Annotated in this window: 90 protein-coding genes and 14 pseudogenes (2 of these 104 only partly in view); 37 read left to right on the top strand and 67 right to left on the bottom strand. The window is 70.6% G+C overall.

The genetic code is table 11. The features are described 5' to 3' along the window. Positions 1-364: the 5' end (the start) of a hypothetical protein gene (locus tag QIY60_RS32075; RefSeq protein WP_283145664.1), read on the bottom strand. The gene continues 4,058 nt to the left of window position 1, outside the view; the window shows 364 of its 4,422 coding nt (coding positions 1-364); it begins with the start codon at positions 362-364; its stop codon lies off the left edge, out of view. 756 nt (positions 365-1,120) lie between these two features. On the opposite strand from QIY60_RS32075, the gene QIY60_RS32070 reads away from it, so the two are divergent. Together QIY60_RS32070 and QIY60_RS32065 are read left to right on the top strand one after the other, a co-directional pair. Then, positions 1,121-2,212, top strand: a complete 1,092-nt coding sequence (locus QIY60_RS32070) for a PP2C family protein-serine/threonine phosphatase (RefSeq protein ID WP_283145663.1) — start codon at positions 1,121-1,123, stop codon at positions 2,210-2,212. 159 nt (positions 2,213-2,371) lie between these two features. Continuing rightward, on the top strand, positions 2,372-3,088 hold the full coding sequence (locus QIY60_RS32065) for a dihydrofolate reductase (RefSeq protein ID WP_283145662.1): 717 nt from the start codon (positions 2,372-2,374) through the stop codon (positions 3,086-3,088). A 791-nt stretch (positions 3,089-3,879) separates the two neighbouring features. On the opposite strand, the gene QIY60_RS32060 is transcribed toward QIY60_RS32065, so the two are convergent. Both QIY60_RS32060 and QIY60_RS32055 read right to left on the bottom strand, forming a co-directional pair. Continuing rightward, positions 3,880-4,695: a peptidoglycan-binding protein gene (locus tag QIY60_RS32060; protein ID WP_283145661.1), complete on the bottom strand. Its 816-nt coding sequence runs from the start codon at positions 4,693-4,695 to the stop codon at positions 3,880-3,882. Between the two features lie 113 nt (positions 4,696-4,808). Next, a pseudogene (locus QIY60_RS32055) lies at positions 4,809-5,000 on the bottom strand (RNA-guided endonuclease TnpB family protein); the annotation flags it as partial. A gap of 399 nt (positions 5,001-5,399) precedes the next feature. Between QIY60_RS32055 and QIY60_RS32050 the strand changes: the two are divergent. Continuing rightward, entirely contained in the window at positions 5,400-9,980 is a 4,581-nt protein-coding gene (locus tag QIY60_RS32050; protein WP_283145660.1) for a hypothetical protein, read from the top strand. Beyond that, a complete protein-coding gene (locus tag QIY60_RS32045; RefSeq protein WP_283145659.1) occupies positions 9,977-10,621 on the top strand; it encodes a hypothetical protein in 645 nt (214 codons plus the stop codon). The genes QIY60_RS32050 and QIY60_RS32045 overlap by 4 nt, the downstream gene beginning before the upstream one ends. Here the strand turns inward: QIY60_RS32045 and QIY60_RS32040 are convergent. Genes QIY60_RS32040 through QIY60_RS31940 form a run of 21 tightly spaced genes read right to left on the bottom strand, consistent with a single transcriptional unit; the run spans position 10,609 to position 34,943 of the window. Further along, complete coding sequence (locus tag QIY60_RS32040; RefSeq protein WP_283145658.1) at positions 10,609-10,869, bottom strand: hypothetical protein; 261 nt, start codon at positions 10,867-10,869, stop codon at positions 10,609-10,611. The genes QIY60_RS32045 and QIY60_RS32040 overlap by 13 nt on opposite strands. A 2-nt stretch (positions 10,870-10,871) precedes the next feature. Then, entirely contained in the window at positions 10,872-12,983 is a 2,112-nt protein-coding gene (locus QIY60_RS32035) for an ATP-binding protein (protein ID WP_283145657.1), read from the bottom strand. A 6-nt stretch (positions 12,984-12,989) separates the two neighbouring features. After that, positions 12,990-14,774, bottom strand: a complete 1,785-nt coding sequence (locus tag QIY60_RS32030; RefSeq protein WP_283146136.1) for a hypothetical protein — start codon at positions 14,772-14,774, stop codon at positions 12,990-12,992. Positions 14,775-14,776: 2 nt separating this feature from the next. Then, positions 14,777-15,310 (bottom strand): hypothetical protein, encoded by a 534-nt coding sequence (locus tag QIY60_RS32025; protein WP_283145656.1) that lies wholly within the window; start codon positions 15,308-15,310, stop codon positions 14,777-14,779. A 2-nt stretch (positions 15,311-15,312) separates the two neighbouring features. Next, the gene (locus QIY60_RS32020) at positions 15,313-16,452 is read right to left on the bottom strand and encodes a hypothetical protein (protein WP_283145655.1); all 1,140 of its coding nucleotides are present in this window, start codon (positions 16,450-16,452) and stop codon (positions 15,313-15,315) included. Further along, complete coding sequence (locus QIY60_RS32015) at positions 16,449-18,419, bottom strand: hypothetical protein (RefSeq protein ID WP_283145654.1); 1,971 nt, start codon at positions 18,417-18,419, stop codon at positions 16,449-16,451. Before QIY60_RS32015 ends, QIY60_RS32020 begins: the two co-directional genes overlap by 4 nt. A gap of 2 nt (positions 18,420-18,421) precedes the next feature. After that, a complete protein-coding gene (locus QIY60_RS32010; RefSeq protein WP_283145653.1) occupies positions 18,422-19,690 on the bottom strand; it encodes a hypothetical protein in 1,269 nt (422 codons plus the stop codon). Positions 19,691-19,702: 12 nt separating this feature from the next. Further along, on the bottom strand, positions 19,703-21,664 hold the full coding sequence (locus tag QIY60_RS32005; protein WP_283145652.1) for a phage tail protein: 1,962 nt from the start codon (positions 21,662-21,664) through the stop codon (positions 19,703-19,705). Further along, positions 21,661-23,706 carry a putative baseplate assembly protein gene (locus tag QIY60_RS32000; protein ID WP_283145651.1) on the bottom strand — a complete coding sequence of 682 codons (2,046 nt, stop codon included), beginning with the start codon at positions 23,704-23,706 and terminating at the stop codon, positions 21,661-21,663. The genes QIY60_RS32005 and QIY60_RS32000 overlap by 4 nt, the downstream gene beginning before the upstream one ends. Then, positions 23,703-25,652 (bottom strand): baseplate J/gp47 family protein, encoded by a 1,950-nt coding sequence (locus QIY60_RS31995; RefSeq protein WP_283145650.1) that lies wholly within the window; start codon positions 25,650-25,652, stop codon positions 23,703-23,705. Before QIY60_RS31995 ends, QIY60_RS32000 begins: the two co-directional genes overlap by 4 nt. Continuing rightward, the gene (locus QIY60_RS31990) at positions 25,649-26,062 is read right to left on the bottom strand and encodes a GPW/gp25 family protein (RefSeq protein WP_283145649.1); all 414 of its coding nucleotides are present in this window, start codon (positions 26,060-26,062) and stop codon (positions 25,649-25,651) included. The genes QIY60_RS31995 and QIY60_RS31990 overlap by 4 nt, the downstream gene beginning before the upstream one ends. Continuing rightward, positions 26,059-26,757, bottom strand: a complete 699-nt coding sequence (locus tag QIY60_RS31985; RefSeq protein ID WP_283145648.1) for a phage baseplate assembly protein V — start codon at positions 26,755-26,757, stop codon at positions 26,059-26,061. Before QIY60_RS31985 ends, QIY60_RS31990 begins: the two co-directional genes overlap by 4 nt. Before the next feature lie 2 nt (positions 26,758-26,759). Then, on the bottom strand, positions 26,760-27,941 hold the full coding sequence (locus tag QIY60_RS31980; RefSeq protein WP_283145647.1) for a type IV secretion protein Rhs: 1,182 nt from the start codon (positions 27,939-27,941) through the stop codon (positions 26,760-26,762). 10 nt (positions 27,942-27,951) lie between these two features. Further along, positions 27,952-28,623 (bottom strand): LysM peptidoglycan-binding domain-containing protein, encoded by a 672-nt coding sequence (locus QIY60_RS31975; protein ID WP_283145646.1) that lies wholly within the window; start codon positions 28,621-28,623, stop codon positions 27,952-27,954. Continuing rightward, positions 28,620-28,808 carry a putative phage tail protein gene (locus QIY60_RS31970; protein ID WP_283145645.1) on the bottom strand — a complete coding sequence of 63 codons (189 nt, stop codon included), beginning with the start codon at positions 28,806-28,808 and terminating at the stop codon, positions 28,620-28,622. Before QIY60_RS31970 ends, QIY60_RS31975 begins: the two co-directional genes overlap by 4 nt. Positions 28,809-28,813: 5 nt before the next feature. Beyond that, a complete protein-coding gene (locus QIY60_RS31965) occupies positions 28,814-29,344 on the bottom strand; it encodes a phage tail protein (RefSeq protein WP_283145644.1) in 531 nt (176 codons plus the stop codon). Then, on the bottom strand, positions 29,341-30,834 hold the full coding sequence (locus QIY60_RS31960) for a phage tail sheath subtilisin-like domain-containing protein (protein WP_283145643.1): 1,494 nt from the start codon (positions 30,832-30,834) through the stop codon (positions 29,341-29,343). The genes QIY60_RS31965 and QIY60_RS31960 overlap by 4 nt, the downstream gene beginning before the upstream one ends. Before the next feature lies 1 nt (position 30,835). Continuing rightward, complete coding sequence (locus QIY60_RS31955) at positions 30,836-31,291, bottom strand: phage tail protein (protein ID WP_283145642.1); 456 nt, start codon at positions 31,289-31,291, stop codon at positions 30,836-30,838. 22 nt (positions 31,292-31,313) lie between these two features. Beyond that, positions 31,314-33,578 carry a phage tail sheath C-terminal domain-containing protein gene (locus QIY60_RS31950; RefSeq protein ID WP_283145641.1) on the bottom strand — a complete coding sequence of 755 codons (2,265 nt, stop codon included), beginning with the start codon at positions 33,576-33,578 and terminating at the stop codon, positions 31,314-31,316. Between the two features lie 10 nt (positions 33,579-33,588). Next, entirely contained in the window at positions 33,589-34,317 is a 729-nt protein-coding gene (locus QIY60_RS31945) for a carboxypeptidase-like regulatory domain-containing protein (RefSeq protein WP_283145640.1), read from the bottom strand. Next, positions 34,314-34,943 carry a DUF4255 domain-containing protein gene (locus QIY60_RS31940; RefSeq protein ID WP_283145639.1) on the bottom strand — a complete coding sequence of 210 codons (630 nt, stop codon included), beginning with the start codon at positions 34,941-34,943 and terminating at the stop codon, positions 34,314-34,316. The genes QIY60_RS31945 and QIY60_RS31940 overlap by 4 nt, the downstream gene beginning before the upstream one ends. Before the next feature lie 136 nt (positions 34,944-35,079). Here QIY60_RS31940 and QIY60_RS31935 point away from each other — a divergent pair, with 136 nt between their 5' ends. Next, on the top strand, positions 35,080-35,277 hold the full coding sequence (locus QIY60_RS31935) for a hypothetical protein (RefSeq protein ID WP_283145638.1): 198 nt from the start codon (positions 35,080-35,082) through the stop codon (positions 35,275-35,277). A gap of 203 nt (positions 35,278-35,480) precedes the next feature. Next, positions 35,481-36,191: a BTAD domain-containing putative transcriptional regulator gene (locus tag QIY60_RS31930; protein ID WP_283145637.1), complete on the top strand. Its 711-nt coding sequence runs from the start codon at positions 35,481-35,483 to the stop codon at positions 36,189-36,191. On the opposite strand, the gene QIY60_RS31925 is transcribed toward QIY60_RS31930, so the two are convergent. The 3 genes from QIY60_RS31925 to QIY60_RS31915 form a co-directional block, all read right to left on the bottom strand. Beyond that, positions 36,112-36,777: a transposase gene (locus QIY60_RS31925; protein ID WP_283145636.1), complete on the bottom strand. Its 666-nt coding sequence runs from the start codon at positions 36,775-36,777 to the stop codon at positions 36,112-36,114. The two genes, QIY60_RS31930 and QIY60_RS31925, sit on opposite strands and share 80 nt — an antisense overlap. A gap of 387 nt (positions 36,778-37,164) precedes the next feature. Beyond that, on the bottom strand, positions 37,165-37,770 hold the full coding sequence (locus tag QIY60_RS31920) for a hypothetical protein (RefSeq protein WP_283145635.1): 606 nt from the start codon (positions 37,768-37,770) through the stop codon (positions 37,165-37,167). Between the two features lie 1,779 nt (positions 37,771-39,549). Beyond that, positions 39,550-39,807, bottom strand: coding sequence for a hypothetical protein (locus tag QIY60_RS31915; RefSeq protein WP_349253975.1), 258 nt, complete (start codon positions 39,805-39,807; stop codon positions 39,550-39,552). A 74-nt stretch (positions 39,808-39,881) separates the two neighbouring features. On the opposite strand from QIY60_RS31915, the gene QIY60_RS31910 reads away from it, so the two are divergent. Both QIY60_RS31910 and QIY60_RS31905 read left to right on the top strand, forming a co-directional pair. Next, on the top strand, positions 39,882-41,372 hold the full coding sequence (locus tag QIY60_RS31910) for a carboxylesterase family protein (RefSeq protein WP_283145634.1): 1,491 nt from the start codon (positions 39,882-39,884) through the stop codon (positions 41,370-41,372). A gap of 701 nt (positions 41,373-42,073) precedes the next feature. After that, the gene (locus QIY60_RS31905; RefSeq protein WP_283145633.1) at positions 42,074-42,355 is read left to right on the top strand and encodes a hypothetical protein; all 282 of its coding nucleotides are present in this window, start codon (positions 42,074-42,076) and stop codon (positions 42,353-42,355) included. Between the two features lie 127 nt (positions 42,356-42,482). On the opposite strand, the gene QIY60_RS31900 is transcribed toward QIY60_RS31905, so the two are convergent. Continuing rightward, the gene (locus tag QIY60_RS31900) at positions 42,483-42,941 is read right to left on the bottom strand and encodes a hypothetical protein (RefSeq protein ID WP_283145632.1); all 459 of its coding nucleotides are present in this window, start codon (positions 42,939-42,941) and stop codon (positions 42,483-42,485) included. Positions 42,942-43,081: 140 nt separating this feature from the next. Between QIY60_RS31900 and QIY60_RS31895 the strand changes: the two genes are divergently transcribed. Further along, positions 43,082-43,876: a helix-turn-helix transcriptional regulator gene (locus tag QIY60_RS31895; protein WP_283145631.1), complete on the top strand. Its 795-nt coding sequence runs from the start codon at positions 43,082-43,084 to the stop codon at positions 43,874-43,876. A gap of 30 nt (positions 43,877-43,906) precedes the next feature. On the opposite strand, the gene QIY60_RS31890 is transcribed toward QIY60_RS31895, so the two are convergent. Next, positions 43,907-44,227: a hypothetical protein gene (locus tag QIY60_RS31890; RefSeq protein WP_283145630.1), complete on the bottom strand. Its 321-nt coding sequence runs from the start codon at positions 44,225-44,227 to the stop codon at positions 43,907-43,909. Positions 44,228-44,326: 99 nt separating this feature from the next. On the opposite strand from QIY60_RS31890, the gene QIY60_RS31885 reads away from it, so the two are divergent. Further along, positions 44,327-45,268, top strand: a complete 942-nt coding sequence (locus QIY60_RS31885; RefSeq protein WP_283145629.1) for a LysR family transcriptional regulator — start codon at positions 44,327-44,329, stop codon at positions 45,266-45,268. A 1,254-nt stretch (positions 45,269-46,522) separates the two neighbouring features. Here QIY60_RS31885 and QIY60_RS31880 read toward each other — a convergent pair. After that, entirely contained in the window at positions 46,523-47,896 is a 1,374-nt protein-coding gene (locus QIY60_RS31880; protein ID WP_283145628.1) for an RNA polymerase sigma factor, read from the bottom strand. Positions 47,897-48,096: 200 nt separating this feature from the next. On the opposite strand from QIY60_RS31880, the gene QIY60_RS31875 reads away from it, so the two are divergent. Next, the gene (locus QIY60_RS31875) at positions 48,097-48,444 is read left to right on the top strand and encodes a hypothetical protein (protein ID WP_283145627.1); all 348 of its coding nucleotides are present in this window, start codon (positions 48,097-48,099) and stop codon (positions 48,442-48,444) included. 570 nt (positions 48,445-49,014) lie between these two features. Here QIY60_RS31875 and QIY60_RS31870 read toward each other — a convergent pair. Further along, the gene (locus QIY60_RS31870) at positions 49,015-53,127 is read right to left on the bottom strand and encodes a GDSL-type esterase/lipase family protein (protein WP_283145626.1); all 4,113 of its coding nucleotides are present in this window, start codon (positions 53,125-53,127) and stop codon (positions 49,015-49,017) included. Between the two features lie 615 nt (positions 53,128-53,742). Between QIY60_RS31870 and QIY60_RS31865 the strand changes: the two are divergent. Beyond that, a pseudogene (locus QIY60_RS31865) lies at positions 53,743-54,138 on the top strand (ATP-binding cassette domain-containing protein); the annotation flags it as partial. A gap of 373 nt (positions 54,139-54,511) precedes the next feature. Then, positions 54,512-55,030, top strand: a complete 519-nt coding sequence (locus QIY60_RS31860) for a hypothetical protein (protein ID WP_283145625.1) — start codon at positions 54,512-54,514, stop codon at positions 55,028-55,030. Positions 55,031-55,137: 107 nt separating this feature from the next. Here the strand turns inward: QIY60_RS31860 and QIY60_RS31855 are convergent, their stop codons facing one another. After that, a complete protein-coding gene (locus QIY60_RS31855; RefSeq protein ID WP_283145624.1) occupies positions 55,138-55,584 on the bottom strand; it encodes a peptidase inhibitor family I36 protein in 447 nt (148 codons plus the stop codon). 636 nt (positions 55,585-56,220) lie between these two features. Between QIY60_RS31855 and QIY60_RS31850 the strand changes: the two genes are divergently transcribed. Next, a complete protein-coding gene (locus tag QIY60_RS31850) occupies positions 56,221-58,968 on the top strand; it encodes an AAA family ATPase (protein ID WP_283146135.1) in 2,748 nt (915 codons plus the stop codon). A 17-nt stretch (positions 58,969-58,985) separates the two neighbouring features. Here QIY60_RS31850 and QIY60_RS31845 read toward each other — a convergent pair whose 3' ends face one another. Then, the gene (locus QIY60_RS31845) at positions 58,986-59,789 is read right to left on the bottom strand and encodes an alpha/beta fold hydrolase (RefSeq protein WP_283145623.1); all 804 of its coding nucleotides are present in this window, start codon (positions 59,787-59,789) and stop codon (positions 58,986-58,988) included. A 293-nt stretch (positions 59,790-60,082) separates the two neighbouring features. Here QIY60_RS31845 and QIY60_RS31840 point away from each other — a divergent pair, with 293 nt between their 5' ends. Then, on the top strand, positions 60,083-60,556 hold the full coding sequence (locus tag QIY60_RS31840) for an SsgA family sporulation/cell division regulator (RefSeq protein ID WP_283145622.1): 474 nt from the start codon (positions 60,083-60,085) through the stop codon (positions 60,554-60,556). Positions 60,557-60,581: 25 nt separating this feature from the next. On the opposite strand, the gene QIY60_RS31835 is transcribed toward QIY60_RS31840, so the two are convergent. After that, entirely contained in the window at positions 60,582-61,313 is a 732-nt protein-coding gene (locus tag QIY60_RS31835) for a VOC family protein (RefSeq protein ID WP_283145621.1), read from the bottom strand. 243 nt (positions 61,314-61,556) lie between these two features. Between QIY60_RS31835 and QIY60_RS31830 the strand changes: the two genes are divergently transcribed. Further along, complete coding sequence (locus QIY60_RS31830) at positions 61,557-62,708, top strand: glycosyltransferase (RefSeq protein WP_283145620.1); 1,152 nt, start codon at positions 61,557-61,559, stop codon at positions 62,706-62,708. Between the two features lie 29 nt (positions 62,709-62,737). Here QIY60_RS31830 and QIY60_RS31825 read toward each other — a convergent pair whose 3' ends face one another. The 4 genes and pseudogenes from QIY60_RS31825 to QIY60_RS31810 form a co-directional block, all read right to left on the bottom strand. Next, the gene (locus QIY60_RS31825; RefSeq protein ID WP_283145619.1) at positions 62,738-63,007 is read right to left on the bottom strand and encodes a DUF1905 domain-containing protein; all 270 of its coding nucleotides are present in this window, start codon (positions 63,005-63,007) and stop codon (positions 62,738-62,740) included. Between the two features lie 16 nt (positions 63,008-63,023). After that, positions 63,024-63,389: a VOC family protein gene (locus tag QIY60_RS31820; RefSeq protein WP_283145618.1), complete on the bottom strand. Its 366-nt coding sequence runs from the start codon at positions 63,387-63,389 to the stop codon at positions 63,024-63,026. Positions 63,390-64,166: 777 nt separating this feature from the next. Further along, positions 64,167-65,084, bottom strand: coding sequence for a tyrosine-protein phosphatase (locus QIY60_RS31815; protein WP_283145617.1), 918 nt, complete (start codon positions 65,082-65,084; stop codon positions 64,167-64,169). 324 nt (positions 65,085-65,408) lie between these two features. After that, positions 65,409-65,529 (bottom strand): annotated as a pseudogene (locus QIY60_RS31810) (IS5/IS1182 family transposase); the annotation flags it as partial. 158 nt (positions 65,530-65,687) lie between these two features. Between QIY60_RS31810 and QIY60_RS32850 the strand changes: the two are divergent. After that, complete coding sequence (locus QIY60_RS32850; protein WP_349253974.1) at positions 65,688-65,864, top strand: CbrC family protein; 177 nt, start codon at positions 65,688-65,690, stop codon at positions 65,862-65,864. Next, positions 65,792-66,232 (top strand): CbrC family protein, encoded by a 441-nt coding sequence (locus QIY60_RS31805; protein ID WP_349253973.1) that lies wholly within the window; start codon positions 65,792-65,794, stop codon positions 66,230-66,232. Before QIY60_RS32850 ends, QIY60_RS31805 begins: the two co-directional genes overlap by 73 nt. A gap of 50 nt (positions 66,233-66,282) precedes the next feature. On the opposite strand, the gene QIY60_RS31800 is transcribed toward QIY60_RS31805, so the two are convergent. Further along, entirely contained in the window at positions 66,283-66,465 is a 183-nt protein-coding gene (locus QIY60_RS31800; protein ID WP_283145616.1) for a hypothetical protein, read from the bottom strand. A 277-nt stretch (positions 66,466-66,742) separates the two neighbouring features. Between QIY60_RS31800 and QIY60_RS31795 the strand changes: the two genes are divergently transcribed. Next, a complete protein-coding gene (locus tag QIY60_RS31795; RefSeq protein ID WP_283145615.1) occupies positions 66,743-67,267 on the top strand; it encodes a hypothetical protein in 525 nt (174 codons plus the stop codon). Positions 67,268-67,552: 285 nt separating this feature from the next. On the opposite strand, the gene QIY60_RS31790 is transcribed toward QIY60_RS31795, so the two are convergent. Together QIY60_RS31790 and QIY60_RS31785 are read right to left on the bottom strand one after the other, a co-directional pair. Continuing rightward, on the bottom strand, positions 67,553-68,251 hold the full coding sequence (locus tag QIY60_RS31790; protein WP_283145614.1) for an IS3 family transposase: 699 nt from the start codon (positions 68,249-68,251) through the stop codon (positions 67,553-67,555). Positions 68,252-68,805: 554 nt separating this feature from the next. After that, positions 68,806-69,204, bottom strand: a complete 399-nt coding sequence (locus QIY60_RS31785; protein WP_283145613.1) for a hypothetical protein — start codon at positions 69,202-69,204, stop codon at positions 68,806-68,808. 166 nt (positions 69,205-69,370) lie between these two features. Between QIY60_RS31785 and QIY60_RS31780 the strand changes: the two genes are divergently transcribed. Next, on the top strand, positions 69,371-69,895 hold the full coding sequence (locus tag QIY60_RS31780; protein WP_283145612.1) for an AAA family ATPase: 525 nt from the start codon (positions 69,371-69,373) through the stop codon (positions 69,893-69,895). A gap of 339 nt (positions 69,896-70,234) precedes the next feature. Here QIY60_RS31780 and QIY60_RS32845 read toward each other — a convergent pair. The 4 genes and pseudogenes from QIY60_RS32845 to QIY60_RS31765 all read right to left on the bottom strand — a co-directional run. Beyond that, a pseudogene (locus tag QIY60_RS32845) lies at positions 70,235-70,417 on the bottom strand (transposase); the annotation flags it as partial. 163 nt (positions 70,418-70,580) lie between these two features. Then, a complete protein-coding gene (locus QIY60_RS31775) occupies positions 70,581-71,174 on the bottom strand; it encodes a TlpA disulfide reductase family protein (protein WP_283145611.1) in 594 nt (197 codons plus the stop codon). 1,684 nt (positions 71,175-72,858) lie between these two features. Beyond that, positions 72,859-73,665 (bottom strand): terpene synthase family protein, encoded by an 807-nt coding sequence (locus QIY60_RS31770; protein WP_283145610.1) that lies wholly within the window; start codon positions 73,663-73,665, stop codon positions 72,859-72,861. Continuing rightward, a complete protein-coding gene (locus tag QIY60_RS31765; protein ID WP_283145609.1) occupies positions 73,662-74,501 on the bottom strand; it encodes a methyltransferase domain-containing protein in 840 nt (279 codons plus the stop codon). The genes QIY60_RS31770 and QIY60_RS31765 overlap by 4 nt, the downstream gene beginning before the upstream one ends. A 168-nt stretch (positions 74,502-74,669) precedes the next feature. Between QIY60_RS31765 and QIY60_RS31760 the strand changes: the two are divergent. After that, positions 74,670-75,119: pseudogene (locus tag QIY60_RS31760) on the top strand (transposase); the annotation flags it as partial. A 90-nt stretch (positions 75,120-75,209) separates the two neighbouring features. Here QIY60_RS31760 and QIY60_RS31755 read toward each other — a convergent pair. Both QIY60_RS31755 and QIY60_RS31750 read right to left on the bottom strand, forming a co-directional pair. After that, positions 75,210-76,325, bottom strand: a complete 1,116-nt coding sequence (locus tag QIY60_RS31755) for a serine hydrolase domain-containing protein (protein WP_283145608.1) — start codon at positions 76,323-76,325, stop codon at positions 75,210-75,212. A 784-nt stretch (positions 76,326-77,109) separates the two neighbouring features. Then, positions 77,110-77,346 (bottom strand): annotated as a pseudogene (locus tag QIY60_RS31750) (transposase); the annotation flags it as partial. 153 nt (positions 77,347-77,499) lie between these two features. On the opposite strand from QIY60_RS31750, the pseudogene QIY60_RS31745 reads away from it, so the two are divergent. Further along, positions 77,500-78,329: pseudogene (locus QIY60_RS31745) on the top strand (IS5 family transposase). A gap of 427 nt (positions 78,330-78,756) precedes the next feature. Here QIY60_RS31745 and QIY60_RS31740 read toward each other — a convergent pair. The 3 genes from QIY60_RS31740 to QIY60_RS31730 all read right to left on the bottom strand — a co-directional run bounded on the left by QIY60_RS31740 (position 78,757) and on the right by QIY60_RS31730 (position 80,489). After that, the gene (locus tag QIY60_RS31740) at positions 78,757-79,287 is read right to left on the bottom strand and encodes a hypothetical protein (RefSeq protein ID WP_283145607.1); all 531 of its coding nucleotides are present in this window, start codon (positions 79,285-79,287) and stop codon (positions 78,757-78,759) included. A gap of 204 nt (positions 79,288-79,491) precedes the next feature. Beyond that, entirely contained in the window at positions 79,492-80,082 is a 591-nt protein-coding gene (locus QIY60_RS31735) for a hypothetical protein (RefSeq protein ID WP_283145606.1), read from the bottom strand. 92 nt (positions 80,083-80,174) lie between these two features. Then, the gene (locus tag QIY60_RS31730; RefSeq protein ID WP_283145605.1) at positions 80,175-80,489 is read right to left on the bottom strand and encodes a transposase family protein; all 315 of its coding nucleotides are present in this window, start codon (positions 80,487-80,489) and stop codon (positions 80,175-80,177) included. 312 nt (positions 80,490-80,801) lie between these two features. Here QIY60_RS31730 and QIY60_RS31725 point away from each other — a divergent pair, with 312 nt between their 5' ends. Continuing rightward, positions 80,802-81,242, top strand: a complete 441-nt coding sequence (locus tag QIY60_RS31725) for a hypothetical protein (RefSeq protein WP_283145604.1) — start codon at positions 80,802-80,804, stop codon at positions 81,240-81,242. A gap of 193 nt (positions 81,243-81,435) precedes the next feature. Here QIY60_RS31725 and QIY60_RS31720 read toward each other — a convergent pair whose 3' ends face one another. The 4 genes from QIY60_RS31720 to QIY60_RS31705 all read right to left on the bottom strand — a co-directional run bounded on the left by QIY60_RS31720 (position 81,436) and on the right by QIY60_RS31705 (position 84,633). Then, entirely contained in the window at positions 81,436-81,600 is a 165-nt protein-coding gene (locus QIY60_RS31720; RefSeq protein ID WP_283146158.1) for a hypothetical protein, read from the bottom strand. Positions 81,601-81,842: 242 nt separating this feature from the next. Further along, positions 81,843-82,253: a Rid family hydrolase gene (locus QIY60_RS31715; protein WP_283145603.1), complete on the bottom strand. Its 411-nt coding sequence runs from the start codon at positions 82,251-82,253 to the stop codon at positions 81,843-81,845. 177 nt (positions 82,254-82,430) lie between these two features. Beyond that, positions 82,431-82,700: a pentapeptide repeat-containing protein gene (locus tag QIY60_RS31710; RefSeq protein ID WP_283145602.1), complete on the bottom strand. Its 270-nt coding sequence runs from the start codon at positions 82,698-82,700 to the stop codon at positions 82,431-82,433. 442 nt (positions 82,701-83,142) lie between these two features. After that, positions 83,143-84,633 (bottom strand): RICIN domain-containing protein, encoded by a 1,491-nt coding sequence (locus QIY60_RS31705; protein WP_283145601.1) that lies wholly within the window; start codon positions 84,631-84,633, stop codon positions 83,143-83,145. Positions 84,634-84,893: 260 nt separating this feature from the next. Here QIY60_RS31705 and QIY60_RS31700 point away from each other — a divergent pair. Beyond that, positions 84,894-85,106, top strand: a pseudogene (locus QIY60_RS31700) (hypothetical protein); the annotation flags it as partial. A 568-nt stretch (positions 85,107-85,674) separates the two neighbouring features. On the opposite strand, the gene QIY60_RS31695 reads toward QIY60_RS31700, so the two are convergent. Then, positions 85,675-87,492 carry a sugar-binding protein gene (locus QIY60_RS31695; RefSeq protein ID WP_283145600.1) on the bottom strand — a complete coding sequence of 606 codons (1,818 nt, stop codon included), beginning with the start codon at positions 87,490-87,492 and terminating at the stop codon, positions 85,675-85,677. Positions 87,493-89,287: 1,795 nt separating this feature from the next. Here QIY60_RS31695 and QIY60_RS31690 point away from each other — a divergent pair. After that, a complete protein-coding gene (locus QIY60_RS31690; RefSeq protein ID WP_283145599.1) occupies positions 89,288-89,692 on the top strand; it encodes an FKBP-type peptidyl-prolyl cis-trans isomerase in 405 nt (134 codons plus the stop codon). Positions 89,693-89,828: 136 nt separating this feature from the next. Here the strand turns inward: QIY60_RS31690 and QIY60_RS31685 are convergent, their stop codons facing one another. Then, on the bottom strand, positions 89,829-90,944 hold the full coding sequence (locus tag QIY60_RS31685) for a hypothetical protein (protein WP_283145598.1): 1,116 nt from the start codon (positions 90,942-90,944) through the stop codon (positions 89,829-89,831). A 17-nt stretch (positions 90,945-90,961) separates the two neighbouring features. Here QIY60_RS31685 and QIY60_RS31680 point away from each other — a divergent pair, with 17 nt between their 5' ends. The 5 genes from QIY60_RS31680 (at position 90,962) to QIY60_RS31660 (ending at position 95,363) form a co-directional block, all read left to right on the top strand. Then, positions 90,962-91,381, top strand: coding sequence for a hypothetical protein (locus QIY60_RS31680; protein ID WP_283145597.1), 420 nt, complete (start codon positions 90,962-90,964; stop codon positions 91,379-91,381). Positions 91,382-92,078: 697 nt separating this feature from the next. Then, positions 92,079-92,393 (top strand): hypothetical protein, encoded by a 315-nt coding sequence (locus QIY60_RS31675; RefSeq protein WP_283145596.1) that lies wholly within the window; start codon positions 92,079-92,081, stop codon positions 92,391-92,393. Between the two features lie 292 nt (positions 92,394-92,685). Further along, positions 92,686-93,375 carry a DUF4232 domain-containing protein gene (locus tag QIY60_RS31670; RefSeq protein WP_283145595.1) on the top strand — a complete coding sequence of 230 codons (690 nt, stop codon included), beginning with the start codon at positions 92,686-92,688 and terminating at the stop codon, positions 93,373-93,375. Positions 93,376-93,380: 5 nt separating this feature from the next. Then, positions 93,381-93,725: a hypothetical protein gene (locus QIY60_RS31665; protein ID WP_283145594.1), complete on the top strand. Its 345-nt coding sequence runs from the start codon at positions 93,381-93,383 to the stop codon at positions 93,723-93,725. Positions 93,726-94,061: 336 nt separating this feature from the next. Then, on the top strand, positions 94,062-95,363 hold the full coding sequence (locus tag QIY60_RS31660; protein ID WP_283145593.1) for a hypothetical protein: 1,302 nt from the start codon (positions 94,062-94,064) through the stop codon (positions 95,361-95,363). A gap of 598 nt (positions 95,364-95,961) precedes the next feature. Here the strand turns inward: QIY60_RS31660 and QIY60_RS31655 are convergent. The 3 pseudogenes from QIY60_RS31655 to QIY60_RS31645 form a co-directional block, all read right to left on the bottom strand. Continuing rightward, positions 95,962-96,804 (bottom strand): annotated as a pseudogene (locus QIY60_RS31655) (DUF3592 domain-containing protein); the annotation flags it as partial. Positions 96,805-96,882: 78 nt separating this feature from the next. Further along, positions 96,883-97,792 (bottom strand): annotated as a pseudogene (locus QIY60_RS31650) (hypothetical protein); the annotation flags it as partial. A 226-nt stretch (positions 97,793-98,018) separates the two neighbouring features. Next, a pseudogene (locus tag QIY60_RS31645) lies at positions 98,019-99,075 on the bottom strand (site-specific integrase). Between the two features lie 398 nt (positions 99,076-99,473). Between QIY60_RS31645 and QIY60_RS31640 the strand changes: the two are divergent. The 3 genes and pseudogenes from QIY60_RS31640 (at position 99,474) to QIY60_RS31625 (ending at position 103,247) form a co-directional block, all read left to right on the top strand. After that, positions 99,474-101,459: a PIG-L family deacetylase gene (locus QIY60_RS31640; protein WP_283145592.1), complete on the top strand. Its 1,986-nt coding sequence runs from the start codon at positions 99,474-99,476 to the stop codon at positions 101,457-101,459. A gap of 267 nt (positions 101,460-101,726) precedes the next feature. Then, positions 101,727-102,341: pseudogene (locus tag QIY60_RS32840) on the top strand (crosslink repair DNA glycosylase YcaQ family protein). 138 nt (positions 102,342-102,479) lie between these two features. After that, positions 102,480-103,247 (top strand): tetratricopeptide repeat protein, encoded by a 768-nt coding sequence (locus tag QIY60_RS31625; protein ID WP_283145589.1) that lies wholly within the window; start codon positions 102,480-102,482, stop codon positions 103,245-103,247. Between the two features lie 75 nt (positions 103,248-103,322). Here QIY60_RS31625 and QIY60_RS31620 read toward each other — a convergent pair whose 3' ends face one another. From QIY60_RS31620 to QIY60_RS31605, 4 genes are all read right to left on the bottom strand, one after another. Further along, positions 103,323-103,478, bottom strand: a complete 156-nt coding sequence (locus QIY60_RS31620; RefSeq protein ID WP_283145588.1) for a hypothetical protein — start codon at positions 103,476-103,478, stop codon at positions 103,323-103,325. 237 nt (positions 103,479-103,715) lie between these two features. After that, positions 103,716-104,639 carry a hypothetical protein gene (locus QIY60_RS31615; RefSeq protein WP_283145587.1) on the bottom strand — a complete coding sequence of 308 codons (924 nt, stop codon included), beginning with the start codon at positions 104,637-104,639 and terminating at the stop codon, positions 103,716-103,718. A gap of 285 nt (positions 104,640-104,924) precedes the next feature. Further along, entirely contained in the window at positions 104,925-105,386 is a 462-nt protein-coding gene (locus tag QIY60_RS31610) for a LuxR C-terminal-related transcriptional regulator (RefSeq protein WP_283145586.1), read from the bottom strand. Positions 105,387-105,627: 241 nt separating this feature from the next. Continuing rightward, positions 105,628-105,921 (bottom strand): hypothetical protein, encoded by a 294-nt coding sequence (locus QIY60_RS31605; RefSeq protein ID WP_283145585.1) that lies wholly within the window; start codon positions 105,919-105,921, stop codon positions 105,628-105,630. A 322-nt stretch (positions 105,922-106,243) separates the two neighbouring features. Here QIY60_RS31605 and QIY60_RS31600 point away from each other — a divergent pair. Then, a pseudogene (locus QIY60_RS31600) lies at positions 106,244-106,819 on the top strand (class I SAM-dependent methyltransferase); the annotation flags it as partial. A 102-nt stretch (positions 106,820-106,921) separates the two neighbouring features. On the opposite strand, the gene QIY60_RS31595 reads toward QIY60_RS31600, so the two are convergent. Further along, positions 106,922-107,407 carry a nitroreductase family deazaflavin-dependent oxidoreductase gene (locus QIY60_RS31595; protein ID WP_283145584.1) on the bottom strand — a complete coding sequence of 162 codons (486 nt, stop codon included), beginning with the start codon at positions 107,405-107,407 and terminating at the stop codon, positions 106,922-106,924. Between the two features lie 324 nt (positions 107,408-107,731). On the opposite strand from QIY60_RS31595, the gene QIY60_RS31590 reads away from it, so the two are divergent. Together QIY60_RS31590 and QIY60_RS31585 are read left to right on the top strand one after the other, a co-directional pair. Then, entirely contained in the window at positions 107,732-108,229 is a 498-nt protein-coding gene (locus QIY60_RS31590; protein ID WP_283146157.1) for a hypothetical protein, read from the top strand. A 78-nt stretch (positions 108,230-108,307) separates the two neighbouring features. Next, positions 108,308-108,553: pseudogene (locus QIY60_RS31585) on the top strand (glutaredoxin domain-containing protein); the annotation flags it as partial. Between the two features lie 137 nt (positions 108,554-108,690). Here the strand turns inward: QIY60_RS31585 and QIY60_RS31580 are convergent. Then, positions 108,691-111,648: a BTAD domain-containing putative transcriptional regulator gene (locus QIY60_RS31580; RefSeq protein WP_283145583.1), complete on the bottom strand. Its 2,958-nt coding sequence runs from the start codon at positions 111,646-111,648 to the stop codon at positions 108,691-108,693. A 113-nt stretch (positions 111,649-111,761) separates the two neighbouring features. Continuing rightward, complete coding sequence (locus tag QIY60_RS31575) at positions 111,762-112,670, bottom strand: hypothetical protein (protein WP_283145582.1); 909 nt, start codon at positions 112,668-112,670, stop codon at positions 111,762-111,764. Positions 112,671-113,634: 964 nt separating this feature from the next. Here QIY60_RS31575 and QIY60_RS31570 point away from each other — a divergent pair. Further along, positions 113,635-114,477: a hypothetical protein gene (locus tag QIY60_RS31570; RefSeq protein ID WP_283145581.1), complete on the top strand. Its 843-nt coding sequence runs from the start codon at positions 113,635-113,637 to the stop codon at positions 114,475-114,477. A gap of 837 nt (positions 114,478-115,314) precedes the next feature. Here QIY60_RS31570 and QIY60_RS31565 read toward each other — a convergent pair. Then, on the bottom strand, positions 115,315-115,343 hold the final stretch of the coding sequence (locus QIY60_RS31565; protein WP_283145580.1) for an EF-hand domain-containing protein. The gene runs 223 nt beyond the window's last position; only the last 29 of its 252 coding nucleotides appear in the window; its start codon lies off the right edge, out of view; the stop codon is at positions 115,315-115,317.

Raw genomic sequence — 115,343 nt, 5'->3', positions numbered from 1 at the left:
CGGCCTCTTCCGCCTCTGCTCCGCTGCTCCCCGTGGGCAGCACATGGCCCCCGTCGTAGGCGGTGTACCTGTCGGTCAGGACGATGATCCCCGACCGCACGTCCGACCCGGGGATGGGTATGCGATACCCGGCAGCCTGCTGCCCCGTCGGCATCTTGACCTGCACCCGCTCGTACGCGCGCACCCCCCGCTTGCCGACGGAACTGGCAGCAGCCGCCGCACGCACCACACCGGCCGCCCCGGGGCCGCGCTCAGCCGCGGGTGCCGGTGCGGCCAGCACCGGGGGAATACCGCCCAGCAGAGCGGCCGTGACGAGCGCGCCGATCAGCGGCACCCGTATCGAACTCTTTGAAACTGTTCTCATCTACTTCTCTCGAAACCCGCCACACCAGCACGGCACTGCCGCCCGCCGTCCACAACGGGCGGACAGCAGCACCTGCATGACGGAATGTCCACTACACGACGTGCGACCACGCACCACGGCGGACAAGCGCCGAAAGGACACGGGCACCAGCCCGCGGCACAGGGAGCAGCAGCACGAAGGCAGCGGCCGACGCCCCTCCCCCGGGCCGCCGCACCCCCACTACATGGTCAAGCACGAATAAAACAGGACCTTAACAAGAAGATCATGGTTTAGCAGGCAACAAAACCTTCATCCATGAATGCCTGAAATAAGCATGTGCTGGACGCCCCAGAGAGACACGTGTGGGGCCGACGACGGGGGCGGGGCTGGCGGTTCGGCGCGACACCGCACTCAACTCACCGAACTGATGGCACTTCTTGAAACGGGGTCTGTACGGAGTGTGCAAGACGAGGAGGTGTGCCGCGTCTGCGGCTACTCGGATGGCAGCCTCTTCTTCGAGGACACGTGGCCGACCCACAACATCTGCTCGTGCTGCGACTGGGAGCCAGGAACGCAGCGCGGCCGGGCACGCAGCAAAGCCCACACGATGCTGTCACCTGCTGCCAGCCGCCCTGCCCGGCGAAGGTTGATCAGCGACAGCAAGGTCTGAGTGGCGCGGGCCATAGGGGCGCCACTCGACCGTGGAACGGGAGGGGCAGGCAGCCGACTCTGCCCGTCAGAGCGCTATGCCCCGATTGCGCGGATATTCTAGGAAGTGTGATCGAGTCTGGACGGCCGCGGCTCCGTCGGCGCTACGGCCGAGGGAGGCTTGTGCGGCTGTCGCCGGTCATTCTGACCGTCGTGATCGCCAGCCTGGCCTACACCACTCCGCCGGAAATGGCCTTCAGCCGCCTCCTGCCCGCGGCGCCGGCCCTGGCCGCCGCCATGTGGCCGGTCCTCCCCACCGTCCTGCTCGGGACGGTCTGCCTCCTTCTGATGATCGGCCTCAGCCTCGTCTTCCCCGATCTGGGAACGTGGTGGACGGCCGCGGGTATCATCACGGTCACCGTGGCCGCCGCGTACGGAAGCCATGTCCGGCTCCAGCGGGAGCGCACCCTCCTCCAGGTACGGCTCGTCGCCGACGCGGCGCAACAGGTGGTGCTGAGCCCTATGCCACGCCGCTTCGGGAACGTCGTGATCGAGTCGCTGTACCTCGCGGCCGCGGCGGAGGCCCGCATCGGCGGGGACTTCTACGAGGTGGTCGACACGCCATACGGGGTCAGGCTGCTCATCGGCGACGTGCGCGGCAAGGGCCTGCCGGCCGTGGGAGCGGCCGCGGCGATCGTCAACGCCTTCCGGGAGGCGGCCTACGACGAGACCTACATGGTCAACGTCGCACGCAGGCTGGACGCCAGCAGCACCCGTTACAACGCCGCCTTTCCCCCCGACGAGCCGATAGAGCGCTTCGCCACCGCCCTTCTCGTCGAAATCCCGCACGAGGGCAGGCGTATCGACATCCTCAACTGCGGACACCCCCCGCCGCTGCTCCTGAACCGCAGCAAACTCCGCGTCCTCGAGCCCACCACCCCCTCGCCACTGCTCAGCCTCGCGGAGCTGATCGGCGATCACTACAACGTCGACACCTTCGACCTCGCCCCCGGCGACCTGCTGCTCCTCTATACGGACGGGATCGCCGAGGCCCGCGCCCGCGACGGCGAGTTCTTCCCACTGGCAGCTTGGATGCGTCGACAGCCCCCGACGCCGCCCCGCGAACTGCTCACGGCTCTTCACCACGACCTCCTCCGCCACAGCAGAGGACACCTTGACGACGACATCGCCGCCCTCGCCGTACGCCTGGGTGAGCCCTGAGCAACGGAAGTCCCAGTGAGCCGCCCGCACCACTCATTCCTTGATGGCACACGCTGTCTTTTGACAGCCGGGTTAGTCCGTGTGGACACGAACGCTGTCAAAACGCCTCGCTCGGATGGCAAAGGGCACACGCCCAAGGTTCAGCGGCACCGGACACCAGTGACCCGTCTCATCGAACCTTGGTGCGAGGTCGTCGGGTGCACCGATGATTTTGAGGAAGTTGCGGGGTCAGACTGGGACGGGATATACGCGTCCGGGAGAAGGAGAGGCGGCATGGGCAAGGCAATCATGGGTGCGGTGGTGTCGCTGGACGGCTTCATCGCCGACGACCGCGACGGGGTCGGGCCGCTCTTCGACTGGTACGGCAACGGAGACACCAGCTGGACTCTCCACCCCAGCGGTGACAACGTGTGCCGCACCACGCAGGCGTCGGCCGACTTCATGCGCACCCACTACCGGGACGTGGCCTGCATTGTCCACGGCCGACGGCTGTTCGATCTGACGAACGGCTGGAACGGCAAGCCCGCTGCGGGCGAGCACGTCTTCGTGGTAACCCACGAACCACCTGCGGACTGGGAGCACGCCGGCACGGCGCCGTTCACGTTCGTCGACAGCGTGGAGGCGGCCATGAGCGCCGCACAGGAGTACGCAGGCGACCGGGTCGTGGACGTGGCCGCTGGGGAGATCGGAGGCCAGGCGCTACGGCTCGGCCTCATCGATCAGGTCGTCGTGAACCTCGTGCCCGTGGTATTCGGCACGGGCCGCCCGTTCTTCGCGACGGGCGCGTTGGCCGATCCGATCCTGTTGGAGAACCCCTCGCAGATCGTCCGCGGAGACCGCGTGACACACCTCGTATACGACGTCGCGAAGAGCTGAACGCCGGACTTCGGCACGACTGCGGACGACGAGCACGAGGTGCCAACCCAACGAGCCATTCAAGGTTCACTGAGAACACCGCCGACTCCTTCGCCGACCGGCTCCGGCAGCACCCGCACAGCGGCACGGTCTGCCGGGACCGTGCCGCGCCTTCGCCGAAGGTGCCCAACGGGGCCGGCCCGGAATCTCGCAGGCCGCAGACCGGTAGTATCTCCGCCGCAGTCTCGCCACCGGGCCGGAGAAGACCGTCACCCGGCACCGCTCCTGCTGGAAAGCCACTCCATCCACTTCCGAGCAACCCGTCGCCCCGGCCAGGGTCTCGGGTGAGGAAACCCCCTACGAGCGCAAGATCCGCGAACGACGCCGCGACGTCCAGGAGTTGCTCCAGCGCGCTCTGACTGTCGACGCGGTCAGCGCACGGCTCGGTCTCGACCGCAAGACCGTATGCCGCTATGCCCGCGCCGCCACCGCCCGCAGTCGCCGATGTCGTGCGATGGATCATCGGCCGCCCGGAGAACCAGAACCACCAGGCCCGTCAGGGCCCTCAAGCACGTCTGCGAAACGCTGCCCGGAAATCGCCGAGGCCCGCCGCCCGGCCAGAGGCTTCGCCACGGGCCGCGGAGCCTCCTGGGAGAAACCGGCAACCTGCGCCGCCGACGCCGCCCGCCCGTGGCATACGAGTGCGCGCACCGCACCATGCCGGGCGCGGCCGTGGCGGCCGGGGACGTCCCGCCTGCGCCGAGTCGGCTTGAGACCCGGCGTCAGGGACGGTGCCCGGCACGGGCCTTCCGTCAGGCGGTGACGGCGAAGCCGTGGACCTTGCCCAGGGCGGTGAGCGTGGTTCCGCCGGGGATGCCGTCGGCGTCCGAGCCCTGGTAGCCCTGTCGACGCTGCCATGCGGCGTACGCGGTCACGGTGCGGGTTCCGAACGAACCGTCCACGTAAGCGGAGCTGAGCAGTCCCTCCGCTTGGAGCGCCCGCTCGACGACGAGCACCTCGGCCCGGTAGGTGGTGTGCCCTTGGGGAGCCGACGGGTCCTTACGAGCCGCCGCCACGATGTGGGACAGCGACACCGAGGGACTGGAGGGTGGTGTTCCGGTACCCCCCGGGCGGGGGGCGCCCCTCTGCACCCACGTGTAGAGGGGAGTGCCGGGGCAATCGGTGGAGTAGCCGTCGCGGTGCCCGCGGATCTCGTTGCCCGCGCCGTGCCGGCGCAGCAGCTCGATGCCGTCGCGGATCGCGCCGAGCATGGCGTCGGTGGGCTGGGTCAGGCCCTCGCTGCCGACGAGGCCGCAGATCGCGTAGTGGGCGCGGTTGAGGGGCTGGTTGCCGTTGGCACCGGTCCGCTTGCCGATGCCCCGGCCTTCGAGGAGGTAGCCGTGGGGGCAGGCGCCGTAGTTGTAGGCGATGTCGCTGTAGTTCTCCTCCTTGTTGGCCAGGTGAGAAGCTCGGATGGCCTTCCACTCGGCGATGCACCGGGCGTGGTCGGTCAGGAGCTCGCGAGAGACCGGGCTGCCTTCGTAGTGGACCTTGACCCCGTCGGTGGAGGTCTGGGTGGGGGCGGCTGAGAGCGGCCAGCCCAGTTCGGCGCGGGTGACGAGTTTCATGGAGGCCCCTCCAGGACAGAGCTGGGCCCCGACCGGACGGCCGGGGCACTCAGTGGTGGTACCGACCAGGCAGTGTCCGCCGGACAGCGTGACCAGAGCGTCTCCGCTGCGTCCCGGCCAGTGGCGGGCAGCGGCACTGTCTCGGCCGGGATGACGAAGGAGGCGTACCAGTGGCCGAGGCTGTCTTGGCGCACCCGCACACTCGACGGCGCCGCGGGAAACTGCCATGACCACACCGCGGTAGGCACGATCCGGCCCGTCAGGTGCAGGCGCTGGTCTTCGAGGCGGATCCTCGGGTGGTGTAGGCCCCGTCGGGAGGCTTTTCGACAGCGGCTCCTTCTGGCCCCGGCTCCTCTCTGCTCTGCACGTCGGGGGCGACATGGCGGCCTTCGCGGTGAGCCAGCACCGCGGCGGCGGCCGTGTGGTGTACCTCGGATGGACGGGACCGATCCTGTCGTCATGCAGCCGCAGCCCTGGGCGCGCTATGCCTGGACGCCGCGCCGGTCACGACGGCACGGGGTTCGCCCTCGGGTCCCGGCGCGTGAAGCCCGCGCGGCGCGGCTTGGCCGGAGCCCCGCCACGTCGTCGCCCGCATGGAGACGCTGCGGACATACCGGGGTGACGGTCTGGTCACGGGCGCGTTGGGACGCTTGGTCGGGAGTGTCCGTGGGGGTGTCCGTCCTGCCGTGGGAGGGTTGCATCCGATGCCAGCGCCGAAGGCTCTCGCGGTGCGGCCGGTGGTGGCGACGCCGACGGCCGTACCGGCGAAGGAGCGGACGGAGGCGCCGCCCGGCTCCGTGCAGCCGCGAGTGCCGATGTCGCCGACGTCCGCGTCCGCGTTGTCCGCGTCGAACGCGACGGTGATGGCCGTTCTGACCGCCGGGCGCGGGCCGGCGCAGGCTCCGCCTGGCGCGCAGGACATGGTGGGCAATGGGGCGGTCGCGGCGGCGGGCCGTGCCGACGCTGTTCCTCTCCAGCCGGCCGGGGCGGAGGTGGCGCCCCCGGAGCCGGCTGCGGCTGCTGCCGCGCCGGAGGTGAAGGCGCGGCCCGGGCCGGAGGCCGATGCGAAGTTCGCGGCGTTGAAGAAGGACGTACGGCACAAGAAGCGCTCCCTGGCCGGCTCGCATCCACCCGCGCGGGCGGAGGCGGTGGCGGCGCAGGACGCGGCCCGGCCGCCCAAGGACGACGAGGAGGCGCAGGGCAAGAGCGCCAACGCGGAGAAGATGGATGCCGCCAAGCCGAAGGAGTTCGACAAGGAGGCGTTCATCCGGGCGGTCGAGAAGGCGATCGCGGAGAAGGCACCGAAGAACCTCGACGAGGCGGACAAGTTCGCCGATTCCGGCAAGGCCGGTGAGGTACGGGCAGAAGTGCGCGGCAAGGTCGGCGAGGGCCGGACGGAGTCGGCCGAGCAGATCGCCACGACGACCGCCGCGCCGCCGGACACCTCCAAGGCCGTGCCCAAGACGGTCGTCCCGCTCACCTCCGACCGGCCGCCCAGAACCCCGGGCACGCCCGATCCGGCGAAGGCGGTGCCGGACAAACTGCCGCCGTCGGCCACAGACCTGTCCGCCGGGCCCGCCGCCGTCAACCAGCAGATGGCCGACGCCCAGGTCACCGAACCCCAAATGGCGAAGTCCAACGAGCCCTCCTTCACCAAGGCGCTGGGTGAGAAGAAGGCCGCCGAGCAGCACTCCGAGCAGGCGCCCGGCCGGATGCGCAAACACGAGGCGAACCAGCTGCGCACGACCACCGCGCAGGCCAAGCGGCTCGGGGCCGCCGCGATGGGGGCGATGGCCGCCCAGCGGGTGCGGACCGGCCAGCAGGTCGGCCAGGGCAAGTCCGGTGCACAGAGCCGGGACGAGGAGAAGCGGGCCCAGGTCACGGCCGTCCTGCAAGGTGTCTTCGACACGATGAAGAAGGACGTCGAGGGGATTCTCGACGGCCTCGACAAGCTGGTCGACAAGCAGTTCGACGACGGTGAAAAGCAGGCGCGGGCCGATTTCACCGCCGAGCACAAGCGCAAGATGGAGGAGTACAAGGACCGGCGCTACTCGGGCTGGTCCGGCAAGTGGCACTGGGTGCGGGACAAGTTCGCCGGGCTGCCCGCCGAGGCCGACAAGATCTTCGACGAGGCCCGGGACAACTACATCCGCCGGATGCGGCAGGTGATCTCGGATGTCGCGAACACCGTCGCCGCCGAGCTGAACAAGGCGAAGCAGCGGATCACGCGGGGCCGCAAGGAGATGGCCGACGCGGTGAACAAGCTGCCCGCCGACCTGAAGGCCATCGGGCGCCAGGCCGCGGCCGAGTTCACGAGCAAGTTCGACGAGCTCACCCAGACGGTGGACGACAAGGGCACCCAGCTCGTCGACACGCTCGCCACCAAGTACACCGAGGCACTCAAATCCGTCGACAACGAGATCGCCGCGGAGAAGGAGAAGAACAAGGGCCTGGTGGCCAAGGCCGTCGACGCGGTCAAGGGCGTCATCGAGACCATCCTGGAACTCAAACGCCTGCTGCTCTCCGTGCTGGCCAAGGCCGCCTCGGCCGTGATGATGATCCTCAAGGATCCGATCGGGTTCCTGCGCAACCTGGTGAGCGCGGTCGGCGCGGGGCTGCGGCAGTTCCTCAAGAACATCGGTACGCACCTGCAGCAGGGCATCCTGTCCTGGCTCCTCGGCAAGGCCACCGAGGCGGGGCTCGAACTGCCCGCGAAGTTCGACACCAAGGGCGTCCTGACCATGCTGGCCGGTCTGGTCGGCCTGACCTGGCAATCGATCCGCGCCCGGATCGTCCGCAGGGCCCCCAAGCTGGAACCGGCCGTCAGCGCGGCCGAGACCGCGGAGCCGCTGGTCGCCGAGGTCAGCAAGCGGGGCGTCGCCGGGATGTGGGACGACCTCAAGACCCGTGTCGGCGACCTGCGCAAGAACCTGCTCGACAAGGTCATCGAGTATGTGACGCCCACGATCGTGGTGGCCGGGATCATGTGGGTGATCTCGCTGCTCAACCCGGCGTCCGCGTTCGTCCGGGCCGTCAAGCTGATCATCGACATCGTCCGGTTCATCATCACCCAGGCCCGCCAGATCTACGAGTTCGTCAACTCCGTCCTCGATTCGGTCATCGCCATCGCCCGCGGCGCGACCGGCGGCGTCCCCGCCCTCATCGAACGCTCCCTGGCCCGATCCATCCCCGTCCTGCTCGGCGTCCTGGCAGCCGTTCTAGGCGTCGGCGGCATCGCCGCCCGCGTCAAACAGATCGTCCAGGCCATGGCCAAACCCGTGACCACGGCGGTGGACTGGGTCATCGACAAGATCGTCGGCCTGGTGAAGAAGCTGTGGGCCAAGATCAAGCCCAAGTTCGGCAAGAAGAAGCCGGAGCGTCGGCGGGACCGCGACCTGCCCGGCAAGCCCCGGAAGCGGGACCGGCGCAGGCCCGGTGCCAAGCCCGACAGGAAGAAGGACCGGCCCGGCAAACCGTCCAAGAAGGACATGGAACACGCCCTCGACGCCGCCGTCCGCGAGGCGACACGGCTGCTCGAAGCGGAGTCGGCCACCGAAGAGTCGGTGCGGCGGGGCCTTCCGGCCATCAAGACACGGCACCACCTCACCCAGATCGAGCTGGAGCGGGCAGCTCCCGGCAGGTACTTCGTCACGGTGGCCATCAATCCCAAGAAGCGGACGTCGTACAAGAGCCTCTTCCCGTACAAGATCGGCAAGGCCGCGAAACCGGTCGTCATCAGACGGCACTCCCACGCGATCACACAGTTGCACGCCATCACGATGCCCATGGGCGGGGACGACAACTGGATCGGCTTCGTCGTCAACATGGCGTCCGTTCCCGACGACATCAAGAGCAAACCGAACGTGGCGCTCCGGTACCTCGACGAGGCGTGGGCGGACAGCGGGGCCCCCAACGCGAAGGACATGGCGGCGGCGAGAACGGCCGTCGTGATCGGGGTCAACACGTTCGAGCGGCTGAACCCGGCGGGGGACGATCCCGTCCGTGGGGCCATGGAAGGCATCCACCGCAAGCCGGAGTTGCTGCTCGCGGTCTTCGGGTTCGTCTGGACGCCCCGGTGGGTCAAGGGCAAGGACAAGGTCCCGGTCCCCATCGAGGAGGTCCGCGAGGCATACCAGCGGCTGGAAGGCCGCAACAAGGCGCGCGCCGAGAAGAACGAAGGGCGTCTGCGCGGCAAGGGCGCGCTCCCCTACGGCGTCATCCGCGAGCAAGTGTTCGGTTCCGAGTACACCCGCAGGGCGGTCGACATCCTCAAGGAGGTGAACCGACAGGTCCACATCGTGAGCCAGGACGCCGACACCGGAGTCGCGGCCAAGAGAGGGGTGGGGGTCCTGCGTGCGTACGAGACGGCGCTCGCCGAGATGGCGCGGCAGCCGCTGCTGACCATCGGCGGCTACCACTTCGAGGACTTCGACTGGGGCAGGGACGCCGACCGCCGTGCGAAACAGCTGACCCGGCTGGCCAACGCGCTGGACCGGGGCATCCGGGACGCCATCGCCAAGCAGTACCCGCAGATGCTCTACCCGACCGAGCCGAACATGCTCATCAAGGCGTGGGACCGGGACCACGCGGACGGAATATTCCAGAACGCCCGGGTCCTCGCCCTGCTGGAGGTCCAGGGCAAGTTCATGGGCGTCGGCGGTGCCGAGGGGCGGTTCCTGCGGAACGTGCTCATGAAGATCTTCGGCGAGGACTTCAGTGTGCGCCACCTGCCGGAGGCGAGCACGAGCACGAGCCCGCTGCCCAAGGACTTGGCCCGGGGCCTCACCGTGCCGCCCAAGGCCGTCTCGCGGGCCGAGCGGGGCAAGATGCTCTCCGGCGGCGAGGAGGTGGCCATCCGGGTCAGCCATCGGATGTACGCGCTGATCATCCAGTCCCAGTCGTACGCCAGCGCCCAGACCCTGGCCAGGGAGTTCGTCCGGTCGACTCCCGGGCTGAGCGAGACCGCCCAGACCGAGCTGCGGAACAAGATCTTCGTCCATGTCGAGGACGTCGCCATGCTGATGTCCGACAAACCGAGACTGACCGCCCGCAGCCCGGCCGTCCAAGCCCGGCTCAGGCAGCTCGAAAGCGATATGCGGGCCCTGGTCAGCAATGACATCGCGCAGCAGGACGAGCGGTACCGGAACGCCGTTCAGAAGGCGTACGAGGTGACTCAGGAGATCATTTCGGCGATGACCGCGCCGCAGTTCACCGGAGTCTGGAAACGTATCAACAGGGTCCTCGAAGACCTCACGAAGAAGCCGAGACGAGGAGGGCGACAATGACCCGGGAGGTCGTCGACCGTCTGCGGGCCGAGGCGTCACGCGAGGACTACGCGTCGATGACCCGGCTGGCGCGGGCGCTGTACGAGACGGGGCTCGGCCCACGCGAGGTGCTGCGCGACTGCTACGGCGTGGCGTTCCCCGAGGAGGTGTTCGTCCTCGTCGACGGCGGTCTGTGGCGCCTTGACCTGCGGGCCCGCTTCACCAACCAGCCGTGGCAGCTCGCCCTGCCTCCCGACCGGGGAGGTCCGGCGGCCGTCCCCAACAGCATGGCCGCCACTGAGCAGCGGCTGCTGGCCGAGGACCCCGATCTGATCCCGCTCGTCCGCGTGCCCGCCGCCGCCTTCGGCAAGGAGGACCGGATCGTCTGCTACCGGCTCGGCGAGTTGCGGGCCGGCCGCTCAACGGTCTTCCGCCTCTTCGAGACGTCCGATGCCGACGAGGCGCTCTGCTGCGGGGAGTCCTTGCTGGAGATCCTGCACGACGAGCACGCCAACGCCGTCCGCCGACTTGAGGAGCAGCAGCGCAAGCCGTCGAACTGGGGCGCGGGTTCGGTGGACGACGAGGAAGTGGAGCAGGCGTACGAGTCGCTGGAGCGCGTCCGGGACCTCCAGCGCGAGGCGGCCGGGCGTCAGGGGGACTGAACGGACGGCGGCTTCGGCAGCGGTGAGGGCATCGGCAGCACCGCACCCGCGCGGGCCACCGCCGCGTTCCCCACCTGGTTCTGCCCGGCCAGCAGGATCTGCGCGACAGTCGTCGGCAGTTTCGCATGGCCCTCGGGCGGCGGGCGGCGCTGGTCCGTGATACCCGTGGTGCGGCTCTCCACGACGCGCACTGGCGGCACCGGCGCCACCAACCGATGGAGAGACAGCGGAGGTTCGGTCGGCAGCATGGTTACCCCTCGGGGGCGTCGGCCAGCAGATGGGCGTGGGAGCCTAGTTCGGACGGGCGCAGGAGGCGGGCCTCGCGTTGGAACTGGCGGGCCACGCCGCGGACCACGTGGCGCATGCCGATCGCCCCGCCGCCCCCTTCCGCCGCCGCCAGCGCGGCCGTGCGGGCCGCCGCGGTGATGCCTGCGCCCGTCATGTCCAGGCGGGAGAGGATGTCCAGGTCCACGTCCGCGGCCAGCGGGGCCTGCTCGGGGAACGCCAGGCGCCACAGTCTGCGGCGTTCGGCGGTTGCCGGGCGGGGGAAGTGGACCACGAAGTGGAAGCGGCGGGTGAACGCCGGGTCGATGTTGTCCTTGAGGTTGCTGGTCAGGATGACCAGGCCGTCGCTGGCCTCCAGGCGTTGGAGCAGGTAGCCGACCTCCAGGTTGGCGTACCTGTCCGTGCCGTGCTTCACCTCGCCCCGCTTGCCGAACAGCGCGTCCGCCTCGTCGAAGAGCAGCACCGCGTGGCTCTCCTCCGCCTGGCGGAACGCCGCCTCCATGTTCTTCTCCGTCTCGCCCACCCACTTCGACACCACTTGGGCCAGGTCCACTTTCAGGAGTTCCAGGCCCAGCATGCCGGTGACTATCTCCGCCGACATCGTCTTGCCCGTCCCCGGCTCCCCCGTGAAGAGCGCCTTCACGCCGCCGTGCGCCGCCCGGCGGGCGAATCCCCAGGTCTCGGCGACCCGGGGCCAGGCGCGGAAGGCCGAGGCGATCTCCAGGATCTGGTTCAGCTGGAAGTCCGGCAGGACCAGGTCCTCGACCGTGCGCCGGGGCACGATCGAGTGGACGGCGCTGCCGCTGCGGCCGCGCGTGACCGTGGCGATGGCGGGTTCGACGTGGTCGGCGACCGGTTCCGGGCTGCCGTTGCCTGCCAGGCGCGCCCCGGCGTCGGCGACCGACGCCACGGCCCGCAGCTCGCCGCCGCTCATCCGGTACCGGACGGCCAGATCCTCGAGCAGGGCTCCGTTCAGGCCCGGCAGCGCGGAGGCCCACATCGCTCGCCGGTCCACCAGGCCCGGTACCGGAACGGTGAGTTCGGCGTATGCGCGCGCGGCCAGCAGGCCCTGCGGGCGCCAGGGTTTGAGGCCGGTCAGGCACACCGGTACCCGTGATCGGAGCAGCACCGCGGACACCGCCTCGGCCTGCTGGCGCTGCGGCTCGCCGTGCAGGTCGTCCGTCGCGATCCACAGCACCGCCCCCAGTACGGCAGCCGTCCGCAGATCGGCCTCGGGGTCGGCGGTCAGGCTCCGCAGGGGTGTTCCCGCCGCCCGGGCCAGCGCCTGGACGGCGTCGAGCTGGCCGTCGGGCGGGCAGCCCCACAGCCCGGCCAGGTCGATGTCGCCCGCACCCAGCGCGCGGCCGAGCCGGGTGAGCCCGTCCGAGGACAGGTACGGAGAAAGCACCTGCAGCCGCGGCCCGGCCACCTCGCCGGGGTCGTGGCCCAGCACCCCCACATCCCCGCCCCAGCCAAGCAGGAACTCCAGCACACCCGGCCCGAGGACCAGTTCCTGGGCCAGCTCGACCGGCGCCTCGCCGTGCGCGCGCAGCAGGCCGTAGCGGCGCAGCGGCCCGGCCGGGCCGAGGGCCCGGCGCCGGGCGAGGCGCGCGGCCGCCGTCGGAGTGCCGACCTCGACCAGCAGTTCCACGCACGGCAGCCGCCGGTTGAGGTTGTCGACGATGTACGCGTAGATGCGCTCGTAGCCCCGGTCCAGCTCGGGCCCGGCGACCAGGAGCAGCGCGTCCTGGTCCGCGCGGGTCAGGCCGAACCGGGTGGCGAGCGCGTCCAGCGGCAGGGTCACCCCGTCGGCCGAGGCGCGCCGCCGCAGGTCCCGTTCACCGTCCGGCTCCGAGCTCGTCGGTTCGTACGGTTCGTACGGTTCGGACATGGCCTCGGTGAAGGCGTGCACCTCGCCGAGGAGTACGCCGACCTGCTCGTCGGTCACGCAGTACGGCGTGAGGTCCGGCCGGGTGAGCCGGGCGGCGAGCCGTGCCTGCCGCTCGACAGCCGCTCGCAGCGCCCGGTGCACGTCGGACAGCCGGATGCGCAGGTGTTCCACCGCCGGTTCGATCATCAGCGCTCACCCGCCGGAGAAGGTCAGGGCACGGCCGCCCAGCCACACCACATCCGGTACGTCGGCCAGGAGTCCGCCGCGCAGCAGATCCGCGTGGCGCCGACCGAGCGGGACGCGTACCCGGACGGCCTCGGGTTCGAACCGTACGGTGGCGTCCAGGTCGGCGAACCGGGTCAGGGCGAGCACCGGATCGGGTGTCTCGCGCTCGCGCCAGAGCGTCCAGGCGATCGTGCTCAGGCCGAGCCCGGCGGCGAGGGTGACGGACCGCTCCAGAGCGCCGTCCCGCGCGAGCGGCACCGCCCGGCGCTGCCCGGCCAAGGCGTCGACCAGGTCCGCGAGCCGTGCCGCGTGGCCGGGCAGCTGGGCGGCGAGCCGCAGGTCGAGCACGGCGCCCTCGGCCGTCCACAGCGGGGTGCGCCAGGGAACCCGCGCCACCGGGTCACCGCGCAGCGGCCGTATCCCGGTCAGGAACGGCACACCGGCCGCGGCCAGTTCGCGCAGGGTTCCGGAGGGCAGCGGTCCGTCGCAGATCAGCACGGGCGGCCGCCCGCAGGTCTGCCAGTACGGGAGCAGCGCCGAGACCCTCTCGGCCCAGGCGATCGGGAACATGCCCTGGGCATCGACGAGGAGCAGCCGGTCGTCGGTCCCCGTGAGCAGCAGCGGGTCGGCGGGGTCGTGCCCCCGGCACACCGAGAGCGCGAGGACACCGTCGAGCACCGCGAGCGCGGGCCGTACGAGACGGGCGAACTCGGTCAGCCGCTCTTCCGGTACGGGCGCGTCAAGACCCGCGAAGACGGCCGCGGCCTCGCTGTCCCGCTCGGTGCGGCGCCAGCCCCGCTCCGTCATGCCGAGGACCTTGTACGCGAGGGCCGCCGCGAAGAGCGGTGCGTCCTCGGCGCACTCGACACCGGCCAGGGCGGGGCCGATCGCGTCCAGGTATCCGATCCGCGCCAGCGGCCCCACGAGCAGGAACGGCAGCGCGGACCACACCCGCGTCTCGCCCGCCTTCCGGGGCACGGCGGCCCCGCCCATGGCGGCGGGCCGACGGTCCGTCGCCATGGGCTGCTCGACCGTCTCCTCGGGCGCATCGGGCAGGGACCGGGCCAGCCGTACGACGTCCTCGCGGGGCGCCGACGCCACGTACTCGACGAGGAGCCGGGTCACTTCCTCGGCACCACCGCCCGACAGGCGTGCGCGCAGCGGCTCGGGCAGTGCCTCGGCCGACCGGGCCGGCAGGGCGCGCCCGGCGAGCTCCGCGAGCAGCCGGGCGGCCACCGCGTCGTCGGTGCCGAGCAGCGCGAGCGCGTAGGCCCGTACCGAGTCGTCCGGCAGGAGCGCGAGCAGCGCGTCCAGTTCGTCGCGCTCGGCGAGTTCGGCGAAGAGTGCCGCAGCCGACGGCACGGACCATGAACTCGCGCTCACGGAGAGGGAGTCCGCCAGGGAATCCGCGAAGGACTGCGTGGCCGCCTCCGCGTCTGCGGCCGACGTGGCGCTCGGGACCGCGACCACCGGCGCCGAGGTGAAGTGGACCTCGGCGGGCACCCCGCCGCTCCCGGACCACCAGCGCCCGCCGGGCCGGACGGTGACGGTCACCGGCTCGGTGATCTCCACATCCGGGCCGTCGCCACTCAGGTGTTCGGCGAAGTGGTCCGCCAGCAGCTCCGGCAGGGAGTCGATCACTTGGCGGACCAGGCCGCGGGGGTCGGGTCCCCAGCTCCACCCACCGCGCCGGACCACCGTCACCGTGCAGCGGTGCACGGTGATCTCGCCGGTGGGCGGCGCGGTGGGCATGTTCACGGCGCTACCGCCTTCAGCGTCTCCAGGCGGCCCGCCCAGCCGGAGGCGAGGACCAGCACGCCGTGCGAGCTTTTCTCGGCAAAGCTCACCGGGAGGTTCACCGCTTGCTTGTTCGCGGGAATCTGTGCGGTGAGCACAAGGGTGTCCTGCTCGTCGGAGACCAGCGCGACCACTTTGGTGGGCCGGGCCGAGGCGTCCGTGACCGTGACGCCCAGTTCGGTCGTCGACAGCTTCAGCCCGTCCTTCCACGCCTTCAGGCGCACCAGGGTGGGTTTGGGCTTGTCCTCCACCAGCTCGACCCCGAACGCCAGCGGCTCGGCGAAGACGCCCGGTTCGTCGTCCACGGTCGCCACGCGCAGCTCTTTGGCGTCCAGGCCGAGGGTCACGGTCCTGCCCCGGTCGAGCGGGACGCGGAACGGCAGCGCGCGTCCGACGAGCGAGGCCACGTCGGCCGGGGCGCCCGCGCCGGTCAGGGCCAGGGCGCCCACGACATGGCCGGTGTCGTGCACGTACACCACTGACAGGGCCATCGTCAGCCACCTCCGTTCGTCGGCGCGACCGTTGCCAGGACCAGGAAGTCGACCGCTCCGGGCCGCTCGACCACCTTGCCCGGGGCCGACCCCGGGTCGTACAGGCGTACCCGGCACCGCACCCGCCGGTCGGCGTCCACGGCGGCCTCCACCGGGGTGAGCAGCGCCGAGTCCGTGGGCGGCGGCGACAGGTGCGGGGTCAGATGGACGTGGAGGACGACCCGGCCGTCGGCGACCTGCTGCGGGGTGACCCCGGCGGGCAGGGGAAGCAGCATGCCGTCGGTGGCCGTCCCGGAGGCCACCAGCGTGCTGCCCGCCGGCATCCGGCCGCTGAAGCTGCCCTCGATCGTCAGGTTTCCGTTGGCGGCCACGGTCATCAGCGGAGCGATCGAGCCGCTGCCCTGGTAGAGACCGAAGACCAGGCTCGGCTTGTCGCCGCCGGAGAGCACGATCGCCGGTTTGCCCTCCAGGGCCGCAGGTCCCGTGCGCAGGGTCAGCGAGCCGGAGCGGGCCGAGACGGTGTCCGCGCGGACCCCGGCGAAGCGGACCGCGACCCCTCGTGCCTTGGTCTCGACGCCGGTGAGATGGCCTTCCTTCCAGCGGACGTAGCCGAGCAGGACGAGCCAGCGGGTCGGCGGATCGGCCGGTGCCGCGCCGACCACGGGCGGCCGCTGCTCGGCGACGAGACGCTCGTCGCCGAGGCGTCCGAACAGGATCTGGTACGACTCCTCCACCCGGGTCTTCGCGGCGGTGGTGCCGCACGAGTCCGGGCGCGGGGACTGGGCCGGTTCCCGGTCGGCCGCCGTGAGGAAGACGGGATACGGCTCGTCGGTGGGCTGGTCGGCGCCGTTGACCTCTTCGAAGTCGCTCTCGCGCAGCACGACCGGCTCGGCGACGACCACCTCGCGGCCGGTCCCGTCGACGGCAAGGCCCGGCGAGACGCTCACCTCGACATAGCGGGCGTTGGTCATCGGGTCGGTGCGGGGCGCGGTGACCAGGCCGAGCCCTTCGGCGACTCCCCACTCGTGGAGGTGCCGCGCGTGCCGGGCGGCCAGAGCGCGGGTGTACTCCACGGTGGCCGACAGGTCCGCGGCGGCCAGCACCTGGCCCTCGTGGAAGGCAGGGCGCAGCGGGCCCGTCATGGCGTCTCACCGGGCTTCCGGGGACGAGCGGAACGGGTCCGCCGAGCCGGGGGCTTGCTGGGCTCGGGCTCCTCGCTGTGCGGTGCGCTCTCCAGCTGCTCCAGGCGGGACCCGAGCTGAACGGGCAGTTCCTCGCGCATCCGGCTCACCTCGGTCTGCGCGCTGCCCAGTTGGGCCCGCAGCCCCTCCAGGGAAGCGGTCAGGTCCGCCACTTGGGTCCTGAGCCGGGCCAGTTCCCGCAGGCTGTCGGTGACTTCGCCGGGGGTGGTGTAGACCTGCTCGTGGAGCGCCTTGGGCGGTGTCTCACCGGGTGCGGGGGTGAGCAGCAGGGTCAGCATCTCCTCCAGGTCGCCGGTGCGCTGCCAGTCGCCGAGCAGGCCCTCGGCATACGGCCGCGGCACCGGGCCCTCGGTCGCGAACGCCGGCTTGCGGTACGTCTCCGGCGGCTTGCAGCAGACCCGCTCGGCCAGTTCGCGCAGCCGGTAGAGCTTGGGCAGCCACTCGCCGTACTGCGATCCGCCCGGCAGCACCTGCTCCCGGGTGGCGGAGCAGATCCGTACGACGTCGCAGCCGTCGAGTTCCACATACGCGAGCAGGACGTCGGTGTCCGTGCAGTCGGGGCACGGCGGGTTGAGCGTGGCGCACGCCGCGTCGGTGAGGAACCGGCGCACCGCGCCGCTCAGCGCGGCGGCGGCTTCCGCGATCCGCTGGAGGTCGGCGATGCTCACCCGCTCCACGCTGTCGGTGCGCGGCGGCGGCAGGAGCGGCGGCACGTCGATCCTGGCGACGTCCCTGCGCAGGGCGCACTCGGCGAGCGCCTCGTGCTCCAGGCGGCCGAGCAGCCACTCCCGGATCAGGCCGAGGTCCGCGCGGAACTCCACCTGGAGCGCGTGGCTGAGGGGGGTGCCCTGCGCCACGAGCCGTACTTCCAGCGGGGCATCCGGGTCGCCGCGTTCGGGCACGATCCGGGCGGCGGTCTCGGTGACGACCGCGCGGGCGACCGAGCGGTGCAGCGGGTCCGGCCACGCCGCCTCCATGTCGGCGCCGCCGAGGCGGTCGCACGCCGTCCCCAGCACCTGGCGGGCCTCCCGGACGCTCGCGAGGTCCGGGTAGTCCTTCCTGAGCTGCTCCTGGCCCGGCTCGTCGTAGGTGTCGTGCCGGGCCACGGCACTGGCCAGCGCGCGGACGTGCTCGGTCATCTCGCGGGCCGTCGGCGGTGGCGGCGGCCCCTCGCCGGGCGCGTTCTGGCGCAGCCAGGCGAGGCTCGCGGCGTACCGCTTGGCGTCGGCGGCGTCGAAGCGGAAGGTCCGGCCGGAAGCGAGCGCCGCAGCGGACATGGAGTCGAGGTAGCGGCCGAGCCGCAGGTCGCGTGAACGGGCCTGATCGGCCCGCGCGAGGTTGCCCAGGCTCGCGAGGAGCCGACTTCCGGGGTTGTGGCGGTGGTCCTCGAACTCGCCGCACTTGACGAGGAACCGGAACCCTTCCTGGATACGGGAGGGCACACACCCGGGCGAGGGGCACGGCTCCTCCGTGGCATAGGGGGCCACCGGTTCGACGGAGAGCTCCCGGTACCGCACGAAGAGGCCGTAGCGGCGCGAGCCGTCGTCCTCGCAGGGGTCGCCGCAGTCCACTCCGAGGGCGCTGATCCGCTGCTCCTGCACCATGGCCCGCACGTCGACCCGCTCGGTGCAGGACACCACGATGTCGTTGCCCGCGCAGTCGAGCGCGTGGCCGGGGTGCACCTCCACGGTCCCGCCGCCGCAGGGGGCGCAGGTGACGCCGAGGCCGCAGACGACGCCCGGCCCGAACAGCGACCGGTTGTGCAGTCGGCTCTTCGCCGTCATGTAGTCGACCAGCAGGCCGAGATCGTCCTCGGTCAGCAGTTGCCCGGCGAAGAAGCGGGGTCGTACGAAGGCGGACGTCACGGTGGCCTCACCCCCGCAGCCGCATTCGCAATCTGTTCGCATGATCAGCGCTCCTTCACGAAGAACCAGCTCTCGAAGACGTCCCCGCCCGCACCGGTGCCGGAGGTCCAGGGACCGATGCCGGACGGCGGGAGCTCGCAGCAGTCCCGCGTCTGCGATCCGCTCGTCGCGGTGGACTCGCCCGTATCCGACGACTCACCTGTGTCGGACGAGTCGTCCGTATCGGTGTCGATCACCGGTACGCGTCCGCCGACATGGGTCCCGTCGACCGGGCGGCAGCAGCGGTCGAGGAGGAACGCGGTACGGACGGTGATCAGTACGCGATCGCCGTCCTGAAGCGTCTCGCGGGTGGTCTGGCGGTAGCGGAAGTGCCGGGTGAACTCGTCCTCCGCCAGGTCCGGTTCGGTGAACTCGCCGCCCATGTACCAGGTGGCGGCGTTGCGGCCGCTGCCGCCCTCGATCACCTGGAGCTCCACCACGCCGGGCTTCAGCGAGTCGGTCCGTACGTCGGCGGAGAAGCACACCACGAGTCCGGCCTCCTCGTCCTGCGTGCCGAGCAGGGCCTTGGCCTCCTCGATCGTGTACGTGTGCCCGTGGATCCAGTTCACCCCGGTGATCACCGTCGGCAGATGGCGGCCGAACGGGCGGCGGACGTTCATGTGGATCTGGTCCTCGCACACCGGCTCGTGCCAGTCCACGTCGTCGATCCGGGCCAGCCACAGCACCTTGTGCTCGCACGTCGAACAGCAGGTGTCGCAGCGCTCGTCCACCGGCGGCTCGCACCCGGTGACGCGCACCCGGTAGGCCTCCTCCGTATAGCCGAACTCGCAGTCGGAGGTGTCCGCGCAGGCGTCGTTGAAGACGGCGCGGGTGGGCTCCACGGGCCGCTCGGCGTACTCGACGCCGATCCAGACCGTGTCCGTGTCGCGTTCGTCCGGGGGCAGCGCCTTCCAGAGGTCGATCGCACAGCCGCCCCGGACCACCACCTCGTTGCCCTCGCAGTCCACGGCGAGACCGGGGGTGATCCGCACCTCGGCCCGGTGCCGGGGGTGCTCCTCGCCGCCCTGGACGGAGCGCGTCGGCTCCTCCTCGCCGGGCGGGCAGTCGTCATCCCTGGGCGCCGGTTCCACGAACAGGCCGCACACCACGCCGTAGCCGAGCAGGCAGCGCATGCGCAGCCGCAGCTTCTCCCTGAAGTACTCCTGTTCCCGCTGGAAGTCCCGGGCGCCCAGCATCTGGCCGTGGAAGTACCGCAGCCTGCGCAGTGGGGGCGCGCCGAACCCCGCTGTCGTTTCCGTCCCTGTCTCCGTCATCGCCGCGTCCTCTCAGAACACCTGTGTGTGCACACCGACGGCGGAGACGACTCCCACGCCCACCCCTCGGCGCGATCCTCTTGGGCCTGGCCTCAGCACCCCGTCGCGGCCCAGCCGCAGCGGGTGTCCGCCCCCCAGCACCGGCGGCGGCAGCGGTACGAAGGCGGTGTCCACACCGACCGTGGACCGCACGCCGACCACGAACCCCGCGGCGCCGGTGCGCACCGACCCGACCGTGTGCGCGGGCGCCTGGCGCTCCACCAGCCTCCGCAGCGCCCGCTCGTCCGCCGCGCCCGCCGGCAGCAGCACCCGGAAGCGGTGCGCGTGCGCGGTGAACGGGTCGCCGTCCGGGTCGCCGAACGCGCGCAGCGGTGCCGCGCCGAGCGTCGAGCCGCCGACCCGGAACCGGCTCGCCGACCGGCCGAAGAGCCGCACGGCGCCGAGCCCGGGTGCCGCCACCGGCGCGGTGCCGCCGACGGCCGCGCGGATCTGCGCCCAGCGGCGGTCCGTCGCCAGCTCGTGGACGACCGGGGTCGCACCGAACACGATGCGCACCGCTTCCTTCAGGGCCCACGGCGTGCCCCGGCGCCGGTACAGCTCCGGGGCGGCGGCCAGGAGCGCGCGCCGGGTGCGCGCGTCCCAGCCGGCCTCGAACGACAGGCCGAGCAGACCGGCCAGCCAGGGCAGCACCCGGTCCGGAACACCCGCCGGGTCCAGGAGCGCGGGATAGCGCTCGATCACCCGGTCGAGCTCGGCGAGCGAGGCGTCGAAGAGCGACAGGAAGCGCTCGGTGAAGTCGTCGGCCGCGGGGTCCTGGCGGAAGGCGGACGGCAGCAGGTCGGCGCTGGTGCTCCTCGGGAAGTCGAGGCGGACGCGGCGCACCACCGGGGTCGCGCCGCCGTCGCCCGACAGGCGCAGGCGCAGCTTGAGGAGGCGGCCGGGCGGCTGCTCGACGAGGAAGTCCATCGCTCCCGCAGCCGATGTCTGCCAGTCGGACTCCTCGTAGCGGCCGTCCTCGCAGACCACGAGGTCGACGGCGACCGCCGTACCGGGGGGCACGTCGGCGTCGACGCGCACCCGGTGCCAGCGGCACCGCGAGATGCCGCTGTCGATCAGATGGGTCGTGTACGAGCCGGTGGTCTCGTATGCGGCGGTCACCGACACCACGGTCTCGCGCGCTCGGCCCTGCCAGGTGCAGCAGGTGCTCGCGGGGCCGTCCGGGCCGTTCTCGCGCAGGCAGAAGCCTTCTTCGTCCGTCGAGGTGAGCGTGCTCGGCGGCAGCGCCGCGGCCAGTTCCTCGGGGGTGGCGGCCTTGAAGGGTCGGTGGTGGCCGCCCCGGTAGATCCGCAGGCGTCCGCCGTCGTCGGTGAGCAGCCAGATCGTCCGATCCGGTCCGGTACGCACCCCGGCGATCTCGCCCGGCGCGCCGGTGCGCAGCACTCCGTGCGGCGCTCCCGCCGAGTCGAACCGGGCCAGGTCCGTGCTGCCCTGACGGGCCACCAGCACCTCGTCGTGGGGTCCCAGGGCGGCCCACCGGGGCTGTTCGGTCCTGATGACTCCGGCGAGTTGCTCGCCTTCGCGGCGCCACACGAGGACCCGGTCGGCCTCCACCACGGCTACCCGGTGGCCCCGGGCGGCGACGGAGACCGGCGCGCGCAGCAGGCCGGGTTCGCAGGCGGGCGGCCACACGGGGGTCCAGGCGCCGGTGCAGGTGTCACGGCGCAGCAGCCGCGGCCCGTCGGGTACGAGCAGGTACCAGGCGCACGGGCCGCACCCCGGTGCCAGGCGCGGGTCGGGGAACCACGGCAGCAGGCTGCTGCGGGTGGGGCCGTCCGGCGCGGCGCCCCGGTAGGCGAGCCGGATGCCCGCCCGGTCGTCGAACCCGACGATGTTCCGGACTTCCCCGTCGTCCTGGTCCCAGCCGACGTAGGCGTCGAGCAGCCGGAAGGTCGCGTGCTCCGGTGTGCAGGTCATGGCCGGTCTCCTACCGGGATCAGCAGCGGGCGCTCCGGCCAGACGAGGGTGTGGGGGGCGATCGCGTGGTCGGTGCAGGGCGGCTGCCGCAGCCCGTCGACCACGAGCGAGAGCTGCGTCACGGCGAGCACTCCGTCGACCGCGAGGAGCCGGCGGATCAGCGCGGTGTGCCGCAGCGCGCCGCCGAACGGCCAGCCGGCGCCGCTCTCGCCGCCGCGCAGCGGATCGAGGTAGGTGCGCACCGCGTCGCCCGCCCGGGCGAGCACCCCGGCGCGGTCGAGGTCCGGGTCGAGGGTGACCCACGCCTCCACGGCGATCCGCTGGTAGGGCACGGGGGCGGCCACCACGGTGACCCCGGCCGGGGCGACTTCACGGGTCAGGAAGTCGGCGACGGCTCGCAAGGTCGCGGCGGTGGGGACGGGCGGTTCGTCGGGGTCGTCGCCCGGCTGTGCGGCCGGTACGACGAGCACGGCGACGACGCCGGGGATCGGCACCCCGGGGAACTCGGGGTGCAGGCCGGGCACGCCCTGTGCGCGGGCCACCGACGCGCCGGGCGCGCGGGCGGCGAGCAGCCCGTAGTCGGCGGGTGCCACGGCCCGGCCGCGGGCCCGCAGTTCGCCGACGCCGCGGCGGACCGCTTCGGCGTCGGGCTCGGGGTCGGTACCGCCCGAGGCCGGGAACGGGTTGTTGACGCCGGTGACGAACGGCAGCGCCGTCACCACCGAGTTGACGGCGCCCGCGCGCACGGCGCCGGCGCTGCCGCCGCCCACGCGGTACCGCACGGCGCGCACATTGCGGAAGCCGGGCGGGACGGCCGCGCCGTGGACGCCGTCGCCGAAGGTGACCTCGCCGCTCTCGTGGTCCACGGTGAACACCCGGTCGTCGGCACCGTACGCGGCGAGGCTCTCCACCTCCCGCCACCGGGACGAGGTGCCGGCCGTGGTGCCGAACACGTCGCCACCGGGGTCGTCGTCGACCTCGATGACCACGGACCGGGCGAGGATGGGCACCTGACTGAGCGTCAACCGCCGTCGGCCGGTCGCCGCCGGGTCCTGGACGGGTTGGAGCGGCTCGTCCCTGATGGTGCGGGCGGCGGTGGCGGCGACCATGTTGAGCCGCACACCCGAGAGCACCGGCGCGGAGCCGGTGAAGGCGCCGTGCGCGATCTGCAGGCGCAGCCAGCGCAGTGGGGGCCCGGGCCGGGAGCCGGGCGGGCTGCCCGGCTCCCACGAGCGCGGCACCCGCAGCTCGACGGTCCCGCTCGCGCGGAACCCGCCGGTGCCGTCGCGCATCAGCTCGGCGGGGACGAACCGGGTGCCGTCCAGTACGTCCCAGCGCAGCAGCGGCGCGGGCGGCAGCGGCAGCGGCGCGAGGCCGCCGGAGCCCGCGGGCGTGGGCGGCGCCGCGACGACCACGAAGCCGAGGGAGAGCCGCGGGTAGGGGGCGGCCGTCCCGGCGAGTCCGATCCACAGGCCGTTGCCGGGCTGCGGGTCCCGGCCGAACGGCGCGAAGGGGCGGCTGGGCCCGGACGGCCCGAGCGGGAGGGTCTCCGGAGTGCCGTTCTCCTGCACGGCGAGCGCGCCGAGGACGGCCGGGGTGGCGTACAGGTCCTGGTCGGTCTCGTAGACCACCTGCCCGGCCGGTCCGGACGCCGCGCTCTGGAAGCCTGCCGGGACCAGGACGGAGGCGCCGTCCGGCGGGTTCACGGTGAACTCCAGGAGCACCGCGGCGGCGCCGGCCGGGCGCCGCCGTACCCCCGCGGTCGCGAGCTGCTCGGCGAGGATCTTCTCGGGCAGCCGGTTGACCCGGGTGAGCACGGGCTCGACCTGGGTGCCGAAGAGGCGGACGAGCGCGACACCGGCGTCCTGCCGGTCGGGGTCGGTCCAGTCCGGGGTGTATCCGGGAATGCGGCCGCGTACGTCGGAGCGGACCGCCTCGCGGGTCGCCTCGGTCAACTCCGGCTGGACACCGCTCGGTCCGGGGCCCGCTACGATCCGGCCCTCGGTCCGCGCGTCGCGCTCCCACCACACGTCGCCGGTCATGCCAGCCCCTCCCCGGGCTCGACGGCGGGCACGGTCCGGGTGCGGACGGTCCCAAGGACAGGAAGGTCGCCGGGGCGCAGCGGCACCTCGCGGCACTCCTCGCCGGGCTCGGCGCCGTCGAGGCCGATCGCGACGCCCTCGACGTCCGCGAGGTCCCCGAGGGCCCGCTGTGCGGCCCGTACCAGGGCGGAGGGCCGCAGCGGTTCGCCGAACGGCCAGCCGCCTTGCTGCTCGCCGCCGACGAGCGGGTCGAGGTGGCGGCGGAGCGCCGCGGTGAGCACGGCGGACACGCGGGTGCGGTCGGCCGGGTCGCCCGACAGGTCGACGCGCAGCGCCACGTCGCGGTAGCTGGGCCCGCGGACGAAGACCTCGGAGGTGAGCAGCCGCGCCTGCGCGAGCCGGGCGGCGACCGCGCGCACCGTGCCCGGGTCCGGCCGCGGCGCGGTGACGAAGTCCTCCCGGTCGAAGTCGTCGCGCGGCACGGCCGAGACGATGTGGACGGTGACCGCGCCGGGCACCGGGGTGCACGGGAAGCCGGGGTGCTCGCCGAGGGACGCGTACGCGCGGGCGACGGCGACGCCCGGTGTCGTGCGGGCGAGGGTGACGTAGTCGTCCGCGGTGACCGCGCGGGTCACCTCGCCCAGGGCCGCTGCGGCGCGCGTCCGGGCCTCGGCGATCGTCTCCGGCTCCGCGCCGCCCTCGGCCTGGACCAGGTTGGCGGCCGAGACGGCGCCGAGCTCCGCCGGGGTGCCGGCGACCGGGAGCCAGTTGCCGGTCAGGCCGCCGTTGCCGGCCCGGCCGCCGCCCGTGACGTACTCGACGGTCGCCTCCTGGACCGGGCGGGGGACGCGGCCGGTGAGTCCGTCGCCGAACACCAGGGCGCCCTCGGCCCGGTCGAGGAGGTAGATCCGGTCGGCCGAGGCGCCGAAGGTGAAGTCCGGCACCGGCCGCCACTCCTGCCCCGCAAGGCGCAGGGTCGCCTCCAGGAGGCGGTCGGCGGCGTCCGGCAGGACGAGGCGCTGGCCGGGCAGCTTGAGCCATGCGGCGATCTGCTCGCCCAGCTCGGCCTCGGTCGCGGTGCGCCGCAGACGGTGGTGCGCTGCGCAGACGTTGACGGCGAGCCGGCGCAGGCGCGGCGGTGCCGCGAAGGTCGCGGCCGGAGTCGACACCCGCACCCCGGTGTCCTCGGTGGTCCAGTCGGACGGCGGGCGCAGCCGGACGACGCCGGAGCGCCGCAGCCCCGCCGTGCCGTCCTCGACCTCCTCGAACGGGCCCGAGGCGTCGGTGCCCGGCCGGAACCAGGACCAGGTCAGCCGCGCGGGCGGGGGCACATCGGCGACCGCGCCGGGCAGCCACGACGGCGCCGAGGCGGCCGGGGCGTCAAGGTCGAAGAGCAGGCTGAGCGGGCCGGGCGCCGGATGTGTGCCGGCGAGCGGCAGGGTGAACCGGGCCTCGGCCGGGCGTCCGTCGCTCGCGAGGAGCGCGACGCCCCGGCGGGCCCGCAGGTCGGCGGTGCGGTCGCGGTCGGTCCGCACGGTGACCTCGCCGCCCTCGGTGAGCGGGAAGACGGCCACGTCGTCGTCGAGGGTGAACACCACACGCTCCGCCGGGTCGCGGGAGAGCGCCGTCCCGGCGGGGACGACCGGGACGGCCGTGTCCTTGCGCTCGGCGGTGAGGTACAGCACCGTGCCCGCCGGGTGGGCCGGGCGCGGCGGGTCGAGGCCGAGCAGCCGCAGTACGGCGACCACCAGTGCGTCCGGCACCTGGTCAATCCAGTAAAGGCGCTGCTCCAGCAGGTAGGCGAAGAGCTCCAGGAGAGTGATGCCGGGGTCGACGGGCGCGTGCAGCGTCCAGGTGCCGTCCGATTCGGCGGGGATGCGGCGGCGGATGGCCGCCATCATGTCGGCCCAGGTCAGGTCGTCCAGTCGGGGCGCGGGCAGCGTCATGGCGTCCTCCCCGCGGGTCCGGTGAGGCCGGTGTAGAACGGGAACACCAGGTTCGCCTTGGTGTTGGTGCGCCGGATGCGGTAGATGACCGAGACGCTGACCTTCGACTCGTCGGCCGGGTCGGTCTCCGCTCGGACCTCGTCGAGGTCCACCCTCGGCTCGTACGCGCGGACGGCGTCGGCGATCGAGTTCTCCAGGTCGCGAAGGTTCTGCACGCTGCCGGGCGCGAACACCAGCTCCTGGGCGCGGGTGCCCAGTTCGGGCCGCATGACCCGCTCGCCGGTGCCGGTGAGCAGCAGCGCCCGCAGGCAGTGCTCGATGCTCTGCTCACCGACGGCGTAGCCGAGCCGCCCGGCCTCGTCGGGCAGGATCGGGAAGCGCCAGCCGGTGCCGAGGAAGTCCTCGCTCATGCGGTCCTCGCCTTCTTGGCGAGCACGGCGGGCGTGAGCGGCACGGTGGGCGGCCCGGTCGGCCCGGCGGCGGAGGGGTGGGTGTGCGTGTTGAACGCCTGGAGCAGCACGTTGCCGAGCACGAGCGGTTCGGTGGCGCCCCCGCCGAGGTCGATGCTGGAGGAGTCGACCGTCACCTTGGGCGCCTTGAGGGTGATCTCGCCCGTCGCGGAGACGCTCACGCTGCCGCCCTCGGCGGCGGTGATACGGATCGACTTGCCCTCGTCGTCCATCTCCACCACGTGCCCGGCGGCCGACTTGATCCGTACGGCGGCCTTGGAGCGGGTGTCGTCGAGCAGCACCTCGTGGCCGTGCCTGGTCCGGATGATTTTCTGGTCCCGGCCTTCGGTACGGGCGGTGGGCGGCTTGTCCTCGCCGTTGTAGAGACCGCCGAGCACGATCGGGAGCCTCATGTCCCCCTGGACAAAGGCGACCAGGACCTCGTCGCCCTTCTCCGGCACGAACACGGAGCCGAAGCCGTTGCCCGCGTACAGCTGGCTGACACGGGCCCATTCGCTGACCGTCGTGTTGTGGTCGTACCAGGGGTACGTCAGCTTGACCCGGCCCTCGTCATCGCCCTCGTTCTCCACGACGAGCGCCGAGACGACTCCGTAGTACCTCCGGTCGGTGCTGAAGGCGCGTGGTGTGGTCAGCATGGTCACTTGTCCCCTTGGTGGATCCGCCGGCCGGTGAACTGGGTGAAGAAACCGCTGGTGTTGAGGGTGTGCTCGACCCGTTTGACGAAGTACGTGCCGGAGAACCGCCGACCGAGGCCGTAGATCTCCAGGTTGTCGCCGGGCCTGAGCTCGGGCAGGCCCGCCACACGGCCGGTCGCGGTGATGAACTCGTACGCCCGCTCGCGCAGCAGGCTGATAGCGAGTTCCCGCGCCTCCTGATCGCTGGTGACCGGCGCGTCGACCACGACTTCCTGGCGGCCCTGGAGCGTGCTCTCGGCGACCTGCGGCCCGCTCTGCCCGTCGGCGGTGTTCTGCCCGGCCGGCAGGTGCTCGGCGGTCGCGGTGAACGTGATGGGCTGTTTGGTACGGGGGTCCCAGCCGTGCACGGTGAGTTTGCCGACCTGCTTGGACACCGTCAGGGTCGGGGTGAAGTCGAGGAGGTTGGGGATCAGCCCCGCGGGCTGGTTGGTGGGGCCGGTGGTGAGCCCCGGCGCGTACGCGAGGCGGTAGACCCGGATCGGGCGGCCGTCGCGGCCGTCGGTCGGCTTGATGAAGTAGAGCGTGTCCTCGCCGGTCTTCGGGTCCGGCAGGATGTAGCAGTCGAAGTCGAGCCGCTTGGCCCGCTCCATCAGGAAGCTCGCGTCGTCCTGGTTCTTCTGCACCACCTGATCGTGGGTCGGCCCCTCCCGGGTGACCTCGATCCGCAGATGGTTGCGCTGGGCGATCTGCTCGGCGATCCGCCAGTCGGGCAGATTGCGGTAGATCTTCGTCTCGTTCTCGGTGGGCTTGCGGTCCTTCAGCCGCAGCATCCCGTCGACCCCGCTGACCTGGACGGTCGGGGAGGCGCTGTCGCTGAATTTCGGGCTGAGCGTGCTGATGGTGCCGGTGGCGACGGTGAGCAGCTTGTCGGCGTAGCCGAGCCGGACCGAGACCCGCCCGCCGAGCCGGAAGTCGGGTGAATCGCTGTGCTTGAAGCGGAGGTTGGCGTCGTCCCAGTTGTTCAGGGTGAGGTCGAAGCCGGACATCTCGTCGAGGTCGCGGTTCACCTTGATGTCGATGATGTCGTTCTTGGTGGACGGGTCCATCTCCAGCCCCTCGATCCGCACCTCGAACTCGGGCGCGTACCGGTCCGGGGACGCGACTTCCGGGGTGGGCGCAGTCATCGCGCGCTCCTCACGGCAGCCGGGGCACGGTCAGCACCCGGCCCGGCCTGAGGTCGCGCGGATCGCCGATGCCGTTGGCGCGCGCCAGCTCCCGCCAGGCGTCGGGCCGCCGGTAGACCGCGGCGGAGATGCTGCTGAGCGTGTCGCCGCGGCGCACCACATAGCTCTTCTCCACGGTGGGCGAGGAGCGCGGTGTCCGGGCGGTCTGGGAGGCGGCCGTGCGGTACTCCTTGAGGGAGAGGTCGAGCATCGCCCGCAGCGGCACGCCGTCCGGCTTGAACAGCTGGTAGTTGACGTCCAGTTTCTCCACGACCCCGGTGAAGACCTCCTCGTCCCAGACGAACCGCACGATGGGCGGCGCGTGTTCGCGGCTGTCGGGCCGCAACAGGTCGCGCAGCGCGTCGACATAGGCGGTGCGGACGTTCTGCAGGGTGTCGGAGGTGTCGACGAGGGCCTGGACGGTGAGCGTCTCGGTGCCGCCGCGGACGAACTGGAGCGGCGGGGTCTCCAGGCCCGGGATGGCGATCTCGGCGAAGGTGTTGCTCTTGCTCAGCTTGTAGTCGGTCGGGTTGAACCGCAGCGGGATCCGCCGCTTGCGCTCGTCGGCGATCACCGGCCGGACGATCTCAAGCCGGGCCCGGGCGGCGCCCTGACGGGCGAAGGAGACGGGCGTCACGCTCACCACGGCCGCCCCTCCCCTTCGGTGAACCGGCGCTCGGTCTCGGCGTGCTTGACCCGGGCGCACTCGTCCTCGTACAACTTCGCCCACGCCTTGATGTGCATGTTGAACAGGTGGGTGAACACGGCGCCGTCGTCGCCGTCGACCTGGAACCGGACTTCGAGGTTGTGGATGGTCACCTTCGGCACGCCCGTCACCTCCCTTGAATCTGCCGCGACACGGCGGACAGCGCGCTCGCCGCGCTGTCCTGCAGGACTTTCGTCAGCCCCTCATGGGCGATCTCCAGCGACTCGATGGCGATCGCGTTCTGCTCGGCGTGCAGGTCCGGGCCGCTCCACTTGGCGGCGAGGCCGCCGTGGAACGCCCAGGCCGCGCCGGGTACCCCGTCCGGGCCGAGCACGATCACGGCGCCGTCGCGGCGGGCGCCGAGCGAGTCGGCGAGACCCGCCTGGTACCACGCCCACAGGCCCGGGTCGCGGACCACCCCGCGCTTGAGGGTGATGCGGTTCCACGAGTGGCGCAGCGGCAGCTGGTGCACCGAGTCGTTGCGGCCGCCCTCCGGGTAGCTCGTCACCTCCAGCTGCGCGCCGAGCCCGGCGACCTCCTGGAACGCGCCGGAGGCGACCAGCGGCAGCAGCAGCGCCTGGGCCGACGGCAGATACGCGTCGCCGGGGTCGAGCGTGACCAGGAAGCGGTACTTGGGCAACGGGTCCGGTGTCGTCATGCCTCGATCACCTCCAGTCCTCGGTCCTGGCCGAGCACCAGGCGCAGCCGGATGAACTCCATGGGGACGGCCGGGGCGACCTCGATCTCGCAGACCAGCTGCCCCGGGTCCTGCTCCGGCGGGTTGTTGCTGTCGTCGCACACCACCCGGAACGCCTGCTCGGGGCGCTCCCCGGCGAGTGCCCCGGCCCGGAAGGCCGCGAGCAGCACCGAGGTGACGGCCCGTACCAGGGTCAGCCGCAGCTCGGCCGAGTTGACGTCGAACACCAGCGGGCCCGCCACCCGCCGGATCGCGCGCACCAGCAGGTGTACGAGCCTGCGGTGCGCGATGTAGCGGGTGCGGGGGTCGGCGGACAGGGTGCGCCCGCCCCACACCGTCAGCCCCCGGCCGCGGGTGCACCGCACCAGGTCGATGCCCGCGTCGAAGAGCCTCAGCTGCTGCGGCTCGGGGAACTCGGCCGCCAAGTCGACCGCCTCCAGGATCACGGCGTTGGCGGGGGTGTGGTGCGCCCCGCGCTCGCCGTCGAGGCGGGCGACGACGCCCAGCACGTGCCCGGAGGCCGGGACGGTCCTCAAGTCCGGCCCGTCGGGGGTGCGCAGCGGCGGGTGGTAGACCGCCGCTGCGGCGAGCAGTTGACTGTCGCCCCCCGCCGTCAGCGACCCCACCCAGGCCACCGCGGAGTCCACGGAGGCGAGCGGGGGCGGCACGTCCAGGACTACGAGGCGGTCGAGGAGAGGCAGCACGGTCCGCAGCAGTTCGAGGACCAGGTCGGTGTGCGCGGTCCCGGTCAGGTCGGTGCCGAGGTCCGGCAGCGCCACCAGCGCCGGTTCCGGCAGTTCGGCCTGTGCGGCGACCGCGGCGGAGTACTCGCGCGGTCCCGGCGGCGCGTCGGCGCCGCCGGTGAGCGTGAGGTCCCAGGACAGCGAGATCGGGCGGTGCTCCCCCGGGTGCGGGGCCGGTCCGTCCGGGATCAGCCGGATGAGCCGGGACCCGGTGAGCCGGTCGGCCACTTCGGCGAGCGGCAGCCCGGGGAAGGTCTCGGGCGCCTCGCCGGGCACCGTGACCCTCACGCTCACCGTCGGCGGACCGGCGACCGTGCTGGCCTGGAAGCGGATCGCGACCCGCCCGCCGTTGGCCCAGGCGCCCGGGCTGGTGGCGACGACCCGGTAACGCGTGACGGGAAACCCGCGTACGTCACCGACCGCCCACTCCGTCCCGGCAGAGGCGCCCGGCCCGGACACCCGCAGCACCCAGGCGGTGCGGCCGCCGTTCTCGAAGAAACCGCGCAGCGCGTACGGAGTGGCGAAGGCGGCGTCCACGGGCCCGAAGGCGCCCACGACGTCGTTCCAGCTCTCCACCCGGACCGGAGAGCCGACCGGGCCCCGGCGCAGCCGGCCGAGGAACACCGCCACGTCCGTGCGCAGCGGCTCCGCGTCCGCGCCGGGTGGCACGGTCGTCAGAGTGACGCCGGGGAGCGCTTGGCTGGTCATGTCAGGCGTCGATCTCCAGCTTCTCGACCGCGAGGACGAGTGTCTCCATCGCGATCTCGTTCTTGGTGGCGCTGAGCGTCGGGCCGGTGTACTTGGTCGGCCAGCCGCGGTCGAAGTTCCAGCGCATGGCCTCCTGGCGGTTTTCGTCGAGGAGCACGATCGAGCCGGAGGTGCGCCGCACCTTGCCGTTGAGTGCCTCGACCACCCAGTTCCAGAAGCCGACATGGCCGGTGATGCCGCGCTTGAAGGTGAGGTTGGTGTACTTCTTCAGGCCCGGGATCTTGCGGACGGTGATGTCCTCGCTCCCGTTGCGGTACTCGATCGGCGGGATCTCCAGCTCTAGGCCGCTGGCCTCGGTGAAGGACCCGCTCACCGCGACGCCGTCGTCGCTGACGTTGGTCACGATGATCTGGAAGTTATATGACGCGTAGGGGTCGTCCCTGGTCACGGGCGGCATGGTGGCCTCTCAGTCGGGGTGCTCAGGCGAGCTGGGTCTCGCGGGTCTTCTGCTGAATCCGGAAGATGACGAACTCGGCCGGGAAGACCGGCGCGACGCCGATGACGCAGATGAGCCGGCCGTTGGCCAGGTCGTCCTCGGTCATCGTGGTGCGGTCGCAGGCGACGAAGAACGCCTCGTCGGCGGTGGTGCCGGCGAGCGCGCCGCTGCGCCAGACCGTGGTGAGGAAGTTGCTGACCGTCTGGCGCACCAGCGCCCACAGGGCCTCGTCGTTGGGCTCGAAGACCACCCACTGGGTGCCCTCGTCGATCGACTCCTCCAGGAAGAGGAAGAGCCGCCGCACGTTGACGTACTTCCACGAGCTGTCCGAGGACAGCGTGCGCGCGCCCCACACCCGTTGGCCCAGGCCGGGGAAGAACCGCAGCGCGTTGATCCCCTTGGGGTTGAGCAGGTCCTGGTGGCGCTTGGTGACGTCCTGGGCGATGCCGTCGGTCTGCCGGATGCCCCGGATGACCACGTTGGCCGGTGCCTTGTGCACGCCCCGGTCCACGTCCACGCGGGCGTAGATGCCCGCCAGGTGGCCCGACGGCGGCACTTCGACGTCGCGGCCGCTCGCCGGGTCGCGGGTGACCAGCCACGGGTAGTAGAGCGCCGCGTACTTGGTGTCGAACGTCTCGCGGAACGTCCGGATGCCCTCGATGTCGAGCCCGTCCTGCGGGTCGAGGATGGCGAACCGGTCCTTGAGGGTTTCGCAGTGGGTGACGAGGGACGACTCGACGGTTCCCGACCACATGCCGGGCGCCGCGCAGACGGCCACCTCGTCGATGTCCTCCAGCGCGACGATCCCGGTGCGCCGGCCGCTGCCGCCGTCGGTACCGACGAAGTCGGCGACGCTCAGGCTGTCGTACGCGTCGGTGCCGGGGTCCAGCGTCAGCCAGGAGCCGCTCTCGGGCACCGGGAACTTGGCGGGTTCGGCGGACAGGCCGGGCAGGGCGGTGGCCCGGACCAGCTGCGACCGGCTCGCCAGGGCGGTGACCAGGCTCGACGGGGTGTCGCCGGACAGCCGCAGGTTGCCGAAGGTCTCGGTCACCGTGGCCCCGCCCGGGTCGGTGAACCGGGTGCTGACCTGGGCCTCGATCAGCTGGATGCGGTCGGTCTCGAAGAACCCCTCCGTCGTGGTGATGTCCCGGTCGAAGGTGACGACGTCCCCGGCGATCGCGTCGACCTTCGCGGCGATCAGGTTCTTGCCGTCGTCGAGTTGGACGACCGCGCCCTTGTAGAGCCGGGTCACTCCGCCGATCCGCAGCTTGCGCACCGGTGTCGTGGTGTTGCCCCGGCGTACCCGGCGCACCAGGAGTCCGGTCTCCCACCGCGCGTGCCGGGTGCCTGCCGGGAAGGTCAGCGTGACCTTCCCGGCCGCGGGCTCGCCCACCTGGACCTGGAACCGCTGGGAGTCGATCTCCACCCACGCCTGGGTGTTGGGGGCGATCCCGGGCCTGGCGGCGACATCGACGGTTCCGCTGTCCGCGGCCGCGTTCGCGGCCAGCTGCGTGATGAACAGCTCCCCCTCCTGCGGGTCGGGCAGCACCGGCAGGCTCGCGCCGACCATCGGCTGGACCCGGACCTGGACGCCCCCGCCCCACGTGCCGGGGCTCACCGCGTCGAACTTCAGGGTCTGCTCGGGGCCGCGCTGCTCGACCTGGACGTAGTCGCCGCGCGCCGCCCGGACCTCGGCGGGCAGGGCGTCGTGCAGGGTGATCCGGGCGGCGCTCGCGTCGTAGGCGTCGACCACGGTGGTGTGGATGGTCTGCTGGTCGTCGCCCCGGTAGATCTTGACCTGCTGCCCGACCCCGCCGAAGCCGATCAGGTGGCCGAGCTCCAGGCCCTTCGCGCCCTTCGCGGCATCACCGGTTACGGGGCTCACCAGGCCGTTGCGCAGCGTGCCGGACGCCGGACGCGCCCCCGCGCTGGCGACCCGCTTGACGTACAGCCGCTGCCCGCCGTTGTCGAAGAAGCCCTTGACCGCCAGCGGGAACAGCCACCAACGGCCGCCCTCCCTGGGGTCGTCGGCCCAGCGGTCCCGGATGCCCGGCTCCGGCTCGGGCAGGAAGCCGCCGAAGGTGGTCTGGAACTCCAGGAAGTTGGTGACGAGTTTGGGTTTTCCGGTGTACGGGCCGCGAGCGGTGACCCCGACCATGCCGGCCGTGCTCGTGCTCACCCCCGCGATCGGCCGCGGCCCCGCATCGATCTCCTCGATGTATACCCCGGGGCTCAGATACTCCGCCATGGACGGCTCCTCAACTCTGCTCGCGGATCTCGATGACGTGCGGCCCGGCGTCCCCTGGCAGCCGGATGACCAGCGCCCCGGACCGGCCCGGCCGTTCGGTGGCCTGCAGGCGGAACGTCTCCTCGACGGCGTTCTCGTCGGCCTTCTCGCCCGTCCACCGCAGAGCGAGCCGGAAGGCTCCCGAGGCGTCGGACAGGGTGCGTTCGTGCCACTCCGTGTCGCCCATCCGCCCCCTCGCCTCGACCAGCGCGTTCGCCACGGGCACAGGCACGGGCGAGGCGGCCGCGTCGCGCACGAAGCCGTGCACCGTGCGCAGGCCCGGCGGATAGGGGAAGGAGACGCTCGGCAGCAGCCGGACCAGCCGCGGGGCGGCCTCGACGGCCGGCGGATGGGTGTCGTCGTACGGGTGGACCAGGAACTCGATGCCGACGAGGTCCGCCGAGAACGGCTCGCCGTCGGCCGGGTAGAGCGGCTGGTACCCGGCAGCGGCGAAGCGGGCCCGATGGCGCTCCGGCCGGGCCGCCGAGGCGGCGCTCCGTCTGCCGAGGCCGGGGAAGGTGACGGCCGCGCTGGGCGTGCGCACCGGACGGTCGTCGAGGGGCAGCCAGCGCCCGTCGTCGAGCCGGTCGAGGCCGACTTCCACGCCCGCGGTGCGCACCCGCTGGGCGTAGTCGTCGAACGGCACGAACCAGGCCGGGCTGTAGAGCGTGGACCGTTCGAGCGGCAGGAAGGCGGTCATGGCCTCGCCGCCCCGTCGACGGTCCGGCTCCGCACCGGGCGCAGGGGCTGCGTGGCCACCGAGTCCAGGTTGACCACCCGGACCTCGTAGTTCAGCGAGAGCCGGTAGGGCTTCTGGATCGCGTACCAGACCCAGGACTTCTGGTCGAGGGTCAGCGGCGTCAGGGTGAGGTGGAGCGAGTCGGTGCTCGCCGCCAGACTGCCGGACAGCTGGGTGCCGTCCAGGATCGCGTCGTCGTAGAAGGTCTGCAGGGCTCGGCCGAGCATCTGGTGCTGGGTCTCCTGGTCACCGCCCCAAGGGGTGATCAGATACCGCAGCAGCAGCGCCATCGGCGGCTTGCGGACGGTGGGCGGGTCGGGAGGCCGGGAGTTCACCGGCGGCCGGTTGCGCGAGGTGGGGTCCTCTGCGATCTCGTAGAGGAACACGGTGAGTTTGGGAGGTGGCGTCTGCACCGTGTCGGAGAGGTCGTTCAGCTCCGCGATCGGCGGTTCCACCTGGTTCAGGTCGCGCAGGGCCTGGGTCAGGGACCGCACGATGACCTTCGAGACATCGGCGATCACGCCGAAGTCGCCCATTCGACGCCTCCCCTCGGCTCGGCCCGTCTTGACGGCATACACCGAGAGCATGGGGCCCATGGTGTGATCCAACCGCGTTTCACCCGTCACACCGGCGTCACCGGTACGTGAGCGCGGCGGGCGATGACGTCACCGCACACGAACCGGCGACGCCGAGGTGACATCGGTGAGGAATCCTTGGTTTCTCGTGAAGACCTCCTCAAAGCGGTCCGGTGTCCTGGTCCTCCGGGTGTGGGTGGAAGGCGGGAGGTCGGACGGCTTCCGCGCGCGCATCATCCAGACGGTCGACGGGCAGCAGGCTTCGCCCGCCGCGGCGGCCACGGTCTGCGACGTCCTCACGGCCGTGCGCACTTGGCTCGATGAGTTCCTTGACCCGGACGGGTGACGTTCTCGTGACGTTCCGGTGATTCTCTTTTGACGCCCTTCACGCTAAGTGTCGAACGTACGACCATGATTCTGCTCGTAACAGGGCTTCGAGGATCTGCGAGCCGCATCCAAGATCACCGAAGCGGACATCGTACGGGGGCGTCGATGAACGGACAATCACATGTAATTACCTTGAGACTAATCAAGGGCTTCGCTCTATCGGTGGACCATACACGCGTTCAGATTTGCTCCAGTGCCCAACGTCTCCTCGCATTCCTCGCCCTGCAGGACATGCCGCGCTCCCGGACGTACGTGGCCGGAATACTGTGGCCGGACGCCACCGCGGAACGCGCCAACGCCAACCTCAGATCGTCCCTTTGGCGCGCCACACGCACCGGCCACCGCATCATCGACGTCTCCACCCAGGAACTGGCCATCGCCAAGCACATCGCCGTCGACCTGCACGAGGCCGTGGCGCGCGCCCACCGGCTGCTCGACACCTCACGCCCCTGCGACGACATCCTCACCACCCAGACCCGGGCGGATTTATCCGCCGATCTGCTGCCGGAATGGTCGGAGAACGAGTGGATGCTGATCGAGCAGGAGCAATACCACCAACTCCGGCTCTACGCCTTGGAAGCGATGACCGAACGGCTGTCCGAGGCCCGGCGGCACGGTGAAGCCGTCGCCGCCGGGCTCGCCGCCGTCCGCGCAGAGCCGCTGCGGGAAAGCGCCCATCGCGTACTGATGGAGGCGCATTTGGCCGCCGGAAACAGAGGGGCGGCATTGCGCCAATTTGAACAGTGCCGACGTGTCCTGTTGGAGGAATTGGGACTGGAGCCGTCCGAATCCCTCAGACATCTCCTGCCTCCGCACACCGAGCGTAACGGGCGGCCACTGCCCCAGCCTTACGCCGCCTCCCTCGATAGCTGACCCGAGTGCTCCTCCCCCGCCACACCGGCACGGCCATCACCAGCGCACGCCGACGGCCGAGTCCGAATCGGCCGGAATCCCGGTCGACCTGGTCGAAGACGGGGAGCTTACGGCGGGCGGCGGGGTCGCGGGAGGCGACGTGCACCACGAAGCCCTTCTGGCCGTCGCTGCGTTTGACGATCAGAAGGACCAGGGCGAGCGCGGCCAGGCAGTGCTCGATCAGGCTGCCGGTGTAGCCGCCGTCGGCCCAGACCAGTTCCAGCCGGTGGTGCGTGTCGGCGACGTGCCGCAGCAGGACCTGGGCCGAGGCGCGGTCGCCGGTGTCCGCGGCGGTGACCACCACCGCGAGCAGCAGGCCGAGCGTGTCGACGACGACGTGCCGCTTGCGGCCGTTGACCAGTTCGCCGCCGTCGAAGCCGCGGCTGTCCGAGGCGGCGACGGCGTCCGCCTTGACGGACTGCGAGTCGATCACCGCGGCGCTCGGCTCCGCGGCGCGCCCCAGTTGCCCGCGGACCTGTCCGCGCAGCCGGTTGCGGAACTCCTTGACCAGGCCGTGGTCGCGCCAGCGGCGGAAGAACGCATACACCCGGTCCCACGGCGGAAATCCACTGGCATCGCCCGCCACTTGATGCCGTTGTCCACAAGGCACACGACGGGGCAGTCGAGTTGAACTCCACCGGCGCGAGCACGTAGAACTGTGGCAACAGGGTCTCCTGGGCCTCGGTTGGCTTCGCAACCCCGAGCTGCCAAGAGGCCCTGTCTTCATGCCCGCGACCAGCTGCGATCACCCGATCGAGACTCCCGTTCGACGCACACCACTCAAGATCGGAACGACAACAACCACTTGGACAAGCGTTTGGGTGCGGCTCTCCTCAAGGGACGGTGTCGTTGTGGTCATTGCCCGAGCTGGGACAGATGATCTGGGGTCGCCCCCCAGGCAAACCCCACGGCAGGGAAGTTCCGGCGGGAGTGCTCAGCCGTCCCAGACCCCGGGTCCGATGACATGAAGGCCGACCTGTGCCGCGAGCCACTCGGCGCGCTCGGCCTGGCCCGACCTGACGTGAACAAAGAGGGTGTGGTCATCGGCAGGGTCTTCCCTGTACAGGTCCGCACTGTTGACCGCGATCTGCACTTCGGCGTGCTTCGCATCCGGCGGCAGGTCCAATGCGGGCACGGCGGGCCAGGTGGTCCACCACCATTCCAAGGAGGCGGGGCCAACGCCCACGGCGGACAGGAACGCTTCCTCGTAGCCCTCAGGCGCATCACGGAACGGCATCTTCTCCACGGTCGCCTCCAACGGCAGCAGCCCTGCCAAACCGTCGGCGTCGGCGGGAAGGTCCAGACCCTCGACGACGCAGGTCCCCTCTTCGGCGGCCTCGACCGCGTCGAAATCCCGGATGTACCAGGCTCCGGGGACCGCAGCCCGCATACGCCGTACCTCATCGACGGTGGTCATCTTCGCGTACGCATAGATTTCGGTCTGGCTCAGATCCGCGATCCGAAGCAACCGCCGGGCCGCGTCCAGGGCCTGGATCAGATCCACCGTTCTCAACACTGGATAGGCAGTCGCATGGCTCATGCGGGCGGATTCTGTCACGGACCTCCGTCGCTGGACGGTCAACCAGGAAAATCTCAGCCCCTGAGAACACCACCGTGTCCATCAAACGCCGATCAGGACGGACACCCGCCGGAGCCAGATCAACCACCTCCCTCAGAACGAGCTGCGCCCCAAGCGTTTCAGCGCCTCACAGGCCCCTTGGCTGTATCGCCCGCCGAGGAGGACGGGGCTGCCTCGATGGACGAGCCCCCTGTGCCGGTCTTGTTTCGATGGCGGCCACCACCAACGAGGACGCCGTCCAGCACGCGCTCACCACCAACTAAGGCCGCGTGCACGCAGAACTGAACACCACCGAGGGTCCTCAGCGGAACCTCCACCCCACCGGCCATCCGTGCCGATGTCGGCTCCTTGCCCGCTTCTCCGCTCTCCTGGCCTTTGGCCCGGCCCCGGAGTCCCTTTCCACGGCCCGCCTCAGCTCTCGCCAGTCCCGGCCCCGTTCGCATACCCCGTACACCCACCACCTCGAGGGCAACCAAACCACGGCATCAGGAACGTGCGATGGGCCCTGCCACGACCGGCCGGCGTGGAGTGGGCTCGTACGCGGTTCACACCGTGCGCGGTGATGCGTGCGAGGGGAGGATACGGGGCCATGAGTACCACTAGCCCGATGCTGAACCAGCGCGCGGCCGCCGCGTGCGGCGTCAGCCGTACGACCATCCGCCGACGCCGTGAGGAAGCGAGCTGGTCAAGGCGCGACACGGCCAGCAGCTCGCGGAACGGGAAGCACAGGCCCTACGCCAGCAGTTGGCCATCCGGCAGGAACAGCTGGAACAGCGCCAGGAGCACGTGGCCGACCTCCAACAGACCCTGGCGGCACTGATGCCCGCCCCTCGAGCGCATTGAGGCGACTGCAGCAACCCGCCCTGGTCGGTGCTCCGTACGGTGCGAGCTGAGGCACGGACGCCTTGTGGTCGGGGCCCATGGCCGCCCGGCCAAGGCTGATCGTACGCCGCACGCACACTTCGCACACGGACCAGCTCGGTTAGGTACGGATCCTCTTTCGTGCCCGACGGAATCACCCCGCCGCCAGTGCGGAAGCACTGAAGCCCATCTTTGAACCTCGTTGATCTCGTACAACGCGCGACGGTGGAGGACTCGGGTACGCACGAACCCTCTGACCCCAGTGGCCCGGCAGAGGGCCTCCGACGGCGACTGCCTACCCTCCAGCCGCGCCTTCAGCGTCCGCTCGCTCGCCTCGCTCAGGGCGACTTGTTCGACCGCAGGCGAACCACGGCGGACGCCTCGCCGGGAGGGGCGTCGGCGAGGCGCAGCTCAGTCTGACAGCCCCCGAACCGTCGCGAGCCTGGACGGACCGAGATGACCGGGACCCGACGGGGCTTCCCCGCCTGGGGCCCATCGCGTACCGCCCGAGACCTGCGGCACCCGATGCACGGGATCCGGATTCCTGGAGGTGGCCTGCCACAACGCCCCGGGCGGAGCGTGGCTTCAACTGGGGGCGACGGCTTCGTTGCCCTGCTTGACGGCAGCCAGAACGCGTTCGTGGTAGTACTCCAGGCCACCCTCGGCAACGGCTACCGGGCTGCCGGGCTGCCGGGCTGCCGGGCAGGACGTACCACTCCTCGGCGCCGGCGTACTGGACAGTGATAGCGGCCTGGTTTCCTTCGAGGCGGCTGATGCGGACGATGAGGTCGCCGGTGATGACGCCGGCCTCATCGGTCATCGCTCCACCCGGGCCGGCGGTGACCTCGTCCTCGCACACCGCCGGTTCCGGGGTCAGCATCAGTTCTCGCAGGTGTCGGGCATCTCGCCGAGCGCCGCCTTCTCCGCCTCGGTCACGTTCAGTTCGTAGACGTGCTTCACGTCGATCCACGTGCGGGAGTAGGTGCACCAGTACGACGTGAGCAGGGGCTTCCACAAATCCGGCGTCTGGTCCCCCTTGGACCGGTTCGAGGCGGCGGAGACCCCGATCAGCTGCGAGTGCACCAGATCGTTGGCGAACGCCTTTCGCCTGGATCTGATCCGAGTTCGCCTCGCCATGCGCGTACGTCTCCGTCATGCACAAGCCCCCCTCCGAAATGCCGTGCCGCAGGTGGCGTGGCAGGCTCGGCGCCATGACAGTGAACCCGGTTGTAGCGGTGGCGCAGGGGCGGGTGCGGGGCAGCGAGACGGACGGTGTCCTGGCCTTCCGGGGCATCCCGTACGCCGCGGCGCCGGTCGGGGTCCACCGGTTCACCGCGCCGGCGCCGGCGCCGGCCTGGGACGGGGTGCGCGACGCGCTCGCCTACGGGCCGACGGCGCCCGCGGCGCCGCTCGCGCCGTCTCTGAAGCAGCTGCTGGAGAGCCCGGCCATCGCGGGTGAGGAGTACCTCAACCTCAATGTGTGGACCCCGGCGGCCGGCGCGGGGCGGCGGCCGGTACTGGTGTGGATCCACGGCGGGGCGTTCGTCAACGGCAGCGGCGCGGTCAGCCACTACGACGGGTCGAAGTTCGCCCGCGACGGCATCGTGTGCGTGACGATCAACTACCGGCTCGGCGCCGAAGGATTCCTGCTGGTCGACGGCGCTCCGGCCAACCGCGGGCTGCTCGACCAGATCGCGGCCCTGCAATGGGTGCGGGACAACATCGCGGCGTTCGGGGGCGACCCCGGCGCGGTGACGGTCGCCGGGGAGTCGGCCGGGGCGATGTCGGTGACGACACTGTTGTCGATGCCCGCCGCAGAGGGCTTGTTCCACCGCGCGATCACTCAGAGCGGCGCCGGCCACACCGTCCTGGCGGCGACAGCCGCGGCCAATGTGACCACGACGCTGGCCGAGCGGCTCGGCGTCAAGGCCACGGCGGAGGGTTTCGCGGCCGTGCCGCCCGTCGAGCTCGTGGCCGCCCAGCCCGCAGTCGCGGACGAGATCGCGGCGGAGCCGGACCCCACGGTCGGGGACGAACCCCTGCCCCAGATCCTCCCCTTCGCACCGGTGGTGGACGGCCAGATACTGACGGCCCGGCCCATCGACCGCCTCGGCGCCGGCGCCTCTGCCGGCATCGACGTACTGACCGGCACCAACGCCGACGAGATGGCCCTGTTCTCCGTCCCCAGCGGCGCCATCGACGCCGTCGGCGACCACGCGCTGGCGGCGAAGTTGGCGGCCCTGGGAGCCGATCCGGCCGTGATGCTCGCGGCCTACCGCCAGGCCCGGCCCGACGCCACACCGGGCGAACTACTGACCTCGGTGATGACCGACTGGTTCATGCGCGTCCCGGCGGTCCGGGTGGCCGAGGCCCGCCTGGCACACGGCGCCGACACCTACGTCTACCAGTTCGACTGGCCCTCCCCGAAGTTCGACGGCAGGCTCGGCGCCTGCCACACCCTGGAGATCGGGTTCGCCTTCGACCAGCTCGACACCCCCGGCTCGCAGGCGATGACCGGACCCAACCCACCGCAGACCGTCGCCGACGAAATGCACCGCGCCTGGGTCTCCTTCATCACCACCGGCGACCCCGGCTGGGCACCCTACGGCCACGACCGCACCGTCCGCCGACTCAACGAGCACAGCCAGACCGTCACCGACCCCGACGCCGCCCAACGCCGCACCTGGGACCGGATCCTCTGACGCGTAAATAGCAGCAGGTCAGGGTGGGTGTGGACAGGGCTTGGTGCCCGATGGCCCAGGTAACCGCGCTCGTTGACGAGCAGTTGCCGGGCGGTGACGGTGATCGATAGCCAGGACCAGCCGGCCGTCGTCGGATCGTCGCCGAAGCACGCCGCCGCGGCGTCACCCTGCACGCCCTGCTCGACATCGTGCACGTCGCAGAGTACGTCTGGACGGCCGCGCACAGTTTCCACCAGGCAGGCACCCCGCCAGCCGAAGCCGACCTCGCCGACGCCCTCGATCAGTTGATGCGCCGTGCCCGCGCCGGACAGGCAACGGCCCAGAGCAGCGCCTCCTCACCCGCACACCCCCACCACCACCGCACCCCGGACCCGGGGCCAGGAACAGGAAGGCGACACGGTCGTGGCGGGCAACGAAGAGGACAGCCTCGACGACCCACCGTCCTGGAACGGGCGGCCCCGCGGTGGAGGCAGAAGGAGGCGGGCAGGCAGAACACAGCACGGGTGTGAGAAGGCATCGACGACCCGGGCGGCGCAGCATGGCCGGTGACCACCTGGCAGGGAGTGAGCCGCCAGGGCGCCGGGGTGAACGGCACCGGCGTTCCGGCAGATGGCGTAGAGACGTTCGCCACCACTCGCTGCCCTCCACACGCGGACGTAGCGTGATGAACGAGCTGCCTTCACGTGAATCGAGGAACCGAGATGGCTGTTTTGGTGCACAACCAGGGCGCGGACTGGAACCAGGAGCTCTACCAGGCAACCTTCGACCGGGTGATCCCGGACCGTACAAAGCCGCCTGCCGGGCTCATCGCCCACTTCGCGGCGCCTCTGGCGGCGGGTGGGTGGCAGGTCATCGACGTATGGGAGTCGGAAGACGCGTTCCGGCGCTTCATGGAAGAGTCGGTCTTCCCCGCGGCGAAGGAACTCGGAGCACCGCCGTTCGACACGAAGGTGGTCCAGCTGCACAACTCTCTGATCCCATAACTGGCGCCCACCCGCCTGCCGTTGTCGACACGGCAGTTGTCGCCGCCGCGGTGCGCGCGTACGGCAGCGGCTGGTGACCGGGCACCGGCCGCTCCACAGCCGCCCGCGTTCACCGATCGGCAGCACTTCACCTGGACATGGACATGGACGAGGCCGGGTACCTCGTGCTCCTGCGGTACCCGACGAACTCGGCCTCGGCGAAGACCGCGACGACCAGCGCGCCGACGAGCAGAAACGCGGTACCGGCCGCGGTGAGCGGTATGACGTCCGTGAACGGGAGGACGACGAGCGCCGCGCACGACAACGTGTTGCCGACGACGACGGCCGCGGCGAGGCGCGCGGGGATGCGCGGATAGCCCGCGATCAGGGCGAGCGCGGCGGCGCCGCCCAGCATGGCGATCCCGAACGGCACGGCCCAGGCGACGGGCAGCCCGAGCGGCCCGCTGAGCCACTTGGCCCCGGCCAGCAGGAAGACTCCGAAGGCGGCCGTGCTCCAGCTGTCGATACGGAGGGTGGTGCGCAGCAGGTCCGGGGCGGGGGCCGGGGCGGCCGCCGGGCCGGGAGGGGGCACGGTCGCGGTGCTCATACGGATCTCCTTGGGTCGAGGGCCGGTGCAGGAACCGATGTGGTGCCCGGCCGCCCCGACCGTGGCATCCCTCGGCCCCCGTACTCAATGACCTCCGAGGTCATGGCCCCGCTGACCGGCCCCTGGCTATGATCGTGATCATGGACACGTCGCGGCAGCAGTCACGGGTGGGGGCCCTGTTACGGGAGTGGCGTCAGCGCCGCAGGCTCAGCCAGCTCGAACTCGCCCTCCTGGCCGACACGTCCGCGCGCCATCTGTCCTGTGTGGAGACCGGCCGCGCCCGCCCGAGCCGGACGATGGTGCTGCGCCTGGCGGCCGCGCTGGACGTTCCGCTGCGCGAGCGCAACACGCTGCTGCTGGCCGCGGACTACGCGCCCGCGTACCGCGAGAGCAGCCTCGACGACGAGGAGATGGCCTCGGTCCGCTCCGCGCTGGAGATGATGCTGACCGCGCACGAGCCGTACCCGGCGGTGGTGGTCGACCGCTGCTGGAACGTGGTCACCGGCAACGCCGCCATGTCCCTCCTGATGGACGGCATACCCGAACACCTGCTGGCCCCACGCCCGAACGTGTTCCGGCTGACCCTGCACCCCGAGGGCCTGGCCCCGCGCCTCGCCAACCTCGCCGAGGTCCGCGCCCTGACCCTGGACCGGCTGCGCCACGAAGCCGCCACGACCGGCGACGCGGAGCTGCGCGCGCTGTACGAGGAGGTGAGCGCCTACCCGGCGCCCGCCGGGCCGCAGAGCGCCCCGCCGTCGCCTGCGGGTCCCGTCCAGGTCCCCCTGCGCCTGCGCACCCCGCTGGGCGAACTGTCGATGTTCAGCACGATGACGACGTTCGGCACTCCGGCCGACGTCACGCTCTCGGAGCTGGCGATCGAGCTGTTCTACCCGCTGGACGACTTCACGAGGGATGTGCTGCGGGGGACGGGGTGAGCGCCGGCCCATCGGGCCGAAGCCTTCGGGTCACGCGCTCAGGTGGGCGGCCAGGCTGAGGGCCAGACCGGCGATGCCGGTGGCCAGGCCGATGGCAGCCTGCTTCGTCCCCGTGCCGCCCAGGCGCCGGGCGTTGGCCAGACCGGTGGCCGCGAGGGCGATCGCGGGGACGGCGAGACTGCCGGTGACCTCGCGGACTGCCGGGAGGAGGCCGGCGGCGACGGCGATGACGCCGTAGGCGAGGGCGAGGGTGGCCAGGCCGTTCAAGGGCCGTCCGGCGGGCGGCGCCGTCCCCTGCTCGTCAAGCGGGGATGCGGAGGTGGAGGTGGAGGTGGAGCCGGGGGTGCTCATGGACTGGATCCTTTCGTCCCGTTCGTTCGCCCTCCACGGTAGGAACGCCGACGACATAGTTCAAAGACGAAATTTCACACAACCCCATAGAGTTCCTCTATGGCAGCCGCAACCCTCAGACAGCTCGAGTACCTCCTCGCCGTCGTCGACCACGGCTCCGTCACCGAGGCCGCCGCCCATCTGCGCGTCAGCCAGCCCACCCTCTCCCAGCAGCTCAAGTCCCTGGAGAGCGGCGTGGGCACCCTGCTCCTGGAGCGCACCCCGCGCGGCGTCCATCTCACCCCGGCCGGCCGTGCCTTCCTCCCCGGCGCCCGCCATGCCCTGGCCGGTGCGCAGCGCGCCACCGGCGCCGCCCGGGCCGTCGCCGGCATGACCCACGGCGAACTGCACCTCGCCTCCGTGCTGTCCGTGACGCTCGGCGTGCTCCCCTCCGTGCTCGCCGCCTGGCACCGGCACCACCCGCTCGTCGATGTGGTCCTGCACGAGTACGCGGACCTCGACGAGTTCGCCGACGCCATGGCCGACGCCACCGCCGACGTCGCGATCGGCCCCCTGCCGGACGGCTGGGCCGGGCCGCACCACCCCCTGGGGGCGGAGGAGATCGTCGCGATCGTGCCGCCCGGCGACCCGCTGCACCGCCGCCGCACGGTGCGCCTGGCCGAGCTGGCCGGGCGCCGCTGGGTCCAGTACGACTCCGCACACGGCCTGGCCGCGACCGTCGAACGCCTCTGCGCTCAGGCCGGGTTCACTCCCAGCGCCGCGATCCGCTCCCGCCAGACCGCCGCCGTTCCCCGGCTGGTGGCCGCGGGCCTAGGGGTCGCCGTGGTACCCGCCAACATCCTCACCCCCGACTTCCCCGGCACCATCCTGCGCCTCACGCCGCGCCGGCGCCGCCCGCTGGCGGTCTTCACCCGCCCCGCCCCGCACCCCCTCGTCGACGCGTTCCTCACCCTCGCCCGCGACAGCGCCCGCCTGCTCCCGCACCACCTCGCCGACCTGCTGGGACCACGCGCCGGTCAGCGTGGTACCTGGACGACTTGACGAGATGTCAGCGGATCGACGGCCTGCCCAACCGAGTTCACCCGACCGGAAAGGGTACGGGTGGGCGACCGTCCGGGGGCACGCACCGTGGCGGGCTGTACGCGATGGGTGCGGAGTCCATGAAGGGCAGGATCCCCACAACGCCACGCTTGCACGCAACCGTGCCAACGCCGTGCGGGACAACCGCACACGGCATCCCTGTGCCCGGGCTTTCCGTCACCAGGGGCCCGGGGCTCGCCTTTGACTGAACAGATTTCCCCATGCCACCATCGCGCAGCACCTCCAACTCGCGGGGCGCCATAAGCTGATCGAGCCCGGCAGCGGTGGCACACGCGGTGAACACTGACCCCGTCACGAACGGCAGCCTACGGACGCCCGAGAACGTCCCGGGACCGAACGCCGTAGCACTGTGTGGGAGTTGGGTGCGGCCCCGGCCGTACTGCGGTCCGTCACCGGCGTATGTTCACTGGATCGATGGATCTGCGGGCCAGATCTGTTTGTTCCTACGTGAGTCATGGAAGTCTGCCGAGCACGGAGCCATGAGGATTCCGTGAACCGCCCGCCGCACTATGCAGGGAGCCGGTCGTGAAAAGACTTCTCGCCGCCGCACTGGGCCTGGCAACGAGCTTGGCCGTCGTGTCCGCAGTCCCGAGCCACCCCGCGGAAGCAGCAGTTCAGGCAAGTTTCGAAATCCGCAACCAGTACAATGACAACTGCCTTGACGTTGCCGGTGCCAACACCGGGTCGGGCGCTGCCGTCCACATGTGGACGTGCAATGGTGGAGCCAACCAGCATTGGCACTAGGTAGGAGATCAGCTTCGTAGTGACCTCAACGACAAATGCCTGGATCTCGCCGGCACGAATCCCTACGACGGCGCAATGGTCGAACTGTGGGACTGCAATTTTCAGAACAATCAAATGTGGGGGTACAACAATCCCTACCTCTACAGCAAGCTGAACAGCAAGTACTTGCTTATGGTGAACAACGGCCTCGGCTCACCAGTGGTGACCCAAGGAATCCCCTTCCCCCCGGACAACAGGAACGTCAAGTGGGAGCTCAGGCCGGTATAAGCAACCACCCAGGAGCGTGCCTGGGTTCACGAGTCAGCGACGCCCCGAAATGATTACCAGGGCGTCGCTTCGGGGCGAAACGCGGGTGAAAGTGGGTGCGGCCCTGGCCGTACTGCGCCCCGCCGTCACGCGGGGACCGGGGCCTTGGCCACACACCCATTCCGGTACGGCTGGGCTCCCCGGTCACTCCTGTCCCTCACGGGCCGCCGGGTGGCGGATCACCAGGGGCTTGACTGGACAGACCCAGTTCATTGGCCGGCTCGGGTGCGACACTCGGCAGCGGTCATGAGGGTGGACTGGGCGGGGTCGAAGGGGGCGAGGCATACCGCCGTGCTCTGGGTCCAGCGTGACGGTGCAGGGGTCTGCCGCACTACCGGTCGCGGTGTCGCAGCCCACCCAGTTCAAGGGAAAGCTGCCTGGTGGGACGGTGGCCGTGAGGGTGACGCGGGTTCCGCTGGGAAAGGGTTGGTGACAGGTGCCCGTGCAGTTCAACCCGGCCGGTGAACTTGTCACGGTCAGGCTGTTGTCCACCACCCAGACGTTCAGGCTGGTGGTGCCGCCGAACGGTGTCTTGTTCTGCTGCTGTTTTTTGAGGTGCTCATAGCCAGCCAGCCCACCCACGATGAGTGCACCGACGGTCAGCACCGCCAGGATGCCGAGGATGGCATCGCGGATGCCGGTGAGGACACGGTTGAGCTGGGTGCGGGTGCGCTCCTTGATGTCGGCGTCGACGCGGTCCTGCATGACCGGGGTGACCAGGATGGGCACGAGCGCGGGGGTCAGCGGCTTGATCAGCCGGTCGCGCTGGGTTTTGCAGGTGGTGCAGTTGTCGCATCGTCGGCATGTGTCGAGGTGGCGTAGGATCCGGCGGCGCAGCTTGGGGGTGAAGTTGTCGCCGTGCCAGGCGGCCTGATCGAGGATGCGGGCCAGCATGGGGCAGTAGCGGCGGCCTTCCCGGGCCAGGACGAGTGCCCCGAATCCCTGATAGGCGAGGGTGATGATCTCACCGGTGCGGCGACTGGCTTCGGCTGGTTTGACGTGGAGGACGGTGCCGAGCTGTGTGCCGACCAGGCCTTGGCGCACGGTATAGCGGAAGAGCTGCTGCTTGGAGGTGAAGGTTGCGACCACGGCGTCCAGCAGTCGGTCGACCTCGACCTGCCGGGCCCTGCTGGCCTTCGCGTAGGCGTCCGCCTCGTCTTCGTCGTCCTCGTCTTCCGGGTATTCCGGCAGAGGCGCCTGCCGGCCCCGGCGCTTCCATTCCTGGCGGCACTGGTTGCGGGCGATACCCAGCAGCCAGCCGCGCAGGTTGTCCGGTTCCTTGAGGGTGGCGAGGCCGGTGAAGGCGTCGGTAAAGGTCTGCGCCGCGGCGTCGGCCGCCGAGTGCGGCTCTTGCAGGCGACCGCCGCAGTAGGCCAGGACCCGCCGGTGGTGCCGGGCGAAGACGGCGGCGAAGGCCGACTTGCGGTCGGCCATGGACTGGGCGTGCAGTGCCTCCTCGACCAACTCCCGATCGGGCAGGTCCTCCCAGCGCCGTTCACCGGACTGCTGATCGGTCATCGCCACGCTCCTGGTGCCCGCCCGGCGGTTGCCGGCCGCTTGCCGAAAAGAATCTTCGCGACTCGGGGGGAAAATTCCCGGTTCTGTTCCCCGCCCCTCCACACGGCCCCAAGCCCAAGGAGGGAACAGATGAACGACATCGGACCAAGGAGCCGGCCCTGCGCCAGCCGCGCCGGTGTCCCAGCGAGGTGGTACGCGTGATGGCCCGCGACACCAAGAGCCGCCTGGCCGTACTGATCGGCGGAAGCGCCGCAGGCACCCCCTTCGCCCTCGCAGCCGCCGCCCACGGAACGACCGGCCTGATCGCGGGCGCCACCGTCGTCGTGACCACCACGTTGATCGGGGCCGACGGCCTGTTCTGGCTCCTGACCCTGATGATGCTCAACCGCCAACAGCGCTGGGCATGGCGCAAGACCAACAAGGTAGCCGCCCCCGGTCCAGCGGCCGTGCAGGCCGCTGGACCGCCGGGAGGCGGTGCGGTCCTCGCAGACAGTGCTCACTCTGGCGTTGTAGTGGTTCTTCACGCCGTGGTGACTGTCTGTCACTGAAAGAGATGCAATGTTTACGACGAAAACGGTGCCGTGCGTGCTACGGAAAGCGTAGTCGTATGACGACAGTGAAGGGGTTGCCGAATCCCGTCCGACCGTGGGACCACCGCACCCACCCAACCAAGATCAATCCCGGCGCCACCCGCTGCTCGTTGTTCCCCAAGGACGAATGCACCCCCCGGGGAGATCGGCTACGACCGCGCCAGATGGACAACACCTCTGCTGCAGACGGCTGTTGGCGCCCCGTTCGGTTGACCAGCATGGACACAATCTCCGGTGGGCAGCACGCCCGCCAGCCCACTGGCGGGGTAACGATGGGGATGACGAGCCTGATGATGCCAGGCAGGACCGGGATGCGGGTGGTCATCCGGTCCACGCATGTGCGGTGTCACCGATGGCGGGCGTGCCATCGACGGCCCGGTGCCAAGGCACGTGCAGCGACGTGCCGACTCCGCACGACTGTCGCAGATCCCCGTGCACACCGCCGAATCCGAGCCGCAACGGAGCGCGCCCGCTCCCCGCGGACCGAAGTCCGCCGGAAACGGGCGTGCCGGGGCCGCGGGCCGCTGGTCAGGAGCGGTAGTCGCGCAGGAACAGTGAGCTGCTGGGGTCGGTACGGGAGGCGTTGACTCCATCGCCCCCGGTGTAGATGTTGCGCTCGTTGTCCGCCCAGTCCTGGACGGGAGCGCCTCCGGTCCTCAGATGCTGGAAGACGCTCGGGTCGGCGGCGGAGGAGCCGAACTGGAACACCCGGGAGGTGTCGGCGTACGGCCCGTAGACCTGATAGGGGCCTCCCGCGGCCAACTGCTTGGTCAGGGTGTTGTGGAAGAACACGTTCTGCGGGCCCGTGGAGCCGGACCAGCCGATGCCCTTGCTGCCCGCGGCCCAGTAGATGGGCCACCAGGTGCCGTTGTCGCCACCTGGGCCTTCGCCGCCGCAGTTGGTCTCGCACTGGCCGGAGGAGTGGTTGTAGGGCACGTGCACGGTGTTGTTCTCGAAGAGGTTGCGGTGCTCCCAGCCGCCGTGCAGGTTCAGGTCGGAGTCGAAGTCGTTGCCGATGGCGACGTTGCCCGATGCCGACCACTGGAAGGTGAAGTGCCGCAGGTTGCGGCTGGTGTTGAAGGCGTACAGCGAGTCCCAGACGCGGGACCCGCGCAGATAGCCGTTGCCGCCCTTGCCCTTGTTCCAGGAGCCGTCGAACACATTGCGCTCGACCTGGATGTTGCGGGCCACCTCGGTGACGACCGGGTGCGAGCCGACCATGTCCGCGCGCACGCCCCGCACCCAGGAGTCGGACGCCCACTTGAAGACGATGCCGTGCATGGCGTACTCGGGCGCCATGTTGCCGTAGTTGTGCACCGCTTGGGCCGGAGTGAGCTGATAGGTGCCGCCACGCAGCTTGGGCAGGCCGTTGAGGTCCTCGGTGAAGGAGAAGTCCTCGAAGCCCACGTCCGTGATCATCTTCAGCGGGGTGACCTTGCTGACGTAGGGCTTGCCGCCCACCCCCAGGGCCGGGGAGCCGTCGGAGGTGGAGTCGACCGGGACGTCGAACTCCAGGGGCTTGTCGATCGTGACGGCGTGCTGGGCGGCGTCCACCGAGGTGATGGTGAACACCTGCTGGCGCATGTGCAGGTTCTCCAGCCGGCCGTCGTCCGCCGCGGCTCCGGCGACCTGCTGGGTCTGGTAGAACTTCAGGCTGTTCGCCGCGCCCACCCACAGGTCGCCGCCCGGCTTGAAGACGTCCATCTTCGCCTTGGCGTTCAGCTGGATGACCCGGTCGCCCTGGTGTGCCGCGTAGTTGGCGTCGGCCGCGGACCCGGCCACGGCGACACCCGACTCCCAGTGCTGGTTGATCGAGCCCTCGAAGAGGTCACGCCGGTTCTCCGGGATCTTGGAGGGGAAGCCGCAGATCTTGGCGTACTTCTCGGCGGCCTCCCGGGTCTGGACGCGGAACAGTCCGCGTCCCGGCCAGATCCAGCCGCCCGAACCCACGTTGTTGCCCGTGGTGAACTCACACTTGTGGGTCATCGCGCCCTGGTCCCAGCGCTCGCCCTTCTCCGTCAACACGTCGTAGCGGGTGTTCGCGTCGGGGCGGAAGACGATCCGCGAGCCGTTCGCCGGGTCCGCACCCTGACCCCGGATGACCAGGTAGGAGGCGTCCACGGAGAGCTGCTTGCTGACGTCGAGGACGCCCTTGGGCAGCTCGATCACCGACAGTCTGCCCGGATTCGCGGACGGCGTGCAGGAGTTGCGGATCTGGTCGATGGCGGCCTGGATCCCCGCCGTGTCGTCCTGTCCGTCGTCCGCCTTCACCTTGAACTGCTGCTCCAGCGCGGACGGCGTGAGGTGGCAGGCGGGGTCCGCGTTGCGGGCAGCGGCTCCCGGCAGCTCCTCACCGGCGCGGTATCCCGCCCGGCTCCAGTCCGGCAGCCCGGCCACCGGAGCACGGCGGTTGCTCCGGCTCAGCACCGTACTGTTGTCCACCGTCCCGTCGATGTCGGCGGGCGCGGTGGACGGCTTGCCCACGCAGGACGAGAACACCGGGGTGTCACCGAGCTGCGCCGCGATCTTCGTCAGGCAGGCGGACAGGGCCCGCTGGCCGTAGTAGTTCGGGTGGATGGCCTCCTGCTGGTTGCCCTGGGCCTGCCACGGAAGGTCCTTGAGGCCGTCGACCACGTACGGCACCCAGCGCACCCACTCGGCGCGCTCGGCCGGAAGGGGGGCGGTCAGCTTCTCGCTCGAAGTGGCCTGCCGGGTCGTCCGGTTGCACAGTTCGTGCCCGGCGAACGCGTCCTGCAGGTCGAGAAAGGACACCCCGGCCTCGTTGGCAGCACCGCGCAGCATGGCACTGATCCTGGGCACCACCGAGGTGTGCGCCCAGTCGCTGTCCGCGTCCAGGAAGGGGCAGCCGCCGCTGAGGTACCGACTGTAGTTGGCCGGCGGGACGGGCGCGTTCTCGGGGTCGCGGAAGTTGCGGCCGATGGGGAGGGGGTTGGGGTAGGACTGCAGCACGATCTGGTACGAGTCGTCCTCCTGGCCCGCATCGCGCAGCGTCTTGCGGATCGCCTCGACCGACTGCACGACCTTGGCCCGCACCGGGCCGAGGCCGTCGGCGAACTGCTTCTCCTTCGCGCCGCGGCAGCCCTTGTTGAACAGGGAGGGGTAGAAGTACGCCTTGACGCAGTCCTGGAGGATGTCGGCGAACTTCAGGTCGTTGCCGCCGATCGACAGCACGACCATCCGTACGTCGTTGTTCTGCGCGATGTCACGCAGGTCGTCGACCTGCGGCCGCTGGCCCTTGAAGCCGGTCGTGGTGACGTTGTCCGTCGTCGCGCCGGAGCAGGCGATGTTGAACCGTCTCTCCGCCGGCACGCCGTCGACGTTCACGCCCCGAATCTCGGCGGAGTCGGAGCGGTCGCACGCGCTGCCGCCCTTGTCGTACGACGTGTCGCCGTAGACCTTGGTCAGGTCGTGGTCGCAGACGCTCTCCTCGCCGTTGCAGTTCACCGCGGCGCGGTCGGTGCCCCAGGCGGAGCCGGTCGCGGAGGCGGCGGCGTTGCCGGCCCACCGGCCGCCCTCACCGGAGACGTAGCTGTCGCCCATGGAGACGACCGCGGTCGGCGGTCCGCAGGCGTCCCCGGCGGCGGCGCGTGCGAGGCGCTGCGCCGTGCGGTTGTAGACCGTCTCCCAGCCGTACGGCCACGCGGTGTTGCAGAGTTTCTTGTCCACCGGGTTGAACTTCACGGGCCAGTGGTCGGAGGAACCCTGCTGCTCGCTGCGCGAGACGGCGAGGTTCTCCAACTGGTCACTGGCTATCATGTAGTCCAGCGCGTGGTGGGATTGTTGCGTGTCGACCGGTGTCCCGCCCGGAACGCCCTCCTCCGTCGCATAGAACGTGTTGGGAAACCTGACGCGGGTGGCGTCCGGGAGGCTGTTGAAGTCGCCCAGGGCCCGCCACCGCTTGCCCGCCATCTGCCGGGTGATCGTGTCGATCAGCGCGACGGTGTGCGGATTGGGCTTTGTGTCGGCGCGGATCGACGCCGCGTGGATGTTGAAGTACCAGGTGCCGCCGACCTCCACCCCGAACGCGGGGCGGGTCCTGATCCACTTGTTCTTCGGGTCCTCGGCGGGGAAGATCTTGACGCGGCCCTTGAGTGTGCCGATGTCGTCCGGCACGTCGCGCAGCCAGATCGCCATGGACTTCTGGGTGTTGCGGTCCCGGGGCGGTTTCTTGACGTCCTCCTGATCCTCCTGCTCGTCGGGGTCGGTACCGGGATCGGTGGGGGTGCTGGCCGGATCGGCGCCCCAGGCGGTCCTGTCCAGGATCTTCAGATAGAGCAGGACACCGCCCGGCCTCCGTGAGCCGTTTCCGCCCCACTTCTTCGCGTAGAGCCGGTACTTCAGGCTGGGATAGCCACTCGGGGTCTTCGCGGTGTCGTCGAGGTTCTCGGCGATCACCTGGGCATCGTCGGTGAACTTCGTGTCGGGAGGCGTCGTGGCCTCCTGCAGGGCCACGATGTCGGCGGTGGGGAGCAGGATCGACCTGACGTCCGACCAGGCGGTGCCACCCTGCATGTTGTACGTGATGGCGATCTTGTCGACCGTCTCGATCGCCTGTGCCGCCGCGGGGGCGAGCAGCGTGACGAGCGAGGCGAGCAGCGCCACGCAGAGGGTCTGGGCCACGGTGCGTGACCGCCCGAGGTCGCGTCTGCGCCGGGAGCGGTGCCCCGGCATACGTATGGACAACGTGCGCCTCTCTTCTCTGTCCGCGCCAGTCCACCACGCGGCCCGGAACCCCATGTCGGTTGCTGCGACGGGTTCTTGACGTGACGGCTGGGGCGTCAGTTCTCGATGTACCTGGGTGGGTGGGAGCGTTGAACGCGGTGAGGGCTGTGGCGGGTAGGCCGGAGCCGCACGCGCGATCCGCCCCGTACGTCACTTATTCAACGGGTGATGATGCTGACATGTGTGTCTGCGCACTGTCAATCATGCACATGTGTGACCGTCCAAGCTCGGCCATGGATCGACACGTGTCATCTCACCTGTATACGTGACACCCCCGCCGCCCGGGAGCGCGGGGTACCGCACCTGTTAGGGTGTGACCGACGTGGACCGCTTGATCAAGGAGTCGCAGACGTGGTGGGTGAAGACGACATCTCCGGGTGAGACCCGGATCTGACCGGCCACCGGTCGGCGCTGCCAGAGCGCCGCTGCCGTGGCCGACTTCGTCGTTCCCCCTTTTCCCACGCTGCCCAGGGCAGAGGTCTGTCTGCCCGTCATCTTCGCGAGGTCATCTCCATGTCCGACGCCGCCGTCGTCTGCTCGAACCTCTCCTTCTCCTGGCCCGACGACACCCCGGTCTTCCACGACCTGTCCTTCACCGTCACCAGCGGCCGTACGGGACTGGTCGCCCCCAACGGCTCCGGCAAGAGCACCCTGCTCAAGCTCATCGCCGGCGAACTCCAGCCCGCCGCCGGATCGGTGACGGTCCAGGGCACGCTCGGCCACCTCCCGCAGGACCTCCCCCTGACCGGGGACCTCACGGTCGCCGAGGTGCTCGGCGCCGCCGCGGTGATCCGTGCCCTGGACGCCGTGGAGTCCAGTGACGTGAGCGAGGAGCACTTCGCCACCATCGGCGACGACTGGGACATCGAGGAGCGCACCCGCGCCGAGCTCGGCCGCCTCGGTCTGGCCGACCTCGACCTGGTGAGCACCGGCCAGCTGGAGAGCGCGCTCAACTCCTACCGGGGCGCGTTCATGGTGATCAGCCATGCCGAGCGGTTCCTGACCCGGATCGGGGTGAACCGCTGGCTGCGGCTGGCAGACGGGGTGCTCACCGAGACCGGGGCTCCGGCGGTGTGAGCCGTCCGTGTGCCCGGCCCCCGGGGTCCTGGCACACGTGTGACCAGAAGAGCCGCTGCCTGCCCGGCGGACGGTGAGACACCTTTGCCCGTATGGTGAAGAGTGAGCACGCTCGACGGAACCCGTCGGCGTCGACACCCGCCGCACCCGGGCCCCTCGGCGTGGGTACCATGCGCAGGATCATCCATATCGAGGGAGTGAACGTGTGAGTAGCCAATCAGCCGCCAAGCTCCGGTCGCGGTACGTGGAACAGGTCGCATCGGAGCTGGCGGAGAACCGCAGGCGCCAGGAGGAGCTGACGAAGAGGATCGAGCTGCTGAAGCAGGAGGAAACCCTGCTGACGGACATCCTTGAGCTGGCCGAGCGGTACGAGGGTTTCGCGGATGCCTCACGTCTGCCGGAGCAGGCGCAGGAGGAGCCCGCGCCCACCAAGCGCCGCAGCGCGGCGGCGCCCGCCGGGACGCCGGCGAAGCGCGGTGCGAAGGGGCAGTCGCCCCAGCCGCTGCTCGGGGACCTGCTGATGGATCTGCTCGCCCGGTACGACGAGCCCCGCGCGGCCAAGGACCTGCGGGACGAGCTCCTGGAGAGGCACCCGGACCGCAATCCGACGCCGCAGGTGGTGCGCAACACCCTGGAGTCCCTGGTCGCCAAGGGACGCATCGAGCGCCACAAGCAGGAGCGCTCGGTGATGTACACCCTCGTGGAGCCGGACGACGCCGGCTGAAGTCCCGTTCGCGCCCGGGACGGCTCTCCGGGCCGGGCGCGCGGGAACGGGCAAAAGGCGCCTGCCCAGCCGTACTCAGGCCGGGGCAGGCGCCTTTGCCGTGCGCGTCAGGGGCAGTAGAACCGGAAGGAGGAGAGCCGGTCGTTGTTGTAGTACTTGGAGGTCCCGGCGGCGTAGTCGCCCTTCTCTCCCCAGTGCCACGTCTGGGCGAAGTCCAGGTCGGAGGGGTGCAGCTCCCCGCTGGGGTCGTCCCAGAACTCGATCTGGCACTGCGAGTTGTTCAGCCAGGAGGAGACCTGGTTGTCGGCCAGTTCGTGGTTGAGGAAGTGGGTGTTGATGAGTCTCACTATCTTCGTGTTGCCGCCCGCCGGCGGCGGAGTGACGATCACCTTCGACCCCTTGCCCCCTCCGTCCTGGTAGAGGCACAGCGCCCAGTCGGGGCAGCCGCTGTACGGGGGGTTGTCCGCGAACGCCGGGCCCGCCGAAAGCAGCGCCGCCGCGACGACCGCGCCCGCGACGGTGGCAGTCCTGGCCTTGAACGACTTCAGTGGCATGGGTTCCTACTTTCTGGGTCGTGTCTGGAATGAGATCGGCCGCAGCTCCATGCCGCGCCCGGACCGGACACACCTGATACGCAAACGTGTGACGGCGGAACCCACGCTAGCAGAACACACGTGTGTTGTTTTGGGCTTCGCCCTGCATCACCGGTCCAACCAGTTGCGCGTATGTCCGGTTCTCCACTCGCCGACACATTGTTGAGAGTGCAAAAGTCTTTCACCGGCCGCGCACGTCCCCACGAGCCGCGCCGATGATCACACCACTCTCGTCCCAATTCCGGCGCCCACGGAACCGGCACGGTGTCGACGGTCGACCTCGCGCAGTCCGACCTTCCGCGGGCGGCGCTGAGTTACCGGGCGGTCCCCGCGTAACGAGAACACGGGCGTACGGGACCTGCCGGGCCGTCACTCCGTCAGGTTTCGGCCATAGCGGGTGACGGAGCCCGCTCGGGGGCATTTAGGCTTCTGCGTGAGGATGGGCATGACAGGGACACTTGCACCGCTCAGCTGACGACGCCGTACCCTCTCGCCGTTGCGCCCCGCGCATCCCCTTCGAGCGGCCGCGACGACATCGGCGCGGGAAATGGTCCCGGGGAAAGGGAAGTGGGGGCGACGGTGTCGATCGACGCGACGATGATCGGCCGCGAGCACGAGCGGGAGGTGCTGTCCGCGTTCGTGACGGGCGCCGGGGGCCGGGCTCTCGTCCTGCGGGGCGACCCGGGCGTGGGCAAGAGCGCCCTGCTCGACCACGTCGCCCGTCTGGCCTCGGCCGAGCATCACCACGTGGTCAGGGCGGCCGGGGTGGAGGCCGAGTCAGGTCTGCCGTTCGCCGGTCTGCACCAGCTCCTGTACCCGCTGCTCCCCCACACCCACCGGCTGGACCCCCGGCACCGCGACGCCCTCGACGTCGTCTTCGGCAGGAGCGGGGGCTCGCCGCCCTCGGTCATGTCCCTCGGCATCGCCGTCCTGGACCTGCTCTCCCTCGGGGCGGCGCGCGAACCCCTCCTGCTCGTACTCGACGACGGCCAGTGGTTCGACACCGCCAGCACCGAGGTGTGCGGATTCGTGGGACGGCGGCTGACCGGCAGCTCGGTCCGGCTCGTCGTGGGCCTGCGCTCCGGCGTGCCCTCCGGCTTCGACACGGCCGCCCTGCCCGAACTGCCCGTGCCCACACTGTCGCAGGAGGCTTCCGGACAACTCCTCGACCTCCACAACCCCGGTCTCGATCCCGGCATCCGTCGACTGGTCCTGGACGAGGCCCGGGGCAACCCGCTGGCCCTGCTGGAGCTGCCGCCCCACGTGCTGCGCAGCGGCCGGACCGTGGCCACCCGCCAGGAGCGGACCGGATACACCGCTGTCCCCCTGCCCCTGCGCCTCCAGCAGGTGTACGGCTCCCGCATCGAGGCGCTGGGTGCCGCCGTACGCGTGGAGCTGCTGCGCGGCGCTCTGGACGGTGTCGGCGCGGACGCGGTGACCGGCCACGCGTACGGCATCCGCTACCACATGAGGAACGCCGACGAGGCGGCGGCCTGCGGGCTGCTGGACGTGGATCAGCTCAGCGGCGACTTCGTCTTCCGCCACCCCCTGGTGCGGTCGACGGTCGTCCAGATGGCGACCCCCAACGAACGGCGCGCGGCGCACGCCGCCCTCGCACACGTGCACCGCGAGGACGTGGAACGACGCGCCATGCACCTGGCGGCCTCGACGGTGGACCCCGACGAGCGGGTGGCCGCCGTACTGGAGGCGGCCGCCGACTCCGCCACCCTGCGGGGCGGTTCGCTGGCCGCCGTGTCGTGGCTGACCCGCGCGGCGGAGCTGAGCGAGGGGCACAAGGAGCGCTCCCGCAGGCTCGGCGACGCCTCGTTCGTCGCCGGTCAGGCCGGCCTGCTGGACCGGGCCCAGCAGCTGGTGCGCTCCGGCGCCGCACCGGGCACCGACCAGTCGCCGGCGTCGGTCCTCGCGTCGGCCTACGTCGCGCTCTACGACGACGGGGACGTGCACTCCTCGCAGCGCCAGGTCCTGGCCGCGATCGAGAACGTCCGCGACACGGGCGCACCGGGGGCAAGCGAGGACCTGACCCGGCTGGTCAACCTGCTCCTGGCCATCAACCAGTACGCGAGCGACGAGGCGTCGTGGCAGCAGACGCACGCGCTGCTCGACTCCCTGGGCGAGTCGGTCTCCGCGAACTCCCGCACGTACGAGGACGCCTGGAGCGACGTGGTGCGTCGCGGCGCGGGCGTGCACGAGCGGCTGGAGCGCGCCCTCGCCGACTTCCACCGGCTCGAACCCTGGGAGACCACCCGCCTCGGCGTCGCCGCCTACCACGTGGACGCCCTCGGCCAGTACCGGCCGCACCTCCAGCGCACCGTCGACCGCGAGGTGGAGACCGGGGCCGTGGCGTCGGCCATGACCATGCTCCACCTGATCATGCTCGACCAGATGGCGCTCGGCGAGTGGGACGAGGCCGAGCGGACCGGACAGCGCGTCCTGGAGCTGACGACCTCGCACCACAACACGCTGTTCGTCCACCACACCCGGGCCTACCTCGGCCTGCTCGCCGCGATGCGCGGCGACACCGACCGGGCACGCCGACTCCAGGCCGCCGTCGACACCTGGGCGCGCCCGCGTGGCGTCGGCTTCCTCACCCAGATCGCGGACGCCATCGGCACCATGGCCGCCCTCACCGAAGGCGACCACGAAGCCGCCTACCTCCACGCCATCGGCATCACGCCTCCGGGCGCCTTCACCCCGTACGCCCACCAAGCCCCGCGCACCCTCCTGGACCTGGTCGAAGCGGCCCTACATACCGGCCGCACCGCACAGGCCCGCCGCCACGCCCTCGCCGCACACCACGCCGACCTGCCCGCCGTCTCCCCCCGCCTCGCCCTCCTCACCTACGGCGCGCTCGCCATGACCGCCACCGACCCCGCCGAGGCCGCCGACCTGTACCACCGCGCCGAGACCCATCCCGCCGCCGACCGCTTCCCCTTCGAACTCGCCCGCATCCGCCTCGCCCACGGCGTCCGGCTCCGCCACACCCGCGCACGCGACGCCGCGCGCCGCGCCCTCACCCTCGCCGCCGAGGCCTTCGACCGGCTGGGCACACCCCCGTGGGCCGAACGGGCCCGCGCCGAACTCCGTGCCGCCGGGGCGCCCGTCTCCGCCTCCACGACCGGCCTCGCGACCCTGACCTGGCAGGAACGCCGGATCGCGGATCTGGCCGCCGGCGGCCTGACCAACAAGGAGATCGGCGTACGCATGCACCTGTCGCCGCGTACGGTCAGCTCCCACCTCTACCGGATCTTCCCCAAACTCGGCATCACCTCCCGCGCCGCGCTGCGCGACGCCCTCAGCAACCTCCCCGACGACCGGGGCACGTGACGCCGCAGCAGGTGCGCTCAGCCCTCCGAGGAACGGGCGCGGACGCCCTGTTCGTCCAGCCAGCCGAGCACATGGTCGGCGACCTGGTGCCATCCGCCGTCGATGACGAGCGAGTGCGCCCGGTCCGCGAACTGCTTGAGGTCGGTGACCGCCGTGGTGTCGCCGTACTGCTTGTACGCGGCACGGGTGGCCGCGTCCGGTACGAGCCGGTCCTCCTGCCCCGAGACCAGCAGGAGCGGTCCGCGGGCCGCGTTGCCGACGTCCACCACGGTGTGCGGGCTGCGGCCCTCCGCGCCGTACCCGAGGTCGGTGAGCAGCCGGGAGGGGGCCGGCACGATATAGCGCTCGTAGAGCCGTCGCGCCTCCTCCGCCGTGACCGTGTTCGCGAAGACCCGGTGGAACACCTGCGGCGACAGGGACACCGACGGTCCGCCGGAGCCGCCCACGGCGACGGCCGGCAACCGGGCGAAGGACGCGGGCAGCGGGATGTCGTTGATCGGAGCGGGGGCGATGGCCACCGCGGCACGCCCCATGTCAGCGGCGATGAGGCGCTGGGCGATGAGCCCGCCGACCGAGTGCCCGACGATGACCGGCGCAGTGTCGCATGACTGCACGATCTGGGTGTAGTGGACCGTGAGCGCGTCCAGACCGGGACGGCCGAGCGTCTCCGGCGCCTCGCGCAGCTCCCGAACGGGCCCCTCCCCCGGCCATCCAGGAGCGCAGGCGCGGAACCCCCGGGTCGCGAAGCGCTCCACCCACGGCTCCCAGGACAGCGCGTGCAGCCACGCGCCGTGGATGAAGACGACGGGAGTACGTTTCACGGTGGGGCTCCTCCGAGCATCACGGCCCTACGGCACCGGGTGACTGCTCCAGGCTCGTCGAAGCGCGGGTCGGGGGCGACAGTCGAATGACTTAACGTCGCGGGTTCATCGCGCGCGGCCTACGGACTCCCGCGAGGACCAAAGGGACGAGATATCCGAAAGGAGACAGCTCTCCGCCTGATGACTCCTGTCCCGGCACAAAAACCCGACGGTCAACTTACGTACGTACGACGCCCCGCGGTCGATAAGAGTGGGTCGGGTCAGCATCCGCCATACAGAAGGACCCACACGTCATGAGCGCCCACCCGACAGGTGTGCAGGCCGGCCGAACCACACCGCACGCCCGCCCTCGACTCACCTTGACCGTCGAGCGCGTCCTGGGTACCTCGGCCCGTCAGGTGGTCAGTGCCGAGTTCGGGTTCGACCTCGCTTCGCCCCTGGCCGTGTCCGCAGAGTTCACGGTCGAGAACGGCCCGTGCGCCCGCTGGCGCATCGGGCGCGATCTGCTGTGGCAGGGGCTGCACACAAGGAGCGGCATCGGCGACGTCCAGATCTGGCCGTCGCACCCGGGCGACCGGACGGCCGCCCGGCTCCGGCTGGTCTCCGGTGACATGGCGGCGCTGTTCGAACTGCCGATACCCCCGCTGGTGAAGTGGCTGGAGCACACCTACGCAGTCGTGCCCGCCGGGCAGGAGCTCTGCGGAGTCGACTGGGGCGCCACTGCCGCCGACCTCCTCGCCGGCCCGCGAGGCGCGCTCGACCGGTGACGAACGGCGCCCCTCGCTCGCCCCGCTACCGGGGGTTGCGTACAGCGAACTCGTTGCCGTCGGGGTCGAGCATCAGCGTCCGGCCACCGTCACCCTCGCCGACGTCGCTGTGCCGAGCGCCGAGCGAGATCAGGCGCTCGACCTCTGCCTCCCGGTCGGCGTCGGCGGGGAGTGCCAGCTCGAAGTACAACCGGTTCGCGCCGGTCTTGGGCGCCACCGGAGGACCGCCCCAGGTGATCTTCGTGCCGCCGTCGGGCGACTGGATCGCGGTCTCCTGATCCTGGTCCCAGACCAGCGGCCACCCCAGCGCCGCGCTCCAGAAGTAGCCGACCGCCTGTGTACCGTCGCAGGCCAGCGCTCCTATGACGCCGGTGTCGGCGAGGAACTTGTTGCCGGCCTCGATGACGCAGAACTCGTTGCCGTCCGGATCGGCGAGCACCACATGCCCCTCTTCGGGGAGTTGGCCCACGTCGCAGTGCTTCCCGCCGAGCTCCAGCGCCCTGGCCACAGTCTGCTGCTGATCGTCCGGTGAGGTGCTCGTCAGATCGAAGTGGGCCCGGTTCTGGCCGGTCTTCGACTCCTGGCTCGGCAGGAAACGGATGCGGAACCCGGCGCTCCCGGCGGCATCAGGGGGCAGGACCGCGGCCGTGCCGTCCGTATCGTCGGTCACCTCCCAGCCCAGGACCCCGGACCAGAACCGTGCCAGGTCCGACGGTCGGGTCGCATTGAAGCAGATCGCGAACAGTCGACTGGTCATACCTGGTCCATCTCCGATCCTTGACGGTCGGCAGGGTGCCTCGCCCGCCCCGCGCATGCGCAGCCTAGGGCGGGCGCACGGCACCCGCATCCCCATTTCCACCGCGGGGAGCCGCGAGCCTCTGCCCTCCACTCCCCCAGGAGTGGACGGCGAGTTGCCCGCCGGGCCACTGCGCACTCCGGCGCGTCGTGATCGGATCGCCCCGTCACCCCTCCCAAATCCGTTCAAATCCCTGGAGTGTTCGTGGCCTTACACATAGCGCTCACCGCTGAGCCGATCCCCTCCCATGTGTCCGCGCTGGACTACGTCATCCGCCCGGCCCTCGAACAGGGGCACCGTGTCACGCTCCACGCCCCGCCCATGTTCCGCCGCGAAGCGCAGCGACGCGGGGTGGAGTTCCGCAGCGCCGGAACGCAGTGGCCCAGTGATCCCTTCGTTCAGCGGACGGCGAGCGACATCTGGAAGCGTTGCGGGAACACACCCTTCAACCGATACGTCTTCGGACACCTCTGGCCCGAAGAAGCCGCGCCGAAGGCCCATGACCTGCTCGCCGCCTGGACCTGGGCACGGCCCGATCTGGTGATCGCCGAGTGCAGCGACCTGGGTGCGCATCTCGCGGCCACAGTGCTGGGACTGCCCCTGATCGCAGCGGACAACGGCCTCGGCCCAATCCTCCTGGATCTCTGGGACACCGATATCGCGCCCGCGCTGGCTCCCCTGTACAAGCAGCACGAGCAGCACACCCCGGCCCTGCCTCCCATGCTCACCCCCGCGCCGGTCGACTGGTTCTACGGGACAGTCCCGCCCCGTGCGCGCGCGGTCCGCCGCACCGTCGCGGAATTCCGCACCACCCTGCCGGGCCGGCTGGACCGCTCCCCTGCCGACCGCCCGCTCGTCTACGTGAGCCTGGGGACCTTGACTACCGCGATGTCGGGCCTGCGTACCGTCGTCGAGAGCGCGTACCGGGAGATCATGGCCGCCCTCTCCGTCATCGGCTGCGACGCGATCGTGTCCGCGGGTGCCCTCGCCGAACGCCTGGGCATCGCGGACCCCCGCATCACGGTGGTCGAACACGCCCCCCAGCCCGCACTCCTGCACCGGGCCGACCTGTTTGTGACGCATGCGGGCCGGGCGTCCCTGCTCGACGCGGTGCAGGGCGCAACGCCCGTCCTGGCCATGGGTGTTCTCGCCGACCAGCCCGCCAACGCCGACGCGTTCGCGCGACGCGGTCTCGGCCGCGCGCTGGACCTCACCGCGACGCGCGGCGAGATCGCCGACGCCATGACCGCCGTCCTCGACACCCCGCACTACCGCGCCGCCATGAGCTCCGCTGCCGCCACGCTGTCGCAGCTGCCCCCGCTCGACCTCACCGAGCTGCGGGACAGCCTCACGTGAGCCTCCCGCCCCGGGGGACACGGCGGGAATCAGCTGTCCAAGCGCTCCTCCAGGCGGACGGTCACGGTGTCCCCTTCCCCTTTGCCGATCGCCTTGCGCACGTCCGCCTTCACCGGCAGTTTGTGCCGGCCATCCCCGAGGGCCATGAACGCGCTCCGGAACGGATGACCGTCGATCGTGCCCCGTACCTTGACCAGGCCACGCGTACCGAAGAACTCCACCGACTCCGGCCATACGAGGTAGGTCCACCCGCCCTTGTCCGGGCTCTTCTGCAACGTCGCGCTGAACTGCTTGTCCATAGTGGACACCGCCCTTTCAAGAGCCCTCGATGAGGATCAGGTTGTTGCCGTCGGGGTCGCGCACGCCGAACATCGGCGGCACGGCGGGACCCATCCGCAGGACCTGCGCGTCCGCGTCGACGCCTTGTGCATGCAGGTACGCGTGGTCGGCGTCGGCGTCCTTGGTCGTCAGCCGGATGCCGGCCGGGACCCCGTCGGCAACCAGGGCGACGGTCGTCGTGGCGCCGGGCGGTGCCACCTCGATCCAGCGCCCCTGGCCGAAGGGCACGTCCCGGCGCACCTCGAAGCCGAGCTCCTCCACGTAGAACGCGAGCGCTCTCTGCTGGTCGGTGACGCGGATCCCGACCGCGGCCACCTCAGTGATGCGGGCGTTTCTGCTCATCGCCTGCCTCCGCTTCCGTGATGCTCACCAGGTAAGACGGGGCTCGGCCGAGAAACTCATCGCTGCCGCGCAGTCGAACCGTGACGGGGTCGTCTTCGTCGCCGAACAGGCAGACGCCCACCGTGCAGTGGCTGGCGGAGAGCAGCAGAGCGCTCCCCTGAGTGGCCCTCTCAGCAGCAGCACTGATCTCGCCGGTTCCAGTAGGGGCGTAGAAGGCTCTCACCCCGGCCCGCTGACCGCCGCCCGAGCACTGCTTTGAGGGAACTTTGGGGCAGGTCTTCCTGCGCAGGGCACCCTCAAACGGCGGCAGAAGACAGAGGGAGCAGCAACAGCGAGCCACGGGGCGGGCTTCATGCGCTCAAGGCTCCCCGCGTGGTCATCGTCTGGCCCGACGCCCAGCCCAGTCGCGGACGCCCAGGGAGAGTACTGGATCGTACCCGGCCACATGCGACAGCAATCTCCCAGCACGGACGGCACGAGCCGATGTTCCTTGGGTATCGTGCCGAGCCGGAGCAGGGCAGCCTGGCAGCCCCCAGGGCCCGGTGATCGCCGTCCAGGCACTGCCAGCGCTGCTCGCCCTCGTGCTACCGGTCGGCCTCCCGGTGGCCGCGGCCGACCGGCCCATGCTTACGCCGCGTACGAAACGGATTGCACGCCAGATACACGGACGCGCAGGCTTCACCCTGCTTCGCCACCGCATCGTCCACGGATGGCAACACGCCGCGTCACCAGCGAATTGCGCGCCAGGGCCGTTGATCAGACGCTCCCTTGCGGGGGTCAGCCGACGATGCGGAACCGCAGCTTGAACAAGGTGAGCGCATCGAGCCCGAGCCCTTCGGTGAGGAATGCGCCGAAGCTTCCGTAGTCGGCCACCGCCTGCGCCCTGAACGCCCCCAGGTAGCTGCTGTGCACCTGAAGCAGAGGGTCGAGCAGGGTCGGGTCCTGCATGAACCCCGCGGCCTTGAGCTGACTCTTCAGCGCAGCGTCCGATGCCGCACGGAGTTGATTGCTGAGGAGGTAGTCACCCTCGGACGTGGAGGCCGGAACGCCGACCGAGCGCAGGATCGTGTCCGCGAGGATTCCCGTGCGGTCCTTGCCGGCCGAGCAGTGGAACATCGTAGGCTCGTTCGCGTTCGCCACGGTGCGGATCGCCGCCCCGAGCGCGGCCCGGTTCGCCGCATTGGTGACGAAAGCACGGTAGAGCGCTTCCATCCTCAGTTCGGCCTTTCCTCCGCCGAGTTGCTGCTGCTGGTACACGGGGTCCTTGCTGCGCACCACCATGCCGATGAACGCGAACAACGACGTGTCGTCGACCGGCTGGGCGATCGAGGTCACGCCGGCCGGAAGCCGGTCGGCTCCGTCAGCCTGTATCTCGGGCCCGGTACGCAAGTCGATCACGCTGCCCAGCCCCAGGCCAGCGAGCGCGTTCACGCCCTCGGGCGGCAGCTTCGACAGGGTCTCCGAGCGGTACAGCACACCCCAGCGAGTGGTCTTGCCGTCGTACGTGCGGTAGCCGCCGATGTCCCGGGCGTTGACCGTGCCCGGTACCGCCAGCACCCGCGGGCTCGTGGCCGTGCTGTCGGCGGGGCGGGGGTGGTTCGCAGCCGGGGATGCCTGCGCCGTACCGGATGCCAGGGGCATCACCAGGGCCAGGGCGAGCACAGACGTGCTGACGGCGCGTCTTATCGGTGCCACGAGGGGGCTCCTTCCATGGGGGAGCCGGGAACGTAGCGCGTGGATCTTGTGCCTGGAAGGCGCACGCATGAAACAACCGCCCCCGCCACATGCCGTGACCACCCGTCAGTTCTGCAACGCACAGTTCCGGCTACGGAGGCAACGGCGCCAGATGCCGACTGAGGACCTGAAACGCTCGATCGACGGACGTCAACCGGCTCGGCGAGCACCGCACCGGCGTCCGGCCAGCATGGCGCCACCTGGATCCACCAACTCCGGGCCGTGCCCGGCACGGACGACGCGGGCGCCACGAGGCTGGCGGCCACCACGGCCTGGACGCCGCCCCGCCTCTGCCCCGCATCGCGACCAGCCCGACTCGCCTTGACCTGACCTGACCGCCGAGCTCATCAAGAACGAGGCGGTGAAGGTGGGCCCACACGCGTGCCTCGGACCATTTGGTGAACCGGAACGACGCGCCGCAGCCCACCGCACAGGCGAGGCGACGGCACGCGGGCGGACCTGCGCAGCGACGCCGTTGAGCAAGGCTTCGCGGGGCGGGGAAGCGGACGGGGCCCGCCTCGACGGTCGTCACAAACCGTTCGTACCGACGTTACGGTTTGGGTTGTGACTGAGCAGTTTCCCGAGTTCCCCTACCAGCCCGACCCCGTCACCACAGGCGTGATCGTGCCTTCCGGCACCACCTGCGTCTGCTGCGGGCGCGTACGCGGGTGCATCGACAGGGACCAGGGCCCGTCTACGCCGCCGAGGACCTCGCGGGCCGACTGTGCCCGTGGTGCATAGCGGACGGCACCGCCGCCGAACGCTTCGACGCCCACTTCACCGCGGGAACATGCCTGGGCGACGACGTGCCCCTGGCAGTCCTCGCGACGGTCGACCGGCGCACCCCGGGCTTCAGCGCCTGGCAGGAACCCCAGTGGTTCTTCCACTGCGGCGACGGCACCGCCTTCCTCGGCCCGGCCGGAACCGTCGAACTCACCGCCCACCCCGAGGCACTGGACATGCTGCGGCGCGAGGCGGTCAGCCGGGGCTGGCCAGCGGACCAGGTCGAGCACTTCCTCGGCTCGCCCGACGAGGACGGGGAGGCGACGGCGTACCTCTTCCGGTGCCGGATCTGCGCAGCCCACCTCGCCTACACGGACTTCGTATAGCCCCGCAAACGGGACAACCGAAACTCCGTGGTCAGGGAGAACGAGGACGGTCACGCATCCTCGTCCAGCTCTTCGCTCAGAGTGTCCTGTGCCATCTGCGCGATGGCGTAGAGCCATGTCGCCGTCGGCGCGGGGAAACCGGCGGGCAGGTCACGCTCCACCGCATCCACAACATCCTTGATCTCACTCAGGTAGCCACTCGTCCACTCGTTCTGGGCAATTTCCTGCTTCACCGCCCCGCAGGCCGGGCGCCGAGCCCGCGCTCCAGCTCCCTCTGGTACGGCCCCGTGTCCGCGTGCAGGGCAGAGTGAGCGCCGCTTCCGGTGCCGCCGCCGACCCGATCACCGCTGCCACCGCCACACCCAGAACGGTTCCCGCGCACCGCCAAGTACCCACGCCCATGACCTCGTTCGTCCCCCTCGGCCGTGAACCATGCACCTGGATCTGCCCTCATGGCCGTCTCGCGGTCCCTGCTCCCCGGGGCATCTGCCGCCACCTGGGGGACAGCCCGTGTCGCATCCTGATTTCGATGGCGCGCCTGGCCGCCGACCGACATCGGTCGGTTTCGCGGCGGCGGTGAGCGACGGCGTGACCGGCGCTGTCCGAACTCTGATCACTTCATGGACATTGCGGGTACGCGTCCGTAATCTCGGCGCGGCCATGCTGGCCGGTTTCGTCCGGCCAGCATCAACGAAGGGGGAATTGATCATGATACACAGGAAGCTGTCCTCTCTGGTCGCCGCACCGCTGCTGGTCGCAGGCATCGCCGTGGCGGTCCCGATCGCGGGTGCCACGGCGGCGAACGCCGCGCCGCACGGGTGCTACTTCGAGAAAGTGGACAACGCCACGTTCAAGACGACCTGCAAGTACGGTCCTGGGCAGCAGCGCGTGGTGATCACGTGCAAGGACGGGATCACCGGCAGCAGCTACACGGTGAACGGGCCCTGGAAGCAGTGGTACCAGTCTTCGCAGGCGTCGTGCGCGGCGCCCTGGCGTCAGAACGCCAGCCTCAACACCGTGCAGGTCACCGGCTGAACAGCCTGGCGTCGGCCCCGGCCGCTCTGAGACCGGCCGGGCCGCTTGTCTGCCGACGGTGGCGGCCGCGTTCGCCGCCCCCGGCGGACTCGCACCTCGGCAGCAGAAACCCGACGCCTTCACGGCAGTCACCCACGTGCGGCCTCCGGTCTGGCTCTGGCCGCCGTCTTGCTGGACGGCTGCGACCCGAAGCGGCGGAGGTAGCGGCGGGATGCGCCACGGGCTGGTGGCAGCGGCGCAGCCGCGCAGGTGTGAAGTTCCACCGCGATCTTGGACACTCGATCGTTACGCTGCGGGGGTGTGACCTTGCTCGTGGTGCCGACGGGTCTCGAGCGGGGTGAGATAGCCCCACTGCGGGTGTTTGCGCAGGCGTCGGCGGTTGGAGAAAGTCTCGGTAAAAGAGAGGAACTCCGCTCTCGCGGTGGCCCGGTCAGGCCAGAGGCGGGTGCCGATCTCCTCCTTCAGTACGGCGAAGAAACTCTCAGCCGCGGCGTTATCGCAACAGAAGCCTGTTCTTCCCATGCTCTGCCCCATCAGGTTCAACTTGCGGATCTCGCAGCGCAGTTCACCGGAGGCGTATCCGCTGCCGCGGTCCGAATGCTCGATGCAGCCGGGCTCCAGGCAGCCGTGGCCGGCGGCCAACTGCAGGACGTCAACGGCCAGGCCGGCGCGGTGGTGGTCGGCCATCGAGTAGCCGACCACCTCGCGGGTTGCCAGGTCCAGCCAGGTCGCGAGGTAGAGCCAGCCCTCAGCGGCAGGGATGTAGGTCACATCGCCGACTAGCCTGGTGCCCGGCGCGTGCGCGGTGAGGTCACGGCCGAGTAGATCACCTGCGGGAACGGCCCTCTTCGCCAGCCGGGTCAGGCTCCGGCGCCTGCCGCGGGTCACACCGCTGATGCCGCGCCCGCGCATGACCCGCTCGATCCGCTTGCGGTTGATCTGCCTGCCGAGCCGCCTCAGTTCGGCATGGATGCGCAGGGGCACCGTAGGTGCTCCTGGACCTGGGCTCACATATCCCAGCGTCCAGGTGTCCAAGCAGCAGGTGGAACTTCACTCGATCCCCTGGCCCCAGCCGGAAACACCGAACAGGCGCTCATCTGCCCCAAGGTGGACGGACAGTGGCCTGCGCCCCGGGACCGAGGAGGCGATACCCGCTGCAACGGGGGACCCGCCGTCGTGGGAAACCACCGTGGGAGCGACGCCGAGGTCGGCGGCCGTCTGTTCCAGCGCGGCTGCCAGGCTGCTGGCAGCAGCCTGGTCGGGATGGAGATCAGAGTTCACTGCCCCAGCCTCCGTCGCACCGCCGCACAGGGAACAACGATCAGGCGTCCCGAGACAGGGAGCTGTGTTCACGTGCCCCCGTGTGTCCGCCGCTCCCGGCCCGGGGAAGGCAGCTGGCCGCCGGTGGGGACCGTGAACGGGCAATCGCTGCCATGCACAGGGAACCATCTCGGCCGCTGGCAGCAGGCCCGAGGAGCCATCTCCGCGCAGGGCAGAGCCCCGCGTCTGCAGGGCCGGAAGGCCATTGGCCAGAAGCGTCACCCGATCCGGTCGGGGGCGGGGAACTGAGTGATCTGTTCGTCGAGCCAGGTGTAGGTCTCCAGATAGGACAGGTAGCCGGCATGGGCGAAGACCAACACCCCGCCGATGGGCTGACCGTCGGCATCGAGGACTTCGGCCTCGGCAACGACGGGATCGTCGGCGACGTGAGCGGCAGCCGCGAGGGTCTCGTCCAGGCCGAGATCAACGCTGGCGCAGGAGCACGTGCAGTGCCCGGTCACCCGCAGGTGCGGGATCTGCGCCCGCAGTGCGCGGTGAACTGGGTCGTCGCCTGTGAGGAGTGCCTCAAGGAGCGTGACCGCGCCTGCGGGTACGCGATCGCTGGTCGTGCTGGTTTCCATGCCGTGACCAGACCATCCGCCCATGGTGAAGGTCAAACCGGATTTCCACGGCGTACCGGTGCCCGGTGCTGGTCATGGACGAGGTTGGGGCCGGATCGGGCAGGGGGGACGGTGCCGTGGCCTCGATCCGGTGGCGGCTCAGGCCAGGGGCAGCCAGAGAAATCGTTGGTCCTCTGCCTGGCCGCCCTGACACGATCTGGGTGTGACCACCTTGTTCCTGATGGTCGGCCTGCCCGGGGCCGGGAAGACCACGAAGGCCCGGCAGCTCGCCGAGGAACACGGCGCGCTGCGCCTGACGCCCGACGACTGGATGATTCCCCTGTTCGGCGAGGCGGAGGCGGACGGCAAGCGCGACGTGCTGGAGGGGCGCATGCTCTGGCTCGCCCTGGAGTCGGTCAAGCTGGGCACCAGCGTGGTGGTGGACTACGGCTGCTGGTCCCAGGACGAACGGTCCGCGATCCGCTGGCTGGCGGAGGCGGAAGGCGCCTGCTTCCGCATGGTCTACCTGCCGGTGGACGAGGAGACCCAACGCGCCCGGATCGCCCACCGCTGGGCCACCGCCCCCGAAGCCACGCTCCCGATGACCGAGGCCGACATCCTGCACGGGCGGGCGCACTTCGAGGAGCCTGATGCCACGGAGCTGGCAGGCTGCCGGGCCGCCACACTGCCGCCCGGCTGGGCGAGTTGGCGGGAGTGGGCCGCCCATCGGTGGCCGTCGTTCACGTGACGGTTTAGGCCCGAGGCGGCATAACGCGGTACTGGGGACAGAATTGTCCGTCAGCCATGGGCACACCCTCGGCATCCGGCACCTAACGGAGCCGATCTCCGCACTCCCCGTCTCCCGCCCTTGCATCCCCGAGCGCGGGGGCCGGTCGGCTCGGCTCACTCCGGCAGGTCGTGCGCGTACGCGACGTACAACGGCGTGGCCATGAGAATCGGCGGCGGCGGAGCCCGGGTCTCATATGAACGAATCGGAAGGCTTGATTCCACAGTCAGCGATACCCGCGCATACCCGCGCATCCAAGCTGCGCTTCGGGGGCTCGCGTCACCGACCCACAGGACAGCGTAAGTCCAGGTCGCCCTCGTGCCACTGTCCAGCTGCGATGAGGCGCTCGACGACCTCGCGGATCTGGGCGGTGGTGACCACGGCGACGTGGTCCCCAGGCTCCGGCCGGATCGCGTCCAGGACCGCGGTCCACGAGCTTCGCCCGGTCTCCAGCGCGGCGACCACGAAGTGCGACCAACCAGGACTACCTCTCGCCTCCGGAGTTCGAGAAGCAGCACCTGTCAGCAGCCAAACTCGCAATCGCAGTATGAACCCCCGTGTCCACACCCCGGGGGGACGCCTCACACCACATTGAGCAACCCCAATTGAGCACCAGAGTCCCCCCTGCCCCTGGGCGGGGACCGCGCTATTTCTCCGTGACCACTGGGTCGATCATGCGGTGGAGCCGTTCGGCGTCGAGCGGCAGTTGTGCGCGGGCGGCGATCCTGCCCTCCCGGTCGATGACCAGCGTGGCGGGGATGAACTGGAGGTTCAAGGTGCCTTTGGGGAAGCGCAGCAGGAGCTTGCCGATGGGGTCGTGGAAGCTGGGGAAGCCGAGCTTGTGCTCGCGCTCGAACTGCCGCGCGGGCTCCTTGTTGGGGTCGCGGGCGTTGATGCCGACGAAACGTACGCCCTGGGCGCGGGTTTCGGTGGCCACTTTCCTGAAGTGCTTCGCCTCCGCCCGGCAAGGCGGGCACCAGGAGCCCCAGACGTTGAGGACGACCACCTGCCCACGATAGTCGGCGAGGCTGAGCGGTCTGTCGTCCAGGTCCTTGCCCGTCAGAACCGGCGCGGCCGTGCGGTCTGCCGGGGCCACCTGGGTGATGCCGGGCAGCGCGGATCCGGTGCCGCCGGACGGCCCGGGCACCGGATCCGCGCGGTGGCCGGCGCCGGAGCAGGCTGACAGCGACAGCAGGCATATGGCAGCCGCGAGCGCGGCCCGACGGGCAGGCTTGATCATTATCCGAGGATCGCACAGCCGCCTGCGGCGGCCGCGAGCGGGTGCCGCAGGCAGCTGAGTACGAGGGGTGCCGGAGTCCGTGTCCGCCACCGTCCACGTCCGGCTCGCAGACCCCTTCCTTGCCGTCCGGGTCAGTCGGCGGCCGGGCAGGCGGACTCGAAGAGCTGTCCGGGGGGAGGTACGTGGACTGTTCCGTCGCGGTCAGGTCGCGGTCAACGGCCGTGCAGATCTCGCGCATGGCCACCGTCGGATCGGTGGACGGCACACTCCACTGGCGCAGGGTGCGGTCGTCACCGGTGGTGAACAGGCTGCGGCCATCGCGGCGGAAGAGAACCCTGGTCACTGCACCGGTGTGCCCGGTGAGCGTGGTGTAGGCGTGGTGTCCCGCCACGTCCCACGGGCGTACGGTGCGGTCCCGGGCGGCGGTGGCCAGTGCGGCCGTCGAGGCTGAGGGTGAGGGCGAATATCTCGTTGGCGTCACTGGTGTACAGGGTGCGCGTGCGGCGGTTGGGGGTGAGGTCGTAGAGGCGGACCGTGCCGTCACCGCTGGTGATGGCGAGGGGGTTTCCGTCGGGAGCGGCTGCCAGTGCTCCCGGTTGGCCGGTGTATCCGGTGAAAGTGGCCACGGTGCGTCCCGTGGCCACGTCCCACACCAGCGAGGTCCGCTGGCCCCGGGGGCCACCGGAGGTGCCGGCGGCGAGCGTGCTGCCGTCGGCGCGCTGAACACCAGGCGTACATCGCGTCCGTGCTGTCCGTCAGCGTGCGGGTGTTGCCGTTGGTGTGGTCCAAACCGCACCGTTCCGTTCCGGTGTCCCGCCGCGACCGTGCGGCCGTCCGGGCTGAAGCGCAGTACCTGGAAGCTACCCGAATCCCCCTTCAAGGTCGCCTTCGTCCGTCCGGTGGCGGTGTCCTTGAGCCGCACCGTCCCGTCGGAGTCGCCCTGGGCAATGGTGTCCCTGTCCGGGCTCAGAACCGGCGGGAAGCCCATGCGGGTCCCTACGGAAACGATGCGCGTCCGGCCGTCTGCCGGATCCTTCAGCCGTACCGTCGCGTCCATGTCGTCCGGGGCACTGGCGCCTCGATCCCCACTCACAGCGGGCAGATCGTCCTCACCGACCATCAGGGTGCGCGCGGTGCCGGCCGGCAGTTCCCACTGCCGGATGGTGCCGTGGCCCAAGGTGGCGGTCAGTGTGCGGCCGTCGCGGCCGAACGCGAGGTTGTGCGGTGCGTAGGGGCAGGTACTTGAAGGTGAACTGGGCCTGTGTACGGCCGGAGCCCGTGTCCCACACGCGCACCGTGCCGTGCCGGCCGACCGCCAGGGAGCGGCCGTCGGGGCTGAACGCGAAGGCCATGGCCATGTGCTTGAGCTTGGCCGGGGCGCTCGCCGTGGCATCGTCGGCCTTGGCCAGAGTGCGGTACCGACCCGTCGCGGTGTCCCACAGCCGTAATGAGCGGGGCTCGCGGCCACTTCGCACGTACGCGGGCCCCTTCACCGCACGCCAACAGGCTTCACCAACGGTCCGTGCCAACTGACGACCGTCGGGCTGCGCAGCCATCGCCGATCGCGCCCATCAACGCGACCGGCCCAGGCACCTCTTCGGCATGCCCCGGGCGTGCTCAACGCGTAGGGGCAAACTCGCACGTCCGGGTGGTCTCGCGCCTGAACCCCGTCGGTGCGGGACTCCTACGGCGCTGCGCCGTAGCGCGTCAGGTCGTGTTGGGCCCCTTCGAGCCCTGTCACGACCGCGAGCGCGGCGGCGGCGACCGGGTCGTCCGAGGGCAGCCGGGCGAGGGTCGTGGTCAGCAGGCGGTCGTGGCCGCGCAGCTCGTCCGCAATGAATCGGGCCGCCTGCTCGGGGCCGAGCCACCGCTCCACCAGCAGGACTGCGTTGCCGGGGTCGCCGGAGAGCCGTTCCTTGGCGAGGCTGGCCAGGTCGTTGGAGAGCCGCTGCCGGATCCCGAGGACGCGGATCGCAGCCGCAACGTCCGGTTCCGTGCGGCGCGCGGCGATGCCACTCCCCCACAGGACGCTGATCGTGGACAGGACGTGGGGCACGTTGATGCTGTCAACGCCGTTGTCGAGGTACTCGGCGTAGGACCACCGGCCGACCGCCGGTCCGGTGGCCGCCCGGTCGGCGGCCCACGCGGCGCGCAGAGTGACGTACCACCAGTGCTGCTCCTCCTCCGGCAGGTCGTGTCCGACCAGCACCACGGCGGCGAGCTGCCGGACGTGGTCGTCTACCGTCGGCCTCCCGGGCCCGGTGAGTTCGCCCTGTTCGATGTGGTCGTTGAGCCAGACGAGGAACGCCATGTCCGCGGCGAACGCGAACAGCCGGCCGGATCCGCCGCCCAGGCCCGTGGCTGACTCCTCGGTCCCGTCGCGGACGTAGTGCGCCATCGTCAGCCCGCCGACGAGGTGGTCCTCCGCGATGTCCAGGCCGTGCGCCCAGGTCCGCAGCGCGCCGAGGACGGCGCCGTCGAGAGAGGTCATGCCCCGGTCCGCTCGAAGGCCAGCAGCCGGATGCCGATGCCGCCCTCGTCCCAGGCGGTCCGCATGCGCCGGTGGGCGGCTGTGGAGGCGCCCAGTCGGGGGAGGTCGGCGTTTGGAAGGCGAGAGCGTTCCGTGTTCCAGGCGATGCTCCAGTCCCAGAACGCGGAGGTCGCGGCGGTCAGGTCCTGCTCGTCGACCAGGGTGAACCCCGCCGTGTGCGCGGCTCGCCGGTAGGCCTCCACCGAGGCGATGTCGGTCCGCCAGTACGTGTCGAACACGGCCTTCCAGGGACCGGCATCGCGGACGAACGCGTCCTCGATGAAAACCATTCCCCCGGGCCGCAGTGTCCGGCGCAGGCCGGCGAACCAGCGGGACCGGTCGAAGTAGCAGGCCGCCTCCCAGGCCATCGCGGTGTCGTAACAGACGTCGTCGCCGACGTCGTGTGCGTCCGCGACCCGGCACCGTACGGTGGTCAACCCGGCTGACCCAGCCAACTCCTCTACCAACCGGGCATGTTCGTGCACAGAGGTCAAAGCCGTGACCTCGCAGCCGAGTTCTCCGGCCCACCACAGGCTTGTCCCGCCCAGGCCGCACCCCGCGTCCAGGACGACGCGGCCGAGTTCAGCGACGCCCGACCAGTGCGTGACGGCCTCCGCGACGAGGCGTTCCTGCGCGGCGACGAGGCCCGCGCGCAGTTCGGCCAGGGAGGACGAAGTCGAGGGTTGCGCCCCCGGGACGAAATGACCGACGTGGAAGTGCACCCGCGGCCCCGGTCCGTACTTCTCCATGATCTGCGTGGTCTTCGCCGAGTAGTAGCCGGTCACTCGTGTGTCCATGGAGAGCCTCCAACGGGTCGTTCCCCATCCGCGCCATCCATGGCTACCGCTGGAACCGCGGTCCGGGCAAGGGGGCCCGTTAGTTGATTAGGGGGCTTGCGGTAGCAGACACCGGCCTTCTGACGCTTAGACGGTGCCCTATGTGGTGGGGCAGGGTAGTCATCCTTCATGGGGCGGGAAACATGGAGTTGGATCGTGCCGGATGGCTTGTGGGAGATCGCGCTGCCATTGATCCCGGAGCAGCGGGCACGGCCGCAGGGTGGCGGGACGGCCAACACGCCTGATGAGACGCTGTTCGCGGCCCATCATCTACGTGCTGACCAGCGGCTGCGCCCGGCGTGCGTTGCCGCCCTGTTTCGGGGTTTCGAAGTCAACTGCCCACCGCCGGTTCCTGATCTGGTCGCGCGCGGGCGTGTGGGGCCGGGGCTGCACCAGGCCGTGCTCGACAAACTCGCCGCGAAAGACTTGCTCGATCTGTCCCGCGTCGTCCTCGACACTGCCCACGTGAGGGCGAAAAAAAGGGGGGGCGAACTTACAGGTCCGAGCCCCGTGGACCGGGGTAAGCCGGGTTCCAGGATGCATGTCCTGTCCGATCGGTCGGGACTGCCTCTCGTGGTCGGTATGGGGCGGGGCCTCGATTGCTGCCGGGTCATGCGCTGCTGGGCATGACCCGGCCTGGCGGGCATGCTGTCGCAAGAGGAGGGCAGGTCAGAGGGCGCAGAAGGCGTTGAGTGCGGCTTCCTGGGTGTGGGACTGGCCAGGCGTGCCTTGGATGAGGTGATTCTCGTTGTTGGCCTCGACCACCTGCTTGGCTCCGTCGTCGCTGGTGAGGTGGAAGCTGTAGTAACCGGGGACAGCGCCGTTGTGGTACCAGGCGGTGCGACCGCAGGGGGCGTCGATGCGCATGAGGCCCAGGCCGTATGCGGCGCCCGTCGTACCGGTGGGGACGGTGGTCTTGAGTTCGGCCTGTTGTGCGGGAGGCAGCAGAGTGCCGCCGACGAGAGCGCGTTCGAAGGTGGCCAGGTCGTCGAGAGTGGAAACGATGGCACCGGCGGTTTGGGTGGCCTGGACACTGGTGACGGTCATGTCCAGGACGAGCGGTCCGGCCAGATAGTAGCCGTGCAGGTAGTTGCCGTAGAGATTGTTGTCCGTGGTGGGGAGGGTGGTGTCGGCGAGGCCTAGGCGGTCGAATATCCGAGTCTTCATCTCAGTGGCGGGCTCGTTGCCGGTCACAGCACGGATAATCATGCCGGCCAGCACGTAGTTGGTGTTGGCGTACTCCCACTTCTCACCCGGCTGGGCGTTCGGCGGGCGCTTGCGGAGGGCGCCGTCGACCAGCCGCTGCGGCGTCCAGTTGGGGTTGACGGTGTATCCGTCGATGTTCATCGTGTAGTCCGGCAGGTTCGATGTTTGATTGAGCAGTTGCCGGATGGTGATCTTCGAGCCATCGTAGCCGTTGGCGTTGACCGCGTTGGGCAGCCACTTCGCCACCGTGTCGTCGAGGGAGAGCAGGCCGTCGGCCTCCAGCAGGAGGACGGTAGCGGCCGTGAAGGACTTGGTGTTGCTGCCGATGCGGAACTTCGCCTTGGGATCCGCGGGAACTCGGGTGCCACGGTCACCGACGCCCGCCTGTATGTACTGGGTCCGGCTGCCGTCGCGCACCATGCCGACGATGCCGGGATAGCCGTCGGCGATGCCCTTGTCGGCTCCCGACTTGAGGGTCACGGCCGCCTCCGGAACTGCGGCGGTTGCCAGGGTAGGCCCGGCACTCAGGCCGAGGCCGCACACCGCGACAATGATGCTCAACCGTCTGATGGCCTTCATAACTCTCCTCGACAGGCTGGGGTGAAAGGATCAAGGGTCGAAGCGGATTGTAGCCAGGCGACTTCCCCGGCATGGCAGATGTGCGGGAAACCTGGGTCAGGCCACGGCCGAGGTGTTCTACCTGACTGTTCGCAAGCTGATGGAGCCGAAGGCCCGCAGTACGACGCACGTCGCGCCGCACCGGAAGCCCTCGCCGAACGCGTTCTCGATCTGCTTCCAGAGCCGCACGGATCTTTGAAACCCGAGGACTTACGTACCCACTGACATGCCCGCGTGAGGGCAGACATGCCCCTGCCCCTTTGAATTGACGGCCAGGTGCACAATGCGGCTGACGGACATACGGCGGCCCATCGACCTTCCGGGGTGAGGCTGTAAACCTTCTGCAGGCGCGGCCAGTCTGTGCAGTCCCCGGCATTGTCCGCCCCTCGGTGACCTTCGGGGAGGAAGGAGCGGGCCCGTTGCCAGCCTGGCCGTTGCTTTCCCTGCCCTTTGCGGGCAGGTATCCCACTGAGGATTTGCCAGGTCTTCGCGGTCACTCCCCCACCTGAGCAGTCCGCCACGGCCAAGCCCGCGGAACTTGTCCGCAGATACCGGCAGGGAAGGCCTGCGCCCCATACGACGTGATCTCTTCGAGAACACCTCATTCTGTCCGAAGGGGCTTGACAGCGTCGTTGGCCTTCAGCGCATGCTTGTTGGCGTGGAACGCACTGTCGACCCCTGGCGCCGCTGCGCTTTGATCGCGTCCCACGACGTGGAGTAGTCAGCCGGCTTTGTGTGGTTCCGGTCATGCAGGGACCTGTCGTTGTGGGTTCGGCTTGTCGGTGAAGAGCTCGGCCATGGAGCCTTCGGAGAGGTAGCGGCGGTCGAAGACCTGCCACTCGTCGTGGAGTTCGGCCAAGACCGCGGCAGCGAGACGGTCCACGGCGGCAGTATTGGGGAAGACCTGCACGACGTCGGCCCGCCGTTCGATCTCCCGGTTCAGCCGCTCCGGCGGGTTCGTCGACCAGATCTTCTTCCAGTGCACCGGCGGAAAGTCCACGAACGCAGTGGCACCTCTGTGGTGCTGGCCAGCGGCGCCGTCAAGCCCATCAAGCCAGGTAAGGCTGGGCGGCTACGTCCTCACTGCCTAGGTTGTGTCGTCAAATGATCTTGAGTGGTGGATCATGGTCGGGTGATACGTCGTCATGAACTGTCCGATGCCGAGTGGGAGTTCGTCTGTCCGCTGCTGCCCGCCTCCTTGCGGGGGCGGAAGCGGTTGGACGACCGGATGGTCCTCAACGGAATCGTGTGGAAGTTCCGCACGGGTGTGGCCTGGCGGGATGTGCCTGAGCGGTACGGCTCGTGGGCCACGCTCCATACCCGCTTCCGCCGCTGGGCCAAGGACGGCACTTTCGAGCGGATGCTCCAGGCCGCGCAGGCGAAAGCCGATGCGGCGGGTGACATCGGCTGGCTGGTGTCGGTCGACTCCACCGTCGTGCGGGCCCACCAGCACGCCGCCGGGGCCCGAAAAGGGGGCTCCACCGCCCCGCGCTCGGACGCTCGCGAGGCGGCCTGACCAGCAAGATCCACCTGGCCTGCGACGCGTTCGGCCGACCGCTCGCCTTCACGGTCACAGGCGGGAACACCAACGACTGCACCCAGTTCACCGCCGTGATGCAGGCGATACGGGTGCCCCGGATCGGCCCGGGACGGCCCCGGGTGCGGCCCGCCCATGTCCTGGGCGACAAGGGCTACAGCTCGAAGGCGATCCGGACCTGGCTGCGACACCGCGGCATCGGCCACACCATTCCCGAGCGGGCCGACCAAGTGCGCAACCGGGCCCGGCGCGGCAGCCGGGGCGGACGCCCGCCCCGCTTCGACAAGGAGCTCTACAAGCGGCGCAACGTCGTGGAACGCTGCTTCAACCGCCTCAAGCAATGGCGCGGCATCGCGACCCGCTACGACAAGACCGCCGAGTCCTACCAGGCAGCCGTCACTCTCGCATCGCTCCTGATGTGGGCCTGACACTTTGACGACAACTCCTAGCCCGGCAAGAAGAAGAAAACGCCACAAGGTCACGCAGGTGGCCTGCAGCATCGAGCAGGGGCATTGCATGAACGGGGTTCGTCCGGATTGCCCGTGACGTGTCGTCAGGTACGTGATCGGGCCGGCTGGTCCCGGAACGCAGTACAGGCACGGTGTCGGTGATCATGTGGTTGTCGAGACCCATGAGACCGAGCGAGACCGTGCCTGCCCGTTCATCATCGCGCCTGCCGTCCGGGCCGGAGCAACTGGCCTCCCTGTCCGGTGCCACGCCCGCCCCGATGGCCGTTGGCCTGCGCTGCTTCTTGACCTGGGTTCCCGATCCCCGAGACCGGCGCGGCCGGATCCGTCCCCTGAGCGCGGTGCTGGCAGCAGCTGCAGGGGAGCGACGCGGACACCGACTGCGCGATCAGGCGGGCGGGCAGGGGGGCGGCTCCTGGGCTGCGGTGTCGCCGGTGGCGACCTTCACACTCATCGGCGGCGGGGTCTGGTCCCCGCAGTAGTACTGGAAATAGGCGAGGCTTTCGGCCAGCGCGTCGTTCGGGACACCCGAGGGAACCGTGATGTTCACCCGCCACTGGGTGGTCTGCCCCGCGGCCAGGACCACCCCCTTGAAGTCGGCGATGCAGTCCAGGTGGGTGCTGTCGCTGTACTGCGAGCAATCCCACGCGGGCCCGGGCGCACCGACGACCTGGGTCAGCGTCTTGTCTGCGAGTGTGGTGCCCTGCGGAGCGCCCACGGTGATGCGGAGGAGACCGTTGCCCGCCGCGTCCTTCCCGTCGCTCGTGAAGTCCTCGCCGGTGGTGTTCTTGAGGCCGAACGTCACCGTGCCGGTCGTTCCTGGTGCGATGACGGCGACGGGGTCCTGGGGCTGGTCGACCAGCCCCGGAATCGAGGCCAGGGCCAGCGCCGGGCCGCTGCTCAAGGCGACGCCGGCCATCGCGGCAACAGCTGCGGCACACCATCCCCCGGCCCGTCCAACCCCGCCCCGGCGCCCCGCCCGCTCTCCCGTCCTGCGAGACGCCGGCGTGTTCACCAGCCCCTGTACGTACGTCATGATCCGTGATCCTTTCCGTGTTCCTGCCGCAGCCGGTTTCTGGACTGCCGGTTGCGGCAAAGGGGTGCGATGGAGCGTCCGCCCCGCTCAGGCAGACAGGGGGCCGGTTGCGACACGCACCCGCGCTTCTGTCTGGTCCACAGGGTTCTGCGTGCATTCGGTGTAGAACCAGCTGTACTCGGTGGACAGGACAGGGATGCCTGGGGTGTACACGTTGGCGGGAACCGTGACGTTCACCTGCCACAGGGTGGTCTGACCCGCTGGGAACATCACGCCCTTGTAGTCGGAGTAGCAGTGCAGCACTTTGCGGTTGAGGGGCCACGTGCACGTCCAGGGGCCCGGTGCATTACCGAGGGGGGTCAGTGTTCTGTCCGCGAAATACGCTTCCGAAGGGGCGTACAGTTCCATGCGCATACGGCCGTCGTTCGTGTAGCTCACGTCGGATGTATTCACATACCCGAACTTCGCGGGGCCCGTCGTTCCCTTCTCGATGACGTTGTACTCGGGATAGACGACCAGTCCCGGAAGGGGGGCCGCAGACGCCGGGCCGGCGCCCAGAACCACCGCAGAGCCCACCGCGAGAGCCGCGGCACACCACCGCCCGATCCGCCGGATCCCAACCCGCCCATGCGCCTGACGCGCCCCCGGCGTTCCTGCCGGCTCCCATCCGTCCACCATGGCCTGCTTCCTTCCCACTGCATCGGAATTCCCGGCGGAAGCACCTGCGCCCCGCAGCCGTGGACAACCTCCCTCGACAGCAGACACAGGCATCACACCTGCCGAAAGATGCCTCCCGTCTCAGCCCCGCCGGGACACCCGCTTCGCCCGCATATCACCCGATAGCCATCGACAGTGAAATACGTCCGCGATGGCTTGGGGTCACGGCGGGTGGGCCAGGTGCCCACGGCCGTGTCCAGTGCGGCGCCGTCCACCCGGAGTAGGATCCGCCGCACGGTGGCCGGGTGCGGGACACGGACCCGGCCGGTGAGGGCGTCGGCCTCGAAGCCCAGTGTCCTGAGTGCCCAGAGCGGGGCATCGGTGATCCATTCGCCGATCGCCGCCAGAGACTTCGCCCCGGCCAGCACGCTCGTATTCTGCCTTCAACGCGGCCCGTAACGAGCGCCAGTCGGCCGCGAGGGCGATGTCACAGAGCGCTTCTACGCCTGGCCGTTCCACCAGTTGTCCGCGGACAACCCCGCTTGTCCGGCCCCTTGACCCGAGCGGACCTGGACATATGGCACCGGGGCCGAGCGGACAACTTCCCCCTCCCGCCAGTGTCAGACCGCGAACAGTCGCACAGCCGTACGGGCTCGGGGCTCTACGGCGGGCTCGCCCATGACCCCGGACCTTGTCCACACACCACCCTTGTGCACTCCCACGACAAGAAGGATCCCGTGATGCGGAACATACGCACCATCGCCGGCGCCGCCACCGCGGCGGCCCTCGCCACCACCACCCTCATCGGCCTCAGCCCGGCCGCCCACGCCGCAAGCGGCACCTGCAGTTACGACCGGCCCCTCAAGTACGGCTGGACCGTCACCGAGTGCCTCGAAACCAGCGGCTACCGCGGCACCACCAACCAGACCGTAGAAGACACCGGCGCGACAACCGACGTCCGGATCTACGACGAACTGTGGAACGACTGCACCGGCGCCTGGAGCGTCGTCGCCTCCAACTACCGCGACGGCGGAATCCACGCCATCCCCAGGCAGGGCCCCTTCCGCGCCAGCCTCTCCTGGTCCTGCGGCACCCACAACGCGCGCTTCCAGGCCCACGTCTACGAGACCGAGTCCGGCAAAGTCGTCGACGGCTTCTGGACAAACATCATCTCCACCTGACCCAACCCGACCACAGCAAGTCGCGGCGTGCCGTCCCTCCCACTCGGCGGCACCACCGGCATGATCGAAGCGAGCATCCAGTCGGGCAAATCGGTCTACTGGACGGGCTGGGCGCCCTACAACTGACCTCGTCCGCTTGTCTGGCACTGAGCGAAACAGCGCCCTCCCCAGCAGGCCTCGGGACGGGCGCTGTTCATGCGCCCCGGGCATGTGGTGGCCCGTCGGCGGAGTCAGCGGGGGTGGTGGCGTCGGGCAGTGAGTCCGGGTCGTCGACGCACACCTGGCAGTGTTCGACCAGGTAGCCGTTGTCCGCGAAGTCGCCGACGATCCTGGCGAAGTCGCGTCGGGCATCTCGCACGGTGCTGCCGTCAACGGACAGGCCCCGGCCCTGCCGCTGCGGCCAGTCCGGCCTTTCGTCTTCTGTCCGCAGGGCGAGGACCACCCGGGTACGAGCCGAGGAGCCCGCCAAGGCTGGCTGACCTCTGCCGTTACCTGCCTTGACTGCCAGCCCCCTGACAGGCCGCAGGCAGTCTCGCAGTCGTGATTCCCGCCAGGGACTTCCGGCCCAGGACAGCTCAGGCGCCGTGGTGTGTCTGGGCCTCAAGAGTCGAGCACGGCGGCCACAGCCTCGATCTCGACGAGCTGGTCCTCATAGCCGAGCACAGTGACGCCCATCAAGGTGCTGGGGACGTCATGATCAGCGAACGAGTCCCGGACTACCTCCCAGGCAGTCACCAAATCCTCCCGCCGGGCCGATGCGACAAGAACCCTTGTACTGATGACGTCCTGGAGAGACGCGCCGGAGGCAGTGAGAGCAGCCTGCAGGTTCTCGATGGCTTTCAATGCCTGACCCGCGTAGTCCCCGATCGCCGCCGTCGAGCCGTCGTCATTGAGTGGACACGCCCCGGCGAGGAAGATCAGGCGGGAGTCGGCGGGCGTCGTGGCTGCGTAGGCGTACTCGGCGATGTCAGACAGAGAGGTGGAGCGGATCAGAGTGATGGCACGAGCCACGGTCGTTGGGTCCTTTCCCGTCGGGTGTGGAGCGCGGACATCCTGCCAAGGACCCGTTGGCACCCGCCTTCCCTTTTTCTCGCCGCCCCTCGGCAACGCCGTCATTCTCTGGTCGACACTCCTGGGCCGGGGTGATCACCGACTGACTCCGGAACAACCCGTCGAGAAACGCCGTTCCTAGTGATCATGGACGTTCGCCCCTGCCAGGGTTGCTCCCGCCAGGACAGCGTGTGCCAGCCAAGCCTGGCGAAGGTCGGCCTTCGTCAGCGATGCTTGGAGCAAGGAGGCCTTCGTGAGGGTCGCGCTGAGGGAGGCGCCCGTCAGGTTTGCCCGGTACAGGTAGGCTCCTCCAACGTTCACGCCCTCGCCGTCAGTCAGGTCCGCCCAGCGGAGTTCGGCACCGGCCAGGTGCAGTTCGCGGAGGTCGATCTCCTCACGGCTACTCATGTACTCACGGGACTGGGGTCGGGTCAGCCCGTGAGCGCCGCCTGTGGGGCGGCGCTCGGTCGGCCGGGCAGCGGCTCCTCGTCCGTGCGCGCAGACGAGGATCGAGTGCCGGGCGCGCGCTCGTGGCGGGAGTGGCCCAGCACTCGCGCGGCGCCGGTGACCGCTTGTTCCGGGGCGTCCTGGACGATCTGTTCAACGATGGTGTCCAGGACAAGAAGATCACCCTGGAGGGCGACCGGGCCCAGGATGCTGTGGACACGGTCTTCTCCACGCTCACCCTTCCCGACCCGAAGTTTCCGATCGTCACGCCGCGCTCACGGAACCGACCGAACGCATCGGGCCGGTTCACGGTACGTACTCGCCGTGAACCGGCCCTGTCCACTCACTGCGGTCCGGGGTATCCGCTCCTCGTCGCGGTCGGCGCCCGGATGCCGTCCGGCTTCTACTGGAGCTTCCACTGCATGGAGTCGAGACCGTCCGCGGTGGCGCAGGAGGAGACCGTCAACTGGCCCTCACCCGTGGGGGCGCCCAGGCACAGGTCGCCCTGCTTGCTGCGGATGCTGTACCAGCCGGGGCGGTTGGGGGTGGCGCGGAACCGCCAGAGCTGATTGTCGGACCCGCTGCCGTTCACCTGGTGCGACCAGGCGGTGCCGTTGGAGAAGTTGTAGTCCAGCACCCGGGCGTTGGCTCCGGTGAGGCCGCTGCGCTCGGTGTAGCGGTTCTCGATGAGGAAGTAGCCCCCGCCCTGGTCCCACAGATGCCACTGCTGGTTCTCGGTTCCGGTGGCGTGGTAGCCGTAGACGGCGGTGCCGCTGCCGGTCCGGTACGCGTAGAGGTCCGCCAGGTTGTTGTTCGAGTTGGTCAGGGTCGTGATCTTGTTGTGGGCGGGCTGGCCGTTGGCGCCCTGCAGATTGCTGAAGACGGCGAGGGCGGCGTCGCGCCAGGCCGCGGCGGCGGGGTCGTTGCCGGCGCTCCCGGAGAAGTCGCCGATCTGGACGGGTCCGCTGTCGAAGGTGTCGCCGTTGAGGAGGGGGCCGCCGCTCGCGCCGCCGGAGAGGTCACTGTCGCCGGTGCAGGGGCCACCGCTACCCATGATCTGCGGCGGGTTGTTGTCACCCCAGTAGGGCTGCCTGACGCACGTGTGGAACTGGTTGCTCTTGCTGGGTATGCCCGCGAACACGACCTGTGCCGGCAGGGAGCCGATGTTGAACTGGTAGCCGGAAGCGCCGACGGCGTCCTGGACGTGGGTGCCGTTCTGGGTGTTGAGCGCCAGGAACGCGGTGTCGTCCGTCTGCGGGGCGCCGCCCGTGAAGCTCCCGACGACCCCGAGGCCACGGGTGGTCCACTTGCCGTAGGGGGCGTGTTCGCCGTCGGCGTCCACGTAGTACCCGGGGGTGAACTCGTACTCCGCCTGGGGATTGATGCGACCCTGGTCGTCGTGGGGAATGCAGTGCCGTGCGGTGGCGACCATGTCCTTGCTCTCGCTGGTGATCACATTGCCGGTGCACAGGCTGATGGCCCACCAGCCGGGGTTCTTCTCGTCGGGCCAGGCTATGCGGACGCGGCCGGTGGTGGCCCGTAGTCGGGTTTCTCCCGCAGACCCCGCTGTGAACTGGTTCTTCCCCTTCCGTGCGGGGGAGGCTGCGGGTGCCTTCACGGTCTGCCCGGCGCCGAGCGCGTTGGCCTTCGGCCGTGTGGCGTTCGGCTTCCAGTCCCGCAGTTCGCCCTTGAACGGGCGGAGGGTGCCTTTGCTCTCCTGCTCGGCCCAGAAGGCCCGCTGCTGGGCATCGGTCGCGCCGGCGGTGGCGTAGACGCCACCGTCCGCGGCACGCGGTGGGGGCGCGCCCCCACCGGTGGCATGCGCCGCGGTAGTGGGCAGGGCGGCGGCCAGACTCGCGGCCGCGAACGCCAAGGTGAGCGCATGTCTGCGCAACGGATTCTCCATTCCATGCGTGGTTGACCGAGAGGCGAGGGGGCGAGGGGGGCTCTGAACGCAGGCGCCCGGAATCCCCCTGGTCAGCGACCGGCACACGCCGACCGCCGTGGCGGCCCGCCCCTTCCTATGGACCGCGGTGCCGATCCCCCGCCTCTCCGTAGGTGTGCGGCTTGCGCATCCGCGGTGAGCGGTGCAGAGAGAGAGTTGCTTCCTCGAATCCATGGGAGATCGACAGAAGATAAACGAGTGCCGCCACCAGCCGTGCCACCACGGTTCCGGTGGTCGCCCATCGGCTGTCCACCGTGACCACGGCGGACCGGATGGTGGTCATGGAGACGGGCCGTGTACGCGCCATCGGCACGCACGCCCACCTCATGGCCCGCGACGCCCTCTCCCGTGACCTGGCACGCACACAACTGCTGGCAAGCGGGCATGAGTCAGGTGGGCACCCGCTCAGAAAGGAGGCCTGATGGGCACACACGACCGCTCACCCGACCGAGCCCGACCGAGGACGCCGGGCCCCTGGACATACGCGCAGACCGGATACCCCTGCCAGCAGGCGAGGCGGCAGGTCGGTGGCCCCGAGTGACCGACCGGGCGCCGGGCCGGCCGGGCGGGGCCCCGGGCCCGTACGGCATGGCGCCCACATCCGCGGGGCCCCACTAGGAAGCTGGTGCCCCCCCGTATTGCTTGTGAAGAGAGCGCGGGCAAACCGGCGGCAATTCCTGGCAGTTGGCGGCGAGACGAGCCCGCGCAGGCAAACAGGGCGGGAGCGCCCCGTCCAGGAAGGGACAGTTGGCGTGAAACGGGCTCTCCGAGGTAACCGGCGCGCATCGCTCCTGCTTCGCCGCGTCCTGCGACGGGGCCCCGCCGGCGATCATCCGCCAGTACATCGAGCAGCAACAACGTCCGTTGTGACCTGCAGGTCACAACAGTCCTGAGATGCATTCATCCCCGGCCTGAAGGCTGGGGCTTTCTGCAAGACTCCCGGTAACGTCTGCCCCGATCGCGGTGGGCGGTCTCGATACCAGCCGGAGGTCAACCCCCTTGCCGTGGTCGTCGCGGACCGCCCGCGAGGGGGACACCGGTGCGCCGGGCCTGCTCGACGGATGCCGTGGAGCGGCTGCTCCGGGCGGCCTCCTGGGGGATCCGCGCGGGCTGCACGGGCTGGTCGGGCGGCGGGACGTATCCGGGCAGGCGCAAGGTGCCCCAGACGTAGGGATCGGCCTGGGCGCTACCGAACGGGAACCAGGCCAGACGCGTCTGACCGGTCCGGTCCGCCGTGTCGGAGTCGTAGAGAAGGATATTGGCCGCCAGGCGTGCAGGATCGGCAGGGGCGGGCAGGCCGTCGAGCGGAATCCTGACCTCGACCGCGTACCCCCTGTACGGATCGGTCACGGCGGAGGCGACGGCCAGGCCCGGGGCGGTGCGGCTCGCGGGTCCCTGCCAGTTGTCGGCGTCGCGTTCCGCGCAGGGTCCCCTGCTGTCCTTGGTGAAGGGCAGGATGCCGGTCTTGAAAGTGGTCGAGGTGTCGTCGGAGCGGCCTTGCGGGTCGAGGGCGATCTCGACGGCGTCGGTGCGCCAGTGGCGTTTGCAGTCGGCCGCGGCGTCCAGGGTGTACCCCTTGATGTCGTCGGCGACGCGGACGAACACATACAGGTCATCGGCCTGGCGCGAGAAGCGGACGTCCGCCGCGCAGTCCTTCTCGTCGGCACATCGCTCGCCCTCCCAGTGGGTGAGCCGCAGCGCCGGGCCGGGGTACTCCTCCGGTCCGGCGACACCGTCCACGACGGGAGCCTCGGCCACGGAGGGCACACTGACGGAGGGGTTGGCCGGATACGCGGGCTGGGCGTCATTGGCGAGCCAGGGCATCCGCATCCGCCGGGCCCAGGCGCGGAAGTCGGCGTACAGCGGGCGCAGGCCCGGCTGTTCGCGTGTGGCGGGAGCCTGTGGTGTACGACTGTCGGCCAGGACGGTGAACCACTCGCAGGGCAGCTTCGCCCGTGGGGTTTCGACCGTCGGCGGCAGGGAGGCGAAGCCCTGGGTGGCGTACTCGCGGGTGGCGTCCCGCTCGATCTGCGCCCAGGTCCTGCCCGGGTGTCTGCGCGCTGTCGTGCCGGTCCATACACCGATGACGGGGAGCCCGGTGTGCGGGTCCTTGGCCTGGTACTTGCCGCACTTCTCCCCCGCGGGCCCCGGGAAACCGCCGTTCGTGGCGAGCAGTCGGGACGGTTTCCAGGCCGGGTACTTCTCCCGTGTGATCTGCCCGGGGAACGCGGTCGGGTCGCCTGCGAGCTGGAACGCCTCGACAGCCAGCCGTGCCGCCTCCTGGTGTCCGCCGTGCTGGTGGAACGGGCGCGGATCCATGACCACCACTTCGCGCGGGGTGGTCGCCCGGATCAGCCGGACGAGCCGCGAGAGTGTGTCCGTCGCCGGCTGGGGCGACGGGTTCCAGACCGTGGCGGTCAGCGGAGCGGAGAGTGTGTACCAGAAATCCGGCTTGTCGAGATAGAAGACGTTACGGATGCCGGCCCGCCGTACGGCCCTGCGCTCCTCGCCCTCGCGGATCAGGCCGAGAGCTGCCCCCTCTTCGGTGCCGACCGCGTTCCCGCCGCCCTCGCCCCGGGTGATGGTGACGACGCCGGTACTCAGGCCTCGCCGCTCTTGCCACTGGCCGAAGGTGGCCAAGGATGACGACTCGTCATCGGGGTGGGCTCCGACGAACAGGACGTCGGTGTGCGCCGGATCCGTCCTCCCCAAGGAGCCGGTCGGCACCGGACCCGCCCGTGCCGTGTCTGCCGCCGGGGGCAGCACGCCGACGACCACGCCGAGCACCGTGCACGCCGCCCACAGCATCTTTCGGACCCCGCATCGCAGCAAGGCAGCCTCCCTTCACCGGCAGTGTGCGACGAGCGGCGCCTGATGTCATCAGCGAACGCACGTCATCAGGCCAGCCTGCCAGTCAGCGGGTGCTCCCCCTCGCACCGCGAGTGACACATCCTCACGCGTCGCAGTTCGGGGACGCATTCGAATCTCATCGCATCCTTCGACAGCGGACACGTCACCAAGGTTCCCTGGTCCCAGGCCGGTTACCGACACTCGGGGCCGGCTCGACGGCAGGCCGATCGCAGGAGGCAGAAACATGAGAGTCAAACTCGGGCGTCGCACTGCGACAGCCACAGCGGTTGCGGCCCTCGTCGCAGGTGGCCTGGGCATGGCATCCGGCAGCGCATCGGCATCGTCCAACCTGCAGGTCTGGCTCAATGGGACGCACGGAGTGGGCGTCTACTCAGGGGCAGCGAGCAACACCCCCAAGGTCGCCGCTGACCTCTTCGCCCCCGCTTCCGTGTTGCGCGGCTGAGGCGCAGGCGTTGGGCAAGGCCCTCGGTGCTTTGGGGCTGGGTGAGTTCGGCGAGTATCTCGGCTCTGGTGGTGCCGTGCCAATCAGGTCTCGCAGGTTCTGGCTCCGGGCGGGTAACGCGCCGACCGGGTAGGTGATCATGGGGAGGCGCGGGCCAGGTGCCTTGGGCGCGTCGATGCAGGACATGTCGAGGGCACCGAATGTCGACGGGACGAGGATCACCCCCTGGGCTGTCGCGGAGACGGACTGGTCACACATGGGAAAGTCGAGCTGCAGGCTTCCAGCGTTCCATGTGAAGGCTGGGCCCAAGCGTTGATCATTTGGTGGAAGCCCTCACGCGCGCTGTCCACGGCGCGCCGTGAGATGTCGGAATGCATCTGATCGTGAAGCTGCGTCCAGTGCGGACTGACAGCGATGTCCCAGAACTGTCCGAGCTGGCTCGCTACTCGGGTGGCGAATCCGTGCCAGCCCCTTCGAGCCCAGATCAATCCGGATCATCCCGCCCCCACGCAACTCCAGTGTCCGGCACATAGCGCCAAGACCCAGTGAACGGTCAGGCCAGAGCAGCGTCCAGGCCCCTGAGATGGCGTGCCGGACCGATACCCTGTCGAGCCCTCTTCCGGACTCCGGAGCCCAGATCGCTACAGGGGCGCCAACGGCTCCGGTGCCCAAGAACGCACTCGCGCTGATCCCGGCGCCGTTCGTCAGCCCCCGCCGCGAGGCCGGATGTATACCCGCCGCGACTTGCGGCCGTACGGCCCGGCGTACACGGGCACACTGTTGATTAAGGGTCCGGCTCGTTTCGAGTGACTGGCTGAGCTGGGCTTTTGTATGAGTGGACTGGTGGCGGGGGTGGCCCGCCCCGCGTTCAGGGAGCGGTACTCACCCGTGGAGGTGTGCCCCGGGCAGACACCCGCGCACGCCCAACCGCTGATCCCGTACACCACGACGAGGGACACCATCCCATGCCCGGGCGGTCATTGTTGAGTTGATCCACGACGCGGTCCACATAGGTGCTCCGTCATGACGCCGGACTGTCGACCGAGCGCATCAAGACATCTCGCAGTGTGCCGGCAGCCGTCTGTGCCTCGTCTCGTTCGGGCGACTGCTGCGTAACCCGTGCATGGAGGTCGGGTTCATCGGCTATGCGAAAGATCATCACGTGTGGCCGCTGGATTCGGTGTGCTCCGGGGATCGGCATTCTCGGTAGCCTGACCATCTGCTGCACAGGGTGTCCATGCGTCCGGCTGGTCCGTGCGCGGGCTTTCGACGGAGAGTGACGAAGCTGCAATGAGTGAACTGACGAAGCCCGCGGTCGACGTTCCGAGGGGTGATGCTCCTACCGAGCTGACCATCCGGGACCTGGTCGTCGGGGAGGGGGCTGAGGTGAAGCCGGGCATGGTGGTCAGGGTCCACTATGTCGGGGTGACCTTCGAGTCCGGGAAGGAGTTCGATGCCTCCTGGGACCGGGGCGAGCCGTTCAAGTTCGCCCTGGGCAGTGGCAGGGTCATCAAGGGCTGGGACCGGGGGGTGAAGGGGATGAAGGTCGGCGGTCGGCGCGAGATCATCGTTCCCCCGCGTCTCGGCTACGGCAATCAGTCACCCTCGCCGTTGATCCCGGCGGGCTCGACCCTGGTCTTCGTGGTGGACCTGCTTGACTCGTATTCCAGCACGGCCGGGTGGAGCAACGCCTAGTGACACTGGCCGCTCCTCCGCTGCGACGTGCTGCGTCGTCTCCCGGGTTTGGTGCCGCAGTGCTCCTTACTGCCGCTCCTGCTCCCGCCTCCGCAGCATCCGAACGGTTCCGCTGCGACTCGTTGACCGCCGAAGGCTACAAGGCGATCGACTTCCTCAATGTCCTGCCCAGCGCCGCCGCCCGGACACCTGAACCCGGCGGCCGCGCTGGGCGGACGGGCGAGGTCCTCGGCGGAATCCAGCTCGTCGCACTGCCGGTCAGCGCCGGCCCAACCTCGCGACACGAAGGAAAGGTCAGCAGCGTCTCTAAAAGGGAGCCAGCACCGCACCCCCCCTTGTCCAGGAGGGTGAGGGTGCGCCGGAGGAGCCGTCCGTCCTCATCGAAGCCGAAGACGTCCACGAGCTTCGCGCCGCGCCGTGCCAGGCACAGTGGGCGGCCCGGGGTGAAGCCCGCCAGCTTGGCGGCGATGTCCGACCAGGCGGTTCCGTTGTATGTGGACCATCCCAGGTGGCCGGTGGCGAGCACGCCCACCAGCAGGACGCGGTTGACGGTGGCCACCAGCTGCAGGTTCATCCACCACGCGGTCAGCGGGTCGCCGCGCTCGGGGCGGTGCGGCAGGGGCAGTTCGCCGGTCGGGCCCTGCGCGGTCTCCCAGTCCGACGCGGTGCGTTTCAAGGTGGCGTACTTGAGCCGCGTACGGGCCCGGTCCTGGGCGATCGTGTGCAGGGTCTGGTCAGCGGTGCGGACCGCTGCGACACCGCTCGCCGCAGCGACGCCGTCGAGCCCGGGGACGAGGGTCGTGGCCAGGGCAGTCGCCCGGCCACAGGTGAAGACCCAGCGGGTGTGCACGACCTGCCAGGCGCGCGGGTTGTTCCAGGGCGGTAGCAAGTAGTCGTGTCCCACGTGGAACACGTCGAGCCTGTCGGCGTTGTGGACGGCGTCGTTCGCTGAGGGCAGCACCGCGAGGTTGCTGCTGCCCGCGACCAGCAGGGCTTCCCTGCTGCCTGCTCTGGCGGGCGGCGGAACGGTCTGTACGTTGTTCGTCCAGTCCACGGCCGGGCCCTGCTGCGAGAACTGCCGTACGAGCCGGTGGTCGCGGTCGACGTACACCAGATCCAGAGCGAGCGGTATACGGGACGCGGCCGCCAGGGGGCTGCCCTTGCGGGCAGGGTTGCGGGTGGGGCGGATAGGGCTGACGGGGCGTGATCCACCGGATGCGGATCCGTCCGTCGGCGCCGAGCAGGAAGACACGACGGGACTGTGCGTCGGTGCTGCTCGCGGCGATGCTCGTGGCGTCGAAGCCGTCGGCTCCCGCCGGCGGTACCGGGACGGTGTCGCGGGGCAGGACCGGGGTCGCGCTGAGCGGGCTGGTCTTCCCCACCTTGTCCCGTACGGCTGTCAGCAGGTGCTCGGTGGTCGCGGCGAACAGCCGTACGCGGTCCGGGGCCCTGTGGTGCTGTGCCGTGGCCAGCGCGATCGCGGCCCTTGGGTGGGTGGGGTCGAAGACCTTCGCCTCGTCCCAGTCGACGTCCCGGTGGCTGCGCGGTACCCGGTGGTCCTGGGGCCGCCCGTTGGCGTCCGGCCAGGTCAGAGCCAGGTCTGGCGGCTGCGCGTACTGGACGGCGACCACGTTGTCCGCGTACTGCCAGCGCTCGTCGGCACCGACGCCCCAGCTCGGCAGCGGATAGGGGGCGAGCTGGAAGGTGTTGTTGTTCCACTGGGACCGGTCACGTCCCGGGACCGACACGGCGTAGAACACCGGCCGGAACGCCATGACGCGTGGATCGAGGAGGGTACGCGGGTCCAACTCGGCGCGGTAGCAGTAGAACCCGGGCCGGTATCCCGCGAGGGAGACCGCGAGCAGCCACGACAGGATGTACTCCGCCGTGCCGGTGGCCGGGTTGGCCCAGGCACCCGGCCCCCGGCTCAGATGTCCCTCGATGTCCAGATAGAGCGTCGCACCGGCCTCCAGTCCGGCGCGCCGGGCGAGACGGACGGCGGCGAGACCGTCCTCCGCGCCGTCGACGGTGCCGAACGCCCCTCCCGGCACGGCGGGCTTGCCCCTCTGCGGGTCGGCCGGGGCCCCGTCGATCTGCGTGGACTTGAAGGGCACCCAGATCGGCAGGACGGTCCACCCCGGGTCCCTGAGGTCCCACAGCCGGGTGGACAAGCTCGTGCTGTCGTCCCTGCGGTCGTGGGCCAGGTAGAACCCGCAGAAGCGCAGGTTCGAGCGGCGCCACAGCCACGACAGGCGCGCGTCCCAGAGCATGATGTCCATGCCGGAATACGTGGTCGGCATTGCGGCCTGCTCGGTTGATGGTGGACAGGTTGCTCGTCACCGCGATGTCGGTGCCCGAGGTCGGGGTGTATTCGTCCCACTCAGCCATGAGTTCACCCTTCTCGGCGGGCTGCAGCACCGGGAACGGTGTGGTGGCGCCGTTGTGCGCCTTCCCCAGCCGGGCGACCTCGATCTGGGTCGCGGACAGGATCCGGGTGATCGTGGTGGACTCCTGGTTGTTGCGCAGCTCGCGCGCGGAGTCGATGACGACCTGCGCCCCGGTGGTGAAGCCTTCGCTGGATTCGACCCGGATCGCGACCGGCGACGGGCTCGGCCCGACGACGGAGCTGGACTTGCTGATCACCGCGTCCTGGATCCGCACGGCGGAGCGGCCGGGGTTGGCGGGCGGGATGCCCAGATAGTTGCGGTCGTCGTACGCGGCGATCTCCTGGGCAATGGTCCAGTACAGCGCGAGCGGTGACGGCTCGGCCGGGTCGTCAACGACGGTGGTGGCGAGCGACTTCACCTCTGAGGACAAGGCCAGGCTGGTCGAATTCCGGCCACACTGGCGACCGTACGGCGACACCTTGGCGGACCGAGAGGCGGCCCATACGCCTGTGACAGAACGAAGACGTCGCGGTGGACCGCCCGTGACTCGGTGCGAGATACAAATACTTCCGACCATACGCACCGCGCTACTCCTGGGGGGACACCGTGAAGTACACCCGCAGCACCGCTCTCGCCGCCCTCGGCGTCGCCGCCACCCTCTTACTCACCGCCTGCGGCAGCGACGACTCCGCGAAGGACTCGTCCTCCAAGGGCGCCTCGTCCACGTCCTCTTCGCCCGCGAACGGTGGCTCGCAGTCGGAGAGCGGCTCGAACTCCCCAGGCTCACAGGCCGGTAACGCGACGTCAGGCTCACGTGAGAACACCCAGTCGGGCTCCGGCGCCGCGAACGGCGCGACGAAGACCGGCGGCAAGGTGAAGACCGGCGGCAAGGTCACGTTCTGCAAGACGGAGGACCTGGCCATCGACGCCAGCAACGCCGCGCCCGACAAGAACTCCGGCAGGATCGACATCACCATGATCAACCGGGGTTCGACCACCTGCTCGGCGACCGGCTTCGCGGGCGTCGACATCAAGGACGCCGACCACACCTCGAACCCCATCGAGCGCGGCCACTCCCAACCGCGTATCACCACCCTCAAGCCCGGTGACGCCGCTGTCTTCAACCTCGCCTACGACATCGACACCACTGGCCACAGCCTCGCGTCCCCGACCAACATCCTGGTGACACCCCCGAACGAGACCCACACCGTGAGCCTGAAGTGGCCCGCACGCGCGGGAAAGATCAAGGGCGCCTACACCGACGTTGAGGTCTACCCCACCCACACGACCAAGTAGGGGTGATGACCGCGGCCAGCCCGCTGGCTACTGACCTTGACGGCGCGCCAGTTCGGCAGCTTGGTGACCGTGCTACGGCGCAAGGATGCGAACAGGGCGAGCCCCAGGCCAACGCCGCCGCATCCGGCATCCGGCAGAAGCTGACCACGCTCCAGGCACAGCCAGCCGGTCAGGGTGGCCAGGCGGAAGGCGTCGAATCCGTGCTGCAGCTGCCGCCCGGTGGTCACCGGGACACTGCCCGGGTGACCCAGGAGCGGGTTCGTCAACAGGAGCGGGTTCCCCAACAGACCACCTTCACCGCAGCAATCGGCGAGACGGCGTCAGTGAGATCGACGATGAGCGGCTCATAGCCGGTGACCTGTCCTCGGCAACTGAGCGGGGTCGGCTGCCTGCGGCGGGGCCGGCCAGCCATGACTGTGGCCTGTTGACTCCTTTCGGCGCAGGTTCGGGGGCGGCATGCTCGTTGATCTGTGAACGGTATGCAGCGGACTCACCTCAGGATCTCTGCGTGGGCCGTGGCCGGGAGACCACGGGTGGAGCACTGATGAGGACGGAACACCGGGCCGGCGTCCGTTCATGCTTGGGGCAGGAGCGGGCGGTGGGCCACGGCGGCCTGCCGCGTCGAGTCGGCCCGAGGGGGGCCGCCGGGGCAGGGTCGCAGCCCTCATGAAAGGGGGACGATCCCCATGTCACACAGACCTCTTTGTACGAGCGAGAGCAGATCGTCGACAGCGCGGCTGCGCCGGGGCGGCCTGGCCAGACGGCTGACCACACTGGTTCTGCCCGGCACGATGGCGCTCGCGCTCGTCGGCGCCGGGCTGGTCGCACTGGCGCCGCCGGCGCTGGCCGCGACGACGGTCACCTTCTCCTACACCGGTAGCGCCCAGTCCTTCACCGTGCCCGACAAGGTCTACTCGATCAGCGTGGACGCCTTCGGCGCCCAGGGCCAGGACGGGCCCGAGGGCGGCAGCACGGGCGGACTGGGCGGGGAGGCCCAGGCCCAGCTGACCGTCACGCCGGGACAGGTCCTGCAGATCAACGTCGGCGGCTCGGGCGGATACGGCGGCTCGGGCGCCGCAGGTACGGGCACGGAACCCGCCGCCGACGGCGGCGCCGGAGGAGGCGCCTCAGACGTACGCCAGGGCGCCAACGGCCCGAGCGACCGGATGTTGGTGGCCGGTGGCGGCGGAGGCGGAGGCAACTGGATAGGCACCGCCGTCAGCGGGGCCGGCGGCAGCGGAGGCGGCGCCAGCGGTACCGCCGGCGGCAACGGGAGCGACGGGGCAGAAGGCGGCGGGGCAGGTACCGCCAGTGCCGGCGGTGCCGGTGGGCTCGGCGCGAACGGTGCCACTACCGCAGCAGGCGGAGCCCCGGGCCTCGGAGGTACGGGCGGCGCCGGCGCCAGCGGCGCCGGTGGAGGAGGAGGCGGCGGGGGCTGGTTCGGCGGCGGAGGAGGCGGAGGCATCATGAGCAGCCCCTCCGCCACCGTCGGCTCGGGAGGCGGTGGCGGAGGCAGCGGGTACGGTCCGGCCGGCACCGTCTTCCACACCGGTGTGCGCTCGGGCGACGGCTCGGTGACCCTCACGTACGCCCCCGCCGCTGCGGACATCGACGTGCACGTCACCGCCCGGCCGCAGCTGGGCATCCTGGTGCCCTACCTCCGCTACACCCTGACGGCCGACAACACCGGACCGGACACGGCCACCTCGGCCACGATCACCGCGTCCCTGCCCCGGGGTCTGAGCGCGACCGGCCTGTCTGCCGGATGCACCACCAGCGCAGGGACCGTCACCTGTACCTTCGAGGCCGTCGCCAGCGGTGCCGGCGCGACCAAGTCCTTCGACATCCCCCTGCATCTGCTCTCACTGGGCCGCGTGTCGGTGGCCGCCACACGCACCGCGTCAACTCCCACTGACCCCAACGCCGCCAACGACAGCGCCACGGCCAACTGCACCGTGCTCTCCATCCTCCTGGCCACCTGCTCCTGACACCCCGGAGGCCGCGCAGGGTGGGCCCGAGCGAGCGCCGGGCCCACCCCCAGGCAAACCCTCCTTGTGGCGCCGGGCGTGCGGAGAGCCGTCGAGCAGGTTCGCGGAGCCATCCACCTCCCCGAATGTGACCGCTGGAACCCCGCTGGGCCGGCATGAATTCCGGCTGACGACGGCAGAGTTCGGGCGTTGGCTCTTTGCGTCACGTACGTGGAGGTGAAGGAGCCGACGCCGCAGGCCTCGTGAGAAAGGCATCCCAGCGCCGCCCGACCCCGCCCCCTTGCGTACGACCCAGGGGGCTCCCCCATGGCCATGTCCGTGTCACGGATGATGCCGGTGTCCGCCTCGGCGCCACATACGCTCAAGGCGCAGCTCTGAGGCGTTCTCTCGATGACGGTCAGGCCGGGCATGTCCACCATAGGCTCCTCCGGCGCTCCCTCGGGCGTCGCCTCGCTCACCGGGCTGTGGATGCCGCCGGCCCGCAACCGGTCGTCCGCCCACTGGGGCTCTGTCTACGTCGAGCTGAGCCGTCGTGTTCCCCGTGCCACCGGGACGGCGTTGCTGTGCGGGCCGGGACGCGGGAGCCGGTCACAGCGCCCCCCCCCACGGCCGCCACTGCCACGACCAGTACACCCACGACGTTGACGGCCATGTCCCGCTTCCAGGACCGGCGTTCGGCCTCGACGTCCAGGACGAAGACGGCCGGGTCGTCGGAGGCGTAGTGGATCGTGACGTCCAGGCCCTGCGATCCGGCGGGGTCCGGCAGTCCTGACTCGCAGTACGCCGTGACGGCCGTACCGTCGAGGGTGGTGAAGGTGACGACCGGTACCAAGTGGGTGGAGGTGTAGCCGTCGTCGTCGGTGCTGACGCTCTTGGGTACGGCGACGACACGGCCGGGTACGGCGGCCATGGCGGCCAGTGCGTCGAGACGGCGGTTCCTGTCACGTACGTTCCCGGGCAGGTGGTACGCGCCGGAGAGGGCCCACGGCCCGCAGAAGCCCTAGCAAAGCCCACGGCCGGCCCCAGTCGATCGCGACGACGACCAGACCGGCGTAGACAAGGAAGACCGCGAAGGTCGGCCGGCCAAGTCCGCGCCCGCCTTCGGAGAGGTCGTTGGTGAACCGGAAGGCGTGGGGCCTGCCGCGCGGGTAGTGGACGCCGATCTCCCGGCCCGTCCAGGCCGCGCTGATCCTCTCGCCCCGCTCACCGTCGTTGGTGACGGTGAACTCCTGCCCGGTGGAGGGTCCTGGAAGGAGACGACCACGGCTATCCCCTCGTTCGGAGAGCTTCCGTGCCGGGGCTCCCCCACCCGCTCGATCCGCCCCTTCACCCGGACCGCCCGCTGCGCCCGGGGCACCCCGGCCAGCGACCTGCCGTACCCGACCAGCGCGACCGCGCCGAACACGCCGCACCACAGCACCAGATATCCGTGCCAGCCCATCCGTCGTTGCTCCTGCCACGTCGGGGACGGCCACCGAGCACACCCCTGCCGTCCGAAACAGTGCGGTCCCAGGGCACCTCACCGTGCGGGCGCGCGCCGCACCACCTTGCCCTGTCCGTTCACCTCCAGTGACGCCGTGCCTTCGGGCCCAGTCACGACGACTCTGATGATGAGGGAGCCAGTGAAACGGTCGGCGGTGACCTGCCAGGTCCGAGGAGAGCGGACACCGAGAGTGGTCGTGGCCTCCTCGACCAGGGCGGGGAAACGGTCGTAGGGCAGCGCACGAGGGTCGAGCCCCGGGGTCTGCGTGCCGGTGGGCGAGAACACGACCGACAGCAGGCGCTCCTGCACGACGGCGGTGAGCGCCTGGCGTGTGTCCCCACCCCTGGTGAGCGAGCCGACAGCCCGGGCCGGCTCACCTTGTCGAGAAACGACTGGCCTGGGCCCAGGGCGACCGTTCCGGACGCCGACGACACCACCGTGGTCGACGACGTGGAGGAGACGGACGGCCGCGCGGCCGAAGGCGGTTGCGCGGTGTAGTCCCGGTCGAAGAGGTCCGCGCGGAACAGCAGGACCACGACAACCGCGCCGAGCAGCAGGCCGAGGAGCACGACGAAGCCGAAGGCACAGCCCTGCGGGGGCGCGACCACCCTGGCCGTCCCGGGCGCCGAGTCGAGGCGGGCCGAGGCCGCCTGGTCCTCCCACTCCGGAGTCGGCCGCTTGACGATGCGCACCCGCCACGGCTGGTCCGACGGGTACTGGACCACCACGACGCCGCGCGGCCGGTAGTCGGACAGGTCCACGAGGTTGATGTCCTGCGTGATCTCCACCCGGTACGCCGGCCCGTCGTCCGGTGCGACGGTGAGCTCGAACCGCACCGGTATGTCGCTCGACTCGCCCCCCGATGAGCCTCCAGGCTCTCGATCACCGCGAGCGCCGTGCGGGGCACGACCGCCGCCTCCCGGGCACGCCTCGGCATACCGGCGAGGGTCGCGGCGGGATCGCCTTGATCGCTTCGCTGAGGTGGTGTAGCACGGCGCCGAGTTCACCCGGTGTCGGAGTGGCCAGTGCCAGCTGGAGCGCTCGCGGACGATACCGGCCAGTGGCGAACGCGTCCGCCCCAAGTCCCGCTTTCTGCCCGCGCGTTGGAGCGCCGACGGCTCATTCCCTGGGGCGGGAGGACGGATCCGTGACGGTCCCGCCCCGGTCCGCGGTCAGCGTCGGCTGTCGCCGGGCGCAAGCAGGCTGGTGACCTCGGCGATCGCCTCCGCCGAGGGGTGGAAGTAACGCCGCACGTTCTCCGGCTTCTTGTGCCGCGACTTCGCCATGAGCATCGGCGGGCTCGCTCCCGCCTCGCCGAGGTGGGTGAGCCCGGAGTGCCGGTATTCGTACAGGTCCCAGCCTGCTCCCGCATACCCCGCCGACGGCTGTACACACGTCCAGCAGGGCACGGGCCTGCCCGTACGACAGCCGGAGCCAGCCCGGTATCGGGGCAGACGTCGCGGGATCTGAGGACCTTCCGGGGCCGGGCCTGCGGTGGGTGACGAACACCGGGCCACGGGTCCGCCCCTTGATCAGCCGGGGCAGCAGGCGGGCGGTGCCGGCGTCCCCGTACACGGACTCCAAGACGAACCCCTCGCGCGCAGCGCCCCGGCGCCGGGTGCGCGGCTGGGCGCCCTCGGCCTTCACGGGGCCCGGCGTCTGGCCAGGTCCAGCTCCTCGCTGTCGACCTCAAGAATCTCCTCCGCCCGCGCGACCGTCTCGTAGAGCATCCGCCACAGCGTCTTCTCCCGAAGGCGGACGTCGCGGCGGGCGATCAGCCGGTCGACCGCCGTCTTCGACCGGGCCGGGGGCTGCGACTCCGGCGGGGGCATCCGCTTCACCCAGGCCGGGACCACCGGGCCGTCGTACCCGCGCTCGGCGCACCGGCCAAGCCAGGACAGCACCGACGCCCGGCGGGCGTTCCACGTGCTGACCGCCGCGGTGCCCCACAGGAGTTCGATGGCCTCGCCGATCTCTTCGTCCGCGACGGTGGCGAGCGGACGGATCTCGCCGAGGCGTTCGGCGGTCTTGCCGATACCGATGCCGTACGACCGGAAGGTGTTCGCGTAGTCGAGCGAGTCGAGGAACACGTCCGCCGCCGTACGGACGGGTCGACGCCTTCCCGACGGGCAGTTGCACGACGGCAGGCGCGGTCTCTCCCTTGCCACAGATGACAGGACCGCTTCCCTGCGCCTGCGGCGTGAGCGGGTGGTTCTTCTCGCGGTGCATGGCCGGACAGGGCGACTTAACAACTTCGCATGCCAATGTCCGGACAACTGTTACATAGCCGATGGAGTACCTACGTGCGCTCTTCGTAGCGTCAGCTCTGCCGCTCACGCCCCAGCGCCGCCCATCAGCTCGACCCACACCCACTGGCCCGGGACGGGACAACGCCGTGCTGCGCCTCGGGCAGACCACCGTGCCGGTGCACGCCTCTTCCTGGAGTCGTGCTCGCCCGCGTCCCGCCCGTACGCCTCGCCCGCCCATTCACCCGCGAAAGACCTCCCGTGCCGACACAGCCCGCCCGCCGCGCCCTCATCGCCGGTTTCATAGCCCTTTCCGCGGCGATATCGGCCTGCACTCCCGCCTCGTCGCCACTTGCTTCTCCGCCGGTCCACAAGCGCGGCATGGTGCAGGCTGCCCGGGACGGTTCGAGCGGTGTCCGGGTCATGCAGATCCTCGCCCACCCGGACGACGACCTGTACTTCATGAATCCCGAGCTCCAGCAGTCCATCGACGCCAACGACCAGCTCGTCAGCGTCTATGTGACCAGCGGTGAAGCCCAGGGCTTCAACAAGATCCCCGGCCGCAAGCCCCCCAAGCCCAACGTCGCCAACTACGCCGGTGCCCGCCGCCAGGGCCTGCGCCAGGCGTACGCGTTCATGGCGACCGGCGACACCAAGGCACCCTGGACCAGGCAGGTCACCACCCTGCCCGACGGCACCCCCATTGAAGTGGACGCCCTGAGCCACCACCCCGGCATCCGGCTGGTCTTCCTCGGTGTGTCCCAGCACTCCCCCTCCCACGGCAAAACCCCCGGCCTCGACCTGCGGCGCCTCTGGGAGGACCCCCACACGGTCACGCGAACCCTGGTGGGCACCGGCTCCCCCGTCCGGGCCTCGCACAAGGTCACCCGCGCCGGGCTGATCGACGCACTGGTCCACCTCATGGACAGCTACCGGCCCACACTCGTACGCACCATGGACCCCGACCCGGATATGCAGGTCCGCAACGCGAAGCACCGCGCCCACCACGACCAGCGCGGCTACTCGGACCACCCCGACCACACCGCCGCCGCGCTGTTCACCTACGCCGCCCTCGACCGCTACCGGGCCCCCCACGCCGTCACCGCCTTCCGCGGCTACTACAACGAGCGCTGGCCGCAGGGCCTGCCCGCGCAGATCATCCGCGGTAAGGCCAACGTCCTCAACGCCTACGGAGGCTCCCCGCAGGGCTGCGACGACAAGGCGTTCGGCGGCTGCGGTGACTACGACGTCGGCCGGGACCGCTCGTACGGCACCGGCTGGCTCCAGCGCACCTCGCTGCGCTACCCCACCGCCGCCCCGCAGCTGCGGCAGGGCGCCGACGGGCGGCTGACCGCGTTCGCCGTCCTCGGCGGGCAGGCGGCCATGTGGCAGGAGACCGAGCCCGGCGGCGGACGGTGGACCGCGCCGAAGCTGCTGGCCGGCAAGGGACTGCTGCCGGGCCTGACGGCCTCGCCGACACGGGACGGCCGCTGGCAGCTGTTCGCCGAGCGCGTCGCCTCCCTCGGCGCAAGGGCGAAGGACAACCGGCGCGAGATCGTCATGACGGAACAGACGCGCCAGGGCGGGCCGTTTCGCGCCTGGGTCTCGCTGGGCGCCCCCGACCGCGACCCCGAGCACGGCCGCCGCGTCGGCGGGCCCGTCGTGACCCGCGGCGCCGACGGCACCACCTGGCTGTTCGTACGCAACTGGGCCAAGGGGGTCTCCGTCCGCAGCCAGCGAGCCGGCGGCACCTGGAGCAACTGGTCGGACCTGGGCGGCGCCGAAGTCCAGGAAGGGCTCAGCGCCGTCACCGACGCCAAGGGGATCGTCCATGTCTTCGGCGCCGGACACCACACCGTTCGCCACTGGGTGCAGCGCAGCCCGGGAGGACCGTTCGTCCTCGCACCCACCGGGCTGCCCGCCCCAGCCGATCCGCCCACCGCGCTGGCCCGGCCCGACGGCTCGCTTCTCCTGGCCTTCCGCGCGGCCGGGACCGCCCGTCTGCTGGTGCGCACCCTCCCGGCCGGTGGCGGAGCATGGCGTGAGGAACGCGTAGACCTGGGCAGCCGCGGCTACGGCGCGCTCGCCCTGCACTCCATACCCGGCGGAGTGCTGCTGGCCGCCCGCAACAACGACGGCGGTACGAGCCTGGCCACTCTGGGCACCGGGCGCGCCCCGCAGTGGAGCACCGTCCCCGGAGCCGTGGTCGGCGCGGCCTCCCTGGCAACCGACGCCGACAACCGTGCCGTCCTCGCCCTGCTTGCCCCGGACGCGACACTCCACACCCGCGTCATACCTGAAAGCCACCCTGCCGAGCAGGGAGACCGTCAGCGTGGGAAGTCCGTGGAGCAGGCCGCGAGTTGGTAGTCGTGCTGGTCAGAAGTGGGATGGAGACGTCCGTGCTTCCGGGCGCGGTGGAAGGTCCAGTACTGGTCGAAGTCGCGATTGCTGTCCACCCTCCGACACAGCGTCCCATCCGGAGCAGGGGGCCGACGGGTCACTGGCCTCGCCCATCGGTGCCCAACCCGGCTCGCGACGGTTCGTATAGTGGGACCGTTGCGCTGAAGTCCCCCTCTAGTGGGACCGTTGCGCTGAAGTCCGCCCCGCCGCTTCGGGTTGGCTGCCTGGACCGTCGTGGGCCCAGTGCAGCTCTTGAGGACGAGCCCCACGACGGCACAGCGGGCCTTCGCCCTCCTGCAACACGCCCACCCCAGCCTCACCCTCAACCACACCAACCCGGCCACCGCGGCCGTGGCCCTGGTCCGCCGCTACCTGGGCGCCTACGGACCGGCAGCCGAAGGGGACCTGATGTGATGGTCCGGGCTCACCCGCGCCGAGATCACCCCCGCCCTCACCGCGCTGCGCGACGAGATCACCCCGGTGCACGTCGAGGGCCTGCCCGCCACCCTCCTGGTGCTGAGCAGCGAGCTCGACGTTCTACGCAGAACCACGCCGCTCCCGGCGGATCACGTGCGGCTCACGGCGTTCGAAGACCCCGCGTTCAAGGGCTACTTCACCACCCGCGCCCGCTACCTCGACCCCGACCACACCGAACGGGCCTTCAACCCGATCGGCGAAGTCCACGCCGCCATCACGCTCGCGGGCCGCATCACCGGCACCTGGCGGTGGGACAAGCAGACCCGCACCGTCGGCTGGGACCTGTTCACCCGGCCACCGCGCGGCCTGGCACGCGTGATCCAGCAACGCCTGGAGGAAGCCGAGGCGTTCTTGCGCACCGAGCCGAACTGACCGTGCCGCGTTTACTCATATGGCGAAAACCGCCCCAAGGCACCACCAGACGCGGCCATAATCGGGGCTTTCACCCACCCCGACAGAGACGCTCTCATCAAGGAGCGGCCGCTGCGTGAGCGGCCGTACGGATTCCTGATGCGCGCCCTGTTCGCCGCCGGACGCCACTTCATCTGCGGCAACGCGGCGCTCCAGGCGACCCGGCTCGGCCAGGCGCGCACCCACTCCGAGCTGGCCGCCGAGGCCTGCCGCCGGGCCGGCGACCGGGCCATCCTCCAGCAGTCCTACAACGACCTCGGCGTCATCGCCCAGTTCGAGCAGCGTTACGACGACGCGGCCGTCCACTTCGACCAGGCGCTCGCCCTGGCGCGGGAGCAGGGCCAGCGCTCGGCCGAGCTGGTCACCACGCTCAACGCGGCCCTGGCCCGGATCCGCGGAGGCCGCGCCGCCGAGGCGCTGCCCTCCTGCGAGGAAGCGCTGGGCGCCCTGCGCGCCATGGCGGACCCTCACGGGGTGGCCCACGCGCTGTGCGTACGCGGGCAGGCCCTGCACGAACTGAACCGTCCGCACGAGGCGCTCGCCAGCTACGCCGAGTGCCTGGAGGTGTGCGAGGCCGAGCGGATTCCCGGCCAGCGGGCGCAAGCACACTACCGGTGCGCCGAGACCCTGCGCGTCCTGGGCCGCATCGAGGCCGCGCTCGAGGTGGCGGGGCAGGCGGTGTCGTACTTCCGGACCACGCCGGACCGCGCTCGGGACCGGGGCTACGCCCTGCTCATCCACGCCCGTACCTCCTTCGACGCCGGACAGCCGAAGGAGGCCCGAGCGTACGCCGCCGAGGCGCTGGAGGTCTTCACCAGGGCCGGTCTGCCCGAGGCCGCGGAGGCCGCAGCGCGGTTGAAGCCCTGACCGAGCGGTGCCCGCCCAGTCGGTCTCCGGCCGCGTCACCGCACAGCCGGGGGCCTTCGCGTGCAACGGGGGCCGCTATGCCCTGGTGTTGTACTCGTCGGTCCCCTTGCCGTGGTCGAAGGGACCGTTGGCGGAGGTGCTCCACGCGGTGGCACCGGAGGAGCATGCGGCGGCAACGGATCCGAAGGCACCCACGACGAGGGCAAGGAGGGCCGGAACGAGAACGGCCATACGGCGTTTCATGGACGTCTGGTTGCGCTGCACGAGAGGACCTGACTCATTTCGTGCAGGAGGCCATCGGCTGGCCCGGCCTGCGTACGGCATGCTGCCCCACTATGGCCATCGGGCATCTGCGTTTCATATACACGGCACGGGTCCGAGGCGTCCGCCGTGGTAACTCTGCTGGTCTCTTCGTCGTGCCGTCTGCTCGGCGCGCGATGGTGGCGGACGTCGACCCCGTCCACCACCTCACTGACTCGACGAGGCACCAGGCGATGACTGGATGTGCCGGAGCATCTCTTCCATCACCGCCACGGGCAGGGCCGGATGCCCAGCTGCCGTCTCCGCCATGTCCGTGTCCCGGAGCAGTCGGGTCAGCACCCGTGCGGGCAGCCCGGGGTGGTCGGCGGCCGCGTAGCGGACGTGTGCGTACGGGGCGTCGAGCAGGCGTACGGCCGACGCGGGTGTCAGCCGGGGATCGGTCCCGGCCCGGTGGCGCACATCCGCGTCGCTGTCCCGACTGAACCGTTCAACCAGGCCGGCCGTCGACTCCGGGTCGTCCAGGGCGAGTTGACGCATCCGCGGGTTCGGGTCGTCCGCATAGCGGAGCAGGTCGCGGCGGGGGAAGTCCGGGTGGCCGCGGGGGCGGTCGGAGGTGCTGGGACTGCCCGTCCACCACTGCCACACCCTGAGCAGCGTGTCGGCGGGCGCGTCGTCACAGGATTCGGCGAAGAAGAGCTGGACGACTCGGTCCTCGTCGCGGGCCAGTCGTTCCACGACGTCCGGCGGCAGACGTCGCGCCTGGGCGACACTTCTGCGTACGAGGGGGTGGCGGGAGGCGGCCAGGCGGCGCATGGCGTCGGGATCCCCGTGCAGCACTGCGACCCAGCCGAGCGTCGCGTAGTGGGTGCCCGGATGGAAAGCGATGTCGATGGCCGCACGCTGCTCCTCGGTGAGGTCAGGGCGCGTGGAGACCTCGAAGCGGACGGATTCGTCCGGGTCCTGGGCGAGGAGGGCGGCCAGGTCCGGATCCAGGTGCTGGTTGCGCGCCAGGTTTCGGCGCTGGCCCGCTTCTCCGTGGTGGGCCAGGTGTGCGACGAGGTCGTGCTCCAGACGGCAGGTCCACACCGCGTGGTCCAGGGGCTTCTCGAAGTCGAAGACCGATCGGGGCATCGGTTGCCGCAGGTGGTGCAGGAGCAGCGCGTGGCTGCGGACCGCGCCGTCGGGGTCGGCGCGAAGTGCGTTCCGGGCGGGGCCGTCCAGCTGGGCCCAACCCTCCAGGCAGGCCGTCGCCCGGACGGACGGGTCGGGGTCGGCGGCCAGCGCGGCGATCAGCTGTACGGGCAGTGCGGGAAGGCGGCCGTCTCTTTGCGGATCGCCGGCTACCGCACCGCCCAGACCCGGCTGATCTGGTCGGCACCGGAGCCGGCCCCGGCTCCTGAGGCCGCCGGCCCCGGCTCAGGCGGCCAGCGCGCCGGCGAGTTCGGTGCGGGAGCTGATGCCCAGTTTGAGGAAGGCCCGGTAGAGGTGGTGCCCGACCGTGCGCGGGCTGAGGAACAGCTGCGCCGCGATCTCCCGGTTGCTCGCCCCCGACGCCGCGAGGCGGACCGCCTCGCGCTCCTGCGGGCTGAGCAGGCTGATCGACCCGTCCTGACGGGTGTTCAGCACGATCTCCCCGCCCGCCGCGTCCAACTCCGCCCTGGCCCGGTCGGCCCATGGCAGTGTGCCGAGCCGTTCGAAACCGTCCAGCGCGGCGCGCAGCTGGTCCCGGGCATCGATCTGGCGGCGCAGGCGGCGCAGCCACTCCCCGTACAGCAGCGCGGTGCGCGCCCGCTCGAACGCACTGCCGTCCTCGTGCAGGGCCAGCGCGGCGATGAAGTGCTCCTCGGCCGCCCCTCGGGACCGGTCAGCGCCCGACACCGGGCAGCCAGGGCACCGAGCGCGGGCTGCCCCAGCGCGGTAGCCCACTCGTCGAGCAGGGCGGCCGCCTCCGCCGCACGCTCCGGGCGGCCCGCCCGGACCGCGGCTTCGACCAAGTCCGCCAGCAGCGGCCAGCAGAGCAGCGGATAGGCCACCTCCTGCCACGCCGCGGCCAGCTCCGCGAGGGCCGCCTCCGCCCGGCCCACACCGCGCAGTTGGGCGTACTCCAGGGCCTCGCCGGTCAGGGCCCGGACCTGCTCCTCCTCGCCCCGACGGCGGCCGGCATCGCCAGGGCGGCGCGCAGGTGGGCGGCCCGGTGGGCGAGATCGTGGTACTCGGCCAGCCGGAGCACCTCCGTGCCCCGGGCCATCGCCTCCTCGTGGTGGCCCAGCGCCAGCTCCGTGCGGACCAGCAGGTCGAGCGTGGTGGGCAGCCAGCCCCTGATGCCCTGCTCCCGGCAGTGGGCGACCGCTGCGTTGGCGACCTGGCGGGCCATCTCGTGATCGCCCGCCAGCTGGCAGTAGATCCCGGTCATCAGCCCGTCCATCACGCCGGTGGTGGCCTCCCGCCCACCCGGCACCAGCGGGCGCGCAGCACGGCGGGAGCGCAGGGCACCGCGCCGCCGAACAGCCGCGCGGGCACGGCGAGTACGGGCAGGCCGGGGGCACGGGAAGGGGGAGGTCGACCTGCCACTGTGGACGGACGCCGCTGAGTGCAGCCCGTGCCACCCCGGCAGCGACTCGCACTGACCGCGCGACACCGGTGGGCCCGACACCGGGCTGGTCCCACCGGCAACGCCCGGGTGGGATTGGACCGAACCGGCCCAGCGTCGTGCCGGGCCCGCCAGGATGGGGCGGATGACAACCCCGACCGGCGACCTCTGGCACCACTACGGACGCGTCCGCCACACCGCCGACCGCGACGTCCCCGGCACCTTCCGGTGGAGCTGGAGCCAGGACAGCGGGCCCGGCCCGGCAGTCCTCGGCGATCTGACCGGGCTGCGCGTCGGCGACCTCGGCGCCGGGGCCGCCCGGCACGCCGCCCACCTGGCCTTGCACCACCTGCCCGCCCGAATCGACGCCATCGACGCCTCCCCCGCTCAGCACGCCATGGCCGCCGACCTGTACGGACACCTCGCGCCGCGCCTGCGCATTGAGCAGGCCGACGTGGTCAGCCACCTGCGCGCGGCAGCCCACGCCTACGACGTGCTGTACAGCGTCTTCGGCGCTGTCGACTTCACCGAGCCGCACGAGCTGCTGCCGGCGGCCGCCGTCGCCCTGCGGCCCGGCGGGCGGCTGGTGTTCTCCACCCTGGCCCACTACCTCAGCGGCGCGCCCGCCGAGCCCGACGTGCAACACGCCGATATCCCCGCCAGGACGCCGCACGGGGAGCCGGTCACGATGCGCCGCTGGGTCCTTCAGGAACAGCTATGGACCAACCCCCTGATGCCCCCGCCAAGAGAGGACTTCATCGTGTCGGCCTCGGACTCCAAGCCGCGCGGCGCCCTGTCGGGCCGGACGAGTGAGGCCCGGATCTCAGTTCCTCGTCGACGACGCCAGGGCGTCCGCCGCCCCTGCCACATGCACAGGTTCCAGCACGAAGACGGGGATCACACGGTCGGTCTTCTCCTGGTATTCGGCGTACGGCGGATACGCGGCCACCGCGCGCTCCCACCACTCGGCCTTCTCGTTCCCAGTGATCTCACGGGCCGTCATGTCCTGGCGTACAGCCCCGTCCTGGAGCTCCACGTGCGGGTCGGACTTGACGTTGAAGTACCAGACCGGGTGACGCGGGAAGCCACCCTTCGAGGCCACGGCGGCGTACCGCCCCTCGTGCTCCACGCGCATCAACGGGATCTTGCGGATCTTGCCGCTCTTCGCTCCGCGCGTCGTGAGAATGACGACGGCCAGGCCCGTGTCCCACAGCGTCGCTCCCTGCGTGCCGCCCGAACTCTCATACAACTCGACCTGATCGCGCACCCACTGCGCCGGACTCGGCCCGTACTCGCCCTCAAGAGGCATCGCATTCACCCCATCGTCGCTCACGGATTACGTTGCACAGTCCAACACAAGCCTCGCGCGGAGGCGAGAGGGCCGTTCCTGCTCTGCCGCCAGACACGGACAGAGACCGGAGCCGGGTCAGGGCGCTCCTTTCCGGCGGCCGGCAGCCCGGGAAATGCGCCGGGCCGACAACTTCAAGTGAGACGGCAAGGTTCCGGTGTCTCACCCGCCTTGTCTCTCCGCAGATCAGGGCGTCGCCTGGCGACAAGACCGAATGAGACGGGATATTCGTCGTGGTCACGTGTGTCCTTGGTCGGAGTGTCCTCTGTCAGCCAATCGAGGCGGTTGACAGCGAACCTGGTCGTTTCGGCTTCCTTGCCAGCGAACCTGGTCGCTCGCGCCACCCGGCCGTGCTGCGAAGTCGTTCCCGAAGACGCACGGCACCCACTGATCGAGCCGGACCCCGAAGGCAACTGCCGAGTCAATGCCGGACGCCGGCAGCATTCCGGCGTCGTCGAGGCCGTTGTAGAAGTCCACGTCAGCCCAGCCGCCCCGGAACAGCACCACCGACAGCTCCGCGTCCGCCGGTCCGGAGATGACCACACCGATCGAGTCGGGATCACGTACGAGTGTCCTGTCCGTCTCAAACTGCTGGGGCCATGGCGCGGCTTCGTCACGCCACGTCAGTTGCCCAACCCTGAGACCGACTGCTCGCCACCGCGCGGCTCGCTCCGTAATCACTGCGGCCGCCTGATCAAGATCAATGACTCGCTGCACAAGGAGATCATCGCGCACCCAGACGTGCTGTTCTCGCTGGTGAGCCAGTGTGCCGGGACGCGGTAGTCGGAACCGTGATAGCACGGTGACCTCGCGGTTCGAGTCTTGCGGGACACACTGATTGGAACCAAAAGGTCGGGCTTTGTCGACGGCCGACCGGTCGTCTTCTGGCGGCCGGGCTGCAAGTACTGCTTGCGACTGCGCATCAGGCTGGACCGCAGCGCCCGCTAGTTGCATTGGGTCAACATCTGGCGTGACCTGACAGGAGCCGCAGCGGTGAGGGCAGCCCACGACGGCAACAAGACCGTGCCGACCGTCGTCGTGGCGGGCCAGCCACACACCAACCCCGCTCCCGAATGGGTGCGCGAACAGCTCTCCCGTTCCGCGTGATCAGAAGCCGTGCCTCTCGGAGAGGCGCCCGCAGGCCCAAGTGGACAGAGGTCAAAGAACAAGCTGAGGTGCTCGCCAGCTGGTCCTGCCCCAGTACCCCACCAGGGAGCTCGGCCTTTGTCATCGACCGCCGTGCGTCAGAGCTCCTTGAGGTGGCGCGCGACATCGTCCGCGTCGGGCAGGCCGAGCTCGCGGAAGACGCTCTCCGCACGGCGGTAGTACTCCTGGGCCCGGTCGGCGTCGCCCTGGGCCCGGTGGGCGTGGCCGAGCTGCGCGAGGGCGCGGGCGAGGATGCCCGCGTCGCCGCGCGCCTCGGCGATGTCCCGTGCCCGCGCGGCGTGTTCGGCGGCCTCCACAGGCCGCCCCGAGAGGTTGTGGGCCTCGGCGATCGCGCCGAGCAGGAGACCCTCGCGGAAGCGGGAACCGGTCTCACGCCACAGGCGCAGGCTCTCGTGCAGGTGGTGGAACGCCTCGGACGTCCGCCCGGTCCGCAGGCAGACCTGGGCGAGGTTGTGCAGCGCGTTGGCCTGACCCGCGACGTCCCCGGTCGCCCGGGTGACGGCGACGGCCTCGCGGCAGTGCGCCAGTGCCTCCTCGCCCCGGCCGGTGGCCAGCAGGGCCAGGCCGAGGAAGCCGAGGGCGTACGCCTCGATGCCACGGCTGGCCAGGGCCCTGCCGTGGGCCAGCGCCTCGGTCAGCATGGCGTGCGCGGCGGTGAAGTCGCGCAGGGCCAGCGCGCCTCCGCCCCGTGTGATGAGGACGTGGGCGAGCAGCGTCCGGTCGTCGGCCTCCCGGCACAGCTCGATGGCACGGTCCAGGGAGGGGGCGCCGCGCCGCATGGCGAAGCGGTGCTGCACGGAGCTGCCCAGCATGTACAGGGCGCGTGCTTCCGCGGTGCGGTGGCCTGCGGCACGCGCGGCCTCGGCCAGAATCCGAGCGGCGCGTTCGATGCCGTAGGGCTGCGCGCCGAGGCGACCGAGCGGGTCCGCGGCCAGCAGCAGGTCCGCGCAGACGGTCAGCGACAGGGAGGTGTCTCCCGCCGCCTGCTCGATGAGCCCCAGGAGCGACGTCTGCTCGTCGAGCAGCCAGGCGGTGGCCTTCTGCGGGCCGGTGAAGTCCAGGCCCTCGGAGCGCAGCGGGGTTACGTGCCCGGGGAACACGTCGTCAGGCAGCGATACCCGGTGGGCGTCGAGGGCGGTGGCGAGGCAGAACTCCAGCAGGCGGGTGAGTGCGGCGGTTCGCTCGTGGTCCGGCACTTCGGCGCATGCGGTCTGACGGGCGAAGAGCCGGAGCAGGTCGTGGTAGCGGTAGCGGCCGGGGGCGACCGACTCCAGCAGGCTCAGGTCGACCAGCGACTCGCACAGCTCCTCCGCCTCCCGCTCCGGTCGGGCGAGCAGCGCCGCGGCGACGGGCACGCTCAGTTCGGGCATCTCGGGCAGGGCCAGCAGCCGGAACGCGCGGACGTGCTCGGCGTCCAGCAGTTCCATGCCGAGCCGGAACGTCGTCTCCACGGCGGTGTCCTCCGCCTTGAACGCGCCGAGGCGGCGCCGCTCGTCCGCCAGCAGCGCGGCGGTCTCCGCGAGCGTCTGGTCCGGCCGGGCGACCAGCTGGGAGGCCACGATGCGGATGGCGAGCGGCAGATGGCCGCAGGCGTCGAGCACCTCGGCGGCGGCCTCCGGCTCGGCGGACACGCTCTGTTCGCCGACGATCCGGGTCAGCAGCTCCAGGGCCTCTGCCCGCGCCATGGGCCGCAGGTCCACCAGGGTGGCCCCGGTCAGGCCGACGAGCCGGGAGCGGCTGGTGAGCAGCACCGCGCTGCCGGGCGTGCCGGGCAGCAGGTCGCGCACCTGCGCCGGATCACGGGCGTTGTCCAGCACGACGAGCACCTGCCGGGTGGCGAGCATGGAGCGGTAGAGGGCGGCCCGCTCCTCGGGCAGTGTCGGGAGGTGACCGGCACGGACACCGAGGGCGCACAGGAAGCGGCCCAGCACCTCCATCGGCTCCGCGGGCCGGGGGTCGGTTCCCCTCAGGTCCACGTAGAGCTGCCCGCCCGGGAAGCGGTGGCGCATCCGCTGGGCCACGTGGACGGCCAGGGCGGTCTTGCCGATGCCACCCATCCCGCTGATGGTGCTGAGGGCGACGATCGGGCCCTTCTCCAGCGCGGCGCACAGCCGGTCGGCCTCGTCGTTCCGGCCCGTGAAGTCGGCGATGTGCTGGGGCAGTTGAGCCGGCCCGTAGGGTCGGTCCGGATGCCGGAGCCCGGCCTCGTCGCCCGCCTGCCGCTCGGGTACGGTGGTGAGGATCTTCTGCTGGAGCCGGTCCAGGCCGGGACCCGGGCGGGTGCCCAGCTCCTCGGCGAGCGCGCGGCGGACCTGCGCGTGGACGTCCAGTGCGTCCGCCCGCCGTCCGGCATGGTGCAGCGCTGTCATCAGCAGCTCGTGGACCCGCTCGCGCCAGGGGTGTTCGGCGGCCAGCACGCGCAGCGGACCGATCGCGTTGTCGTGCCCGCCCAGCACGATCTCGGCCTCCCAGCGGGCCTCGGCCGCCGCCAGGCGCAGCTCCTCCAGCCGGGTGCGCTGGGCCTCGGCATACGGGCCGGGCACGCCGGCCAGCGGCCTGCCGCGCCACAGGTCCAGCGCGGAGACGAGCAGTGACCGCGCCCGTTCGGGCCGGCCGGCGGCCCGGGCCCGCTGTGCCTCGGCCGTACGGAGCTCGAAGACCGTCAGGTCGACGTCCTCCGGGGCGACGCGCAAGGTGTAGCCGTCGCCCGTCGTCAGCAGCGTGCGCGCGGTGGCGCGTGGTGCCCGGCCGGGCTCCAGCAGCCGACGCAGGGTGAAGACTTGGGTGTGCAACGCCCCCAGCACGCCGGGCGGGGCCTCGTCGCCCCAGACCGCGGCGATCAGCTCCCGGCGGGGTACGGGGGTACGCGCCCGTAGCAGCAGGACCGCGAGCACCGCCTGCGTCTGGGGCGCGCCGACGCGCACCTCGGCCGACCCGTCGTGCACGCGAAGGGGGCCGAGAACGGTGAAGCGGCAGGCGGTGGTTCGCCCGGATTCACCGACGGAGGAGTGGCCGGGCGAGGCAGTGGGGGGCATGGGTTGTCTCCCAAAGACGTAAGGGCCTTTTGGCGTGAGGGCCTTTTGGCGTGAGGGCCTTTTGACGAGAGGTCAGGTCACGGGGGGAATCGCCCGTGCCACCGGTTCCGCCGTCACGGGTTCGGCACGCGAGGAGAGCAGGCCGCTCTCATCAGGGGACCGGTGCCGGTTCGGACCCGTCCCGGCACACGGCTCGTCGCCGAGCAGGGCGAGGAAATCGTCGGTCTCCGGCATACCAGACGGGCGCAGATCTCGTGCGCGGTGCGCCCGGGCGCCGTCATGGTCCCCGAGTCGGCCAACGGCGGAGCCGAACACGACCGACGAGTGGGCGCGACCCCAGTCGTTCCTGACCTCCTCCAGAGGCGCGGCCACGGTCCGGGCCAGCTGTGCGGCCTCCTCGGCCCGGCCGGTGGCGAACCGGTTTCTCCGTGAGCCGGAAGAGGGTGAGCCCTTCCCCCCAGTCGGTTGCGGCGGCCGCCTAAGCGGGCCGACGCCTCGGTGAGTCGTGCGGCGGACTCGGCAGTCCGCCGCTGGGCGTTGAGGACGACGCCCAGACGGTGCGCGTCCATGGCCGCGCCGGGGACGCCCGCCAGGGGCTCCAGCGCGAGACGCAGCCGGGCGCGGGCCTCCGCGAGCTGCGCGGCGGCCCGGGCCAGGCCCGCCGAGGCAACGTGATCCTCGAACCGGGCGAGGTCCACGGCCTCGCGTGCCACGTGCAGCGCGCAGCCGTCAGGGACGGACACCAGGACCCGGGGGGACTCGCCCACGGTCGGCTCCGGTTCCAGCAGTTTGCGCAGCCGCGAGGCGTACGTCCGCGAAACCACAACAACGCGGGCCGGCGGGTTCCCGCCCCACAGGTCCTCCACGACGTCGGCCACCGAGGCGACCAGCTCCTGGCGTAGCAGCAGCACCGCGAGGAACGCCTGCCGCTGCGGAGAACCGAGTTCCAACTCCTTGTCGCCGCGCCACGCGCGCAGCCGACCGAGCAGCGCGAACCGCAGCCCGGTGTACCCCGTGACCATCTCCCGCCCCACCCCACTGATGCCTTCCGACGCACATGCCCTACGGCGGGCCGGCCCCCTCTTCACCCTGGGCGCTCAGCACGTCGTCCCCCGGCGTGCGCCGATCCGGATCCTGCTATGGACAATCCGTCCTTTAACGTCGCCAGCCGCTATCGGATCACAACTCCCGTGCAGACGGCCACCCCGCCGCGCTGCCGGGCAAAGACCGCAACCGACGCCCTCGTCGCCATGCCGGGCCGCCTTCCCGCTCCCGAACGGGGCGAACCGACCGCCGCACACTGAATGACCGCCGCACACTGAATGAAGGGACCAGAGCACTCGTCGGGCTCCAGCCACTGGCTTTCCGGGCGGTGAGAGGCCGTCAGACCGGGCGGACGCCACCCTCCTCACCCCGCGCGGCAGCCGAAGTCCCCCCCTCCCGCTGACTCGTCGGGCCCGGTAACTGGTCCGATCGTCATACCAGCCCCATCCTTGCGGCGGTGCCGCAGCACATGCGTACACCTCGCCCGGCGACCGAACTCGTCCGCCGCAAGGTCGCGTCGATCAGCCGCACTCCGCGCAGCCATCCGGCAATGCCCTGCCGCAGCCGCACGGCGGAGTTTCCACACCCGGACGTCCGGCAGCAGAGCGCTTCCGTCCGGGCCGATCAACACACCGCGGCGTTCACCCACGGGTGTAGCGGACGCGCTGATCAGACGCATTTCGCTGCCTGTGTACGCCACGCTTCGTCGCATGAGCGGTGTTGTCCCCGGTGCCCGCGTACGGCGCACCGGGGTTGTGTACCTGACCCTGCCGGCCGTGGGCACGGTGGGGGCGCTCCTGGTCGCCCTGCGGATGGAGGACTCGGCCTCCGTGCTCGCGGCACTACTGCCGACGTGGGCCGGCGCCTACCTGGCCTGGAGCGCCTACCGGGCCGACCGGACCGAGACGGTCGTGGCATGCGGCCCCGCTGAGGTGCCGACTCGTGCAGGACCACCCGGAACTGGGGGCTCGCGCGTCCGATGCCTTCGGGCAGGTCACCCTGGCTGCTGTGCTGCTGCGGCTGCGCACCCGCACGGCCGTGGGGCACCACCTCCTCGACGCCTTCGTCGACGCCGCGTACCGGCCACACCCACGCCGCCCCTCCCGCTGGAGCGCGGACCGGGCCGGGCCTGCCCTGCGCTTCCTCGCCCGGTACATGGAGCGCGGACGCGACGGCACCGCCGAACTCGCCTGGTGGAAGCTGCGGCACGCCGTTCCCACCGCGCTGCCCCTCATGCTGGCCGGCGTGCTGCTGGGCATGGTGGCCTGGTCCTTCGAGGGCATCGGCATGGAACTGACCCACCACTTCACGCCGGACGGGGCGCCGGTGCGCTGGGACCAGCGGGGCGGCCTCGGTGTCGTAGCGGCCGGGATCTGCGGCGGCTTGGTGTGCGGTCTCGCCGCGGGCTTGGCCGCCATGACGCGGTGCGCCCTTGTCGCTGCGCCCGACGTCACCGCCGAACTCGTGCTCAACCGCCTGGCCGACGCCGCCACCCTGACCCTGGCCGGGGTGATCATCTCCGGCTTCGCGTTCGGCGGCCGGCCGCACCTGCGGCGGCCCGCCGACTGGGACCGCAGGGCCCTGGTGACCGCGCTCGTGCCGCCCTCTGCTACGCGGCGGCCTTCGGCAACGGCTGCGGCACAGTTCATGCCCTCCTGTACGGTGTGGCCGCAGCCGCGGTCGGCGCGGACGGCGTGCGCGCCGATCTTCCCTGTCCGGCCGTCCGGGTGCGCCGGCACTTCAGTGTGCGAGGCCTCGGCCGCGGACTCCAGGTCGGCCTGCTGATCGGTGCCGGTATCCTGCTGGAGGGCCTGCTCTCGGACGTCCTGTCGGGCGGCAACGGCGTTCAGTACATCGCGCCTCCCCATCCGCTCGCCGCGTTCTGGGCGGCCCTGCAGACGGGCACGGTGTTCGGCGTGGCCTGCGTACTCGTGCACGGCCTGCGTGCCGTCCCGGTCGACCTGGGTACCTCAGTCGACGCGCGGGCCCTGCTCGCCAACGACCGCGTACCCTCATCGCCTGCGTCCTCACGGCCACGGTCGTCGGCGCCATCAGCATCGGGATCCAGAGCTGGTGCGCCGTGCTGACCGGCTCGACACTCGTGTGGGGCGCCGAGGCGGCCGGCGGCCCGGCGTGGGGCTCATCCTGGCTGTACTGACCGGGCCGGCCATCGGGATCCGGCAATCCGCCTGGGGCCACTACACCGTTGCCCGCTGCTACCTGGCCCTGCGTGCGGGACTGCCGTACGACCTGATGGCCTTCCGACGCCCACGACCGGGGTGTGCTGCGGCGGGTGGGGGCCGTCTACCAGTTCCGCCACATCGAGTTGCGGCACCGGCTCGCCGCCCCCACGAGCCCGTCCGCGACCGGTGACTCACGGCGTGCGCCGCAGGCACCGCGCCAGGTCGTCTCTTTCGGATCTTGCCGGGCCCGCGGTGCCCGGTACCGCACCGGGGCGTTGTCGGGGCCGCCCGAGTAGGTCCAGTACACGAGCGCCCCTCCGGCTTGCCATGCACGGCACCAACCAGCGCGTGCTCGGCCGACAAGATCTCGAAGAGACGGCCCGCACGAGCCCCACCCGGCGGGAACGGCATCGGCCGTTCCCGCCCAGCGCGGCCCCGCCTACCAGCCGAACCGCCGGTCCACCACCG

It is taken from the genome of Streptomyces sp. BPTC-684 (assembly GCF_030028635.1).
Taxonomy (GTDB): domain Bacteria; phylum Actinomycetota; class Actinomycetes; order Streptomycetales; family Streptomycetaceae; genus Streptomyces; species Streptomyces noboritoensis.
This window is presented reverse-complemented; position numbering and strand designations above follow the sequence as displayed.

Excerpts from the sequence above, each read along its gene's own strand:
- QIY60_RS32020 (WP_283145655.1), bottom strand. The coding sequence starts at position 16,452 with ATGACGGGCCCGCTGCGCCCTGCCTTCCACGAGGGCCAGGTGCTGGCC.
- QIY60_RS32005 (WP_283145652.1), bottom strand. The coding sequence starts at position 21,664 with ATGACCTGCACACCGGAGCACGCGACCTTCCGGCTGCTCGACGCCTAC.
- QIY60_RS31660 (WP_283145593.1), top strand. The coding sequence starts at position 94,062 with ATGTCACACAGACCTCTTTGTACGAGCGAGAGCAGATCGTCGACAGCG.
- QIY60_RS31955 (WP_283145642.1), bottom strand. The coding sequence starts at position 31,291 with ATGCCGCCCGTGACCAGGGACGACCCCTACGCGTCATATAACTTCCAG.
- QIY60_RS31905 (WP_283145633.1), top strand. The coding sequence starts at position 42,074 with ATGGCTGTTTTGGTGCACAACCAGGGCGCGGACTGGAACCAGGAGCTC.
- QIY60_RS31995 (WP_283145650.1), bottom strand. The coding sequence starts at position 25,652 with ATGACGCTGCCCGCGCCCCGACTGGACGACCTGACCTGGGCCGACATG.
- QIY60_RS31695 (WP_283145600.1), bottom strand. The coding sequence starts at position 87,492 with ATGCTGTGGGCGGCGTGCACGGTGCTCGGCGTGGTCGTCGGCGTGCTG.
- QIY60_RS31775 (WP_283145611.1), bottom strand. The coding sequence starts at position 71,174 with ATGATCAAGCCTGCCCGTCGGGCCGCGCTCGCGGCTGCCATATGCCTG.
- QIY60_RS31665 (WP_283145594.1), top strand. The coding sequence starts at position 93,381 with ATGACCGCGGCCAGCCCGCTGGCTACTGACCTTGACGGCGCGCCAGTT.
- QIY60_RS31580 (WP_283145583.1), bottom strand. The coding sequence starts at position 111,648 with ATGCCCCCCACTGCCTCGCCCGGCCACTCCTCCGTCGGTGAATCCGGG.
- QIY60_RS31820 (WP_283145618.1), bottom strand. The coding sequence starts at position 63,389 with ATGAGCAGAAACGCCCGCATCACTGAGGTGGCCGCGGTCGGGATCCGC.
- QIY60_RS32045 (WP_283145659.1), top strand. The coding sequence starts at position 9,977 with ATGACCCGGGAGGTCGTCGACCGTCTGCGGGCCGAGGCGTCACGCGAG.
- QIY60_RS32030 (WP_283146136.1), bottom strand. The coding sequence starts at position 14,774 with ATGCCCACCGCGCCGCCCACCGGCGAGATCACCGTGCACCGCTGCACG.
- QIY60_RS31835 (WP_283145621.1), bottom strand. The coding sequence starts at position 61,313 with ATGACCAGTCGACTGTTCGCGATCTGCTTCAATGCGACCCGACCGTCG.
- QIY60_RS31735 (WP_283145606.1), bottom strand. The coding sequence starts at position 80,082 with ATGGTGGACGGATGGGAGCCGGCAGGAACGCCGGGGGCGCGTCAGGCG.
- QIY60_RS31850 (WP_283146135.1), top strand. The coding sequence starts at position 56,221 with ATGATCGGCCGCGAGCACGAGCGGGAGGTGCTGTCCGCGTTCGTGACG.
- QIY60_RS31945 (WP_283145640.1), bottom strand. The coding sequence starts at position 34,317 with ATGACCGCCTTCCTGCCGCTCGAACGGTCCACGCTCTACAGCCCGGCC.
- QIY60_RS31895 (WP_283145631.1), top strand. The coding sequence starts at position 43,082 with ATGGACACGTCGCGGCAGCAGTCACGGGTGGGGGCCCTGTTACGGGAG.
- QIY60_RS31920 (WP_283145635.1), bottom strand. The coding sequence starts at position 37,770 with ATGAGCCATGCGACTGCCTATCCAGTGTTGAGAACGGTGGATCTGATC.
- QIY60_RS31840 (WP_283145622.1), top strand. The coding sequence starts at position 60,083 with ATGAGCGCCCACCCGACAGGTGTGCAGGCCGGCCGAACCACACCGCAC.
- QIY60_RS31615 (WP_283145587.1), bottom strand. The coding sequence starts at position 104,639 with ATGCCCCGATCGGTCTTCGACTTCGAGAAGCCCCTGGACCACGCGGTG.
- QIY60_RS31950 (WP_283145641.1), bottom strand. The coding sequence starts at position 33,578 with ATGGCGGAGTATCTGAGCCCCGGGGTATACATCGAGGAGATCGATGCG.
- QIY60_RS31960 (WP_283145643.1), bottom strand. The coding sequence starts at position 30,834 with ATGACCAGCCAAGCGCTCCCCGGCGTCACTCTGACGACCGTGCCACCC.
- QIY60_RS31620 (WP_283145588.1), bottom strand. The coding sequence starts at position 103,478 with ATGGCCGTTCTCGTTCCGGCCCTCCTTGCCCTCGTCGTGGGTGCCTTC.
- QIY60_RS31875 (WP_283145627.1), top strand. The coding sequence starts at position 48,097 with ATGGCCCGCGACACCAAGAGCCGCCTGGCCGTACTGATCGGCGGAAGC.
- QIY60_RS31985 (WP_283145648.1), bottom strand. The coding sequence starts at position 26,757 with ATGCTGACCACACCACGCGCCTTCAGCACCGACCGGAGGTACTACGGA.
- QIY60_RS32040 (WP_283145658.1), bottom strand. The coding sequence starts at position 10,869 with ATGCTGCCGACCGAACCTCCGCTGTCTCTCCATCGGTTGGTGGCGCCG.
- QIY60_RS31900 (WP_283145632.1), bottom strand. The coding sequence starts at position 42,941 with ATGAGCACCGCGACCGTGCCCCCTCCCGGCCCGGCGGCCGCCCCGGCC.
- QIY60_RS31880 (WP_283145628.1), bottom strand. The coding sequence starts at position 47,896 with ATGACCGATCAGCAGTCCGGTGAACGGCGCTGGGAGGACCTGCCCGAT.
- QIY60_RS31625 (WP_283145589.1), top strand. The coding sequence starts at position 102,480 with ATGCGCGCCCTGTTCGCCGCCGGACGCCACTTCATCTGCGGCAACGCG.
- QIY60_RS31725 (WP_283145604.1), top strand. The coding sequence starts at position 80,802 with ATGCGGAACATACGCACCATCGCCGGCGCCGCCACCGCGGCGGCCCTC.
- QIY60_RS32000 (WP_283145651.1), bottom strand. The coding sequence starts at position 23,706 with ATGACCGGCGACGTGTGGTGGGAGCGCGACGCGCGGACCGAGGGCCGG.
- QIY60_RS32010 (WP_283145653.1), bottom strand. The coding sequence starts at position 19,690 with ATGACGGAGACAGGGACGGAAACGACAGCGGGGTTCGGCGCGCCCCCA.
- QIY60_RS31675 (WP_283145596.1), top strand. The coding sequence starts at position 92,079 with ATGAGTTCACCCTTCTCGGCGGGCTGCAGCACCGGGAACGGTGTGGTG.
- QIY60_RS31575 (WP_283145582.1), bottom strand. The coding sequence starts at position 112,670 with ATGGTCACGGGGTACACCGGGCTGCGGTTCGCGCTGCTCGGTCGGCTG.
- QIY60_RS31855 (WP_283145624.1), bottom strand. The coding sequence starts at position 55,584 with ATGCCACTGAAGTCGTTCAAGGCCAGGACTGCCACCGTCGCGGGCGCG.
- QIY60_RS31765 (WP_283145609.1), bottom strand. The coding sequence starts at position 74,501 with ATGGACACACGAGTGACCGGCTACTACTCGGCGAAGACCACGCAGATC.
- QIY60_RS31710 (WP_283145602.1), bottom strand. The coding sequence starts at position 82,700 with ATGAGTAGCCGTGAGGAGATCGACCTCCGCGAACTGCACCTGGCCGGT.
- QIY60_RS31770 (WP_283145610.1), bottom strand. The coding sequence starts at position 73,665 with ATGACCTCTCTCGACGGCGCCGTCCTCGGCGCGCTGCGGACCTGGGCG.
- QIY60_RS31890 (WP_283145630.1), bottom strand. The coding sequence starts at position 44,227 with ATGAGCACCCCCGGCTCCACCTCCACCTCCACCTCCGCATCCCCGCTT.
- QIY60_RS32015 (WP_283145654.1), bottom strand. The coding sequence starts at position 18,419 with ATGCGAACAGATTGCGAATGCGGCTGCGGGGGTGAGGCCACCGTGACG.
- QIY60_RS31755 (WP_283145608.1), bottom strand. The coding sequence starts at position 76,325 with ATGAAGGCCATCAGACGGTTGAGCATCATTGTCGCGGTGTGCGGCCTC.
- QIY60_RS32050 (WP_283145660.1), top strand. The coding sequence starts at position 5,400 with ATGCCAGCGCCGAAGGCTCTCGCGGTGCGGCCGGTGGTGGCGACGCCG.
- QIY60_RS31740 (WP_283145607.1), bottom strand. The coding sequence starts at position 79,287 with ATGGCCGGCGTCGCCTTGAGCAGCGGCCCGGCGCTGGCCCTGGCCTCG.
- QIY60_RS31640 (WP_283145592.1), top strand. The coding sequence starts at position 99,474 with ATGGTGCAGGCTGCCCGGGACGGTTCGAGCGGTGTCCGGGTCATGCAG.
- QIY60_RS31605 (WP_283145585.1), bottom strand. The coding sequence starts at position 105,921 with ATGACCGGGATCTACTGCCAGCTGGCGGGCGATCACGAGATGGCCCGC.
- QIY60_RS31690 (WP_283145599.1), top strand. The coding sequence starts at position 89,288 with ATGAGTGAACTGACGAAGCCCGCGGTCGACGTTCCGAGGGGTGATGCT.
- QIY60_RS32060 (WP_283145661.1), bottom strand. The coding sequence starts at position 4,695 with ATGAAACTCGTCACCCGCGCCGAACTGGGCTGGCCGCTCTCAGCCGCC.
- QIY60_RS32035 (WP_283145657.1), bottom strand. The coding sequence starts at position 12,983 with ATGATCGAACCGGCGGTGGAACACCTGCGCATCCGGCTGTCCGACGTG.
- QIY60_RS31940 (WP_283145639.1), bottom strand. The coding sequence starts at position 34,943 with ATGCTCTCGGTGTATGCCGTCAAGACGGGCCGAGCCGAGGGGAGGCGT.
- QIY60_RS31885 (WP_283145629.1), top strand. The coding sequence starts at position 44,327 with ATGGCAGCCGCAACCCTCAGACAGCTCGAGTACCTCCTCGCCGTCGTC.
- QIY60_RS32025 (WP_283145656.1), bottom strand. The coding sequence starts at position 15,310 with ATGGCCCTGTCAGTGGTGTACGTGCACGACACCGGCCATGTCGTGGGC.
- QIY60_RS31990 (WP_283145649.1), bottom strand. The coding sequence starts at position 26,062 with ATGAGCGAGGACTTCCTCGGCACCGGCTGGCGCTTCCCGATCCTGCCC.
- QIY60_RS31915 (WP_349253975.1), bottom strand. The coding sequence starts at position 39,807 with ATGGCGAGGCGAACTCGGATCAGATCCAGGCGAAAGGCGTTCGCCAAC.
- QIY60_RS31910 (WP_283145634.1), top strand. The coding sequence starts at position 39,882 with ATGACAGTGAACCCGGTTGTAGCGGTGGCGCAGGGGCGGGTGCGGGGC.
- QIY60_RS31965 (WP_283145644.1), bottom strand. The coding sequence starts at position 29,344 with ATGACGACACCGGACCCGTTGCCCAAGTACCGCTTCCTGGTCACGCTC.
- QIY60_RS31595 (WP_283145584.1), bottom strand. The coding sequence starts at position 107,407 with ATGCCTCTTGAGGGCGAGTACGGGCCGAGTCCGGCGCAGTGGGTGCGC.
- QIY60_RS31825 (WP_283145619.1), bottom strand. The coding sequence starts at position 63,007 with ATGGACAAGCAGTTCAGCGCGACGTTGCAGAAGAGCCCGGACAAGGGC.
- QIY60_RS31980 (WP_283145647.1), bottom strand. The coding sequence starts at position 27,941 with ATGACTGCGCCCACCCCGGAAGTCGCGTCCCCGGACCGGTACGCGCCC.